This window comes from Escherichia marmotae (assembly GCF_002900365.1).
In the GTDB taxonomy this organism is placed as follows: Bacteria; Pseudomonadota; Gammaproteobacteria; order Enterobacterales; family Enterobacteriaceae; genus Escherichia; species Escherichia marmotae.
In genome coordinates this window covers 2,237,745-2,353,087 of sequence record NZ_CP025979.1, presented here as the reverse complement: position 1 = coordinate 2,353,087, position 115,343 = coordinate 2,237,745, and the positions used below count along the sequence as shown (strand labels likewise).

General features: G+C 51.9%; 103 protein-coding genes, 4 tRNA genes, 3 rRNA genes and 3 pseudogenes (2 of these 113 cut by a window edge). 77 read left to right on the top strand and 36 right to left on the bottom strand.

What is annotated here, in order from left to right; genetic code table 11:
• The 4 genes in view from fhuA to fhuB are tightly spaced (at most 49 nt apart) and all read left to right on the top strand, a layout consistent with a single transcriptional unit that may run on beyond the window.
• Positions 1-36, top strand: partial view of a ferrichrome porin FhuA gene (gene fhuA, locus C1192_RS12195; RefSeq protein WP_038354975.1) — the 3' end only. It extends 2,208 nt beyond the left edge of the window; the window shows 36 of its 2,244 coding nt (coding positions 2,209-2,244); its start codon lies beyond the left edge, outside the window; its stop codon occupies positions 34-36.
• 49 nt (positions 37-85) lie between these two features.
• The gene (fhuC, locus tag C1192_RS12190; RefSeq protein WP_038354976.1) at positions 86-883 is read left to right on the top strand and encodes a Fe3+-hydroxamate ABC transporter ATP-binding protein FhuC; all 798 of its coding nucleotides are present in this window, start codon (positions 86-88) and stop codon (positions 881-883) included.
• Positions 883-1,773, top strand: a complete 891-nt coding sequence (fhuD, locus tag C1192_RS12185; RefSeq protein ID WP_038354977.1) for a Fe(3+)-hydroxamate ABC transporter substrate-binding protein FhuD — start codon at positions 883-885, stop codon at positions 1,771-1,773. The genes fhuC and fhuD overlap by 1 nt, the downstream gene beginning before the upstream one ends.
• Positions 1,770-3,752, top strand: a complete 1,983-nt coding sequence (gene fhuB / locus C1192_RS12180) for a Fe(3+)-hydroxamate ABC transporter permease FhuB (protein WP_038354978.1) — start codon at positions 1,770-1,772, stop codon at positions 3,750-3,752. The genes fhuD and fhuB overlap by 4 nt, the downstream gene beginning before the upstream one ends.
• A 34-nt stretch (positions 3,753-3,786) precedes the next feature.
• On the opposite strand, the gene hemL is transcribed toward fhuB, so the two are convergent.
• Positions 3,787-5,067 (bottom strand): glutamate-1-semialdehyde 2,1-aminomutase, encoded by a 1,281-nt coding sequence (gene hemL / locus C1192_RS12175; RefSeq protein ID WP_038354979.1) that lies wholly within the window; start codon positions 5,065-5,067, stop codon positions 3,787-3,789.
• A gap of 165 nt (positions 5,068-5,232) precedes the next feature.
• Between hemL and C1192_RS25500 the strand changes: the two genes are divergently transcribed.
• Genes C1192_RS25500 through erpA form a run of 4 tightly spaced genes read left to right on the top strand, consistent with a single transcriptional unit; the run spans position 5,233 to position 7,139 of the window.
• On the top strand, positions 5,233-5,280 hold the full coding sequence (locus C1192_RS25500) for a hypothetical protein (protein WP_214678600.1): 48 nt from the start codon (positions 5,233-5,235) through the stop codon (positions 5,278-5,280).
• An 11-nt stretch (positions 5,281-5,291) separates the two neighbouring features.
• A complete protein-coding gene (gene clcA, locus C1192_RS12170) occupies positions 5,292-6,713 on the top strand; it encodes a H(+)/Cl(-) exchange transporter ClcA (protein WP_000845418.1) in 1,422 nt (473 codons plus the stop codon).
• A 23-nt stretch (positions 6,714-6,736) separates the two neighbouring features.
• On the top strand, positions 6,737-6,802 hold the full coding sequence (gene yadW, locus C1192_RS25155) for a small protein YadW (RefSeq protein WP_122983118.1): 66 nt from the start codon (positions 6,737-6,739) through the stop codon (positions 6,800-6,802).
• On the top strand, positions 6,795-7,139 hold the full coding sequence (erpA, locus tag C1192_RS12165) for an iron-sulfur cluster insertion protein ErpA (protein WP_001295564.1): 345 nt from the start codon (positions 6,795-6,797) through the stop codon (positions 7,137-7,139). Before yadW ends, erpA begins: the two co-directional genes overlap by 8 nt.
• Before the next feature lie 44 nt (positions 7,140-7,183).
• On the opposite strand, the gene C1192_RS12160 is transcribed toward erpA, so the two are convergent.
• From C1192_RS12160 to mtnN, 3 genes are read right to left on the bottom strand one after another with little or no spacing between them, the layout of a single operon-like run.
• On the bottom strand, positions 7,184-7,807 hold the full coding sequence (locus tag C1192_RS12160; protein ID WP_038354980.1) for a TRIC cation channel family protein: 624 nt from the start codon (positions 7,805-7,807) through the stop codon (positions 7,184-7,186).
• A gap of 37 nt (positions 7,808-7,844) precedes the next feature.
• Positions 7,845-8,645: a vitamin B12 ABC transporter substrate-binding protein BtuF gene (btuF, locus tag C1192_RS12155; RefSeq protein ID WP_038354981.1), complete on the bottom strand. Its 801-nt coding sequence runs from the start codon at positions 8,643-8,645 to the stop codon at positions 7,845-7,847.
• Positions 8,638-9,336, bottom strand: a complete 699-nt coding sequence (gene mtnN / locus C1192_RS12150; RefSeq protein WP_000689856.1) for a 5'-methylthioadenosine/S-adenosylhomocysteine nucleosidase — start codon at positions 9,334-9,336, stop codon at positions 8,638-8,640. The genes btuF and mtnN overlap by 8 nt, the downstream gene beginning before the upstream one ends.
• Before the next feature lie 83 nt (positions 9,337-9,419).
• On the opposite strand from mtnN, the gene dgt reads away from it, so the two are divergent.
• The 4 genes from dgt to cdaR all read left to right on the top strand — a co-directional run bounded on the left by dgt (position 9,420) and on the right by cdaR (position 15,667).
• Positions 9,420-10,937 (top strand): dGTPase, encoded by a 1,518-nt coding sequence (gene dgt / locus C1192_RS12145; RefSeq protein WP_038354982.1) that lies wholly within the window; start codon positions 9,420-9,422, stop codon positions 10,935-10,937.
• A gap of 129 nt (positions 10,938-11,066) precedes the next feature.
• Positions 11,067-12,491, top strand: a complete 1,425-nt coding sequence (degP, locus tag C1192_RS12135) for a serine endoprotease DegP (RefSeq protein ID WP_001517772.1) — start codon at positions 11,067-11,069, stop codon at positions 12,489-12,491.
• 457 nt (positions 12,492-12,948) lie between these two features.
• Positions 12,949-14,301: a group II intron reverse transcriptase/maturase gene (gene ltrA / locus C1192_RS12130; RefSeq protein WP_103194782.1), complete on the top strand. Its 1,353-nt coding sequence runs from the start codon at positions 12,949-12,951 to the stop codon at positions 14,299-14,301.
• Positions 14,302-14,509: 208 nt separating this feature from the next.
• Positions 14,510-15,667, top strand: a complete 1,158-nt coding sequence (gene cdaR / locus C1192_RS12125) for a DNA-binding transcriptional regulator CdaR (RefSeq protein WP_000929415.1) — start codon at positions 14,510-14,512, stop codon at positions 15,665-15,667.
• 63 nt (positions 15,668-15,730) lie between these two features.
• Here the strand turns inward: cdaR and C1192_RS12120 are convergent, their stop codons facing one another.
• The 5 genes from C1192_RS12120 to map all read right to left on the bottom strand — a co-directional run bounded on the left by C1192_RS12120 (position 15,731) and on the right by map (position 21,643).
• The gene (locus tag C1192_RS12120) at positions 15,731-16,117 is read right to left on the bottom strand and encodes a DUF3461 family protein (RefSeq protein WP_000272188.1); all 387 of its coding nucleotides are present in this window, start codon (positions 16,115-16,117) and stop codon (positions 15,731-15,733) included.
• 158 nt (positions 16,118-16,275) lie between these two features.
• A complete protein-coding gene (yaeI, locus tag C1192_RS12115; protein WP_038354618.1) occupies positions 16,276-17,088 on the bottom strand; it encodes a phosphodiesterase YaeI in 813 nt (270 codons plus the stop codon).
• Between the two features lie 53 nt (positions 17,089-17,141).
• Positions 17,142-17,966: a 2,3,4,5-tetrahydropyridine-2,6-dicarboxylate N-succinyltransferase gene (gene dapD / locus C1192_RS12110; protein ID WP_001186657.1), complete on the bottom strand. Its 825-nt coding sequence runs from the start codon at positions 17,964-17,966 to the stop codon at positions 17,142-17,144.
• A 30-nt stretch (positions 17,967-17,996) separates the two neighbouring features.
• Positions 17,997-20,669 carry a bifunctional uridylyltransferase/uridylyl-removing protein GlnD gene (gene glnD / locus C1192_RS12105; protein WP_038354617.1) on the bottom strand — a complete coding sequence of 891 codons (2,673 nt, stop codon included), beginning with the start codon at positions 20,667-20,669 and terminating at the stop codon, positions 17,997-17,999.
• 179 nt (positions 20,670-20,848) lie between these two features.
• On the bottom strand, positions 20,849-21,643 hold the full coding sequence (gene map / locus C1192_RS12100) for a type I methionyl aminopeptidase (protein WP_001018205.1): 795 nt from the start codon (positions 21,641-21,643) through the stop codon (positions 20,849-20,851).
• Positions 21,644-22,008: 365 nt separating this feature from the next.
• Here map and rpsB point away from each other — a divergent pair, with 365 nt between their 5' ends.
• The 20 genes from rpsB to tilS all read left to right on the top strand — a co-directional run bounded on the left by rpsB (position 22,009) and on the right by tilS (position 44,226).
• Positions 22,009-22,734: a 30S ribosomal protein S2 gene (rpsB, locus tag C1192_RS12090; protein ID WP_000246882.1), complete on the top strand. Its 726-nt coding sequence runs from the start codon at positions 22,009-22,011 to the stop codon at positions 22,732-22,734.
• A gap of 252 nt (positions 22,735-22,986) precedes the next feature.
• On the top strand, positions 22,987-23,838 hold the full coding sequence (tsf, locus tag C1192_RS12080; RefSeq protein WP_000818112.1) for a translation elongation factor Ts: 852 nt from the start codon (positions 22,987-22,989) through the stop codon (positions 23,836-23,838).
• A 146-nt stretch (positions 23,839-23,984) separates the two neighbouring features.
• A complete protein-coding gene (gene pyrH, locus C1192_RS12075) occupies positions 23,985-24,710 on the top strand; it encodes a UMP kinase (RefSeq protein WP_000224575.1) in 726 nt (241 codons plus the stop codon).
• 291 nt (positions 24,711-25,001) lie between these two features.
• Positions 25,002-25,559, top strand: a complete 558-nt coding sequence (gene frr, locus C1192_RS12070) for a ribosome recycling factor (protein WP_000622419.1) — start codon at positions 25,002-25,004, stop codon at positions 25,557-25,559.
• Between the two features lie 91 nt (positions 25,560-25,650).
• A complete protein-coding gene (gene ispC / locus C1192_RS12065) occupies positions 25,651-26,847 on the top strand; it encodes a 1-deoxy-D-xylulose-5-phosphate reductoisomerase (RefSeq protein ID WP_038354616.1) in 1,197 nt (398 codons plus the stop codon).
• 188 nt (positions 26,848-27,035) lie between these two features.
• A complete protein-coding gene (gene ispU / locus C1192_RS12060; RefSeq protein WP_001517776.1) occupies positions 27,036-27,794 on the top strand; it encodes a (2E,6E)-farnesyl-diphosphate-specific ditrans,polycis-undecaprenyl-diphosphate synthase in 759 nt (252 codons plus the stop codon).
• Between the two features lie 12 nt (positions 27,795-27,806).
• Positions 27,807-28,664 carry a phosphatidate cytidylyltransferase gene (cdsA, locus tag C1192_RS12055; RefSeq protein WP_000922453.1) on the top strand — a complete coding sequence of 286 codons (858 nt, stop codon included), beginning with the start codon at positions 27,807-27,809 and terminating at the stop codon, positions 28,662-28,664.
• A gap of 11 nt (positions 28,665-28,675) precedes the next feature.
• Positions 28,676-30,028, top strand: coding sequence for a sigma E protease regulator RseP (gene rseP, locus C1192_RS12050; RefSeq protein ID WP_038354615.1), 1,353 nt, complete (start codon positions 28,676-28,678; stop codon positions 30,026-30,028).
• A gap of 29 nt (positions 30,029-30,057) precedes the next feature.
• Positions 30,058-32,490: an outer membrane protein assembly factor BamA gene (bamA, locus tag C1192_RS12045; protein WP_038354614.1), complete on the top strand. Its 2,433-nt coding sequence runs from the start codon at positions 30,058-30,060 to the stop codon at positions 32,488-32,490.
• A 121-nt stretch (positions 32,491-32,611) separates the two neighbouring features.
• Positions 32,612-33,097 (top strand): molecular chaperone Skp, encoded by a 486-nt coding sequence (gene skp / locus C1192_RS12040; RefSeq protein ID WP_000758958.1) that lies wholly within the window; start codon positions 32,612-32,614, stop codon positions 33,095-33,097.
• 3 nt (positions 33,098-33,100) lie between these two features.
• Entirely contained in the window at positions 33,101-34,126 is a 1,026-nt protein-coding gene (lpxD, locus tag C1192_RS12035; RefSeq protein ID WP_001139277.1) for a UDP-3-O-(3-hydroxymyristoyl)glucosamine N-acyltransferase, read from the top strand.
• Positions 34,127-34,230: 104 nt separating this feature from the next.
• A complete protein-coding gene (gene fabZ / locus C1192_RS12030) occupies positions 34,231-34,686 on the top strand; it encodes a 3-hydroxyacyl-ACP dehydratase FabZ (RefSeq protein ID WP_000210739.1) in 456 nt (151 codons plus the stop codon).
• 3 nt (positions 34,687-34,689) lie between these two features.
• Positions 34,690-35,478: an acyl-ACP--UDP-N-acetylglucosamine O-acyltransferase gene (gene lpxA, locus C1192_RS12025; RefSeq protein WP_000565976.1), complete on the top strand. Its 789-nt coding sequence runs from the start codon at positions 34,690-34,692 to the stop codon at positions 35,476-35,478.
• Positions 35,478-36,626 carry a lipid-A-disaccharide synthase gene (gene lpxB, locus C1192_RS12020; protein WP_038354613.1) on the top strand — a complete coding sequence of 383 codons (1,149 nt, stop codon included), beginning with the start codon at positions 35,478-35,480 and terminating at the stop codon, positions 36,624-36,626. Before lpxA ends, lpxB begins: the two co-directional genes overlap by 1 nt.
• Complete coding sequence (rnhB, locus tag C1192_RS12015; RefSeq protein WP_000569435.1) at positions 36,623-37,219, top strand: ribonuclease HII; 597 nt, start codon at positions 36,623-36,625, stop codon at positions 37,217-37,219. The genes lpxB and rnhB overlap by 4 nt, the downstream gene beginning before the upstream one ends.
• Before the next feature lie 36 nt (positions 37,220-37,255).
• On the top strand, positions 37,256-40,738 hold the full coding sequence (gene dnaE / locus C1192_RS12010; RefSeq protein ID WP_001294787.1) for a DNA polymerase III subunit alpha: 3,483 nt from the start codon (positions 37,256-37,258) through the stop codon (positions 40,736-40,738).
• A 12-nt stretch (positions 40,739-40,750) separates the two neighbouring features.
• Positions 40,751-41,710, top strand: a complete 960-nt coding sequence (accA, locus tag C1192_RS12005) for an acetyl-CoA carboxylase carboxyl transferase subunit alpha (RefSeq protein WP_000055741.1) — start codon at positions 40,751-40,753, stop codon at positions 41,708-41,710.
• 222 nt (positions 41,711-41,932) lie between these two features.
• A complete protein-coding gene (locus C1192_RS12000; RefSeq protein ID WP_000644312.1) occupies positions 41,933-42,187 on the top strand; it encodes a DUF4282 domain-containing protein in 255 nt (84 codons plus the stop codon).
• A 289-nt stretch (positions 42,188-42,476) separates the two neighbouring features.
• Positions 42,477-42,866, top strand: a complete 390-nt coding sequence (locus tag C1192_RS11990) for a VOC family protein (protein ID WP_038354612.1) — start codon at positions 42,477-42,479, stop codon at positions 42,864-42,866.
• A gap of 64 nt (positions 42,867-42,930) precedes the next feature.
• Positions 42,931-44,226, top strand: a complete 1,296-nt coding sequence (gene tilS / locus C1192_RS11985) for a tRNA lysidine(34) synthetase TilS (protein WP_038354611.1) — start codon at positions 42,931-42,933, stop codon at positions 44,224-44,226.
• A 51-nt stretch (positions 44,227-44,277) separates the two neighbouring features.
• On the opposite strand, the gene rof is transcribed toward tilS, so the two are convergent.
• Complete coding sequence (gene rof / locus C1192_RS11980) at positions 44,278-44,538, bottom strand: Rho-binding antiterminator (protein ID WP_001517780.1); 261 nt, start codon at positions 44,536-44,538, stop codon at positions 44,278-44,280.
• On the bottom strand, positions 44,525-44,725 hold the full coding sequence (locus C1192_RS11975) for a YaeP family protein (RefSeq protein WP_000417058.1): 201 nt from the start codon (positions 44,723-44,725) through the stop codon (positions 44,525-44,527). Before C1192_RS11975 ends, rof begins: the two co-directional genes overlap by 14 nt.
• A 165-nt stretch (positions 44,726-44,890) precedes the next feature.
• Here C1192_RS11975 and C1192_RS11970 point away from each other — a divergent pair, with 165 nt between their 5' ends.
• Genes C1192_RS11970 through nlpE form a run of 3 tightly spaced genes read left to right on the top strand, consistent with a single transcriptional unit; the run spans position 44,891 to position 46,579 of the window.
• Complete coding sequence (locus tag C1192_RS11970; protein ID WP_038354610.1) at positions 44,891-45,436, top strand: YaeQ family protein; 546 nt, start codon at positions 44,891-44,893, stop codon at positions 45,434-45,436.
• Positions 45,433-45,855: an alternative ribosome rescue aminoacyl-tRNA hydrolase ArfB gene (gene arfB, locus C1192_RS11965; RefSeq protein ID WP_000635552.1), complete on the top strand. Its 423-nt coding sequence runs from the start codon at positions 45,433-45,435 to the stop codon at positions 45,853-45,855. Before C1192_RS11970 ends, arfB begins: the two co-directional genes overlap by 4 nt.
• Before the next feature lie 13 nt (positions 45,856-45,868).
• On the top strand, positions 45,869-46,579 hold the full coding sequence (gene nlpE, locus C1192_RS11960) for an envelope stress response activation lipoprotein NlpE (RefSeq protein WP_038354609.1): 711 nt from the start codon (positions 45,869-45,871) through the stop codon (positions 46,577-46,579).
• Positions 46,580-46,834: 255 nt separating this feature from the next.
• Here nlpE and C1192_RS11955 read toward each other — a convergent pair whose 3' ends face one another.
• The 7 genes from C1192_RS11955 to metN form a co-directional block, all read right to left on the bottom strand.
• On the bottom strand, positions 46,835-47,659 hold the full coding sequence (locus C1192_RS11955) for a YaeF family permuted papain-like enzyme (RefSeq protein ID WP_016249636.1): 825 nt from the start codon (positions 47,657-47,659) through the stop codon (positions 46,835-46,837).
• Positions 47,660-47,711: 52 nt separating this feature from the next.
• Positions 47,712-49,430, bottom strand: a complete 1,719-nt coding sequence (gene proS, locus C1192_RS11950; protein ID WP_001260711.1) for a proline--tRNA ligase — start codon at positions 49,428-49,430, stop codon at positions 47,712-47,714.
• Between the two features lie 109 nt (positions 49,431-49,539).
• Positions 49,540-50,247, bottom strand: a complete 708-nt coding sequence (gene tsaA, locus C1192_RS11945; protein WP_038354608.1) for a tRNA (N6-threonylcarbamoyladenosine(37)-N6)-methyltransferase TrmO — start codon at positions 50,245-50,247, stop codon at positions 49,540-49,542.
• Positions 50,244-50,648 (bottom strand): envelope stress sensor lipoprotein RcsF, encoded by a 405-nt coding sequence (gene rcsF, locus C1192_RS11940; protein ID WP_001202319.1) that lies wholly within the window; start codon positions 50,646-50,648, stop codon positions 50,244-50,246. Before rcsF ends, tsaA begins: the two co-directional genes overlap by 4 nt.
• 117 nt (positions 50,649-50,765) lie before the next feature.
• Positions 50,766-51,581, bottom strand: coding sequence for a methionine ABC transporter substrate-binding lipoprotein MetQ (gene metQ, locus C1192_RS11935; protein ID WP_000874673.1), 816 nt, complete (start codon positions 51,579-51,581; stop codon positions 50,766-50,768).
• 39 nt (positions 51,582-51,620) lie between these two features.
• The gene (locus C1192_RS11930; protein ID WP_001517783.1) at positions 51,621-52,274 is read right to left on the bottom strand and encodes a methionine ABC transporter permease MetI; all 654 of its coding nucleotides are present in this window, start codon (positions 52,272-52,274) and stop codon (positions 51,621-51,623) included.
• On the bottom strand, positions 52,267-53,298 hold the full coding sequence (gene metN, locus C1192_RS11925) for a methionine ABC transporter ATP-binding protein MetN (RefSeq protein ID WP_000593986.1): 1,032 nt from the start codon (positions 53,296-53,298) through the stop codon (positions 52,267-52,269). Before metN ends, C1192_RS11930 begins: the two co-directional genes overlap by 8 nt.
• 187 nt (positions 53,299-53,485) lie before the next feature.
• Between metN and gmhB the strand changes: the two genes are divergently transcribed.
• The 8 genes from gmhB to dkgB all read left to right on the top strand — a co-directional run bounded on the left by gmhB (position 53,486) and on the right by dkgB (position 60,625).
• Entirely contained in the window at positions 53,486-54,058 is a 573-nt protein-coding gene (gmhB, locus tag C1192_RS11920; protein ID WP_001140179.1) for a D-glycero-beta-D-manno-heptose 1,7-bisphosphate 7-phosphatase, read from the top strand.
• Positions 54,059-54,424: 366 nt separating this feature from the next.
• Positions 54,425-55,966 (top strand): 16S ribosomal RNA (locus C1192_RS11915).
• Positions 55,967-56,034: 68 nt separating this feature from the next.
• A tRNA-Ile gene (locus C1192_RS11910) sits at positions 56,035-56,111 on the top strand.
• A 42-nt stretch (positions 56,112-56,153) separates the two neighbouring features.
• Positions 56,154-56,229, top strand: a tRNA-Ala gene (locus C1192_RS11905).
• A 185-nt stretch (positions 56,230-56,414) separates the two neighbouring features.
• Positions 56,415-59,319, top strand: a 23S ribosomal RNA gene (locus C1192_RS11900).
• A 93-nt stretch (positions 59,320-59,412) separates the two neighbouring features.
• A 5S ribosomal RNA gene (gene rrf, locus C1192_RS11895) occupies positions 59,413-59,528 on the top strand.
• Together the 16S, 23S and 5S rRNA genes with 3 tRNA genes alongside form the textbook arrangement of a ribosomal RNA operon.
• 54 nt (positions 59,529-59,582) lie before the next feature.
• A tRNA-Asp gene (locus tag C1192_RS11890) sits at positions 59,583-59,659 on the top strand.
• A 162-nt stretch (positions 59,660-59,821) separates the two neighbouring features.
• Positions 59,822-60,625, top strand: coding sequence for a 2,5-didehydrogluconate reductase DkgB (dkgB, locus tag C1192_RS11885; protein ID WP_038354861.1), 804 nt, complete (start codon positions 59,822-59,824; stop codon positions 60,623-60,625).
• Here dkgB and yafC read toward each other — a convergent pair.
• Positions 60,622-61,536 carry a DNA-binding transcriptional regulator YafC gene (gene yafC, locus C1192_RS11880; protein ID WP_038354862.1) on the bottom strand — a complete coding sequence of 305 codons (915 nt, stop codon included), beginning with the start codon at positions 61,534-61,536 and terminating at the stop codon, positions 60,622-60,624. The two genes, dkgB and yafC, sit on opposite strands and share 4 nt — an antisense overlap.
• 241 nt (positions 61,537-61,777) lie before the next feature.
• Here yafC and C1192_RS11875 point away from each other — a divergent pair, with 241 nt between their 5' ends.
• Positions 61,778-62,578, top strand: coding sequence for an endonuclease/exonuclease/phosphatase family protein (locus C1192_RS11875; protein ID WP_001230982.1), 801 nt, complete (start codon positions 61,778-61,780; stop codon positions 62,576-62,578).
• Positions 62,579-62,699: 121 nt separating this feature from the next.
• On the opposite strand, the gene C1192_RS11870 is transcribed toward C1192_RS11875, so the two are convergent.
• Genes C1192_RS11870 through tnpA (C1192_RS11860) form a run of 3 tightly spaced genes read right to left on the bottom strand, consistent with a single transcriptional unit; the run spans position 62,700 to position 65,267 of the window.
• Positions 62,700-64,271, bottom strand: a complete 1,572-nt coding sequence (locus C1192_RS11870) for an IS66-like element ISCro1 family transposase (protein WP_000381395.1) — start codon at positions 64,269-64,271, stop codon at positions 62,700-62,702.
• Positions 64,272-64,290: 19 nt separating this feature from the next.
• Positions 64,291-64,638, bottom strand: coding sequence for an IS66 family insertion sequence element accessory protein TnpB (gene tnpB, locus C1192_RS11865; protein WP_000624622.1), 348 nt, complete (start codon positions 64,636-64,638; stop codon positions 64,291-64,293).
• Complete coding sequence (gene tnpA / locus C1192_RS11860) at positions 64,638-65,267, bottom strand: IS66-like element accessory protein TnpA (RefSeq protein ID WP_077631329.1); 630 nt, start codon at positions 65,265-65,267, stop codon at positions 64,638-64,640. Before tnpA (C1192_RS11860) ends, tnpB (C1192_RS11865) begins: the two co-directional genes overlap by 1 nt.
• Before the next feature lie 101 nt (positions 65,268-65,368).
• Between tnpA (C1192_RS11860) and C1192_RS11850 the strand changes: the two are divergent.
• Positions 65,369-66,133: pseudogene (locus C1192_RS11850) on the top strand (class I SAM-dependent methyltransferase); the annotation flags it as partial.
• A 57-nt stretch (positions 66,134-66,190) separates the two neighbouring features.
• Here the strand turns inward: C1192_RS11850 and C1192_RS11845 are convergent.
• From C1192_RS11845 to gloB, 3 genes are all read right to left on the bottom strand, one after another.
• Positions 66,191-67,399: an IS256-like element IS1414 family transposase gene (locus C1192_RS11845; RefSeq protein WP_103194764.1), complete on the bottom strand. Its 1,209-nt coding sequence runs from the start codon at positions 67,397-67,399 to the stop codon at positions 66,191-66,193.
• Positions 67,400-67,503: 104 nt separating this feature from the next.
• A complete protein-coding gene (mltD, locus tag C1192_RS11840) occupies positions 67,504-68,862 on the bottom strand; it encodes a murein transglycosylase D (protein WP_000644687.1) in 1,359 nt (452 codons plus the stop codon).
• A gap of 71 nt (positions 68,863-68,933) precedes the next feature.
• Positions 68,934-69,689: a hydroxyacylglutathione hydrolase gene (gene gloB, locus C1192_RS11835; protein WP_001515750.1), complete on the bottom strand. Its 756-nt coding sequence runs from the start codon at positions 69,687-69,689 to the stop codon at positions 68,934-68,936.
• Between the two features lie 33 nt (positions 69,690-69,722).
• Here gloB and C1192_RS11830 point away from each other — a divergent pair, with 33 nt between their 5' ends.
• Positions 69,723-70,445, top strand: coding sequence for a class I SAM-dependent methyltransferase (locus tag C1192_RS11830; RefSeq protein ID WP_038354633.1), 723 nt, complete (start codon positions 69,723-69,725; stop codon positions 70,443-70,445).
• Here C1192_RS11830 and rnhA read toward each other — a convergent pair.
• The gene (gene rnhA, locus C1192_RS11825) at positions 70,442-70,909 is read right to left on the bottom strand and encodes a ribonuclease HI (protein WP_038354632.1); all 468 of its coding nucleotides are present in this window, start codon (positions 70,907-70,909) and stop codon (positions 70,442-70,444) included. The two genes, C1192_RS11830 and rnhA, sit on opposite strands and share 4 nt — an antisense overlap.
• 64 nt (positions 70,910-70,973) lie before the next feature.
• On the opposite strand from rnhA, the gene dnaQ reads away from it, so the two are divergent.
• Entirely contained in the window at positions 70,974-71,705 is a 732-nt protein-coding gene (gene dnaQ, locus C1192_RS11820; RefSeq protein ID WP_010379295.1) for a DNA polymerase III subunit epsilon, read from the top strand.
• Positions 71,706-71,837: 132 nt separating this feature from the next.
• A tRNA-Asp gene (locus C1192_RS11815) sits at positions 71,838-71,914 on the top strand.
• Between the two features lie 148 nt (positions 71,915-72,062).
• On the opposite strand, the gene C1192_RS11810 is transcribed toward C1192_RS11815, so the two are convergent.
• The 6 genes from C1192_RS11810 to tagK are packed head-to-tail and all read right to left on the bottom strand — an operon-like array spanning position 72,063 to position 78,233.
• Positions 72,063-73,109 (bottom strand): type VI secretion system protein TssA, encoded by a 1,047-nt coding sequence (locus tag C1192_RS11810; RefSeq protein ID WP_000450215.1) that lies wholly within the window; start codon positions 73,107-73,109, stop codon positions 72,063-72,065.
• Between the two features lie 10 nt (positions 73,110-73,119).
• Positions 73,120-74,115, bottom strand: coding sequence for a type VI secretion system baseplate subunit TssG (tssG, locus tag C1192_RS11805; RefSeq protein ID WP_038354631.1), 996 nt, complete (start codon positions 74,113-74,115; stop codon positions 73,120-73,122).
• Positions 74,112-75,995 (bottom strand): type VI secretion system baseplate subunit TssF, encoded by a 1,884-nt coding sequence (tssF, locus tag C1192_RS11800; protein WP_038354630.1) that lies wholly within the window; start codon positions 75,993-75,995, stop codon positions 74,112-74,114. Before tssF ends, tssG begins: the two co-directional genes overlap by 4 nt.
• 15 nt (positions 75,996-76,010) lie before the next feature.
• The gene (gene tssE / locus C1192_RS11795; RefSeq protein WP_001515754.1) at positions 76,011-76,505 is read right to left on the bottom strand and encodes a type VI secretion system baseplate subunit TssE; all 495 of its coding nucleotides are present in this window, start codon (positions 76,503-76,505) and stop codon (positions 76,011-76,013) included.
• Entirely contained in the window at positions 76,502-77,332 is an 831-nt protein-coding gene (locus C1192_RS11790; protein WP_038354629.1) for a type VI secretion system accessory protein TagJ, read from the bottom strand. The genes tssE and C1192_RS11790 overlap by 4 nt, the downstream gene beginning before the upstream one ends.
• On the bottom strand, positions 77,322-78,233 hold the full coding sequence (gene tagK, locus C1192_RS11785; RefSeq protein WP_000812393.1) for a type VI secretion system-associated protein TagK: 912 nt from the start codon (positions 78,231-78,233) through the stop codon (positions 77,322-77,324). The genes C1192_RS11790 and tagK overlap by 11 nt, the downstream gene beginning before the upstream one ends.
• Before the next feature lie 332 nt (positions 78,234-78,565).
• Between tagK and tssH the strand changes: the two genes are divergently transcribed.
• From tssH to C1192_RS25140, 21 genes are all read left to right on the top strand, one after another.
• Positions 78,566-81,208, top strand: a complete 2,643-nt coding sequence (tssH, locus tag C1192_RS11780) for a type VI secretion system ATPase TssH (RefSeq protein ID WP_038354628.1) — start codon at positions 78,566-78,568, stop codon at positions 81,206-81,208.
• A gap of 100 nt (positions 81,209-81,308) precedes the next feature.
• Positions 81,309-81,854: a type VI secretion system contractile sheath small subunit gene (tssB, locus tag C1192_RS11775; RefSeq protein WP_000996822.1), complete on the top strand. Its 546-nt coding sequence runs from the start codon at positions 81,309-81,311 to the stop codon at positions 81,852-81,854.
• A 24-nt stretch (positions 81,855-81,878) separates the two neighbouring features.
• Positions 81,879-83,393, top strand: a complete 1,515-nt coding sequence (gene tssC / locus C1192_RS11770; protein ID WP_038354627.1) for a type VI secretion system contractile sheath large subunit — start codon at positions 81,879-81,881, stop codon at positions 83,391-83,393.
• A gap of 51 nt (positions 83,394-83,444) precedes the next feature.
• The gene (locus C1192_RS11765) at positions 83,445-83,852 is read left to right on the top strand and encodes a BPSL0067 family protein (RefSeq protein ID WP_000332236.1); all 408 of its coding nucleotides are present in this window, start codon (positions 83,445-83,447) and stop codon (positions 83,850-83,852) included.
• 12 nt (positions 83,853-83,864) lie between these two features.
• Entirely contained in the window at positions 83,865-84,317 is a 453-nt protein-coding gene (locus tag C1192_RS11760) for an STY0301 family protein (RefSeq protein ID WP_038354626.1), read from the top strand.
• A 180-nt stretch (positions 84,318-84,497) separates the two neighbouring features.
• Complete coding sequence (locus tag C1192_RS11755; protein ID WP_000312805.1) at positions 84,498-84,983, top strand: Hcp family type VI secretion system effector; 486 nt, start codon at positions 84,498-84,500, stop codon at positions 84,981-84,983.
• 67 nt (positions 84,984-85,050) lie between these two features.
• A complete protein-coding gene (gene tssJ, locus C1192_RS11750; protein ID WP_001045927.1) occupies positions 85,051-85,584 on the top strand; it encodes a type VI secretion system lipoprotein TssJ in 534 nt (177 codons plus the stop codon).
• 3 nt (positions 85,585-85,587) lie between these two features.
• Positions 85,588-86,925, top strand: a complete 1,338-nt coding sequence (gene tssK / locus C1192_RS11745) for a type VI secretion system baseplate subunit TssK (RefSeq protein ID WP_016248317.1) — start codon at positions 85,588-85,590, stop codon at positions 86,923-86,925.
• The gene (gene tssL / locus C1192_RS11740) at positions 86,922-88,238 is read left to right on the top strand and encodes a type VI secretion system protein TssL, long form (protein WP_038354625.1); all 1,317 of its coding nucleotides are present in this window, start codon (positions 86,922-86,924) and stop codon (positions 88,236-88,238) included. The genes tssK and tssL overlap by 4 nt, the downstream gene beginning before the upstream one ends.
• A 5-nt stretch (positions 88,239-88,243) precedes the next feature.
• On the top strand, positions 88,244-88,918 hold the full coding sequence (locus tag C1192_RS11735) for a hypothetical protein (RefSeq protein ID WP_038354624.1): 675 nt from the start codon (positions 88,244-88,246) through the stop codon (positions 88,916-88,918).
• A gap of 295 nt (positions 88,919-89,213) precedes the next feature.
• Positions 89,214-93,080 (top strand): type VI secretion system membrane subunit TssM, encoded by a 3,867-nt coding sequence (gene tssM, locus C1192_RS11725; protein WP_038354623.1) that lies wholly within the window; start codon positions 89,214-89,216, stop codon positions 93,078-93,080.
• Positions 93,080-93,844 carry a TagF domain-containing protein gene (locus C1192_RS11720; RefSeq protein WP_001250469.1) on the top strand — a complete coding sequence of 255 codons (765 nt, stop codon included), beginning with the start codon at positions 93,080-93,082 and terminating at the stop codon, positions 93,842-93,844. The genes tssM and C1192_RS11720 overlap by 1 nt, the downstream gene beginning before the upstream one ends.
• 191 nt (positions 93,845-94,035) lie before the next feature.
• Positions 94,036-94,770, top strand: a complete 735-nt coding sequence (locus C1192_RS11715; RefSeq protein ID WP_038354622.1) for a hypothetical protein — start codon at positions 94,036-94,038, stop codon at positions 94,768-94,770.
• Positions 94,767-95,138 carry a hypothetical protein gene (locus C1192_RS11710; RefSeq protein WP_038354621.1) on the top strand — a complete coding sequence of 124 codons (372 nt, stop codon included), beginning with the start codon at positions 94,767-94,769 and terminating at the stop codon, positions 95,136-95,138. Before C1192_RS11715 ends, C1192_RS11710 begins: the two co-directional genes overlap by 4 nt.
• Positions 95,139-95,162: 24 nt before the next feature.
• The gene (locus tag C1192_RS11705; protein WP_038354620.1) at positions 95,163-97,382 is read left to right on the top strand and encodes a type VI secretion system Vgr family protein; all 2,220 of its coding nucleotides are present in this window, start codon (positions 95,163-95,165) and stop codon (positions 97,380-97,382) included.
• Between the two features lie 161 nt (positions 97,383-97,543).
• On the top strand, positions 97,544-97,753 hold the full coding sequence (locus tag C1192_RS11695; RefSeq protein WP_024193545.1) for a hypothetical protein: 210 nt from the start codon (positions 97,544-97,546) through the stop codon (positions 97,751-97,753).
• Between the two features lie 105 nt (positions 97,754-97,858).
• Positions 97,859-98,041, top strand: coding sequence for a hypothetical protein (locus C1192_RS25150; RefSeq protein ID WP_154663956.1), 183 nt, complete (start codon positions 97,859-97,861; stop codon positions 98,039-98,041).
• A complete protein-coding gene (locus C1192_RS11690) occupies positions 98,038-98,487 on the top strand; it encodes a DcrB-related protein (RefSeq protein ID WP_016248324.1) in 450 nt (149 codons plus the stop codon). Before C1192_RS25150 ends, C1192_RS11690 begins: the two co-directional genes overlap by 4 nt.
• A gap of 238 nt (positions 98,488-98,725) precedes the next feature.
• Complete coding sequence (locus C1192_RS11685; RefSeq protein WP_072041569.1) at positions 98,726-102,454, top strand: DUF6531 domain-containing protein; 3,729 nt, start codon at positions 98,726-98,728, stop codon at positions 102,452-102,454.
• A 22-nt stretch (positions 102,455-102,476) separates the two neighbouring features.
• Entirely contained in the window at positions 102,477-102,857 is a 381-nt protein-coding gene (locus C1192_RS25145; protein ID WP_154663955.1) for a hypothetical protein, read from the top strand.
• Between the two features lie 40 nt (positions 102,858-102,897).
• Complete coding sequence (locus tag C1192_RS25140; protein WP_158650416.1) at positions 102,898-103,203, top strand: hypothetical protein; 306 nt, start codon at positions 102,898-102,900, stop codon at positions 103,201-103,203.
• Between the two features lie 424 nt (positions 103,204-103,627).
• Here the strand turns inward: C1192_RS25140 and C1192_RS25320 are convergent, their stop codons facing one another.
• Complete coding sequence (locus C1192_RS25320) at positions 103,628-103,768, bottom strand: hypothetical protein (RefSeq protein WP_167389281.1); 141 nt, start codon at positions 103,766-103,768, stop codon at positions 103,628-103,630.
• Between the two features lie 40 nt (positions 103,769-103,808).
• Here C1192_RS25320 and tnpA (C1192_RS11670) point away from each other — a divergent pair, with 40 nt between their 5' ends.
• The 7 genes and pseudogenes from tnpA (C1192_RS11670) to C1192_RS11630 all read left to right on the top strand — a co-directional run bounded on the left by tnpA (C1192_RS11670) (position 103,809) and on the right by C1192_RS11630 (position 112,334).
• Complete coding sequence (gene tnpA / locus C1192_RS11670) at positions 103,809-104,486, top strand: IS66-like element accessory protein TnpA (protein ID WP_001339397.1); 678 nt, start codon at positions 103,809-103,811, stop codon at positions 104,484-104,486.
• Positions 104,486-104,833 carry an IS66 family insertion sequence element accessory protein TnpB gene (tnpB, locus tag C1192_RS11665; RefSeq protein WP_069906977.1) on the top strand — a complete coding sequence of 116 codons (348 nt, stop codon included), beginning with the start codon at positions 104,486-104,488 and terminating at the stop codon, positions 104,831-104,833. Before tnpA (C1192_RS11670) ends, tnpB (C1192_RS11665) begins: the two co-directional genes overlap by 1 nt.
• A 19-nt stretch (positions 104,834-104,852) precedes the next feature.
• Positions 104,853-106,424, top strand: a complete 1,572-nt coding sequence (locus tag C1192_RS11660) for an IS66-like element ISCro1 family transposase (protein ID WP_103194767.1) — start codon at positions 104,853-104,855, stop codon at positions 106,422-106,424.
• A 241-nt stretch (positions 106,425-106,665) separates the two neighbouring features.
• Positions 106,666-110,195, top strand: a pseudogene (locus C1192_RS25490) (RHS repeat-associated core domain-containing protein); the annotation flags it as partial.
• A 130-nt stretch (positions 110,196-110,325) separates the two neighbouring features.
• A pseudogene (locus tag C1192_RS11645) lies at positions 110,326-110,606 on the top strand (hypothetical protein).
• Between the two features lie 107 nt (positions 110,607-110,713).
• A complete protein-coding gene (locus tag C1192_RS11640; RefSeq protein WP_103194764.1) occupies positions 110,714-111,922 on the top strand; it encodes an IS256-like element IS1414 family transposase in 1,209 nt (402 codons plus the stop codon).
• A gap of 94 nt (positions 111,923-112,016) precedes the next feature.
• Positions 112,017-112,334: a hypothetical protein gene (locus C1192_RS11630; protein ID WP_016248343.1), complete on the top strand. Its 318-nt coding sequence runs from the start codon at positions 112,017-112,019 to the stop codon at positions 112,332-112,334.
• Positions 112,335-112,375: 41 nt separating this feature from the next.
• Here C1192_RS11630 and C1192_RS26200 read toward each other — a convergent pair whose 3' ends face one another.
• Positions 112,376-112,552: a SymE family type I addiction module toxin gene (locus C1192_RS26200; protein ID WP_426472710.1), complete on the bottom strand. Its 177-nt coding sequence runs from the start codon at positions 112,550-112,552 to the stop codon at positions 112,376-112,378.
• Positions 112,553-112,568: 16 nt separating this feature from the next.
• Positions 112,569-113,339, bottom strand: coding sequence for a 2-oxoglutaramate amidase (yafV, locus tag C1192_RS11620; RefSeq protein WP_001118059.1), 771 nt, complete (start codon positions 113,337-113,339; stop codon positions 112,569-112,571).
• Positions 113,340-113,519: 180 nt separating this feature from the next.
• Here yafV and ivy point away from each other — a divergent pair, with 180 nt between their 5' ends.
• On the top strand, positions 113,520-113,966 hold the full coding sequence (ivy, locus tag C1192_RS11615; RefSeq protein WP_016248344.1) for an Ivy family C-type lysozyme inhibitor: 447 nt from the start codon (positions 113,520-113,522) through the stop codon (positions 113,964-113,966).
• Between the two features lie 42 nt (positions 113,967-114,008).
• On the opposite strand, the gene fadE is transcribed toward ivy, so the two are convergent.
• Positions 114,009-115,343 carry the 3' portion of an acyl-CoA dehydrogenase FadE gene (gene fadE / locus C1192_RS11610; protein WP_038355528.1) on the bottom strand. It continues 1,110 nt past the right edge of the window, so only the last 1,335 of its 2,445 coding nucleotides appear in the window; the start codon falls outside the window, past its right edge; the stop codon is at positions 114,009-114,011.

Sequence of the window (115,343 nt, the reverse complement as noted above, 5' to 3'; positions counted from 1 at the left end):
CGTCAGGTCGTTGCAACCGCAACCTTCCGTTTCTAATTTTCGCTTTGGGCACGGATTTCCGTGCCCGCTTCACAAGTTGGCTGTTATGCAGGAATACACGAATCATTCCGATACCACTTTTGCACTGCGTAATATTTCCTTTCGTGTGCCGGGGCGCACGCTTTTGCATCCGCTGTCGTTAACCTTTCCTGCCGGGAAAGTGACCGGCCTGATTGGTCACAACGGTTCTGGTAAATCCACACTGCTCAAAATGCTGGGACGTCATCAGCCGCCGTCGGAAGGCGAAATTCTTCTTGATGCCCAGCCGTTGGAAGGCTGGAGCAGTAAAGCCTTTGCCCGCAAAGTCGCTTATTTGCCGCAGCAGATTCCTCCGGCTGAAGGGATGACCGTGCGCGAACTGGTGGCGATTGGTCGCTATCCGTGGCACGGCGCGTTGGGGCGATTTGGCGTGGCAGATCGCGAAAAGGTCGAAGAAGCCATCGCTCTTGTCGGCTTAAAACCACTGGCGCATCGGCTGGTGGATAGCCTTTCTGGCGGTGAACGTCAGCGAGCGTGGATCGCCATGCTGGTGGCGCAGGATAGCCGATGCCTGCTGCTGGATGAACCGACCTCGGCGTTGGATATCGCTCATCAGGTTGACGTGTTGGCGCTGGTGCATCGTTTAAGCCAGGAACGCGGCCTGACGGTGATTGCTGTGCTGCACGATATCAATATGGCGGCGCGTTACTGTGATTATCTGGTCGCCCTGCGCGGCGGTGAAATGATTGCTCAGGGAACGCCTGCGGAAATTATGCGCGGCGAAACCCTCGAAATGATTTATGGCATCCCGATGGGTATTTTGCCGCATCCGGCGGGTGCCGCACCTGTGAGTTTTGTTTATTGATGAGCGGCTTACCTCTTCTTTCGCGTCGTCGACTGTTAACGGCGATGGCGCTTTCTCCGTTGTTATGGCAGATGAATACCGCTCGCGCGGCGGCGATTGATCCGCATCGTATTGTGGCGCTGGAGTGGTTGCCGGTGGAACTGCTACTGGCGCTCGGCATCATGCCTTACGGTGTGGCGGACACCATTAACTATCGACTGTGGGTCAGCGAACCGCCATTACCGGAATCGGTGATTGACGTTGGTTTGCGTACAGAACCTAACCTCGAACTACTGACCGAAATGAAACCGTCGTTTATGGTCTGGTCGGCAGGATATGGCCCTTCGCCAGAAATGCTGGCACGCATTGCACCGGGGCGCGGATTTAACTTCAGCGACGGCAAGCAGCCACTGATGATGGCGCGTAAATCACTGATGGAAATGGCGGATTTGCTCAACCTGCAAAGCGCGGCAGAAAAGCATTTAGCGCAATATGAAAAATTTATCCGCAGTATGAAACCCCGCTTTGTAAAGCGTGGAGCGCGCCCGTTATTGCTGACGTCGCTTCTCGATCCGCGCCATATGCTGGTCTTCGGTCCAAACAGCTTGTTCCAGGAAATTCTCGATGAGTACGGTATTGTGAATGCATGGCAAGGGGAAACCAACTTCTGGGGCAGTACCGCGGTCAGTATTGATCGTCTGGCGGCGTATAAAGATGTTGATGTGCTGTGTTTTGATCACGATAACAGTAAGGACATGGACGCGTTAATGGCGACACCGCTGTGGCAGGCCATGCCGTTTGTCCGTGCAGGGCGTTTTCAACGCGTACCCGCAGTTTGGTTCTATGGCGCGACGCTTTCGGCAATGCACTTTGTGCGCATTCTGGATAACGCCATTGGAGGCCAGGCGTGAGTAAACGAATTGCGCTTTTTCCGGCGTTATTGTTGGCGTTGCTGGTGATTGCCGCTGTGGTGCTCACCTGGATGAACTTCTCGCATGCGCTGCCGCGTAGCCAGTGGACTCAGGCAATCTGGTCGCCGGATATTGACGTCATTGAGCAGATGATTTTTCACTACAGCTTGCTGCCGCGTCTGGTTATTTCGCTGCTGGTTGGCGCGGGTCTGGGGCTGGTTGGCGTGCTGTTTCAGCAAGTGCTACGTAACCCGCTGGCGGAACCGACCACGCTTGGCGTCGCAACGGGCGCGCAACTGGGGATTACCGTCACCACGCTGTGGGCGATTCCTGGTGTGGCGGCAAGTCAGTTCGCCGCGCTGGCGGGGGCTTGTGTGGTTGGCTTAATCGTCTTTGGCGTCGCGTGGGGTAAACGCCTTTCGCCAGTGACGTTGATCCTCGCGGGTCTGGTCGTGAGCCTTTATTGCGGGGCAATCAACCAGTTACTGGTCATTTTTCATCATGACCAGTTGCAAAGCATGTTCCTGTGGAGCACCGGTACGCTGACGCAAACCGACTGGGGCGGCGTTGAACGTTTATGGCCGCAGTTACTGGGCGGCGTGATGCTGACATTGCTACTACTGCGCCCGTTAACCCTGATGGGGCTTGATGATGGCGTGGCGCGCAATCTGGGGCTGGCACTGTCGCTGGCGCGTCTGGCTGCGCTGTCTCTGGCGATTGTTATCAGCGCCTTGCTGGTGAACGCGGTCGGGATTATCGGCTTTATCGGTTTGTTCGCGCCGCTGCTGGCGAAAATGCTGGGCGCGCGTCGTCTGCTGCCGCGGCTGATGCTGGCGTCACTGATTGGGGCACTCATTCTCTGGCTTTCCGATCAGATAATTCTCTGGCTAACCCGCGTATGGATGGAAGTTTCCACCGGATCGGTCACTGCACTGATTGGTGCGCCGCTGCTGCTATGGCTGCTGCCACGTTTACGCAGCATTAGCGCGCCGGATATGAAGGTTAACGATCGGGTCGCGATTGAACGCCAACATGTGCTGGCGTTTGCCCTCGCTGGTGGTGTGCTGCTGCTGATTGCCGTAGTGGTGGCGCTGTCGTTTGGTCGTGATTCGCAAGGCTGGACGTGGGCGAGTGGGGTACTGCTTGAGGATTTAATGCCCTGGCGCTGGCCGCGAATTATGGCGGCACTGTTTGCAGGCGTGATGCTGGCAGTGGCTGGCTGTATTATTCAGCGGCTGACCGGAAACCCGATGGCAAGCCCTGAAGTGCTGGGGATCAGCTCTGGTGCGGCGTTTGGCGTAGTGCTGATGCTGTTTCTGGTGCCGGGCAACGCCTTTGGCTGGTTGCTGCCCGCGGGAAGTCTCGGTGCGGCGGTGACGCTGTTGATCATTATGATCGCCGCCGGGCGCGGTGGATTTTCACCACATCGGATGCTGCTGGCGGGGATGGCATTAAGCACCGCGTTCACTATGCTGCTGATGATGTTGCAGGCGAGCGGCGATCCACGTATGGCGCAAGTGCTGACCTGGATTTCCGGTTCGACCTACAATGCCACCGATGCGCAGGTCTGGCGCACCGGAATTGTGATGGTGATTTTGCTGGCAATTACGCCGCTGTGCCGTCGTTGGCTGACCATTTTACCGCTGGGTGGTGATACCGCACGAGCCGTGGGGATGGCGCTGACGCCGACGCGAGTTGCGTTGCTGATGCTGGCGGCCTGTCTGACGGCGACCGCGACAATGACCATTGGGCCATTGAGTTTTGTTGGTCTGATGGCACCACATATTGCACGGATGATGGGCTTTCGACGGACGATGCCGCACATTGTGATTTCGGCGCTGGTGGGTGGTTTGCTGCTGGTGTTTGCGGACTGGTGCGGGCGGATGGTGTTGTTTCCGTTCCAGATCCCGGCGGGATTATTGTCGACGTTTATCGGCGCGCCGTATTTTATTTATTTGCTGAGAAAGCAGAGCCGTTAATAAAATGCCTCGCCCGGTGGGCGAGGCAAAATCATCACAACTTAGCAAACACCCAACGTGCGGCATCGATGGTGTTATTGATATCTTCCATGCTGTGCGCCACGGACATAAAGCCCGCTTCAAACGCTGACGGTGCCAGGTAAACACCTTCGTCCAGCATCATATGGAAGAAACGCTTAAAGCGTTCCACGTCACAGGCCATTACGTCCTGATAACACGTCACTGACCCGGCATCGGTAAAGAAAATACCGAACATGCCGCCAACGTGGTTCACAACCAGAGGAATCCCCGCTTCTTCTGCCGCTTCCAACAAGCCTTCCGCCAGACGTGTTGTCAGCTCATCCAGTGTCTCGTGAACACCCGGCTGCGCGACTTCATTCAGACAGGCGAAACCGGCTGCCATCGCAATTGGGTTACCGGAAAGTGTACCCGCCTGATACACCGGGCCGGTCGGGGCCAGCGCATCCATCACATCACGACGGCCGCCGAAGGCACCAACAGGCATCCCGCCGCCAATGATTTTGCCCAGACAGGTGAGATCCGGCACGACACCGTAATAATCCTGTGCGCCCGCCAGCGCCACGCGGAAGCCGGTCATTACTTCATCAATGATTAGCAACGCGCCAAACTCGTCACACAGCGCGCGCAGACCCGGCAGAAACTCCGGCAACGGCGGAACGCAGTTCATGTTACCGGCTACCGGTTCAACGATAATACAGGCAATTTCTTCCGGGTACTGCTCAAACGCGGCGCGCACAGACGCCAGATCGTTATAGGTACAGGTTAAGGTATGTTTGGCGAAATCCGCCGGAACGCCCGGAGAGTTCGGTTGACCCAGCGTCAGTGCGCCAGATCCTGCTTTCACTAACAGACAGTCGGCGTGGCCGTGGTAACAACCTTCGAATTTAATGATTTTATCGCGGCCGGTAAAACCACGGGCGAGGCGGATAGCGCTCATCGTCGCTTCGGTGCCGGAGTTCACCATACGCACCATATCCATCGTCGGCACCAGTTCGGTCACCAGTTCCGCCATTTTTACTTCCATTTCGGTCGGCGCACCAAAGCTCAGACCGCGCCCGGCGGCTTCAATTACTGCGTTACGGATCGCCGGGTGGTTATGGCCCAGTACCATCGGCCCCCAGGAACCGACATAATCGATATACGCTTTGCCATCAACATCGTACAGATAAGCGCCGTCCGCTTTTTCGATAAACAGTGGAGTGCCGCCCACGCCGGTAAAAGCGCGAACAGGGGAGTTCACACCGCCAGGGATCAGCTCGCGCGCTGCGCTGTAAAGATTTTCAGACTTACTCATGGAGGGTTCCTGATTCGTAGAAAAAGTGAATGGCTGCTATTCTATGTTATTCATAACAAGTTAAATACTCGTCAAGCATCAGGTTGCTTGTACTGCGGCAACCCGGATTTCTAAGAGTATAAAAGTTTTGCGCATTTGAAACATTACGCTTTGCAAAGGATTTTCATCGAACGAGCGAGTAGAATGCCGTCATCTTATTTGTATGACCAATAAGTGATCATTGGATGAAAACTGATACACCCTCTTCTGAAATACCGCAGGCTGCGCGTCTGCGACGTAGACAACTGATTCGTCAACTTCTTGAGCGCGACAAAACGCCATTAGCCATTTTGTTTATGGCTGCGGTCGTTGGCACCCTTGTCGGGCTGGCAGCAGTAGCTTTTGACAAAGGCGTCGCCTGGTTGCAGAACCAACGTATGGGCGCGCTGGTACATACTGCCGATAATTACCCACTTTTGTTGACCGTCGCTTTTCTCTGTTCGGCGGTGCTGGCGATGTTCGGTTATTTTTTGGTGCGCAAATACGCGCCGGAAGCAGGTGGTTCGGGTATTCCGGAAATTGAAGGCGCGCTGGAAGATCAACGTCCCGTCCGCTGGTGGCGTGTATTGCCGGTGAAGTTCTTTGGTGGTCTGGGAACGCTGGGCGGTGGCATGGTGCTGGGACGCGAAGGGCCAACCGTACAGATCGGCGGTAACATTGGCCGCATGGTGCTTGATATTTTCCGCATGAAAGGTGATGAAGCTCGTCACACGTTGCTGGCAACCGGTGCGGCGGCGGGGCTGGCGGCGGCCTTTAACGCGCCGCTCGCGGGCATTCTTTTTATTATCGAAGAGATGCGTCCGCAATTCCGCTATACGCTAATTTCGATTAAAGCGGTATTTATTGGCGTCATTATGTCGACCATTATGTACCGGATATTTAATCACGAAGTCGCGTTAATTGACGTAGGTAAACTCTCTGATGCGCCGCTCAATACGCTCTGGCTTTATCTGATCCTCGGTATTATTTTTGGTATCTTCGGCCCTATTTTTAATAAATGGGTGCTGGGGATGCAGGATTTGTTGCACCGTGTGCACGGCGGCAATATCACGAAATGGGTGCTGATGGGCGGTGCGATTGGCGGCCTGTGTGGCTTGCTTGGTTTCGTTGCGCCAGAAACTTCGGGCGGTGGTTTTAACCTGATTCCTATCGCGACAGCAGGGAATTTCAGCATGGGAATGCTGATTTTTATTTTTGTTGCGCGGGTGATCACCACACTGCTCTGCTTTTCTTCTGGTGCACCGGGCGGTATTTTCGCCCCGATGCTGGCGCTTGGTACGGTTTTGGGAACGGCATTTGGCATGGTCGCTACGGAACTGTTTCCGCAATATCACCTTGAAGCAGGGACATTTGCTATTGCTGGAATGGGCGCGTTACTGGCGGCATCCGTTCGTGCGCCGCTAACCGGGATAATATTGGTACTTGAGATGACAGATAACTATCAGCTCATTTTGCCAATGATTATTACTGGTCTTGGCGCAACACTATTAGCACAATTTACCGGCGGAAAACCGCTATACTCAGCGATTCTTGCCCGCACGCTGGCAAAACAGGAAGCGGAACAACTGGCGCGAAGCAAGGCCGCGGCTGCCAGCGAGAATACTTGAACGAAATACCAGGGTATTAGATAATGGCGCTTATTATTGGGTTAGAATTTGCCCAATTGCCGATGTCGTTTGGAGCAAAATATGAGTGATGACGTAGCACTGCCGCTGGAATTTACCGACGCAGCAGCCAACAAAGTTAAAAGCCTGATCGCTGATGAAGATAACCCGAATCTGAAGTTACGCGTGTATATCACTGGTGGCGGTTGCAGCGGCTTCCAGTATGGTTTCACCTTTGATGATCAGGTGAACGAAGGCGATATGACTATCGAAAAACAGGGTGTAGGCCTGGTGGTTGACCCGATGAGTCTGCAATACCTGGTCGGCGGTTCCGTTGACTATACCGAAGGTCTGGAAGGTTCACGTTTCATCGTGACCAACCCGAACGCGAAAAGCACCTGCGGTTGCGGTTCTTCCTTCAGCATCTAATCTGCTTTTAATATGCCGGATAACCTATCCGGCATATCTTCTCTTCAACGTCCATTATCATCCAGTGCAAACGTCGGTAGTTTAAGATGCCAACGGATAGCTGCCAGCCGAATCAATAGCGTTACAACCATCCCCATCATACTGGCTGTTTCCAGCGGTACGGAGAACGTGTAATGGGCTGTAGCGTGGACAATACCGCCGATAATGCAGGCCGTCGCGTAGATTTCTGTGCGTAATATCATCGGGATTTCACGCGCCAGTACATCCCGGATGATCCCGCCGCCAACGCCGGTGATCACACCCATACAAACGGCAATCAGTGGGCCTGCTTCCGCATTAAAGGCTTTGTTGACACCAATACCAACAAACACCGCCAGGCCAACCGCGTCAAGCACAGGCAGCATCCATTTTGGTAAGCGTCTTGGCTGGCGTACCAGAACGATAGTCAACATACTGGTCACCATCGCGACGACCAAGTCTGTGGGATCTTTCACCCAAAATACCGGACCGTGATCCAGCGTCATGTCGCGAATTGTCCCGCCACCTACTGCGGTAACCACGCCCAGAACCAGGACGCCAAAAGGATCCATACGCAATTTTCCGGCTAGCAAAACGCCGGAGATGGCAAATACCGCTGTGCCGACTATATCCAGCCAATAGACGAGCATTTCTCAATCCCCACTGAGCACCTGAAAATATCAGGCGCTAATCCACCTGTGAAAGCGCATTACAGAGTTGTTGTGCAGCGAGGATAATACGTGGGCTTGCGCGTTCAAACCAGTCGCTCGTGAGAGGAATAACGGGAATTTTGAGCTGTTCGCCCCAGTATTGCTTTATTTTAGGAATTTTATCCGCTCCGCCCGTGATGACAATAGCCTGTGGGGCGCGTGCTAATACCTGTTCGCGGCTAACCTGCGGCCAGGGAACCCGGCTGTCTTTAAAGATGTTTTCTCCGCCGCAAACTTCCAGCACCTGGTTCTGAATCGACTCTTTTCCGCTGGTGAACGGCGGATTAATGCCGAATTGTAAGAAAACACGTTTTTTAGGTTTATCAGCATATTGCGCTTTCAGTTGCGCATACTGTTCCAGTAAGGTTTGCGCGGCTTGCCCGGCTTTGTCTGGCTTCGGGCTCCAGGGTGCCAGTTGGCGTAGCGCATCAGCAATTTGTTCAATGCTTGTCGCATCGACCCACATCACTTTTATTCCCAGCGAAATCAGTTGGTCAACCTGCCGCTCGGCATTGCCCCCGCGCCAGGCAATCACCAGATCGGGCTTCAGCGCCACGATGCGCTCCAGATTCATCCCCTGCCAGGTGGAAACCTGCTCAATCTTCCGGGCTTCTGGTGGATAGTCGGAATAACTGCTGACCCCTACCGGGGTGATCCCGGCGGCAAAGGCAAGTTCAGTGTTGGCGGGAGAAAGAGTGATAACGCGCGGCGCGGCGTTGAGCCACAGCGGCGCGAGAAAAGACAGGGCGACCAGCACCCTGAACAGTGACTTAGCCATGAGTCAGTTTCTGCACCAGTGACTCAACCATCAGGCTGGACTGTTTGGCTGCAACGGCCAGAAATTCGTCGAAGCTGAGATGAGACTGCTGATCGGCCACGTCAGAGATGGCGCGTACCACCACAAACGGTACGTTAAAATTGTGGCAGACATGAGCGATAGCCGTCGCTTCCATCTCTACCGCAATGGCTTGCGGGAAGTTGTGACGGATTTTCGCCAGAGCAACGGAGCCGTTGATGAAAGCGTCACCACTGACAATCAGACCGCGCACGGCGTTAAGATTCAGTTCGGCAATGCAGGACTCGGCAGCCGCGATCAATTTATCATCAGCTTTGAAGCCTGCCGGGCAGCCAGGTAGCTGACCGTATTCGTAGCCAAATGCCGTCACGTCGGCGTCGTGATAACGTGTTTCGTCAGAGACAACGATATCGCCTACTTTCAGCGTTGATGCCAGCCCCCCCGCAGAACCGGTGTTAATAATCACATCTGGCTTGCAGTGCTCCAGCAGTAGAGTCGCACCCAGCGCCGCAGCGACTTTACCGATACCCGATTTCAGAAGCGCAACCTCGGTTCCGTTCAGTTGACCCGTGTAGATTTCACAGCCACCCAGGCGGAGAGTTTGACGGTTTTCGATTTTGTCACGCAGCAGCGTAACTTCTTCTTCCATTGCACCAATGATGCCGATTTTCATAGATTTACTCGCGATAAGCCCGATTTGAGGGCATAGTTTATCATGCGCTTAAGGGGAAGCGTATTTCTCACGCGGGAGAGGACATGACACAGATTGATTTCCGAAAAAAAATAAACTGGCATCGTCGTTATCGTTCACCGCAGGGTATTAAAACCGAGCATGAGATCCTGCGGATCTTTGAAAGCGATCGGGGACGTATTATCAACTCCCCGGCAATTCGCCGTCTGCAACAAAAGACCCAGGTCTTCCCACTTGAGCGTAATGCCGCCGTGCGCACGCGTCTTACCCACTCTATGGAAGTGCAGCAGGTAGGGCGCTATATCGCCAAAGAGATATTAAGTCGTCTGAAAGAGCTTAAATTGTTGGAGGAGTATGGTCTGGACGAGCTGACCGGCCCCTTTGAAAGCATTGTCGAGATGTCATGCCTGATGCACGATATCGGTAACCCGCCGTTTGGTCATTTTGGCGAAGCGGCGATTAATGACTGGTTTCGCCAGCGTTTGTACCCGGGGGATGCCGAAAGTCAGCCGCTGACCGATGATCGCTGTCGTGTGGCAACGTTGCGATTAAGGGAAGGAGAGGAACAGCTCAATGAATTGCGGCGCAAAATTCGTCAGGATTTATGTCATTTTGAAGGCAATGCGCAGGGGATTCGCCTGGTGCATACATTGATGCGGATGAATCTCACCTGGGCGCAGGTTGGCGGTATTTTAAAATATACCCGTCCGGCGTGGTGGCGTGGTGATACGCCTGAGACGCATAACTATTTAATGAAAAAGCCGGGCTATTATCTTTCCGAAGAAGTCTATATTTCCCGTTTGCGTAAAGAACTTAATTTGGCTCTTTACAGTCGTTTTCCATTAACGTGGATTATGGAAGCTGCCGACGATATCTCTTATTGTGTGGCTGATCTTGAAGATGCGGTTGAGAAAAGAATATTTACCGTTGAACAGCTTTATCATCATCTCCACGAGGCATGGGGTCAGCATGAGAAAGGTTCGCTGTTTGCACAGGTAGTAGAAAATGCCTGGGAAAAATCACGCTCAAATAGCTTAAGTCGCAGCACGGAAGATCAGTTTTTTATGTATTTACGGGTTAATACTCTCAATAAACTGGTGCCTTATGCGGCACAACGATTTATTGATAATTTACCGACGATTTTTGCCGGAACGTTTAATCATGCGCTGTTGGAAGATGCCAGTGAATGTAGCGATCTTCTGAAGTTATATAAAAATGTCGCCGTAAAACATGTATTTAGCCATCCAGATGTCGAGCAGCTTGAATTACAGGGCTACCGGGTGATTAGTGGGTTATTAGAGATTTATCGTCCTTTATTAAGTCTGTCGTTATCAGACTTTACTGAACTGGTAGAAAAAGAACGGGTGAAACGCTTTCCGATTGAATCGCGCTTATTCCACAAGCTCTCCACGCGCCATCGGCTGGCCTATGTCGAGGCCGTCAGTAAATTATCATCAGATTCTCCTGAATTTCCTCTATGGGAATATTATTATCGCTGCCGCCTGATACAGGATTATATCAGCGGTATGACAGACCTCTATGCGTGGGATGAATACCGGCGTCTGATGGCTGTAGAACAATAACCAGGCTTTTGTAAAGACGGACAATAAATTTTTACTTTTTGCAGAAACTTTAGTTCGGAACTTCGCGCTATAAAACGAATCTGAAGAACACAGCAATTTTGCGTTATCTGTTAATCGAGACTGAAATACATGAAAAAAACCACATTAGCACTGAGTGCACTGGCTCTGAGTTTAGGTTTGGCGTTATCTCCGCTCTCTGCAACGGCGGCTGAGACTTCTTCAGCAACGACAGCCCAGCAGATGCCAAGCCTTGCACCGATGCTCGAAAAGGTGATGCCTTCAGTGGTCAGCATTAACGTAGAAGGTAGCACAACTGTTAATACGCCGCGTATGCCGCGTAATTTCCAGCAGTTCTTCGGTGATGATTCTCCGTTCTGCCAGGACGGTTCTCCGTTCCAGAGTTCTCCGTTCTGCCAGGGTGGCCAGGGCGGTAACGGCGGCGGTCAGCAACAAAAATTCATGGCGCTGGGTTCCGGTGTCATCATTGATGCCGATAAAGGCTATGTTGTTACCAACAACCACGTTGTTGATAACGCGACGGTCATTAAAGTTCAACTGAGCGATGGCCGTAAGTTCGACGCGAAGATGGTTGGCAAAGATCCGCGCTCTGATATCGCGCTGATCCAGATCCAGAATCCGAAAAACCTGACTGCAATTAAGATGGCGGATTCCGATGCGCTGCGTGTAGGTGATTACACCGTAGCAATCGGCAACCCGTTCGGTCTGGGCGAGACGGTAACTTCCGGTATCGTCTCTGCACTGGGACGTAGCGGCCTGAACGCCGAAAACTACGAAAACTTCATCCAGACCGATGCCGCAATCAACCGCGGTAACTCCGGTGGCGCGCTGGTTAACCTGAACGGCGAACTGATCGGCATTAACACCGCGATCCTCGCGCCGGACGGCGGTAACATCGGTATCGGTTTTGCTATCCCGAGTAACATGGTGAAAAACCTGACCTCGCAGATGGTGGAATTCGGCCAGGTGAAACGCGGCGAGCTGGGCATTATGGGAACCGAGCTGAACTCTGAACTGGCGAAAGCAATGAAAGTTGACGCCCAGCGCGGTGCTTTCGTAAGTCAGGTTCTGCCGAACTCTTCCGCTGCGAAAGCTGGCATTAAAGCGGGTGATGTGATCACCTCACTGAACGGTAAACCGATCAGCAGCTTTGCCGCGCTGCGTGCCCAGGTTGGCACCATGCCGGTGGGTAGCAAACTGACCCTGGGCTTACTGCGCGATGGTAAGCAGGTTAACGTGAACCTGGAACTGCAGCAGAGCAGCCAGAATCAGGTTGATTCCAGCTCCATCTTCAACGGTATTGAAGGCGCAGAGATGAGCAACAAAGGCAAAGATCAGGGCGTGGTAGTGAACAACGTGAAAACGGGCACTCCGGCTGCACAGATCGGCCTGAAAAAAGGTGATGTGATTATTGGCGCGAACCAGCAGGCAGTGAAAAATATTGCTGAACTGCGTAAAGTTCTCGACAGCAAACCGTCTGTTCTGGCACTGAACATTCAGCGCGGCGACAGCACCATCTACCTGTTAATGCAGTAATCTCCCTCAACCCCTTCCTGCAAACGGGAAGGGGTTCTCTTTGTGTGCCGGGCATGTTCAGCAGCTCGGGGGTGAAAGTCCCCTGTCCAGCCTGATGGTGGCGAAGGACTAGCGAAGCGCAAGGGCGTCGTCGTGAGGCGGGGTCTGAAGGAAGCGTGAAGCAAATCCATGACCTGACGAACAGAAATCCGATACGAGGCCTACCCGGTTGGCGGAGCAAGCAAAGAATTGCGAAGGCCATAACCATCAAGAACCGGGGTGGTAAATCGGACAGGTGTGTGGTGAAGGCGGCTGAACTTACCCCGGGAGGCCTGTCCGTCGTTCTGTATCCAGAACTGAGCGTACCGTAAGGGGCGCTGACCGGCGGACAGGAGTCAGCAGAGGGCATAGTAGGGCATGACACCCGAAGGCCCGAACGGTAATGAGTGACGAGTATCAACGGAGGTTCTGAACGGTCATGCAGCAGAAAACGCATCGCGACCCTGAGGCCGGGGAACGGGGTGAAGCCCCGAACGCCGCCCTTCCGGGGGCTGAAACCGTGCAGGCACCGACGAACAGAGAAAGTCCGTCGTCAACAGTGTGGCTGATGGAAGCCATTTGTGAACCAGTCAATCTCAGGCAAGCCCTGAAAAGAGTTAAAGCCAACAAAGGTGCAGCGGGAGTCGATGGTATGCGCGTAAGCGAACTGCCGGACTACCTGAGGCACCACTGGCCAGAGCTGAAAGCGCAACTGCTGTCCGGCAGATACCGCCCATCTCCTGTGAGAAGAGTGTCCATACCGAAGCCCGGCGGCGGCGAACGTCTGCTGGGCATCCCGACGGTGGTGGATCGCTTCATCCAGCAGGCGATGATGCAGGTATTGCAGGCACAGTGGGATAGCTCGTTCAGCGACAACAGCTACGGGTTCCGTCCCGGTCGTTCGGCCCACCAGGCAGTGATACAAGCCCGGGAACATATCGGGGCCGGGTATCACTGGGTGGTCGACCTCGATCTGGAGAAGTTCTTCGACCGGGTAAATCACGATGTGCTGATGAGCCGGATAGAGAAACGAGTATCGGATAAACGGGTGTTGTCACTTATCCGCAGGTTCCTGAATGCAGGGGTGATGGACGCAGGTCTGGTAAGGCCGGTGACAGAAGGAACGCCGCAGGGCGGCCCACTGTCGCCGCTGCTATCGAACCTGCTGCTTGACGACCTCGACAAGGAACTGGAGAAACGTGGTCTGAAGTTCGTGCGGTACGCAGACGACTGTAATGTCTACGTGAAAAGCGAACGGGCAGGCAACCGGATCATGGCGGGGTTGACGCACTGGCTGAGCCATAAACTGAAGCTGAAGGTCAACGCGAAGAAGAGTGCTGTAGCACGCCCTGAAACGCGCAAGTTCCTTGGATACAGCTTCATAAGGGGGCGGAAGGTATGGTGCGTGGTATCGCCGGAGTCGATAAAACGGTTCAAAATGCGGATAAGAGCACTGACCGGACGCAACACAGGGAGAAGCCTTGAACAGCTAACTCAGCCGCTAAGACGATATCTGACGGGCTGGAAAAGTTACTACGGGCTGAACCAGAGGCCATCGCTGATGCGAGAGCTGAACGGATGGATAAGGCGCAGGCTGCGAAGCATACTCTGGAAACAGTGGAAAACGGGCCGCAACCGCTTCAGGGAGTTGCGCAGTCGAGGTGTAAGCAAGGACCTTGCGGCGCAAACAGCAGGAAGCTGCCATAAAGAGTGGCGGATAAGCTGTAGTCCGGCACTGAATATAGCACTCCCCAATAAGCTGTTCTCCAGACTGGGCCTGCCAGAAGTATAGGCAGGCGACGATCAACATAACCGAACCGCCGTATACGGCCCCGTACGTACGGTGGTGTGGGAGGAAGCTGATCGTGAGATCAGCTCCTATCCCGATTCAATTTGTGACTCCCTCCACAACTCCATATTTCTGCATTGTCCTTTGTGCATTTGCACAATGCTGTGCGTTGCGTACTTCCTTATGCTAAACCGTGCTCAACGGAGGGCTTATGGCTGGCTGGCATCTTGATACCAAAATGGCGCAGGATATCGTGGCGCGCACTATGCGCATTATCGATACCAATATCAACGTAATGGATGCTCGCGGGCGAATTATCGGCAGCGGCGATCGTGAGCGTATTGGTGAATTGCACGAAGGTGCATTGCTGGTACTTTCGCAGGGGCGAGTAGTCGATATTGATGATGCCGTGGCGCGCCATCTGCATGGTGTGCGACAGGGGATCAATCTACCGTTACGGCTTGAGGGCGAAATTGTCGGCGTGATCGGACTGACCGGTGAACCGGAGCATTTGCGTAAATATGGCGAGCTGGTCTGTATGACGGCAGAAATGATGCTGGAACAGTCACGGTTGATGCACCTGCTGGCGCAGGATAGCCGACTGCGTGAAGAGCTGGTGATGCATCTGATTCAGGCTGAGGAGAGTACGCCAGCATTAACCGAATGGGCGCAGAGGTTGGGCATCGATCTCAATCAACCCCGCGTAGTAGCCATTGTCGAGGTCGACAGCGGTCAGCTTGGCGTCGATAGCGCGATGGCGGAATTACAGCAACTGCAAAACGCGCTGACTATGCCGGAACGTAATAATCTGGTTGCGATTGTTTCGCTGACTGAAATGGTGGTGCTAAAACCGGCGTTGAATCAGTTTGGGCGCTGGGATGCGGAAGATCATCGTAAGCGAGTTGAACAACTCATTACCCGCATGAAAGAGTATGGTCAGTTACGTTTCCGCGTTTCGCTGGGTAACTATTTTACCGGTCATGGCAGTATTGCCCGTTCTTATCGCACGGCGAAAACGACGATGGTCGTCGGTAAGCAGCGAATGCCAGAAAATCGCTGCTATTTTTATCAGGATCTGATGTTGCCTGTTTTACTTGATAGTTTGCGCGGTGACTGGCAAGCCAACGAACTGGCTCGTCCTCTGGCACGGCTCAAAGCGATGGATAATAACGGTTTGCTACGGCGTACGCTGGCGGCGTGGTTTCGCCATAATGTGCAGCCGCTGGCAACGTCAAAGGCGTTGTTTATCCATCGTAATACGCTGGAGTATCGTCTCAACCGTATCTCTGAATTGACCGGGCTGGATTTGGGTAATTTTGATGACAGGCTGTTGCTGTATGTGGCGTTGCAACTGGATGAAGAGCGGTAGGTTCATAACAAAATTAAAGCCGGGTGATACTTTACCCGGCTCGCAGAATGACATCAGTTACTATTATTTGCGTGTCAGCTTTTCCAGATCCGCCTCAATTTCGCTGATCTTATTGGTCACCACTGACTCCAGGTGACGCAAGTCATCGAGAATTTTACGTTTAAGATCCACTTCGCTACGATCGCGTTGGCAGATTTGATCAAGCTCATCAATGATATAACGCAGATTCGGGCTGATCTCCTGAACTTCTTTATAGCCCTGACCCACACCATCTGCAACCACCGTTTTGCGCTGACGTGGATATTTAAACTTCACGCTCTTGGCAAAAAACTCACCTTTATCTTTCTGGAAATAGATTTTCAGAATATCGTTGTTGGCTTCCTGCCGGAGGCTGTAACGATCGATTTCTTCAGGATTGGTAATACCCAGACTTTTCAGATTGTCGTACATAGCGTTACCTCAAAATGAGTCAGTAAATTGTGCTTATCTTAGCATTTGGCTTGGCCCGCCCGGCTCGACTGTGATCGCAGAAAGCCTTTTTCCAGACTTCTATCATGGCGTAAAAATTAAAAAATTACCTGCTTTATTTTGGCGATAGATTTTACGTTCTACACCAGTTCCAGTATCGTCACTTCCGGACGGCAGTTAAGCCGCAGCCCATACAAACTTCCCACGCCGCGTGTCGTATAGATTTTTCGTTCACCAAACGCATTTAACCCGGTGACGTAGCGTTTATCTTCGACTGGTGCAAAAGATTCGCCAACCAATGGCACGCGTAGCTGCCCGCCATGAGTATGACCGCACAGCATCAGATCCCAGGGGGCATCACGCATGATTTCTTTGCTGTCGGGATTATGTGCCAGCACCAGCCGTGGCAGATTAGCGTCGTTTACGCCGGGAGGGTTACATTGCCCAGCCCATAAATCCCCAGTGCCAACCAGTTCAAATTGTCGATTCTGTGTGGAGAGAACCGTTGCCTCGTTAAACAACATCTTGATACTCGCTGATTTCAGCGCTTCGCTAATTAAGCGATTCTTTTGCGTACCGACGGGGCGATCGTGGTTGCCGTAACAGGCAAATGTCGGCGCACATTCGGCAAGGGGAGATAGTACGCCACCAAACGCCGAAAAATTCAGCGGCATATCAAATAGTACGTAGTCGCCGCCCAGCAATATCAAATCGGGATTTTGCGCCACTCCAAGGGCAATGGCTTCTGATATCAGGGTGAGTGGAACAAAGCGGGAGTAATGGAGATCGGCAAGAAAAAGAATTTTGAACGGTGCGGCTTTATCTTTAAAAAAGGCGATGTGCTGATGGGTTAATTCAAGCCAGCCGGGTTCCAGGTAATGTATATAGCCGAAACCTGAGCCTGCGGCTAACGTTGCGGTGGCAGCCTGTAAAAAACGTCGGCGTGAAATCATCATCTTTCCCTGCAAAGAAAACGGGCAGCATCATGCTGCCCGTGTACATACTCTTAATCGATGGTACGCAGCAGTTCGTTGATGCCGACTTTACCGCGGGTTTTCGCGTCAACTTTCTTAACAATAACAGCACAGTAAAGGCTGTATTTACCATCTTTCGACGGCAGGTTGCCAGAAACAACTACAGAACCTGCCGGAACGCGACCATAGTGGATTTCACCCGTTTCACGGTCGTAAATACGGGTGCTCTGACCGATGTATACGCCCATGGAAATAACGGAACCTTCTTCGACAATTACGCCTTCAACGACTTCAGAACGCGCGCCGATGAAGCAGTTATCTTCAATGATGGTCGGGTTAGCCTGCAGCGGCTCCAGCACACCACCGATACCTACACCGCCAGACAGGTGCACGTTTTTACCAATCTGCGCACAGGAACCGACTGTGGCCCAGGTATCAACCATCGTACCTTCATCAACGTATGCACCGATGTTGACATAAGACGGCATCAGCACAGTGTTACGGGCGATAAACGCACCCTGACGCACTGCCGCGGGTGGCACCACGCGGAAGCCTTCTTTCTGGAAACGTGCTTCGTCGTAGTTGGCGAATTTCATCGGCACTTTATCGAAGTAGCGGCTTTCTGCTCCTTCTACCACCTGATTATCATTAATACGGAAAGAGAGCAGCACCGCTTTTTTTAACCACTGATGCGTCACCCACTGACCGTCAATTTTTTCCGCAACACGCAGTGCGCCGGAATCCAGCAGGGCGATCACCTGATTTACCGCTTCGCGGGTAACGGTGTCTGCATTGGCTGGCGTGATCTCGGCACGGCGTTCAAAAGCGGTCTCAATAATGTTCTGTAACTGCTGCATTGTTAAACTCTTTTCATATCAGTAAACACATCACACTTTATCGTTTGGATTGAGGGCCTCTGTCAACCGCTGATGTACTTCCTGCTGCAACTCGTTATTAAGTGCACGTCGGTCAGCGGTGGCGATTATGAATAAATCTTCTACTCGCTCACCAATGGTTGTAATTCTGGCACCATGAAGCGAAATTCCCAGATCGGCAAAAATTTTCCCTACCCGTGCCAGCAGTCCAGGCTGGTCGAGAGCAATCAGCTCGAGGAATGATTTTCGGTCGGTATGGGTTGGCAAAAACGTCACTTCGGTTTCAACGGTAAAATGACGCAGTTTGGCGGGTTGACGACGCGGCTGAGGTGGCTGCCAGCTACTTTGTGTCAGTACCTGCTCCAGACCAAAACGAATAACTTCATGGCGAACAGTGGACAGAGGGCTGCCATCTGGCTCCAGCACGATGAAGGTATCCATCGCCATACCGTCGCGGGTGGTGAAAATTTGCGCGTCATGAACGCTTAAATTGCGACGGTCTAACTCGGCACAAACGGCGGCAAACAGGTATGGGCGGTCCGGGCTCCAGATAAAAATCTCGGTGCCACCGCGCGTGGCTTGCGGGCTAAGTAATACCAGCGGCTTACTTAAATCGTGCTGTAATAAATGGCGCGCGTGCCAGGCCAGTTGATTTGGGCTATGGCGGACAAAATAGTTAGCGCGACAGCGCGACCAAATTTGGTGCAGCGCCTCTTCGTCGATGTTATCCATGCGCAACAGAGCCAGCGCCTGAAGCTGGTGATGGCGAACCCGTTCGCGCATATCCGGCGTATTTTGCATTCCGCGTCGTAGCTGCTTTTCGGTAGCAAAATAGAGCTCACGCAACAGACTTTGCTTCCAGCTATTCCACAGCGTTTCGTTAGTGGCACAAATATCAGCCACCGTCAGGCATACCAGATAGCGCAGACGATTTTCCGTTTGTACTTCTTCGGCAAACTGTTTGATGACTTCCGGGTCCTGAATATCACGGCGCTGAGCGGTTACCGACATTAGCAAGTGCTGGCGAACCAGCCAGGCCACCAGTTGCGTTTCGCGCGAGTTCAGCCCGTGGAGTTCAGCAAAATTCACCACGTCTTGTGCGCCGAGTATGGAGTGATCGCCGCCGCGTCCTTTGGCGATATCATGAAACAATGCGGCGATGAAAATCAGCTCCGGCGATGGCAGGCGTGGCCAGACATCCACACACAACGGGTGGCGAGGGCGCGTCTCTTCACTGGCAAAACTTTCCAGTTTCAGCATCACGCGAATGGTGTGTTCATCTACTGTGTAAGCGTGGAACAAGTCAAACTGCATCTGCCCGACGATATGCGACCACTGCGGCATATAGGCACCGAGCACGCTATGACGATGCATTGGCAAAAGTCCGCGACGCACTGCGCCAGGGTGTCGAAGAATGCTTAAAAACAGTTTTCGCGCTTCCGGAATATTACACAGCGGTTGTTGCAGATGGCGACGGGCATGGCGCAACTGACGCAGCGTGGTGGAGTAAATACCAGTGATCGCGCTATTGCGCACCATGGTATAAAACATGCGCAAGATGGCTTCCGGCTGGCGCATAAACAGCGTTTCATCGCGTAGGTCGATCAGCGTACCACGTAGCTGAAATTCATCGTCAATCGGACGTGGTTTTTCATCTGCGGGGAGGGCGAGGATGGCTTCATCGAACAGTTGCAGCAGCATCTGGTTGAGTTCGCTGACGCGACGCGTGACGCGGAAATAATCCTTCATCATTCGTTCGACCGGTTCGTTACCTTCGCCACTGTAATTCAGACGCTGGGCGACGCTTAACTGGCGATCAAACAGCAGTCGGTTATCGTAACGGCTAACGACCAGATGCAGGGCAAAGCGAATGCGCCACAATATATGCAGACACTCGTTTAATTCCGCCCGCTCCGCAGACGTTAAGAAGCCAAACCCCACCATTTCATCCAGCGATGTAGCACCGAAATGTCGGCGGGCGACCCATTGCAGGGTGTGGATATCACGCAAGCCGCCGGGGCTGCTTTTGATATCTGGTTCGAGGTTGTAACTGGTGCCGTGATAACGCTGGTGGCGCTGGTTTTGCTCCTCAACTTTCGCCGCGTAGAACTTGTCAGAAGGCCAGAATCCTTCGCTGAAAATATGCTTTTGCAGTTCGAGAAATAGCGCCACATCGCCAATCAACAGACGTGATTCAATTAAATTGGTGGCGACGGTTAAATCCGATAACCCTTCCAACATACACTCTTCAAGGGTGCGCACGCTATGACCGACTTCCAGCTTCACATCCCAGAGCAGCGTTAACAGTTCGCCCACTTTTTGCGCCTGATCGTCCGGGAGTTTTTTACGACTTAAGATCAGTAAATCGATATCTGAAAGCGGATGTAACTCGCCGCGACCATAGCCACCGACGGCAACCAGCGCCAGATCGGCAATCTGGCTGAAACCCGCTTCTATCCATAAACGTTGCAGGAGCTGGTCGATAAACTCAGTGCGCGCCTCAATCAATTGTTCCGCAGAAATCCCGCTGTCAAAGGCATCGCCCAGCCAACGCTGGAAAGTGTCGATATGGGCTTTTATTCCACAGACGGTTAATTCATCACGGGGCCAGACGCCAGGGTTTTGCGGTTGACCGGGAAGGGTGGGGAGAGCGGTGTTTGCGTACTGTTCTGGAAGGGTATTCATTGTGCGCCACCCATAAGATTAAATTATCGCATTAAAAAAGCCGGCATTCGCCGGCTTCAGATTGTTGACAAAGTACGCTTTGTTCATGCCGGATGCGGCGTGAACGCCTTATCCTGCCTACAACTTCTTGCAAATGGAGAAGGTAGGACGCATCAGGCAATTTTGCGTTTGTCTTCCTCTTATTCGTCGTGCGAGATTATCGCCGGGATGGTGTCATCCTTGCGTAGCGTCAGAATTTCGCAGCCGTTATCGGTCACTACAATAGTATGCTCGTATTGTGCAGACAAGCTGCGATCTTTGGTTTTTACCGTCCAGCCATCTTTCATGGTGCGGATCTCTTTTTTACCCGCGTTGACCATTGGCTCGATGGTGAAGGTCATCCCCGGTTTCAGCACGACGTTGGTTTCTGGGGAGTCATAGTGCAGCACTTGCGGCTCTTCATGGAAGCCGCGACCAATGCCGTGCCCGCAATATTCACGAACGACGGAGAAGCCTTCTGCTTCGACAAATTTCTGAATTGCCGCGCCGATTTCACGCAGATTAATGCCCGGTTTTACCATACGCAGCGCCAGATACAGGCTCTCTTGCGTAATGCGACACAGGCGTTCGCCCATGATGGTCGGTTTACCGACGATAAACATTTTTGAGGTGTCGCCGTGGAAACCATCTTTGATTACGGTGACGTCAATGTTAACGATGTCGCCGTCTTTCAGCAGTTTGGCGTCGTCCGGGATACCGTGGCACACCACTTCATTAATAGAAATGCAAACGGATTTCGGATAACCGTGATAGCCGAGGCAGGCAGAAACTGCGTGTTGCTGATTAACAATATAATCATTACAGATGCGATCCAGTTCGCCGGTGCTGACGCCCGGTTTAACATACGGTTCGATCATTTCCAGCACTTCGGCAGCCAGGCGGCCAGCGACGCGCATTTTTTCGATATCTTCAGGGGTCTTGATTGAGATAGCCATTAATTCTGTCCATCAGCGTCGGTGATACCGACAATATATTTAAGTGCTGTCAATGGTATCACACCCTGCCAAATTGAGAATCATTCTGAACTTCGCGAAACGTGCCACCGGGGGTTTCCTGTAATAGAAAATTCATCGTGTGATGTTGTACACCGCACCAACAATTATTGGAGTCCACGGCGTATTTGTGGTATAAAGCGCGCCGGACTTCCGATCCATTTCGTATACACAGACTGGACGGAAGCGACAATCTCACTTTGTGTAACAACACACACGTATCGGCACATATTCCGGGGTGCCCTTTGGGGTCGGTAATATGGGATACGTGGAGGCATAACCCCAACTTTTATATAGAGGTTTTAATCATGGCAACTGTTTCCATGCGCGACATGCTCAAGGCTGGTGTTCACTTCGGTCACCAGACCCGTTACTGGAACCCGAAAATGAAGCCGTTCATTTTCGGTGCGCGTAACAAAGTTCACATCATCAACCTTGAGAAAACTGTACCGATGTTCAACGAAGCTCTGGCTGAACTGAACAAGATTGCTTCTCGCAAAGGTAAAATCCTTTTCGTTGGTACTAAACGCGCTGCAAGCGAAGCGGTGAAAGACGCTGCTCTGAGCTGCGACCAGTTCTTCGTGAACCATCGCTGGCTGGGCGGTATGCTGACTAACTGGAAAACCGTTCGTCAGTCCATCAAACGTCTGAAAGATCTGGAAACTCAGTCTCAGGACGGTACTTTCGACAAGCTGACCAAGAAAGAAGCGCTGATGCGCACTCGTGAGCTGGAGAAACTGGAAAACAGCCTGGGCGGTATCAAAGACATGGGCGGTCTGCCGGACGCTCTGTTTGTAATCGATGCTGACCACGAACACATTGCTATCAAAGAAGCAAACAACCTGGGTATTCCGGTATTTGCTATCGTTGATACCAACTCTGATCCGGACGGTGTTGACTTCGTTATCCCGGGTAACGACGACGCAATCCGTGCTGTAACCCTGTACCTGGGCGCTGTTGCTGCAACCGTTCGTGAAGGCCGTTCTCAGGATCTGGCTTCCCAGGCGGAAGAAAGCTTCGTAGAAGCTGAGTAATAAGGCTTGATAACTCCCCCGAAATAGTTCGAGTTGCAGGAAGGCGGCAAGCTCGAGAATCCCAGAGAGCTTACTTAAGTAAGTGACCTGAGTGAGCGAAGACAACGCGCCTGCAGCTTGAAATATGAAGGGGAGAGCCCTTATAGACCAGGTAGTACACGTTTGGTTAGGGGGCCTGCATATGGCCCCCTTTTTCACTTTTATATCTGTGCGGTTTAATTCCGGGCAGATCACATCTCCGAGGATTTTAGAATGGCTGAAATTACCGCATCCCTGGTAAAAGAGCTGCGTGAGCGTACTGGCGCAGGCATGATGGATTGCAAAAAAGCACTGACTGAAGCTAACGGCGACATCGAGCTGGCAATCGAAAACATGCGTAAGTCTGGTGCGATCAAAGCAGCGAAAAAAGCAGGCAACGTTGCTGCTGACGGCGTGATCAAAACCAAAATCGACGGCAACTACGGCATCATTCTGGAAGTTAACTGCCAGACTGACTTCGTGGCAAAAGATGCTGGTTTCCAGGCGTTCGCAGACAAAGTGCTGGACGCAGCGGTTGCTGGCAAAATCACTGACGTTGAAGTTCTGAAAGCACAGTTCGAAGAAGAACGTGTTGCGCTGGTAGCGAAAATCGGTGAAAACATCAACATTCGCCGTGTTGCTGCGCTGGAAGGCGACGTTCTGGGTTCTTATCAGCACGGCGCGCGTATCGGCGTTCTGGTTGCTGCTAAAGGCGCTGACGAAGAGCTGGTTAAACACATCGCTATGCATGTTGCTGCAAGCAAACCAGAATTCATCAAACCGGAAGACGTATCCGCTGAAGTGGTAGAGAAAGAATACCAGGTACAGTTGGACATCGCGATGCAGTCTGGTAAGCCGAAAGAAATCGCAGAGAAAATGGTTGAAGGCCGCATGAAGAAATTCACCGGCGAAGTTTCTCTGACCGGTCAGCCGTTCGTTATGGAACCGGCAAAAACTGTTGGTCAGCTGCTGAAAGAGCATAACGCTGAAGTGACTGGCTTCATCCGCTTCGAAGTGGGTGAAGGCATCGAGAAAGTTGAGACTGACTTTGCAGCAGAAGTTGCTGCGATGTCCAAGCAGTCTTAATTATCGAAAAGGAGCCGCCTGAGGGCGGCTTCTTTTTGCGCCCATCTTGTAAATTCAGCTAACCCTTATGGGGCTGCGCTGAAAAGCGACGTACAATGTCGCCAGTATTAATTCATTTCAATCGTTGACAGTCTCAGGAAAGAAACATGGCTACCAATGCAAAACCCGTCTATAAACGCATTCTGCTTAAGTTAAGTGGCGAAGCTCTGCAGGGCACTGAAGGCTTCGGTATTGATGCAAGCATACTGGATCGCATGGCTCAGGAAATCAAAGAACTGGTTGAACTGGGTATTCAGGTTGGTGTGGTGATTGGTGGGGGTAACCTGTTCCGTGGTGCTGGTCTGGCGAAAGCGGGTATGAACCGCGTTGTGGGCGACCACATGGGCATGCTGGCGACCGTGATGAACGGCCTGGCAATGCGTGATGCACTGCACCGCGCCTATGTGAACGCTCGTCTGATGTCCGCTATTCCATTGAATGGCGTGTGTGACAGCTACAGTTGGGCCGAAGCTATCAGCCTGTTGCGTAATAACCGTGTGGTGATCCTCTCTGCCGGTACTGGTAACCCATTCTTCACCACTGACTCTGCAGCTTGCCTGCGTGGTATCGAAATTGAAGCCGATGTGGTGCTGAAAGCAACCAAAGTTGACGGTGTGTTTACCGCTGACCCGGCGCAAGATCCAACTGCAACTATGTACGAGCAGTTGACCTACAGTGAAGTGCTGGAGAAAGAACTGAAAGTGATGGACCTGGCTGCCTTTACGCTGGCTCGTGACCACAAATTACCGATTCGTGTTTTCAACATGAACAAACCGGGTGCGCTGCGCCGTGTGGTAATGGGTGAAAAAGAAGGGACTTTGATTACGGAATAATTCCCGTAATGGATAAATAAGGGTAAGATTCCGCATAAGTATCGCGGGGACGTAAGTCTGATTATAAGGCGTTATTGTTTCAGGCAGTTTGGTCACGGCCAGCGCGCAACAACCGGAGCGTACAAAAGTACGTGAGGATTGCGAGCACTGCCCAGGGTCAAAATGGCAAATAAAATAGTCTAATAATCCAGACGATTACCCGTAATATGTTTAATCAGGGCTATACTTAGCACACTTCCACTGTGTGTGACTGTCTGGTCTGACTGAGACAAGTTTTCAAGGATTCGTAACGTGATTAGCGATATCAGAAAAGATGCTGAAGTACGCATGGACAAATGCGTAGAAGCGTTCAAAACCCAAATCAGCAAAATACGCACGGGTCGTGCTTCTCCCAGCCTGCTGGATGGCATTGTCGTGGAATATTACGGCACGCCGACGCCGCTGCGTCAACTGGCAAGCGTAACGGTAGAAGATTCCCGTACACTGAAAATCAACGTGTTTGACCGTTCAATGTCTCCGGCCGTTGAAAAAGCGATTATGGCGTCCGACCTCGGCCTGAACCCGAACTCTGCGGGTAGCGACATTCGTGTTCCACTGCCTCCGCTGACGGAAGAACGTCGTAAAGATCTGACCAAAATCGTTCGTGGTGAAGCAGAACAAGCACGTGTTGCGGTGCGTAACGTGCGCCGTGACGCGAACGACAAAGTGAAAGCACTGTTGAAAGAAAAAGAGATCAGCGAAGATGATGATCGCCGTTCTCAAGACGATGTACAGAAACTGACTGACGCTGCAATCAAGAAAATTGAAGCGGCGCTGGCAGACAAAGAAGCAGAACTGATGCAGTTCTGATTTCTTGAACGACAAAAACGCCGCTCAGTAGATCCTTGCGGATCGGCTGGCGGCGTTTTGCTTTTTATTCTGTCTCAACTCTGGATGTTTCATGAAGCAACTCACCATTCTGGGCTCGACCGGCTCGATTGGTTGCAGCACGCTGGACGTGGTGCGCCATAATCCCGAACACTTCCGCGTAGTTGCCCTGGTGGCAGGAAAAAATGTCACTCGCATGGTAGAACAGTGCCTGGAATTCTCTCCCCGCTATGCTGTTATGGACGATGAAGCGAGTGCGAAACTTCTTAAAACGACGCTACAACAACAAGGTAGCCGCACCGAAGTCTTAAGTGGCCAGCAGGCTGCTTGCGATATGGCGGCGCTTGACGATGTTGATCAGGTGATGGCTGCGATTGTCGGTGCCGCAGGCCTGCTACCTACGCTTGCCGCGATCCGCGCGGGTAAAACCATACTGCTGGCAAACAAAGAATCACTGGTCACCTGTGGACGTCTGTTCATGGACGCCGTAAAGCAGAGCAAAGCGCAGTTATTACCCGTCGATAGCGAACACAACGCCATTTTTCAGAGTTTACCGCAACCTATTCAGCACAATCTGGGATACGCTGACCTTGAGCAAAATGGCGTGGTGTCCATTTTACTTACCGGGTCTGGTGGCCCTTTCCGTGAGACGCCATTGCGTGATTTGGCAACAATGATGCCAGATCAAGCTTGTCGACATCCGAACTGGTCGATGGGACGTAAAATTTCCGTCGATTCGGCCACCATGATGAACAAAGGTCTGGAATACATTGAAGCGCGCTGGTTGTTTAACGCCTGCGCCAGCCAGATGGAAGTGCTGATTCATCCGCAGTCAGTGATTCACTCAATGGTGCGTTATCAGGACGGCAGTGTTCTGGCGCAGTTGGGTGAACCCGACATGCGAACGCCAATTGCCCACACCATGGCATGGCCGAATCGCGTGAACTCTGGCGTGAAGCCGCTCGATTTTTGCAAACTGAGTGCGTTGACATTTTCCGCACCGGATTATGAACGTTATCCATGTCTGAAACTGGCGATGGATGCGTTTGAACAAGGCCAGGCTGCGACGACGGCATTGAACGCCGCAAACGAAATTAGTGTTGCAGCCTTCCTTGCGCAACGGATTCGTTTTACGGATATCGCCGCGTTGAATTTATCCGTGCTGGAAAAAATGGATATGCGCGAACCACAATGCGTGGACGATGTGTTGTCTGTTGATGTCAATGCGCGCGAGGTCGCCAGAAAAGAGGTGATGCGTCTCGCAAGCTGAGGATAATCCGGCTACAGAGAGTCGTGCTATTTGTTAGCGTAGGGCTTCAGTGATATAGTCTGCGCCATCTGATCGTAAGTAGTTGGCTTTCTAAGGTCAGGTATGCCGTGGTTTGACACGGCTTTTTTTTGTATAGGCTTCAGTATTCCTGAGTACCGTAAACCCTTTCAGGGAATAAGAAACGCGTGATGTTGTCTGCTACTCAACCACTTAGCGAAAAATTGCCAGTTCATGGCTGTCGCCATGTCGCGATCATTATGGATGGCAACGGGCGCTGGGCAAAAAAGCAAGGGAAAATTCGTGCCTTCGGGCATAAAGCCGGGGCTAAATCGGTCCGTCGGGCGGTCTCTTTTGCGGCCAACAACGGTATTGAGGCGTTAACGCTGTATGCCTTTAGTAGTGAAAACTGGAACCGACCAGCGCAGGAAGTCAGTGCGTTAATGGAACTGTTTGTGTGGGCGCTTGATAGCGAAGTAAAAAGCCTGCATCGGCATAACGTGCGTCTGCGTATTATTGGCGATACCAGTCGCTTTAACTCGCGTTTGCAAGAACGTATTCGTAAATCTGAAGCGTTAACTGCCGGGAATACCGGTCTGACGTTGAATATTGCGGCGAACTACGGTGGACGTTGGGATATAGTCCAGGGCGTCAGGCAACTGGCTGAAAAGGTGCAGCAAGGAAATCTGCAACCGGATCAGATAGATGAAGAGATGCTAAACCAGCATGTCTGTATGCATGAACTGGCCCCTGTAGATTTAGTAATTAGGACTGGGGGAGAGCATCGCATTAGTAACTTTTTGCTTTGGCAAATTGCCTATGCCGAACTTTACTTTACAGATGTTCTCTGGCCCGATTTCGATGAACAAGACTTTGAAGGGGCGTTAAATGCCTTTGCTAATCGAGAGCGTCGTTTCGGCGGCACCGAGCCTGGTGATGAAACAGCCTGATGGGGGTCGCTTTTGCTGAAGTATCGCCTGATATCTGCTTTTGTTTTAATACCCGTAGTCATCGCGGCACTGTTTCTGTTGCCGCCGGTGGGGTTCGCTATTGTTACGCTGGTGGTCTGTATGCTGGCAGCGTGGGAATGGGGACAGCTTAGCGGTTTTACCACTCGCTCGCAGCGGGTATGGCTGGCGGTGCTGTGCGGGTTATTGCTGGCGCTGATGCTTTTTCTGTTGCCAGAATATCACCGAAATATCCATCAACCGCTGGTTGAAGTCTCGCTTTGGGCTTCGCTTGGCTGGTGGGTTGCTGCGTTGTTATTGGTGTTATTCTACCCCGGTTCTGCGGCAATCTGGCGAAACTCCAAAACATTGCGCATTATCTTTGGTGTATTAACCATTGTTCCCTTCTTTTGGGGCATGCTGGCGTTACGGACATGGCACTATGACGAGAATCATTACAGTGGCGCGATATGGCTGCTCTATGTCATGATCCTGGTCTGGGGAGCCGACTCTGGCGCATATATGTTTGGCAAATTGTTTGGCAAACATAAGTTGGCACCGAAGGTTTCTCCAGGCAAGACCTGGCAGGGCTTTATTGGCGGACTCGCGACCGCAGCGGTAATCTCATGGGGTTACGGCATGTGGGCGAATTTGAACGTTGCACCTATCACCTTACTCATTTGCTCTATTGTCGCGGCGTTAGCCTCAGTGTTAGGCGACTTGACCGAGAGCATGTTTAAGCGTGAAGCAGGAATTAAGGACAGCGGTCATTTAATTCCAGGACACGGCGGTATTTTGGATCGTATTGATAGCCTGACGGCTGCGGTGCCGGTCTTTGCTTGTCTGTTGTTGCTGGTATTCAGGACGCTTTGACGGAAGGTATTATGCTGAGTTTTCTCTGGGATTTGGCTTCGTTCATCGTTGCACTGGGTGTGCTTATCACCGTGCATGAATTTGGTCATTTCTGGGTTGCCCGGCGTTGTGGTGTCCGCGTTGAGCGATTCTCGATAGGCTTTGGTAAGGCGCTCTGGCGCCGGACTGATAAGTCAGGCACTGAATATGTCATCGCCCTGATCCCGTTGGGCGGTTATGTCAAAATGCTGGATGAGCGCGCAGAACCGGTTGTTCCGGAACTCCGCCACCAGGCCTTCAATAATAAATCTGTCGGCCAACGTGCGGCGATTATAGCCGCAGGTCCGGTTGCAAACTTCATTTTTGCTATCTTTGCCTACTGGCTGGTTTTTATCATTGGCGTGCCTGGTGTTCGTCCGGTGGTTGGCGAAATATTACCCAACTCGATAGCTGCGCAAGCACAAATTGCACCAGGTACGGAACTAAAAGCTGTTGATGGTATCGAAACGCCTGATTGGGATGCTGTGCGTTTGCAGTTGGTCGATAAAATTGGCGATGAAAGTACCACCGTTACCGTAGCACCATTCGGCAGCGACCTGCGACGCGATGTAAGGCTCGATTTACGTCACTGGGCGTTTGAGCCTGATAAAGAAGATCCTGTATCTTCTTTGGGGATTCGTCCCCGTGGGCCGCAAATTGAACCTGTACTGGAAAATGTGCAGCCAAACTCAGCGGCAAGCAAGGCGGGTTTGCAAGCAGGCGACAGGATCGTTAAAGTCGATGGTCAGCCATTAACGCAATGGGTGGCGTTTGTGATGCTTGTCCGGGATAACCCGGGTAAAGCCTTAGCGTTGGAAATTGAAAGGCAGGGGAGTCCCTTGTCTTTAACATTAGTCCCGGAGAGCAAACCGGGTAATGGCAAGGCGATTGGCTTTGTCGGTATTGAGCCGAAAGTCATTCCTTTGCCAGATGAGTATAAAGTTGTACGCCAGTATGGGCCGTTCAACGCCATCGTCGAAGCCACGGACAAAACGTGGCAGTTGATGAAGCTGACGGTCAGTATGCTGGGAAAATTGATCACCGGTGATGTGAAACTGAACAACCTCAGTGGGCCGATCTCTATCGCCAAGGGGGCTGGGATGACAGCGGAACTCGGGGTTGTTTATTATCTGCCGTTTCTTGCGCTTATTAGCGTGAACTTAGGGATAATTAACCTGTTTCCGTTGCCCGTACTTGACGGGGGGCATCTGCTGTTCCTTGCGATCGAAAAGATCAAGGGCGGACCGGTATCCGAGCGGGTTCAAGACTTTTGTTATCGCATTGGCTCGATTCTGCTGGTGTTGTTAATGGGGCTTGCACTTTTCAATGATTTCTCTCGGTTATGAGAGTTAGTTAGGAAGAACGCATAATAACGATGGCGATGAAAAAGTTGCTCATAGCGTCGCTGCTGTTTAGCAGCGCCACCGTATACGGTGCTGAAGGGTTCGTAGTGAAAGACATTCATTTCGAAGGCCTTCAGCGTGTCGCCGTTGGTGCGGCCCTCCTCAGTATGCCGGTGCGCACAGGCGACACGGTTAATGATGAAGATATCAGTAATACCATTCGCGCTCTGTTTGCTACCGGCAACTTTGAGGATGTTCGCGTCCTTCGTGATGGTGATACCCTTCTGGTTCAGGTAAAAGAACGTCCGACCATTGCCAGCATCACTTTCTCCGGTAACAAATCGGTGAAAGATGACATGCTGAAGCAAAACCTCGAGGCTTCTGGCGTGCGTGTGGGCGAATCTCTTGATCGCACCACCATTGCTGATATCGAAAAAGGTCTGGAAGACTTCTACTACAGCGTCGGTAAATACAGCGCCAGCGTAAAAGCTGTCGTGACACCACTGCCGCGTAACCGTGTTGACCTTAAAGTGGTGTTCCAGGAAGGTGTGTCAGCAGAAATCCAGCAAATCAACATTGTTGGTAACCATGCTTTCACCACCGACGAACTGATCTCTCATTTCCAACTGCGTGACGAAGTGCCGTGGTGGAACGTGGTAGGTGATCGTAAATACCAGAAACAGAAACTGGCGGGCGATCTTGAAACCCTGCGCAGTTACTATCTGGATCGCGGTTATGCCCGTTTCAACATTGACTCGACTCAGGTCAGTCTGACGCCTGATAAGAAAGGTATCTACGTCACGGTGAACATCACCGAAGGCGATCAGTATAAGCTCTCTGGTGTTGAAGTGAGCGGCAATCTTGCCGGCCACTCCGCTGAAATTGAGCAACTGACGAAAATCGAGCCGGGTGAGCTGTATAACGGCACCAAAGTGACCAAAATGGAAGATGATATTAAAAAGCTTCTCGGTCGCTATGGTTATGCCTATCCGCGCGTACAGTCGATGCCTGAAATTAACGATGCCGACAAAACCGTTAAATTACGTGTGAATGTCGATGCGGGTAACCGTTTCTACGTGCGTAAGATCCGTTTTGAAGGTAACGACACATCGAAAGATGCCGTCCTGCGCCGTGAAATGCGCCAGATGGAAGGTGCCTGGTTAGGCAGCGATTTGGTTGATCAGGGCAAAGAACGTCTGAATCGTCTGGGCTTCTTTGAAACGGTTGATACCGATACCCAACGTGTTCCGGGTAGTCCGGACCAGGTTGATGTGGTTTACAAGGTCAAAGAACGTAACACCGGTAGCTTCAACTTCGGTATTGGTTACGGTACAGAAAGTGGCGTGAGCTTCCAGGCGGGCGTACAGCAGGATAACTGGTTAGGTACGGGTTATGCTGTTGGTATTAACGGTACTAAAAACGATTACCAGACCTATGCTGAACTGTCCGTTACCAACCCATACTTCACTGTAGATGGCGTAAGCCTTGGTGGTCGTGTCTTCTATAATGACTTCCAGGCAGATGACGCCGACCTGTCCGACTATACCAACAAGAGTTATGGTACAGACGTGACGTTAGGCTTCCCGGTTAACGAATACAACTCGCTGCGTGCAGGTCTGGGTTATGTACATAACTCCTTGTCTAACATGCAGCCGCAGGTCGCGATGTGGCGTTATCTCTACTCTATGGGTGAACATCCGAGCACCTCTGATCAAGATAACAGCTTCAAAACGGACGACTTCACGTTCAACTATGGCTGGACCTATAACAAGCTCGACCGTGGTTACTTCCCGACGGATGGTTCGCGTGTCAACCTGACGGGTAAAGTGACCATTCCGGGATCGGATAACGAATACTACAAAGTGACGTTAGACACGGCGACCTATGTGCCGATCGACGACGATCACAAATGGGTTGTGCTGGGCCGTACTCGTTGGGGTTACGGTGATGGCTTAGGCGGCAAAGAGATGCCGTTCTATGAAAACTTCTATGCCGGTGGTTCCAGCACCGTGCGTGGCTTCCAGTCCAACACCATTGGTCCGAAAGCGGTTTACTTCCCTCATCAGGCCAGTAATTATGATCCGGACTACGACTACGAATGTGCGACTCAGGACGGCGCAAAAGATCTGTGTAAATCGGATGATGCTGTAGGCGGTAACGCCATGGCGGTTGCCAGCCTCGAACTCATCACCCCGACACCGTTCATTAGCGACAAGTATGCTAACTCAGTCCGCACTTCCTTCTTCTGGGATATGGGTACTGTTTGGGATACAAACTGGGATTCCAGCCAATATTCTGGATATCCGGACTATAGTGATCCAAGCAATATCCGTATGTCTGCGGGTATCGCATTACAATGGATGTCCCCATTGGGGCCGTTGGTGTTCTCCTACGCCCAGCCGTTCAAAAAGTACGATGGAGACAAAGCAGAACAGTTCCAGTTTAACATTGGTAAAACCTGGTAAGTGTTCTCCACAAAGGAATGTAGTGGTAGTGTAGCGATGACTTTTGGCGATCTTTATAAGATCGCCGGGCCACGCAAAGAACTGCACCTTCCGGTGCAAATGGGATGGTAAGGAGTTTATTGTGAAAAAGTGGTTATTAGCTGCAGGTCTCGGTTTAGCACTGGCAACTTCTGCTCAGGCGGCTGACAAAATTGCAATCGTCAATATGGGTAGCCTGTTCCAGCAGGTAGCACAGAAAACCGGTGTTTCTAACACGCTGGAAAATGAGTTCAAAGGCCGTGCCAGCGAACTGCAGCGTATGGAAACCGATCTGCAGGCTAAAATGAAAAAGCTGCAGTCCATGAAAGCCGGTAGCGATCGTACTAAGCTGGAAAAAGACGTGATGGCTCAGCGCCAGACTTTTGCTCAGAAAGCGCAGGCTTTTGAACAAGATCGCGCACGTCGTTCCAACGAAGAACGCGGCAAACTGGTTACTCGTATCCAGACTGCTGTGAAATCCGTTGCCAGCAGCCAGAGCATCGATCTGGTTGTTGATGCAAACGCCGTTGCTTACAACAGCAGCGATGTAAAAGACATCACTGCCGACGTACTGAAACAGGTTAAATAAGTAATGCCTTCAATTCGACTGGCTGATTTAGCGCAGCAGTTGGATGCAGAACTACACGGTGATGGCGATATCGTCATCACCGGCGTTGCGTCCATGCAATCTGCACAAACAGGTCATATTACGTTCATGGTTAATCCTAAATACCGTGAACATTTAGGCTTGTGCCAGGCGTCCGCGGTTGTGATGACCCAGGACGATCTTCCTTTCGCGAAAAGTGCCGCACTGGTAGTGAAGAATCCCTACCTGACTTACGCGCGCATGGCGCAAATTTTAGATACCACGCCGCAGCCCGCGCAGAACATTGCACCAAGTGCGGTGATTGATGCAACGGCGAAGCTGGGTAACAACGTCTCAATTGGCGCTAACGCGGTCATTGAGTCCGGCGTTGAGCTGGGTGATAACGTGATTATCGGTGCCGGTTGCTTCGTTGGTAAAAACAGCAAAATCGGCGCAGGTTCGCGCCTTTGGGCGAACGTAACCATTTACCATGAGATCCAGATCGGTCAGAATTGCCTGATCCAATCCGGAACTGTGATCGGTGCAGACGGCTTTGGCTATGCCAACGATCGTGGTAACTGGGTGAAGATCCCACAGATTGGTCGCGTGATTATTGGCGATCGCGTGGAGATTGGTGCCTGTACTACCATCGATCGCGGCGCGCTGGATGACACGGTGATCGGCAATGGCGTGATCATTGATAATCAGTGTCAGATTGCACATAACGTCGTGATTGGCGACAATACGGCGGTTGCCGGTGGCGTCATTATGGCGGGCAGCCTGAAAATTGGTCGTTACTGCATGATCGGCGGTGCCAGCGTAATCAACGGGCATATGGAAATATGCGATAAAGTGACGGTTACGGGCATGGGTATGGTGATGCGTCCTATTACTGAACCTGGCGTCTATTCCTCAGGCATTCCGCTGCAACCCAACAAAGTCTGGCGCAAAACCGCTGCACTGGTGATGAACATTGATGATATGAGCAAGCGTCTGAAATCGCTTGAGCGCAAGGTTAATCAGCAAGACTAACGTTCCATCTATTGTTCGCCAAACTTTACGGCCTGTCTCATTCTTACGATTGCGGCAGGCCGTGTTATTATTATCGTTTCTTATATTTTGACAGGAAGAGTATCTTGACTACTAACACTCATACTCTGCAGATTGAAGAGATTTTAGAACTTCTACCGCACCGTTTCCCATTCTTACTGGTGGATCGCGTGCTGGATTTTGAAGAAGGTCGTTTTCTGCGCGCAGTTAAAAATGTCTCTGTCAATGAGCCATTCTTCCAGGGCCATTTCCCTGGAAAACCGATTTTCCCGGGAGTGCTGATTCTGGAAGCTATGGCACAGGCAACAGGTATTCTGGCGTTTAAAAGCGTAGGAAAACTGGAACCGGGTGAACTTTACTACTTCGCCGGTATTGATGAAGCGCGCTTCAAGCGCCCGGTTGTACCAGGCGATCAAATGATCATGGAAGTCACTTTCGAAAAAACGCGCCGTGGCCTGACCCGTTTTAAAGGGGTTGCTCTGGTCGACGGTAAGGTAGTTTGCGAAGCAACGATGATGTGTGCTCGTAGCCGGGAGGCCTGATACGTGATTGATAAATCCGCCTTTGTGCATCCAACCGCCATTGTGGAAGAGGGCGCGTCGATTGGTGCCAACGCTCACATTGGTCCTTTTTGTATCGTTGGACCCCATGTCGAAATTGGTGAGAATACCGTACTGAAATCTCACGTTGTCGTGAATGGTCATACTAAAATTGGCCGCGACAATGAGATTTATCAGTTCGCCTCCATCGGTGAAGTTAACCAGGATCTGAAATATGCTGGCGAACCGACCCGTGTGGAGATTGGCGATCGTAACCGCATTCGCGAAAGCGTCACCATTCATCGTGGCACAGTCCAGGGCGGTGGATTGACGAAGGTGGGCAGCGACAACTTACTGATGATCAATGCGCACATTGCGCACGATTGTACGGTAGGTAACCGCTGCATTCTCGCCAACAACGCAACGCTGGCGGGGCACGTATCGGTAGACGACTTTGCGATCATCGGCGGCATGACCGCAGTCCATCAGTTCTGCATCATTGGTGCGCATGTGATGGTTGGCGGTTGCTCCGGTGTGGCACAGGACGTCCCTCCTTATGTCATTGCGCAGGGTAACCACGCAACGCCGTTCGGTGTCAATATCGAAGGGCTGAAGCGCCGCGGATTCAGCCGTGAGGCGATTACCGCTATCCGCAATGCGTACAAGCTGATTTATCGCAGCGGTAAAACGCTTGATGAAGTGAAACCGGAAATTGCTGAACTGGCGGAAACGCATCCGGAAGTGAAAGCCTTTGCCGATTTCTTTGCTCGCTCAACGCGCGGTCTGATTCGTTAATGGCTGAACAGAGTCCATTAACGATTGCCCTGGTCGCCGGAGAAACCTCCGGCGATATCCTGGGAGCCGGTTTAATCCGCGCTCTGAAAGAACGTGTGCCCAACGCCCGCTTTGTCGGTGTTGCCGGGCCACGGATGCAGGCTGAAGGCTGCGAAGCCTGGTACGAAATGGAAGAACTGGCGGTGATGGGCATTGTTGAAGTGCTTGGTCGTCTGCGTCGCTTACTGCATATTCGTGCCGATCTGACAAAGCGTTTTGGCGAACTGAAGCCAGATGTTTTTGTTGGCATTGATGCGCCTGACTTCAATATTACCCTCGAAGGTAACCTCAAAAAGCAGGGTATCAAAACCATTCATTATGTCAGTCCGTCCGTGTGGGCGTGGCGACAGAAACGCGTTTTCAAAATAGGCAGAGCCACTGATTTAGTCCTCGCATTTCTGCCTTTCGAAAAAGCGTTTTACGACAAATACAACGTGTCGTGCCGTTTTATCGGCCACACAATGGCTGATGCCATGCCGTTAGATCCAGATAAAAATGCCGCACGAGATGTGTTGGGGATCCCTCACGATGCCCACTGCCTGGCGTTGCTGCCGGGGAGCCGTGGCGCGGAAGTCGAAATGCTTAGTGCCGATTTCCTGAAAACGGCCCAGCTTTTGCGCCAGACATATCCGGATCTTGAGATTGTGGTGCCGCTGGTGAATGCCAAACGCCGCGAGCAGTTTGAACGCATCAAAGCTGAAGTCGCGCCAGACCTGTCGGTTCATTTGCTGGATGGGATGGGCCGTGAGGCGATGGTCGCCAGCGATGCGGCGCTACTGGCGTCGGGCACGGCAGCACTGGAGTGTATGCTGGCGAAATGCCCGATGGTGGTGGGCTATCGTATGAAGCCTTTCACCTTCTGGCTGGCGAAACGGCTGGTGAAAACTGATTATGTCTCACTGCCAAATTTGCTGGCGGGCAGAGAGTTAGTCAAAGAGTTATTGCAGGAAGAGTGTGAGCCGCAAAAACTGGCTGCGGCGCTGTTACCGCTGTTGGCGAATGGTAAAACCAGCCATGCGATGCACGACACTTTCCGCGAGCTGCATCAGCAGATCCGCTGCAATGCCGATGAGCAGGCGGCACAGGCCGTTCTGGAGTTAGCACAATGATCGAATTTGTTTATCCGCATACGCAGCTTGTTGCAGGTGTGGATGAAGTTGGGCGCGGGCCGTTGGTCGGTGCGGTCGTTACCGCTGCCGTGATCCTCGATCCGGCGCGCCCGATTGTCGGGTTGAATGATTCCAAAAAGCTGAGTGAAAAACGCCGTCTGGCGCTCTGTGAAGAGATCAAAGAGAAGGCGTTAAGCTGGAGTCTGGGTCGCGCGGAACCTCATGAAATCGACGAACTGAATATTTTACACGCAACCATGCTGGCGATGCAGCGTGCCGTAGCGGGGCTGCATATTGCGCCGGAATATGTGTTGATTGATGGTAACCGCTGCCCGAAATTACCGATGCCATCGATGGCGGTTGTTAAAGGCGACAGTCGCGTGCCGGAAATCAGTGCGGCGTCTATCCTGGCGAAAGTGACACGCGATGCTGAAATGGCGGAGCTGGACATCATTTACCCACAATATGGATTTGCCCAACACAAAGGGTATCCAACGGCTTTTCATCTGGAAAAACTGGCTGAACACGGTGCGACCGAACACCATCGGCGCAGCTTTGGCCCTGTCAAACGCGCACTGGGACTTGCGTCCTGATTCTTGTGTCGAGATTAAGTAAACCGGAATCTGAAGATGTCTGAACCACGTTTCGTTCACCTACGGGTGCACAGCGACTACTCGATGATCGATGGTCTGGCAAAAACCGCGCCGCTGGTAAAAAAGGCGGCGGCGTTGGGGATGCCGGCACTGGCGATCACTGATTTCACCAACCTTTGCGGTCTGGTGAAGTTCTACGGAGCGGGACATGGCGCAGGGATTAAGCCTATCGTCGGGGCGGATTTTAATGTCCAGTGCGACCTGCTGGGTGATGAGTTAACCCACCTGACGGTGCTGGCGGCGAACAATACCGGCTATCAGAATCTGACGTTGCTGATCTCAAAAGCGTATCAGCGCGGGTATGGTGCCGCCGGGCCGATCATCGATCGCGACTGGCTTATCGAATTAAACGAAGGGTTGATCCTCCTCTCCGGCGGACGCATGGGCGACGTCGGGCGCAGCCTTTTGCGTGGTAACAGCGCACTGGTAGATGAGTGTGTCGCGTTTTATGAAGAGCACTTCCCGGATCGCTATTTTCTCGAATTGATTCGCACCGGCAGGCCGGATGAAGAAAGCTATTTGCACGCGGCGGTGGAACTGGCGGAAAGGCGCGGTTTGCCTGTTGTGGCAACCAACGACGTGCGCTTTATTGACAGCAGTGATTTCGACGCGCACGAAATCCGCGTCGCGATCCACGACGGCTTTACCCTCGACGATCCCAAACGTCCGCGTAACTATTCGCCGCAGCAATATATGCGTAGCGAAGAGGAGATGTGCGAGCTGTTTGCCGACATCCCGGAAGCTCTTGCTAACACCGTGGAGATTGCCAAACGTTGTAACGTGACCGTGCGTCTTGGTGAATACTTCCTGCCGCAGTTCCCGACCGGGGACATGAGCACCGAAGATTATCTGGTTAAGCGAGCAAAAGAAGGTCTGGAAGAGCGTCTGGCATTTTTATTCCCTGACGAAGAAGAACGTCTTAAGCGCCGCCCGGAATATGACGAGCGTCTGGATACTGAACTCCAGGTTATCAACCAGATGGGCTTCCCTGGCTACTTCCTCATCGTTATGGAATTTATCCAGTGGTCGAAGGATAACGGTGTACCGGTAGGGCCTGGCCGTGGTTCCGGTGCGGGGTCACTGGTGGCCTACGCGCTGAAAATCACTGACCTCGATCCGCTAGAATTCGACCTGCTGTTCGAACGTTTCCTTAACCCGGAACGTGTCTCCATGCCTGACTTCGACGTTGACTTCTGTATGGAGAAACGCGACCAGGTTATCGAACATGTGGCGGACATGTACGGTCGCGATGCGGTATCGCAGATCATCACCTTCGGTACTATGGCGGCAAAAGCGGTGATCCGCGACGTAGGTCGCGTGCTGGGGCATCCGTATGGCTTTGTCGATCGTATCTCGAAACTGATCCCGCCAGATCCGGGGATGACGCTGGCGAAAGCGTTTGAAGCCGAGCCGCAGTTGCCAGAAATTTACGAAGCGGATGAAGAAGTTAAGGCGCTGATCGACATGGCGCGTAAACTGGAAGGGGTTACCCGTAACGCGGGTAAACACGCCGGTGGGGTGGTTATCGCGCCGACCAAAATTACCGATTTTGCGCCGCTTTATTGCGATGAAGAAGGCAAACATCCGGTCACTCAGTTTGATAAAAGCGACGTTGAATACGCCGGACTGGTGAAGTTCGACTTCCTCGGCCTGCGTACTCTCACCATCATCAACTGGGCGCTGGAGATGATCAACAAGCGGCGGGCGAAAAATGGCGAGCCGCCGCTGGATATCGCCGCGATCCCGCTGGATGACAAGAAAAGTTTCGACATGCTGCAACGCTCGGAAACCACAGCGGTATTCCAGCTTGAATCGCGCGGCATGAAAGATTTGATCAAGCGTCTACAACCTGACTGCTTCGAAGATATGATCGCACTGGTGGCGCTGTTCCGCCCAGGTCCGTTGCAATCAGGGATGGTGGATAACTTTATCGACCGTAAACATGGTCGCGAGGAGATCTCCTACCCAGACGTGCAGTGGCAGCATGAAAGCCTGAAACCGGTTCTGGAGCCAACTTACGGTATTATCCTGTATCAGGAACAGGTAATGCAGATTGCCCAGGTACTTTCTGGCTATACCCTCGGCGGCGCGGATATGCTGCGTCGTGCGATGGGTAAGAAAAAGCCGGAAGAGATGGCCAAGCAGCGTTCTGTTTTTGCCGAAGGTGCAGAAAAGAACGGCATCAATGCCGAACTGGCGATGAAAATCTTCGACCTGGTAGAGAAATTCGCGGGTTACGGATTTAACAAATCGCACTCTGCGGCCTATGCTTTGGTGTCTTATCAAACGTTATGGCTGAAAGCGCACTATCCGGCAGAGTTTATGGCGGCGGTAATGACTGCCGATATGGACAATACCGAGAAAGTGGTTGGCCTGGTGGATGAGTGCTGGCGGATGGGCCTTAAAATCCTGCCGCCAGATATAAACTCCGGTCTTTACCATTTCCACGTCAACGATGACGGGGAAATCGTGTATGGTATTGGCGCTATCAAAGGGGTGGGTGAAGGGCCAATTGAGGCCATCATCGAAGCCCGTAATAAAGGTGGCTACTTCCGCGAACTGTTTGATCTTTGTGCCCGTACCGACACCAAAAAACTGAACCGGCGGGTGCTGGAAAAACTGATCATGTCAGGGGCATTTGACCGCCTGGGGCCACATCGCGCGGCGTTAATGAACTCGCTGGGCGATGCGTTAAAAGCGGCAGATCAACACGCGAAAGCGGAAGCCATCGGCCAGGCCGATATGTTCGGCGTGCTGGCAGAAGAGCCGGAACAAATTGAACAATCCTACGCTAGCTGCCAGCCGTGGCCGGAGCAGGTGGTGTTAGATGGGGAGCGCGAAACGTTGGGTCTGTACCTGACGGGCCACCCGATCAACCAGTATTTAAAAGAGATTGAGCGTTATGTCGGAGGCGTAAGGCTGAAAGACATGCACCCGACAGAACGTGGTAAAGTCACCACGGCTGCGGGGCTCGTTGTTGCCGCGCGGGTTATGGTCACCAAGCGCGGCAATCGTATCGGTATCTGCACGCTGGATGACCGTTCCGGGCGGCTGGAAGTGATGTTATTTACTGACGCCCTGGATAAATACCAGCAATTGCTGGAAAAAGACCGCATACTTATCGTCAGCGGACAGGTCAGCTTTGATGACTTCAGCGGTGGGCTTAAAATGACCGCTCGCGAAGTGATGGATATTGACGAAGCCCGGGAAAAATATGCTCGCGGGCTTGCTATCTCGCTGACGGACAGGCAAATTGATGACCAGCTTTTAAACCGACTCCGTCAGTCTCTGGAACCCCACCGCTCTGGGACAATTCCAGTACATCTCTACTATCAGAGGGCGGATGCACGTGCACGGTTGCGTTTTGGCGCGACGTGGCGTGTCTCTCCGAGCGATCGTTTGTTAAACGATCTCCGTGGCCTCATTGGTTCGGAGCAGGTGGAACTGGAGTTTGACTAATACAGGAATACTATGAGTCTGAATTTCCTTGATTTTGAACAGCCGATTGCAGAACTGGAAGCGAAAATCGATTCTCTGACTGCGGTTAGCCGCCAGGATGAGAAACTGGATATTAACATCGATGAAGAAGTGCATCGTCTGCGTGAAAAAAGCGTAGAACTGACGCGTAAAATCTTCGCCGATCTCGGTGCATGGCAGATTGCCCAACTGGCACGCCATCCACAGCGCCCTTATACCCTGGATTACGTTCGCCTGGCATTTGATGAATTTGACGAACTGGCAGGCGACCGCGCGTATGCAGATGACAAAGCTATCGTCGGTGGTATCGCCCGTCTTGACGGTCGTCCGGTGATGATCATTGGTCATCAGAAAGGCCGTGAAACCAAAGAGAAAATTCGTCGTAACTTTGGTATGCCAGCGCCAGAAGGTTACCGCAAAGCACTGCGTCTGATGCAAATGGCTGAACGCTTTAAGATGCCAATCATCACCTTTATCGACACCCCTGGGGCTTATCCGGGTGTGGGCGCAGAAGAACGTGGTCAGTCTGAAGCCATCGCGCGTAACCTGCGTGAAATGTCTCGCCTCGGCGTACCGGTCGTTTGTACGGTTATCGGTGAAGGTGGTTCTGGCGGTGCGCTGGCCATTGGCGTGGGCGATAAAGTGAATATGCTGCAATACAGCACCTATTCCGTTATCTCGCCGGAAGGTTGTGCCTCTATCCTCTGGAAGAGCGCAGACAAGGCCCCGCTGGCGGCTGAAGCGATGGGCATCATCGCTCCGCGTCTGAAAGAACTGAAACTGATTGACTCCATCATCCCGGAACCGCTGGGCGGCGCTCACCGTAACCCGGAAGCGATGGCTGCGTCTCTGAAAGCGCAACTGCTGGCGGATCTGGCCGATCTCGACGTGTTAAGCACTGAAGATTTAAAAAATCGTCGTTATCAGCGACTGATGAGCTACGGTTACGCGTAATCAGCAAATTTTCTGAAAAGGGTCACTTCGGTGGCCTTTTTTTCTATGTAGTTTATTTAGTCATATTATAAATACATTTAGATAATCTTTCTTTCGTTTTCCCCTGCCATAAAATTCTTGAACTCATGTTGATAACTCCGATTTCGGAGGCATATACAAATATACACAGTGGTCAAAAATAATATAACTTTATCAATCTCATAGAATTTTTAAGGATAAAATATGAAAGCAATTTTAGGATTTGATCATCTTCTTATGCCGCGTGTTCTGGTGTTTTTTTACTGGCTGGCTATGGTGCTGACACTGATAGGCGGTGTCTTCTCCATATTTAGCGGAAACATTATCTTAGGGGTAGCTTATACCGTCATTGGCCTTATAAGCTGTCGTATGACTTTCGAATTAATTATGATAGCGTTTAAGAATAACGAATATTTGCGCCGCATTGCCGAGAGTGTTAGCAAGAATAGCGCAGAGTAATCTCCCGCAAAGCGCTTCACCAAACCGCATCTCAACCGCTATTACAGGCGTTTGAGATGTTGTTTTAAAATCAGAGTATACTCTAAATAATTCGAGTTGCAGGAAGGCGACAAGCGAGTGAATCACCAGGAGCTTACATAAGTAAGTGACTGGTGTGAGCGAACGCAGACGCAGCACATGCAACTTAAAGTATGACGAGTATAAATGTCTGATTCATCTTTCCTGTAATTTGTGCGTATTATCAATATATAGTGATGCACGTGCGTATCATATCAATGCAGGAGATTCTATGTTGGGTTTAAAACAGGTTCACCATATTGCGATTATTGCGACGGATTATGCGGTGAGCAAAGCCTTCTACTGCGATATTCTCGGCTTCACGCTGCAAAGCGAAGTTTATCGCGAAGCGCGTGATTCGTGGAAAGGGGATTTGGCGCTTAACGGGCAGTACGTGATTGAGCTTTTCTCATTTCCATTCCCACCGGAGCGCCCCAGCCGACCGGAAGCCTGCGGCCTGCGCCATCTGGCATTTAGCGTTGATGATATTGATACGGCAGTGGCGCACCTTGAAAGCCATAATGTGAAATGTGAAGCGATACGTGTCGACCCGTATACGCAAAAACGCTTTACGTTCTTTAACGATCCTGACGGGCTGCCACTGGAACTGTATGAGCTGTAAGGCTTGTCATCGCCGCATTTGCCCGGTAACGTGCCGGGCATCTCTATTGTAGATTCGCACTATCATGACACTCACGCTGAATACTCAACTTCTCGCCTCACGCCAGATTCTGGTGGCCTTTAGTGGCGGACTGGACTCCACCGTTTTACTGCATCAACTGGTGCAGTGGCGGGCTGAAAATCCGGACGTCACGTTACGCGCTATCCATGTGCATCACGGTTTAAGTGCTAATGCTGATGCCTGGGTCGTGCATTGTGAAAATATCTGCCAGCAGTGGCAGGTGCAGCTGGTGGTTGAGCGCGTGCAGCTTGCGCAAGAGGGGTTAGGCATTGAGGCCCAGGCACGGCAGGCGCGTTATCAGGCATTTGCCCGAACGCTGTTACCCGGAGAAGTTCTGGTCACTGCACAACATCTTAACGATCAATGTGAAACCTTTTTGCTGGCGTTAAAACGTGGCAGTGGCCCTGCCGGGCTTTCCGCTATGGGAGAAGTATCTGATTTTGCCGGAACCCGGCTTATCCGCCCGTTGCTCACTCGCACACGTGGAGAGCTGGAGCAGTGGGCACATAAACATGGCTTACGCTGGATTGAAGACGAAAGTAATCAGGACGATAGCTACGATCGTAACTTCCTGCGCCTGCACGTGGTGCCGTTATTACAGCAGCGTTGGCCGCATTTTGCCGAAGCAACGGCACGCAGCGCCACGCTTTGCGCTGAACAAGAGAGCCTGTTGGATGAACTGCTGGCGGATGATTTAGCGCACTGCCAAACGTCGCAGGGAACGCTACAGATTGCGCCAATGATGGCGATGAGCGATGTCCGCCGCGCGGCGATTATCCGCCGCTGGCTGGCTGGGCTGAATGCGCCGATGCCTTCCCGCGATGCGCTGGTACGGATTTGGCAAGAAGTTGCACTGGCGCGGGAAGATGCTTCCCCCTGTTTGCGCTTTGGCGCGTTTGAAATCCGTCGCTATCTGTCGCAACTGTGGTGGATTAAATCCGTTGCCGGACAAAGCGAAACCATTGTGCCGTGGCTGGCGTGGCAACAGCCGCTGGAATTACCGGCTGATCTGGGAAGTGTGCAGTTTACTGCGGGAGGAGATATTCGTCCTCCGCGTGCTGACGAAGCGGTTAGCGTTCGTTTTAAGGCGTCGGGATTGCTGCACATTGTCGGGCGCAACGGTGGACGTAAGTTAAAGAAAATCTGGCAGGAACTGGGTGTGCCGCCGTGGCTGCGTGATACTACGCCACTGCTGTTTTATGGCGAAACGTTGATTGCGGCAGCGGGAATTTTTGTTACACGTGAAGGCTTTTCTGAAGATGAGGCTGGTGTAAGTTTTTTCTGGCAGAGAAATAGTTAGTTCAGCGTAGCCGGATAAGACGCGCTATGCGTCGCATCCGGCAAAAGTGAATCAGGACTCACTCACCACTACCGTACCGATTTCCGGATGGCTAAAGCTGGTAATTTTATCCAGTCGCAATTCGCGGGTTTCGCCAGCGACATCGACGACCAGATATTCCACATTTTTGCGGGACACTAAATCATTGGCTTTACCCTGCAATTTTTCGCCATCTTTCAGCTCCAGCGTCAGCAACAGGTGATGCTGGCAGGCGAGCTCAAGATTATCGTAATCATCACAATTGATAGGTTGATACGTATCATTCATTGACATAATCGCTCACCAGTAAGTTTGCCGCAGCGTATGCTGCTTTTTCCCTGACAGCCTCTGAAAGGGCATCGTCGGCAGCCATTTCATTCAGCACTTTCAAAACGCAGCCCAGCGCGTCCGGAACGTATCCTAAGTCTCCGCTGGCGATTTCCGCGTACCGCTTGCGTATTAACTCACAATATTTTTCCACATGCCCTCCTGTCAGCACTCTGACTTAACCGTGGATGCAAGTCTAAGCCTACGAAGATAAACCCTGTTTCGCAAGGTGACTATACCACACTCATTTCTGCAATATCAGCGCCGCAACTGCACGTATTCCGTTACAATGGCCTCCTGATTCGAAAGGAGTTTTCTTATGGCGCTTAAAGCGACAATTTATAAAGCGACGGTTAATGTGGCCGATCTTGACCGCAACCAGTTTCTCGATGCCTCTCTGACGCTGGCGCGCCACCCTTCAGAAACTCAGGAGCGCATGATGCTGCGCCTTCTGGCATGGCTGAAATATGCCGATGAACGTCTGCAATTTACCCGTGGTTTGTGTGCCGATGACGAGCCGGAAGCGTGGCTGCGTAATGATCATTTAGGTATTGATTTGTGGATTGAACTGGGGCTGCCGGACGAGCGGCGAATTAAGAAAACCTGCACCCAGGCCGCGGAAGTGGCGCTGTTTGCCTATAATAGTCGGGCGGCGCAGATCTGGTGGCAGCAAAATCAGAACAAATGCGCGCAGTTTGCCAATCTTTTCGTCTGGTATCTGGACGACGAGCAACTGGCAAAAGTGAGTGCCTTTGCCGATCGCACCATGACACTACAGGCAACGATTCAGGACGGCATTATCTGGTTATCGGATGATAAGAATAATCTGGAAGTAAACTTAACTGTCTGGCAACAACCGTCATGATTGTGATTTCCCGACATGTTGCTATCCCCGATGGCGAGCTTGAGATCACCGCCATTCGTGCTCAGGGGGCGGGCGGGCAGCATGTCAATAAGACCTCAACGGCTATTCATCTGCGTTTTGACATTCGGGCCTCCAGCCTGCCAGAGTATTACAAAGAGCGCCTGCTCGCCGCCAGCCATCACCTGATTAGTAGTGATGGTGTGATTGTCATTAAGGCTCAGGAATACCGCAGCCAGGAACTGAACCGCGAAGCGGCGCTGGCCCGACTGGTGGCAGTGATTAAAGAATTAACAACGGTACAAAAATCCCGACGACCGACGCGACCTACCCGTGCATCGAAAGAGCGCAGGCTGGTATCGAAAGCACAAAAATCAACCGTGAAGGCGTTGCGTGGCAAAGTGCGCAGCGGTCGGGAATAAAAAGAAGGAATTGATGGTGAGAAAAGCGATAGTAGCAGCGATGACTGTAATCAGTCTCTTTACTCTAATGGGATGTAATAATCGGGCCGAAGTAGATATGCTTTCCCCAGCGCAGGCCGCCGAGCTGAAACCGATGCCGCAAAGCTGGCGTGGTGTGCTGCCGTGTGCTGATTGTGAAGGGATCGAAACCTCTTTGTTTCTCGAAAAAGATGGAACCTGGGTAATGAATGAGCGCTATCTGGGCGCTCGTGAAGAGCCTTCATCTTTTGCTTCCTACGGTACATGGGCGAGAACCGCAGACAAACTTGTATTAACCGATACTAAAGGCGAAAAGTCATATTATCGGGCAAAAGGTGATGCGCTGGAGATGCTCGATCGTGAAGGTAATCCGATTGAATCGCAGTTCAACTACACACTGGAACCGGCAAAATCCAGCTTGCCCATGACGCCGATGACCATGCGTGGCATGTATTTTTATATGGCTGACGCAGCAACTTTTACTGATTGTGCGACCGGAAAACGATTCGCGGTGGCAAATAACGCAGAGCTGGAACGAGGCTATCTGGCTGCTCGCGGCAGCAGTGAAAAAACGGTGCTGCTGTCAGTAGAAGGTCACTTTACGCTTGAGGCTAATCCGGATATCGGGGCACCGACTAAGGTATTAGCGCCCGATACGGCTGGTAAATTTTTCCCGAACCAGGATTGCAGTAGTTTGGGGCAGTAAACCTGCTTGTGGCAGAAACAAACGCAAAATTGCCTGATGCGCTACGCTTATCAGGCCTACAGAGTAGATTGCAATGTTTTGAATTAGCACGATTTTGTAGGTCGAATAAGATGTTCACACCGCATCCGGCATTCTGTGCACAACGCCTGATGCGACGCTGGCGCGTCTTATCATGCCTACAAAACACCCCCATTCCTTAGGAGTGATCAAACGTTTAATCCACATCCGGCATAAACACTCTGAGACTGGCTTTTATCACCGGGTCAGTCCAACGAAGCGACCCGTTTTGATATAAATCCCTGGTTTCAGATGCCCAACATACTGTAACTGTGCTTCTGGCCTAAACGCAGAGACATCGCCAGCACGCATATGCATCAGATCGGCAGGACTAATCCAACCTGACTGCGCCAGCGTAAGCGGATGCCCGGCTTTGGCAAATGCATCCGTGACAAATTCCGAACAAAACCACGATTTTTTGTCCCCCTCGCCAACACTGCTTAACTGCGCTTTCGCCAGGCCGCTGACGCACTGTTGGCGGAAATCTGCGGAAAAAGGATTCAGTGAGCACATCTGGCGGGTCACCATAAACGGAATAAATTCGACAATGCCGCGATAGTTATACCCGCTATCTTTGATTTTGTTGGCGAACGCGGTGATATCTGTGGCTTGTTGCGGGGTAAGATCCGGGGCTCGTAAGACGAAAAGCTTATCACTATGCTTCATGGCTTTTTTCAGGGAAACAATCTGGACGCCAGCGCCTGTCGCTTCTGCGACGTTATTATCACCTAAATAGATGGCAACGTGACTCACCGAGGAAGTGCTGAAGACGCGGATACCGAATGAGGTTACCCCAAGGCTTGAGGAGAACAGCAAATCGCCGGGCTTGAGGTCAGATTCAGTTATTTCAGTTATTGATTGTTCGGTAAAAGAGCTTTGATGCTGGAATTTGACTGCCCATGTTTTCGCCTCGGCATCTACCGCTGTGGCTGATGAGTCTGGCTGACTAATATCAACGGTACAGGCCGAAAGTAAAAGAAAGCAAGGGAGAAGCAGACGACAGTACGCCTTTGGTTTATTCATTTTATACAATCCATGTAAAAAAGGGTCCTGAAATTCAGGACCCTTTCTGGCATCAGCCTTTAATCTGTTTCACCAGATAATCGACGATGTCACCGGTCTTAATTAATTGCTTCTCGCCGTTACGACGGTATTTGTATTCGATATCGTCGTTGTCGAGGTTACGGTCGCCCAGCACGATAGTGTGTGGAATACCGATCAGTTCCATATCGGCAAACATCACGCCCGGACGTTCTTTACGGTCATCCAGCAGGACTTCGATTCCCTGCGCACGCAGTTCGCTGTAAAGTTTCTCGGCCAGTTCTTGTACGCGGAAGGATTTGTGCATGTTCATCGGCAGAATAGCTACCTGGAACGGTGCGATCGCGTCAGGCCATACGATGCCGCGCTCGTCGTAGTTTTGCTCAATCGCCGCAGCCACTACACGCGTAACCCCAATACCGTAGCAACCCATAGTCAGGATCTGGTTGCGGCCATCTTCGCCCTGTACGGAGGCTTTCAGAGCTTCAGAATACTTAGTACCCAACTGGAAGATGTGACCGACTTCGATACCGCGTTTGATCAGCAGCGTACCCTGACCATCCGGGCTTGGATCGCCAGCCACTACGTTACGGATGTCAGCAACTTCCGGGGTTGCGACATCGCGATCCCAGTTGATACCAAAGTAGTGTTTACCGTCGATGTTAGCACCGGCAGCAAAATCACTCATCGCCGCAACGGTACGGTCAATTACAACCGGAATCGGCATGTTTACCGGACCCAGTGAACCCGGGCCTGCTTTAACGACGGCACGAATTTCTTCTTCGGTTGCGAAAGTCAGCGGGCTGGCAACCTGCGGCAGTTTCTCCGCTTTTACTTCGTTCAGTTCGTGGTCACCGCGCACCAGCAGCGCAACCAGCGGGAAGCTGCTGCCTTCAACGGCTTTAACCAGCAGTGTTTTAACGGTTTTTTCAATCGGCAGATTGAACTGTTCAACCAGTTCAGCGATGGTTTTCGCGTTCGGTGTATCAACCAGCGTCATTTCCTGAGTTGCAGCAGCGCGCGGTTCTTTCGGCGCGATAGCTTCTGCCAGTTCAATGTTAGCTGCGTAGTCAGAGGTGTCGGAGAAGACCACATCATCTTCACCGCTCTGTGCCAGCACCTGGAATTCGTGAGAGGCGCTGCCGCCGATAGAACCGGTGTCGGCCTGTACGGCGCGGAAATCCAGCCCCATACGACTGAAGATTTTGCTGTAGGCCGCATACATTGCATCGTAGGTTTCCTGCAAGGATTCCTGAGAAGTGTGGAAAGAGTAAGCATCTTTCATCAGGAATTCGCGGGAACGCATGACGCCGAAACGTGGACGAACTTCATCACGGAACTTGGTCTGGATCTGATAGAAGTTCAGCGGTAACTGTTTGTAAGAACTCAGCTCATTACGAATCAGGTCGGTAATAACTTCTTCATGAGTTGGGCCGAGTACGAACGGACGCTCGCCACGGTCAACAAAACGCAGCAGTTCCGGACCGTACTGTTCCCAACGACCACTCTCTTGCCACAGATCGGCTGGCTGAACCACTGGCATCGACACCTCGATCGCACCGGCGTTGTTCATCTCTTCACGCACGATGTTTTCGACTTTTTTCAGAACGCGCACGCCGGTCGGCAGCCAGGTATATAACCCGGAGGCCAGCTTGCGGATCATCCCGGCGCGTAGCATCAGTTGATGGCTGATCACCTCGGCGTCGGCAGGTGTCTCCTTGAGAGTGGAGAGCAGGTATTGGCTAGTACGCATGTTGTTACGGTTCCAGTTGGAAGGTAGAACAGGCTCAAGGCGAGCCTGGGACAAAAAAGTGATTTAGTTTACCAGTGCAGAAGAAATGTCAAAAGAGAAGGGCGTGAATTTAACGCGCTTCCAGCGCAAAGACTTCAAAACCAGTCTCGGTGACTCGCCAGCGGACGTTAAAATCATGCAGCCAGACGGCATAGGTTTTACCCGTGTCTTCACCTTTACGATAGGCCGGGCGCGGGTCCTGCGCCAGTACTTCGCGGATAAACAGCGTTAACTGCGGATAACGCTTCTCCAGCGTCAAAAGTTGCTTTTCGACGTCTGCGGTAAATCTCACCGCCATCTCTGCTGCTGGCGCGCTTTGCGCATAGCTGGCGCTGGCATCGGGAAGCGATTCGGCAAAGGGGAGGTAAGGTTTTATATCCACCACCGGCGTACCATCGACCAGATCCAGACCGCCGAGCTTCAGAATCACGTTATCTTTATGGCAAACAACCTCTTTCAGCTCTACCAGTGACATCCCAATCGGGTTAGGGCGAAAAGTAGAACGCGTGGCGAAAACGCCCATTCTGGCGTTACCGCCGAGACGAGGCGGACGCACAGTCGGGCGCCAGCCACCTTCCATCGTTTGATGAAAGACGAAAAGGATCCATAAATGGCTGAACGCTTCCAGGCCGCGTACGGCATCGGCCTGGTTGTAAGGAGCAATAAGGTGCAGTTCTCCGTTGGCGCTTTTTACCAGCCCAGGCTGGCGCGGAACGGCGAATTTTTCTTTATAGGGTGAGCGAATAACACCTATTTGATCAAACTGGAAACTGCTCATTTCGCCGTAATGTTAAGCGCTGAACCGATGCACACAGCCTGACGATAGCAGCCTGGCGTACCGCTGGTGACTTCACAGCTATGCAGTAATACCGCATTGGCTTTCATTTTGGAGGCATTGATTTGCATCCGCTTACGTGCGGTTGGGATGCTCGGTGGAGAATCCTGATTAGAGGCCTGGCAAGAGTCGCCACTGACTTCACCGAGATCGCGGAACGGTTTGCCGACTAATTCTTCAGCATTGGTATAAATTCGGACCGGCGTGGCGCGCGGCGCTTTCGGTTTTGCAGGCTCCGCTTTCGGCTGGGGTGCAGTGCTTTGAACGGATTCGACAGGGGATCTGCTTAACATAGAACAGCCGCTTAGCATGAGTGCTAATAAACAGATCGGTAAAGCACGCATAGTATTTCCTCAATGTATGATCAAAACGTCAATATTGAATCAGGCGCTTGTAAAAATGACAAGACGGGCAAGCGCCCGTCCTGAATGATATTACAAATTGTGGAAACAGCCTAAAAATTACCAGCCTTTAACCGCACCGCCGTTAAACACTTTATTTGCCGCTTCATAAACTTCATCAGACTGATAAGCCTGGACGAATTTCTTCACGTTTTCCGCGTCTTTGTTATCTTCACGGGTCACGATCAGGTTTACGTAAGGAGATTCTTTGTCTTCCACGAAGATACCGTCTTTCGCCGGAGTCAGGCCAATCTGGCTGGCATAGGTGGTGTTGATAACCGCCAGAGCAATCTGTGCATCGTCCAGGGAACGTGGCAATTGCGGTGCTTCCAGCTCAACAATTTTCAGATTTTTAGGATTCTCAACCACATCAAGCACGGTCGGCAGCAGACCTACGCCATCTTTCAGCTTGATCAACCCCACTTTTTGCAGCAGCAGCAGTGAACGGCCGAGGTTAGTCGGATCATTCGGTACGGCAACCTGTGCTTCATTGGGTAGTTCATCCAGTGATTTGATTTTCTTGGAATAACCGGCAATCGGATAAACAAAAGTATTGCCTACTGCAACCAGTTTGTAGCCACGATCCTTCAGTTGCTGATCGAGGTACGGTTTGTGCTGGAAGGCGTTGGCGTCGATATCGCCTTTGCTTAATGCTTCGTTCGGTAGCACGTAGTCGTTGAAGGTGACCAGCTCAACGTCCAGGCCATATTTGTCTTTCGCAACTTTCTGCGCGACTTCTGCAACTTGCTGTTCGGCACCGACAATCACGCCGACTTTAATGTGGTTTGGATCTTTTTCATCCTGACCGCAGCCTACCAGTGCCAGTGATCCAATCAGGGCTCCCACTGCCGCAAAGGTTTTGAGTTTGAACGCCATACCTTATTCCTTCTTCAATTATTTATGTTGTGTTGAACGTTACTTGCGAGTGACAGCCCGGACGATGCGATCGCCTGCGAACTGAATTAAATAAACCAGAATGACCAGCAATACCAGCACCGTATTCATCACCGTTGCGTTATAGCCGATGTAACCATATTGATAGCCAATCTGACCCAAACCACCGGCTCCGACTGCACCACCCATCGCGGAATAACCGACCAGAGTAATCAGGGTGATAGTTGCGGCATTTACCAGACCCGGCAACGCCTCTGGTAACAGCACTTTGCGCACGATCTGCATCGGTGTGGCACCCATTGCGCGGGAGGCTTCAATCAACCCGGTTGGGATCTCCAGCAGGGCGTTTTCGACCATACGGGCAATAAACGGTGCTGCGCCAACTGTCAGCGGAACAATCGCCGCCTGCAAACCAATCGATGTGCCGACAATAATGCGAGTAAACGGAATCATCCATACCAGTAAAATAATGAACGGAATGGAACGGAAAATGTTCACAATCGCAGATACGGTACGATACAACTTCGCGTTAGCAATAATTTGCCCCGGACGTGTGACATAAAGCAGGACGCCAACCGGCAGACCAATCACAAAACCGAAAAAACCGGATACGAAGGTCATTGCCAGCGTTTCCCATACGCCACGAACCAGCAACCACATCATCGGCTCAGACATAACCCAGTACCTCTACTTTTACATGGTGTTCTTGCAGCCAGGCAATGGCGGCTTGCGTATCTTGTTGTGTACCGTGCATTTCGGTCAGCATGATGCCGAACTTAACGCCTCCGGCGTAATCCATCTGCGCGCTAATAATGTTGTTATTAACGTTGAAACGACGTGCAGTTTCAGAAAGCAACGGGGCATCTACTGACTGACCGGTAAACTCCAGGCGCAGCATGGGGACACAATCAGTGAACGGCTCCGCTTGCAGACGTTCCTGATAATCTTCCGGGATATCCAGATGCAGGGTCGACTGAATAAATTTCTGTGCCAGCGGCGTTTTCGGATGCGAGAACACTTCACTTACTGTGTCTTGCTCGATCAACTCACCATTGCTGATAACCGCCACGCAATCACAAATACGCTTCACAACGTCCATTTCGTGGGTGATTAACAGAATCGTCAAACCCAGACGGCGGTTGATGTCTTTCAGCAGTTCGAGAATAGAACGCGTGGTTGCCGGGTCCAGTGCGCTGGTGGCCTCATCGCACAGCAACACTTTGGGATTGCTGGCTAATGCGCGAGCAATCGCCACACGCTGTTTCTGCCCACCGGAAAGATTCGACGGGTAGCTATCATGTTTGTCGCCAAGACCAACCAGCGCCAGTAATTCCGTCACGCGACGTTTGATCTCCTCTTTTGGCGTGTTGTCCAGCTCCAGCGGCAGTGCCACGTTACCAAAAACAGTACGCGAAGAGAGCAGGTTAAAGTGCTGGAAAATCATGCCAATATGACGGCGCGCTTTGGTCAACTCGGATTCTGACAGCGTGGTCAGTTCCTGGCCATCGACCAGAACGCTACCCTCGGTTGGGCGCTCCAGCAGGTTTACACAACGGATAAGCGTACTCTTACCCGCGCCAGAGGCACCGATAACGCCATAAATTTGTCCGGCTGGCACATGCAGACTGACGTTGTTTAACGCCTGGATAGTGCGGGTGCCCTGGTGGAACACTTTGGTGATATTCGAAAGTTTTATCATTGATTATTTATTATCGTCATTAAGTTAGTCGTGGCATTTCGACTGCCTGATACGGTCAAAGCCGTCAATGAAATGGATGTTAAGGCATCCAGACGTCTAAATCAATCAGGTTTATACGAAGAGCACTTTCTTGCAGGTCGAAACATGCGATACTAGCGGCACATGCCTTATTAAGGAGCTATAAAAGGTGGCGAAGAGCGTACCCGCAATTTTTCTTGACCGTGACGGCACCATTAATGTCGATCACGGCTATGTCCATGAGATCGATAACTTTGAATTTATCGACGGTGTCATTGACGCCATGCGTGAGCTTAAAAAAATGGGCTTTGCGCTGGTGGTGGTAACGAACCAGTCTGGTATTGCGCGCGGCAAATTTACTGAAGCGCAGTTTGAAACGCTGACCGAGTGGATGGACTGGTCGCTGGCGGACCGTGATGTCGATCTGGATGGCATCTATTATTGCCCGCATCATCCGCAGGGCAGTGTTGAAGAGTTTCGCCAGGTCTGCGATTGCCGTAAACCACATCCAGGAATGCTTTTGTCAGCACGCGATTATTTGCATATTGATATGGCCGCTTCTTATATGGTGGGCGATAAATTAGAAGATATGCAGGCAGCGGCTGCGGCGAACGTGGGAACAAAAGTGCTGGTGCGTACGGGGAAACCTGTTACCCCTGAAGCTGAAAATGCAGCGGATTGGGTGTTAAATAGCCTGGCAGACCTGCCGCAAGCGATAAAAAAGCAGCAAAAATCGGCGTAACGATTAAAAGATGAGCGGTTGAAATAAAAATGCATTTTTCCGCTTGTCTTCCTGAAACGACTCCCTATAATGCGCCTCCATCGACACGGCGGATGTGAATCATTTCACACAAACAGCCGGTTCGGTTGAAGAGAAAAAATCCTGAAATTCAGGGTTGACTCTGAAAGAGGAAAGCGTAATATACGCCACCTCGCGACAGTGAGCTGAAAGCTGCGTCGCAACTGCTCTTTAACAATTTATCAGACAATCTGTGTGGGCACTCGAAGATACGGATTCTTAACGTCGCAAGACGCTAAATGAATACCAAGTCTCAAGAGTGAACACGTAATTCATTACGAAGTTTAATTCTTTGAGCATCAAACTTTTAAATTGAAGAGTTTGATCATGGCTCAGATTGAACGCTGGCGGCAGGCCTAACACATGCAAGTCGAACGGTAACAGAAAGAAGCTTGCTTCTTTGCTGACGAGTGGCGGACGGGTGAGTAATGTCTGGGAAACTGCCCGATGGAGGGGGATAACTACTGGAAACGGTAGCTAATACCGCATAACGTCGCAAGACCAAAGAGGGGGACCTTCGGGCCTCTTGCCATCGGATGTGCCCAGATGGGATTAGCTAGTAGGCGGGGTAACGGCCCACCTAGGCGACGATCTCTAGCTGGTCTGAGAGGATGACCAGCCACACTGGAACTGAGACACGGTCCAGACTCCTACGGGAGGCAGCAGTGGGGAATATTGCACAATGGGCGCAAGCCTGATGCAGCCATGCCGCGTGTATGAAGAAGGCCTTCGGGTTGTAAAGTACTTTCAGCTGGGAGGAAGGGAGTAAAGTTAATACCTTTGCTCATTGACGTTACCCGCAGAAGAAGCACCGGCTAACTCCGTGCCAGCAGCCGCGGTAATACGGAGGGTGCAAGCGTTAATCGGAATTACTGGGCGTAAAGCGCACGCAGGCGGTTTGTTAAGTCAGATGTGAAATCCCCGGGCTCAACCTGGGAACTGCATCTGATACTGGCAAGCTTGAGTCTCGTAGAGGGGGGTAGAATTCCAGGTGTAGCGGTGAAATGCGTAGAGATCTGGAGGAATACCGGTGGCGAAGGCGGCCCCCTGGACGAAGACTGACGCTCAGGTGCGAAAGCGTGGGGAGCAAACAGGATTAGATACCCTGGTAGTCCACGCCGTAAACGATGTCGACTTGGAGGTTGTGCCCTTGAGGCGTGGCTTCCGGAGCTAACGCGTTAAGTCGACCGCCTGGGGAGTACGGCCGCAAGGTTAAAACTCAAATGAATTGACGGGGGCCCGCACAAGCGGTGGAGCATGTGGTTTAATTCGATGCAACGCGAAGAACCTTACCTGGTCTTGACATCCACAGAACATTCCAGAGATGGGATGGTGCCTTCGGGAACTGTGAGACAGGTGCTGCATGGCTGTCGTCAGCTCGTGTTGTGAAATGTTGGGTTAAGTCCCGCAACGAGCGCAACCCTTATCCTTTGTTGCCAGCGGTCCGGCCGGGAACTCAAAGGAGACTGCCAGTGATAAACTGGAGGAAGGTGGGGATGACGTCAAGTCATCATGGCCCTTACGACCAGGGCTACACACGTGCTACAATGGCGCATACAAAGAGAAGCGACCTCGCGAGAGCAAGCGGACCTCATAAAGTGCGTCGTAGTCCGGATTGGAGTCTGCAACTCGACTCCATGAAGTCGGAATCGCTAGTAATCGTGGATCAGAATGCCACGGTGAATACGTTCCCGGGCCTTGTACACACCGCCCGTCACACCATGGGAGTGGGTTGCAAAAGAAGTAGGTAGCTTAACCTTCGGGAGGGCGCTTACCACTTTGTGATTCATGACTGGGGTGAAGTCGTAACAAGGTAACCGTAGGGGAACCTGCGGTTGGATCACCTCCTTACCTTAAAGAAGCGTTCTTTGAAGTGCTCACACAGATTGTCTGATGAAAATGAGCAGTAAAACCTCTACAGGCTTGTAGCTCAGGTGGTTAGAGCGCACCCCTGATAAGGGTGAGGTCGGTGGTTCAAGTCCACTCAGGCCTACCAAATTTGCACCGCAAATTTGAAGAGGTTTTGACTACATGTTATGGGGCTATAGCTCAGCTGGGAGAGCGCCTGCTTTGCACGCAGGAGGTCTGCGGTTCGATCCCGCATAGCTCCACCATCTCTGTAGTGATTAAATAAAAAATACTTCAGAGTGTACCTGCAAAGGTTCACTGCGAAGTTTTGCTCTTTAAAAATCTGGATCAAGCTGAAAATTGAAACACTGAATAGTCGAAAGATTATTCGTGAGTCTCTCAAATTTTCGCAACACGATGATGGTTCGAAAGAAACATCTTCGGGTTGTGAGGTTAAGCGACTAAGCGTACACGGTGGATGCCCTGGCAGTCAGAGGCGATGAAGGACGTGCTAATCTGCGATAAGCGTCGGTAAGGTGATATGAACCGTTATAACCGGCGATTTCCGAATGGGGAAACCCAGTGTGATTCGTCACACTATCATTAACTGAATCCATAGGTTAATGAGGCGAACCGGGGGAACTGAAACATCTAAGTACCCCGAGGAAAAGAAATCAACCGAGATTCCCCCAGTAGCGGCGAGCGAACGGGGAGGAGCCCAGAGCCTGAATCAGTGTGTGTGTTAGTGGAAGCGTCTGGAAAGGCGTGCGATACAGGGTGACAGCCCCGTACACAAAAATGCACATGCTGTGAGCTCGATGAGTAGGGCGGGACACGTGGTATCCTGTCTGAATATGGGGGGACCATCCTCCAAGGCTAAATACTCCTGACTGACCGATAGTGAACCAGTACCGTGAGGGAAAGGCGAAAAGAACCCCGGCGAGGGGAGTGAAAAAGAACCTGAAACCGTGTACGTACAAGCAGTGGGAGCCTCTTTAATGGGGTGACTGCGTACCTTTTGTATAATGGGTCAGCGACTTATATTCTGTAGCAAGGTTAACCGAATAGGGGAGCCGAAGGGAAACCGAGTCTTAACTGGGCGTTAAGTTGCAGGGTATAGACCCGAAACCCGGTGATCTAGCCATGGGCAGGTTGAAGGTTGGGTAACACTAACTGGAGGACCGAACCGACTAATGTTGAAAAATTAGCGGATGACTTGTGGCTGGGGGTGAAAGGCCAATCAAACCGGGAGATAGCTGGTTCTCCCCGAAAGCTATTTAGGTAGCGCCTCGTGAATTCATCTCCGGGGGTAGAGCACTGTTTCGGCAAGGGGGTCATCCCGACTTACCAACCCGATGCAAACTGCGAATACCGGAGAATGTTATCACGGGAGACACACGGCGGGTGCTAACGTCCGTCGTGAAGAGGGAAACAACCCAGACCGCCAGCTAAGGTCCCAAAGTCATGGTTAAGTGGGAAACGATGTGGGAAGGCCCAGACAGCCAGGATGTTGGCTTAGAAGCAGCCATCATTTAAAGAAAGCGTAATAGCTCACTGGTCGAGTCGGCCTGCGCGGAAGATGTAACGGGGCTAAACCATGCACCGAAGCTGCGGCAGCGACACTATGTGTTGTTGGGTAGGGGAGCGTTCTGTAAGCCGTTGAAGGTGTGCTGTGAGGCATGCTGGAGGTATCAGAAGTGCGAATGCTGACATAAGTAACGATAAAGCGGGTGAAAAGCCCGCTCGCCGGAAGACCAAGGGTTCCTGTCCAACGTTAATCGGGGCAGGGTGAGTCGACCCCTAAGGCGAGGCCGAAAGGCGTAGTCGATGGGAAACAGGTTAATATTCCTGTACTTGGTGTTACTGCGAAGGGGGGACGGAGAAGGCTATGTTGGCCGGGCGACGGTTGTCCCGGTTTAAGCGTGTAGGCTGATTTTCCAGGCAAATCCGGAGAATCAAGGCTGAGGCGTGATGACGAGGCACTACGGTGCTGAAGCAACAAATGCCCTGCTTCCAGGAAAAGCCTCTAAGCATCAGGTAACATCAAATCGTACCCCAAACCGACACAGGTGGTCAGGTAGAGAATACCAAGGCGCTTGAGAGAACTCGGGTGAAGGAACTAGGCAAAATGGTGCCGTAACTTCGGGAGAAGGCACGCTGATATGTAGGTGAAGCGACTTGCTCGTGGAGCTGAAATCAGTCGAAGATACCAGCTGGCTGCAACTGTTTATTAAAAACACAGCACTGTGCAAACACGAAAGTGGACGTATACGGTGTGACGCCTGCCCGGTGCCGGAAGGTTAATTGATGGGGTCAGCCGCAAGGCGAAGCTCTTGATCGAAGCCCCGGTAAACGGCGGCCGTAACTATAACGGTCCTAAGGTAGCGAAATTCCTTGTCGGGTAAGTTCCGACCTGCACGAATGGCGTAATGATGGCCAGGCTGTCTCCACCCGAGACTCAGTGAAATTGAACTCGCTGTGAAGATGCAGTGTACCCGCGGCAAGACGGAAAGACCCCGTGAACCTTTACTATAGCTTGACACTGAACATTGAGCCTTGATGTGTAGGATAGGTGGGAGGCTTTGAAGTGTGGACGCCAGTCTGCATGGAGCCGACCTTGAAATACCACCCTTTAATGTTTGATGTTCTAACGTTGACCCGTGATCCGGGTTGCGGACAGTGTCTGGTGGGTAGTTTGACTGGGGCGGTCTCCTCCTAAAGAGTAACGGAGGAGCACGAAGGTTGGCTAATCCTGGTCGGACATCAGGAGGTTAGTGCAATGGCATAAGCCAGCTTGACTGCGAGCGTGACGGCGCGAGCAGGTGCGAAAGCAGGTCATAGTGATCCGGTGGTTCTGAATGGAAGGGCCATCGCTCAACGGATAAAAGGTACTCCGGGGATAACAGGCTGATACCGCCCAAGAGTTCATATCGACGGCGGTGTTTGGCACCTCGATGTCGGCTCATCACATCCTGGGGCTGAAGTAGGTCCCAAGGGTATGGCTGTTCGCCATTTAAAGTGGTACGCGAGCTGGGTTTAGAACGTCGTGAGACAGTTCGGTCCCTATCTGCCGTGGGCGCTGGAGAACTGAGGGGGGCTGCTCCTAGTACGAGAGGACCGGAGTGGACGCATCACTGGTGTTCGGGTTGTCATGCCAATGGCACTGCCCGGTAGCTAAATGCGGAAGAGATAAGTGCTGAAAGCATCTAAGCACGAAACTTGCCCCGAGATGAGTTCTCCCTGAGACTTTAAGTCTCCTGAAGGAACGTTGAAGACGACGACGTTGATAGGCCGGGTGTGTAAGCGCAGCGATGCGTTGAGCTAACCGGTACTAATGAACCGTGAGGCTTAACCTTACAACGCCGAAGATGTTTTGGCGGATGAGAGAAGATTTTCAGCCTGATACAGATTAGATTAGCCGGCGAAAGCGGGTTAATAAACAGAATTTGCCTGGCGGAGATAGCGCGGTGGTCCCACCTGACCCCATGCCGAACTCAGAAGTGAAACGCCGTAGCGCCGATGGTAGTGTGGGGTCTCCCCATGCGAGAGTAGGGAACTGCCAGGCATCAAATTTAGCAGTAAGCCGGTCATAAAACTGGTGGTTGTAAAAGAATTCGGTGGAGCGGTAGTTCAGTCGGTTAGAATACCTGCCTGTCACGCAGGGGGTCGCGGGTTCGAGTCCCGTCCGTTCCGCCACTTATTAAGAAGCCTCGAGTTAACGCTCGAGGTTTTTTTTCGTCTGCAATTTCATTATTGCCAGAATCGCAAAAATCCTCTGCATTTTACGCTCTTTTTCCGCAACAATCTGAAGTCCATAATCATCTCAGTTAACGAACATATCATTAAAAGAGGCATATTATGGCTATCCCTGCATTTGGTTTAGGTACTTTCCGTCTGAAGGATGACGTTGTTATTGCATCAGTAAAAACCGCGCTGGAACTTGGCTATCGCGCAATTGATACCGCACAAATCTATGATAACGAAGCTGCTGTAGGTCAGGCGATTGCAGAAAGCGGCATACCACGTAATGAACTCTATATCACCACTAAAATCTGGATTGAAAATCTCAGCAAAGACAAACTGATCCCGAGTTTGAAGGATAGTCTGCAAAAATTACGTACCGATTATGTCGATCTGACACTGATCCATTGGCCATCACCAAATGATGCGGTATCAGTAGAAGAGTTTATGCAGGCGCTGCTGGAAGCGAAAAAACAAGGGCTGACGCGTGAGATCGGTATTTCCAACTTCACCATCCCGTTGATGGAAAAAGCGATTACTGCTGTTGGCGCTGAAAACATCGCCACCAACCAGATTGAGCTCTCTCCTTATCTGCAAAACCATAAAGTGGTCGATTGGGCTAAACAGCACGACATTCATATTACCTCCTACATGACGCTGGCTTATGGGAAGGCATTGAAAGATGAGGTTATTGCTCGTATCGCCGCGAAACACAATGCGACTCCGGCACAAGTGATTCTGGCATGGGCGATGGGGGAAGGTTACTCGGTTATTCCTTCTTCTACTAAACGCGAAAATCTGGAGAGTAACCTGCAGGCAGTAAATTTACAGCTTGATGCCGAAGACAAAAAAGCGATCGCCACGCTGGATTGCAACGACCGCCTCGTAAGTCCGGAAGGTCTGGCTCCTGAATGGGATTAAACTTCTCTGACAGCTCCTCCGGGAGCTGTTTTTATATGCTCACTAAGGAAATCGATAAAGGCTCGTATACGGGTGCTCACTGCACGGTCGCTGTAATAAACGGCGCTGAAAGGCATTTCCACTGGCAGTACTCTATCTGCCATTAACTCTACCAGTTCACCACGTGCAATTTCTTTGTCGATCATATAGTCAGACAAACACGCGATCCCGTTGCCACTCAGGCAAAGCTGTTTCAGCGTTTCCCCGCTATTGGATGACAAACCGTACTTCACCTCATGTAATTGCCCATCGCTACAGGCTATCGGCCAGGTATTGAGGGAGGCTGGTTCAGTGAATCCCAGGCAAACATGCTGCTTTAAATCGTCGATAGTTTCTGGCTTCCCGTGGCGGGCAATATAATCGGGGGAGGCGATAATTTTTCGATAGCTGTTAAACAACGGTCTGGCTCGGAGGCTGGAATCCGTTAATGCGCCGGCGCGAATCGCAACATCCACTTTTCTTTCAATCAAATTAATAATGGTTTCGGAGGAGACTAGCGATAAAGTAACTTCCGGATAGCGTTCACGAAATGGTTTAATCAACGGCATCAGAAAGTGCAATATCACGGGGGTCGCGGCATCGATTCGTAACAGTCCGCGTGGCGTATTACGTGTCTCCATGATTTCTGATTCTGCTGCGGCCATTTCCTGCAAAATCGACTGCACACGCCGAAAATAACGTTCCCCTTCCTCCGTCAGGCTAAGTTGCCGCGTGGTGCGATTAAGCAGGCTAACGCCAAGTTTCATCTCCAGATTTTTCACCGCCCGGCTTACCGCAGAGTTCGCTTGTCCTAATTGTTCTGCCGCCCGGCTAAAACTTCCGCTTTCGACTACCGAAACAAAAATGGCGAGTTCTTCCGACGTGGCTTTCATTTTTGCTCCTGTTGCAAAATATAAAAGAGATTTTGAATTTATTTGTTATTAAACCATTCGGACAGGTGATAAGTCATCCGATTTAATGATCATCAATGATGAGCCAAATTCTGTCCGATGTAAGCACTTGCTTACATAACAATATACAATTGCTCGTTGAAAGAGTGAGCTAAAATCCCTATAACAGTAGAACCCTCCCGAGTGCGGAAGGGTTGACGTAATAGAGGTTTCAAAGTCAAAAGTGCGAAAAAACACCTATGCCATGCGCTATGTTGCCGGACAACCTGCGGAAAGGATCTTACCGCCAGGGTCTTTTGCGAGCATCGGCCAGGCATTACCCCCCGGAGAGCCGTTAAGTACCGAAGAGCGTATTCGGATCCTGGTGTGGAACATTTACAAACAGCAACGTGCTGAATGGTTGTCGGTACTGAAAAATTACGGCAAAGATGCGCATCTGGTGTTATTGCAGGAAGCGCAAACAACACCAGAGTTAGTGCAGTTTGCGACCGCTAACTATCTCGCCGCTGATCAGGTGCCTGCTTTCGTACTGCCACAACATCCTTCCGGTGTTATGACGCTTTCGGCGGCGCATCCTGTTTATTGCTGCCCGTTACGTGAACGAGAACCTATTTTGCGTCTGGCAAAGTCGGCGCTGGTGACGGTCTACCCATTGCCAGATACGCGTTTATTGATGGTGGTGAATATTCATGCCGTTAACTTCAGCCTGGGCGTGGATGTCTATAGTAAGCAGTTACTTCCTATTGGCGATCAGATAGCCCACCACAGCGGCCCGGTCATTATGGCGGGAGATTTCAATGCCTGGAGCCGTAGAAGGATGAATGCCTTATACCGCTTTGCGCGGGAAATGTCGCTGCGTCAGGTGCGTTTTACTGATGATCAACGCCGTCGGGCGTTTGGTCGTCCGCTCGACTTTGTTTTCTACCGTGGGCTGAATGTTAGTGAAGCTTCCGTACTGGTTACGCGCGCTTCCGATCACAATCCGCTACTCGTTGAATTCGGTCCCGGCAAGCCTGATAAATAAGGTATGTCAGGTCTGCCACAGGGCAGACCAATGTTTGGCGCTGCCCTTTAATACTCAAACAACTAAAGGACAGCGCAATGACAACACAATCGTAAGCGGCTCGTCAGAACCGTATTGATATTTACTGAGAGCTCAGATCAACTTTCCAGGGCAACAGATCGCGTACCCGGTTTGCCGGCCAGTCCTGGATATGTTCAATGACGTAACGCAGCCACTTTTCTGGCTCCACATTGTTCAGACGGCATGTGCCGATCAGCGAGTACAACACCGCCGCATGTTCACCACCGCTGTCGGAACCCGCGAACATCCAGTTTTTCCGGCCTACGGCCACTCCCCGTAAGGCGTTCTCTGCGATGTTGTTGTCGATTTCCACCCAGCCATTACTGCAGTACACGTTCAGTGCATCCCACTGTTTCAGCAGGTATGCGAACGCTTTTGCCGTATCTGAGTGACGCGACAGTGTTTTCATCTGTTGCTGTATCCAGTCATACAGTGACTGCATCAGTGGCGCGGCTCTGGCTTTTCTTGCCGCCAGACGCTGTTCTGCTGAACAGCCCCGGACCTCTGCCTCGATGGCATACAGTTCACCGATACGCTGCAGGGCTTCCGTGGTGATGTAGGTGGGCGCTCTTGCATGCACATCGTGGATTTTTCTCCGGGCATGAGCCATACACGCGGCTTCCGTTATTCTGCCGGATTCGTATAACGCCCGGTAACCACCGTAAGCATCGGCCTGAAGCACACCGCTGTAACCGGCCAGGTGATTTTGTGGATGGATACCTTTCCGGTCCGGACTGTACGCGAACCAGACCGCCGGGGGCATCTGTGAACCGGCGTTACGGTCATCACGGACGTAGACCCACAGCCGGGCTGTCCGGGTTTTACCGCTGCCCGGCTCCTGGACCGGGACGGGGATATCATCAGCATGGACTTTACCGGGCATCAGCACATACTGGCGCAGGACGTCATACAGCGGCTCCAGCAGTTCAGCAACAGCACCTGTCCAGCGCCCCAGTGTGGCACGGCTCAGCTCCACTCCCTGACGACGGTATATTTCTGACTGGCGGTATAACGGCAGATGGTCTGCATATTTCCCGGTGACAACATGGGCCAGAAGCCCCGCTCCGGCATAACTGCGTGCAATGGGTTTTGAAGGTACTGGTGCCTGCACGATATGGTCGCACCGGCAACAGGCCTGTTTCGGACGTTGTGTTTCGATAACCTTAAAGGCGCTGCTGATAAGCTCCAGTTGCTCTGACACATCACATCCCAGAGAACTGAGTTCACCACCACAGGCAGGACAGCATTCCTCTTCCGGCCGGATAACCCGGGTTTCACGGGGAAGTGAGGCCGGTAACGGTTTACGGGCTGAAGACTGGCGCAGGGCGGATGGCAGTACCGGGTCATATTGCTCACCCAGCGTTTCCGCCATTTCTTCCTGAAGTGCGCTGATTCGCTCCTGTGCTTCCTGTATCTGCCGTTCGGTTTTTGCACGAAGTTTTTCTGAGCTTTTACCGAACTGCATACGTTGCAGTTTCGCAACCAGCGCCTTCAGCCGGTTGATTTCGGAAGCATAAGCCGCCACCCGCTGTGAGAGCAGGCGGTTGTATTCAGCCATCTGGCGGATGGTGTCCTGTTGCGTCTGCAACAGTGCCCGCAGGCGGGCGTTCTCATGAGCAAGTGAGGTGTCCATATCCTCACTTTACAACGGGTTATATGCGGATTCCAGCGCGTTCCGTTCGTTTCGGGTGCTTCCAGTTGATACCTTCAAGAAGCATGGATAACTGAGCCGGAGTAAGGTGCACCTTGCCGTCACGGGTGACTGGCCAGACGAAGCGGCCCCGCTCCAGGCGTTTGGTGAAGAGGCACAGTCCGTCACTGTCAGCCCACAACACTTTTATCTGGTCACCCCGGCGTCCGCGGAAGATGAACAGGTGTCCGGAGAACGGGTCATCCTTCAGGACGTTCTGAACTTTTGATGCCAGGCCGTTAAAGCCATTTCGCATATCGGTGATACCTGCAACCAGCCAGATACGCGAACCTGCAGGGAGAGATATCATCAGTGGCTGCTCCCTTTTATTTCGCGGATAAGTGTCTGTAATAACGCCGGCGTCAGTTTACCTTTAAGCCTGAGAGTTCCGGCCGGCAGAACCAGCTCACAACACAGACTGTCGGACGGTGTATTTATCTGCTCTGGTTCCTGTGCGGGGGCCGGGATTTTATTATCCGGCTCCGGCGTTAACGTCACGGGAAGCAGTGCCGGCATATTTTTTCCGGAAGGCAGCAGGCCACCTTTCCGGTATTGATGGCGCCAGTTGAAGAGCAGGTTATCGTTGATTCCGTTTTCCCGGGCGATCTGCGCCACACAGGCTCCGGGCTGCAGTGACTGCTCCACTAAGGCGATTTTAAACTCATAAGGGAAGTTGGGCCGCCGGGGACGTTTTTTTACCACGGGGGCTTCGGATATAACGGTGCTTTCAGGACGTACGACTGGTACCGTGGAAAATTGTCCGTAAAGGCAGGCATCAAGTTCCTGCTCCGACATGCCTGCGGGCAAAGGCCACGAAAGGCCAGCTCTCCGAAAGCGCACGAACATACTACAAACTGTTGATTTTGGTACACCCAGGCGACGCCCGGCCACAACCCGGGGTAAATGTTCTTCAAAGTGAAGACGTAAAGCTTCAGTGATTCAGGTCCGGTGTTTCATACGATAGTGTCCATTAAAAATGATGGACATTATTTTTGTAGAGCCGGAGGAAACAGACCAGACGGTTTAAATGAGCCGGTTACACACAATCCCACCATGACCATGTAGAAAAGCAGTTTAGCTCGCAGGCCAGTGAGTATTTAACCAGTACCGTGCATGCATCCGGGCGAGACTTGCAGCGTCTGGCTGCGCGTCTGGCCGGATATCCTGAAGCTTGCGTGCTTGATATGGGCTGTGGAGCAGGACATGCCAGCTTTGTCGCGGCGCAAAATGTGCAGGCGGTGGTGGCGTATGATTTATCTTCACAAATGCTGGATGTTGTTACACAAGCGGCCAATGCACGGCAACTGACAAATATCACTACTCGCAAGGGATATGCTGAATGCCTGCCATTTGCCGATCGCTCTTTTGATATTGTTATCAGTCGTTATTCTGCCCATCACTGGCATGATGTCGGTGCGGCACTGCGTGAAGTGAATCGGGTACTGAAGCCCGGTGGTCTGTTGATTGTGATGGATGTGATGTCACCGGGTCATTCGGTGCGCGATATTTGGTTACAGACGGTAGAAGCGTTACGTGATACTTCTCACGTGCGCAACTACTCCAGCGGCGAATGGTTGGCGTTAGTCAATGAAGCCAGTCTGGTTGTTGATAACTTGATCACCGATAAATTGCCGCTGGAATTTTCTTCGTGGGTCGCGAGAATGCGCACGCCAGAAGTATTAGCAGACGCTATTCGTGTTTACCAACAGAGCGCATCTACAGAGGTGAAAACGTATTTTGCCTTGCAGAATGATGGCTCTTTCACCAGTGATACTATTATGATTGAAGCTCATAAAGCGGCATAAATAAAAAAGGCACCGGGGGAATCGAGCCTGTTTAAGATTCTGTGTAAATGCCTTTTCTCAGAAGTGACCGTCCAGGCGGTCACCGAACTCGATAATAAAGCGGCTCATTGCCATTCGCCAGTCCTTCAACGGCATCGTCCATTTCTGGGACGCAGACTGGATTGCCAGCCACACCACTTTTTTCACCGAGTCGTCTGTCGGGAACACTTTACGCTTTTTGAGCGCATGGCGGATCACGCTGTTTAGCGACTCGATGGCATTCGTCGTATAGATCACTTTGCGGATGTCCGTTGGATAAGCGAAGAACGTGGCAAGATTCGGCCAGTTAGCCTGCCAGCTTCGGCTTATCTGAGGATAGCGACAGTCCCAGGCCGCAGCGAACGCTTCCAGTGCCTGCTGGCCTGCCTCTTCCGTGGGAGCCTGATAAATCGCTTTCAGGTCGCGAGTGACGGCTTTGTAGTCCTTCCATGACACGAAGCGCAGGCTGTTGCGCACCATATGCACGATGCATAACTGGATGCGGGCCTTCGGATATACTGTGTTGATGGCATCCGGGAAGCCTTTCAGGCCATCCACACAGGCGATGAGGATATCGTTCAGACCGCGGTTTTTCAGTTCAGTCAGCACATTGAGCCAGAACTTCGCCCCTTCATTTTCGGCCAGCCACATACCCAGCAGTTCTTTCTGACCTTCGATATTGATGCCCAGTGCCAGGAACACCGATTTGTTGATGACGCGACTGTCCTGCCGAACTTTCAGGACGATACAGTCAAGATAAACAATGGGGTAAACAGCATCCAGTGGTCGGTTTTGCCATTCTACAACCTGCTCCATCACGGCATCGGTAACCTTTGATATCAGTGCCGGTGAAACATCTGCGTCATACAGTTCTTTGAACGCAGCAGCTATCTCACGGGTGGTCATCCCTTTGGCATACAACGAGAGGATCTGGTTATCCATCCCGGTAATACGGGTCTGATTTTTCTTTACCAGTTGTGGTTCGAAGGTACCGTCACGATCGCGCGGAGTACGCAGTTCCAGTGGACCGTCGCCTGTGATAACGGTCTTTGTGGAAAAACCGTTGCGGGAGTTAGCTCCTGGTCTGGACTGATTTTTCTCATACCCAGGATGGTGTGTCATCTCTGCATTGAGAGCGGCTTCAACGCTGAGCTTTTTCAGCAGCCGATCAAACTGACTGAGGTCTTCAGGGGTTTTGAGGTTTTTGGCCAGTTCGTTAGCCAGAGCCTGTAACTGTTTTTCGTCCATAAATTAACCTTCATTTGATGCTGGATTGAACATATCAAAATCAGGCAATTACACAAATCTATGTACAGGCTCGGGGAATCGGTGCCTTTCTGTTATCTGGTTTGTCAGGAATCTGGCATGTTGTTGTTTTTTACAAACAACGTCAGCTTATCGCCTGGTTGCAGATTCGCAGTGTCGCTGTTCCAGCGCATCACATCTTTGATGTTCACGCCGTGACGCTTAGCAATGCTTGAAAGCGAATCGCCTTTGCGCACACGATACGTAATGCTATCGCTGTTGTTTGCCAGCCGCTGTGCGCTATTACCCGCGCCAATCGTCAGACTTTGGCCGGGTTTCAGCTTAGAACCGCGCAGATTGTTCCACTGCTGCAAATTCTTTGTGCTTACGCCGAGACGTGAAGCGATGCTTGAAAGCGTGTCGCCAGAGCGTACGGTGTAAACACGGCTGTTAAGTGGCGTATTGTCGGCAACCAGTGTTGATTGTACGGCAGCAATTTCGCCTGAAGCCAGAGATTCACGCAGTTGATCTGCATGTTTCTTTGGCACCATCACGTATTGCGGACCACTTGCGCCCAGCGTGGAACCTTTTACGCCAGCGTTGAATGTCTTCAGCTTGCTGACAGAAATTCCCGCCATATCTGCAACCTTCGCCATTTCAACTGGGCTACTCAGGTGTACACGCGCCAGAGCACGGCTTTCATCGGTCGTCGGCAGACGTACGCCATAACGCTTGCTATTCTTGAGAATATCACTCAATGCCAGCATTTTAGGCACGTACTGCTTCGTTTCCTGTGGCAACGGTAACGACCAGAAGTCTGTGGATTTACCACGCGCTTTGTTCGTTTTAATTGCCTTCATGACTCGACCTTCGCCGCTGTTATAAGCCGCTACGGTCAGAAGCCAGTCGCCGTCAAACATTTTGTTCAGACGCTGCATCATGTTCAGCGCAGCCGTTGTTGAAGCAACAACATCGCGACGCGCATCATAATTGCGGGTCTGTTTCAAACCATAATTGCGCCCCGTGCTCGGAATGATCTGCCAGATGCCTGCGGCATTGGCGCCAGACGTTGCGTGAGGATCAAAAGCGCTCTCCACTATGGGTAGTAGTACCAGTTCCATAGGCATGTTACGTTTTTTAACTTGCCCGGCAATCCAGTACATATACGGCTCTGCCCGTAAAGTTACATCGTGGAGATAGCTCTTATTGCGTAAATATTTCTGTTTCTGTTCGCGAATCCGGTCATTTTCCGGAATTCCCATCTTTAGCTCGTCGCCTATGAAAGCCCACAAGTCACCATCTGGCGCGATAGACGTCCCATCGTCCATCCATCGTGCCTGACTTGTAAACTTTGCTGCTTCCCCTTGACCAGCTGCAGAAAGGCTCTGTGCGTGCTGTTGAACGTTACCGGTACTCTGGCAACCTACGAGCAGGACAGAGGCGAGTAATATCGCTTTTGCCTTCATGTGTGTGTCAATAGTTGCTTAAAAGACGACCGATCATAACGGCGAGCGAAGCCAATGACAAGAAAGTTTTATCAGAACCTATCTTTCTTTGACCTTAACCATGCAAAACGCTCTTCAGGTTGTTGCAATAATGTTTCTTTATTAATTACATTAATTAAATCAATATCTTCTGTTCTCAAAAAAACATTAATTTGTCGCTCATTTTTCAGAATTACGGGGAGTGTTATTTGATTTTTTGCCCGTAACTCCTTAACTTTACGATAATAATCATTTATGGACAAATCGTGCGGAAGAATACTCAAGGCAAACTTCATATTTGATAAAGTATATTCATGAGCACAACACACCAATGTATCATCAGGAAGTTCACTTAGTTTTTTAAGTGATTGATACATCTGTGGTGGAGTACCTTCAAATATCCTCCCGCATCCTCCAGAAAACAAAGTATCGCCGCAAAATAGATAAGGATTACTGAAGTAACAGATATGTCCTAAAGTGTGACCTGGTGTAGCAATTACACTAAATTCATGCCCTAAAACGAAGGCAGTATCGCCATCTTTGACTACCTGCGTTGTTCCCTTATCTTGTGTCTCTTCGGGTCCATACACCACAATTTGCGGATACTTTTCTACCAGTTCTTTTACACCGCCAACGTGATCGTGGTGATGGTGAGTGAGGAAAATCGCTACTGGTTGCCAGTTGTTATCTGAAATCGCCTTTAATACAGGTTCTGCCTCTCCCGGATCGACAATCAGGCAACGACCTGCTTCATCAGACAAAACCCAGATGTAATTGTCATCAAAGGCGGAAATACTGTTAAGATTCATAGATTACCTCTCAGTGCGAAACGGAAGGTTGTGATGAAACCGGCAAGGAACCCTCAAACTGTCGTGGCTCCTGATTGCTGGGGCGATTTGCCCTGGGGAGAGCTTTATCGCAAGGCGCTGGAGCGTCAGCTCAACCCATGGTTCGCTAAAATGTATGGTTTTCATCTGCTTAAGATTGGCAATTTAAGCGCAGAAATCAATTGCGAAGCGTGCGCGGTTTCTCATCAAGTGAATGTTTCTGCACAAGGAACGCCCGTACAAGTGCAGGTGGATCCGCTTCATCTTCCTTTTGCCGATAAATCCGTCGATGTTTGTCTACTGGCGCATACGTTGCCGTGGTGCACTGACCCGCATCGTTTATTACGCGAAGCCGATAGGGTATTGATTGATGATGGTTGGCTGGTTATTACTGGCTTCAATCCCATCAGTTTAATGGGATTACGTAAACTTGTGCCGGTATTGCGAAAAACATCGCCCTATAATAGACGGATGTTTACCCTGATGCGGCAACTGGACTGGCTTTCTTTGTTGAATTTTGAAGTAGTGCATGCCAGCCGTTTCCATGTTCTCCCGTGGAACAAATATGGTGGAAAACTATTGAGCACGCATATTCCTGCGCTTGGTTGCTTACAACTTATTGTTGCCCGGAAACGGACTATTCCTCTAACGCTCAACCCGATGAAACAGAGCAAAAACAAACCGCGAATTCGCCAGGCGGTTGGTGCCACCCGGCAATTTCGTAAGCCGCAGGCTTAAACTTCGGCTTGATAGCCCGTATCTTCCAGCGTGGGATTCATCGCTGCTGTGCGAGCCAGTTCATCGCAACGTTCGTTTTCCGGATGCCCGGCATGGCCTTTAACCCATTCCCATTTGATTTGATGCTGACCCAACGCGGCATCGAGACGTTGCCAGAGATCGACATTTTTTACCGGTTTTTTGTCTGCGGTTTTCCAGCCCCGTTTTTTCCAGTTATGGATCCACTGGGTGATCCCCTGGCGGACATACTGGCTGTCGGTACTCAAAATGACTTCGCAATGTTCTTTTAACGCTTCCAGCGCGACAATAGCAGCCATCAACTCCATACGGTTGTTGGTGGTGCGGGTGTAGCCTGCGCTAAAGGTTTTTTCGCGTCCGCGATAGCGTAAAATAGCGCCATAACCACCCGGCCCGGGATTACCCAGACATGAACCATCGGTGAAAATTTCTACCTGTTTAAGCATCTCTGGTAGACTTCCTGTAATTGAATCGAACTGTAAAAAGACAAGTCTGACATAAATGACCGCTATGAGCACTGCAATTACACGCCAGATCGTTCTCGATACCGAAACCACCGGTATGAACCAGATTGGCGCGCACTATGAAGGCCACAAGATTATTGAGATTGGTGCCGTTGAAGTGGTGAACCGTCGTCTGACGGGCAATAACTTCCACGTTTATCTGAAGCCCGATCGGCTGGTAGACCCGGAAGCCTTTGGCGTACACGGTATTGCCGATGAATTTTTGCTTGATAAGCCCACGTTTGCCGACGTAGCTGATGAGTTTATGGACTATATCCGCGGCGCGGAGCTGGTGATCCATAACGCAGCGTTCGATATCGGCTTTATGGACTACGAGTTTTCGCTGCTCAAGCGCGATATTCCAAAGACCAATACCTTCTGTAAGGTAACCGATAGCCTTGCGGTAGCGAGGAAAATGTTTCCTGGCAAGCGCAACAGCCTCGATGCGTTATGCGCTCGCTATGAAATAGATAACAGTAAGCGTACGCTGCACGGGGCATTACTCGATGCTCAGATCCTGGCGGAAGTTTATCTGGCGATGACCGGTGGTCAAACGTCGATGGCTTTTGCGATGGAAGGAGAGACACAGCAGCAACAAGGCGAAGCGACAATTCAGCGTATTGTGCGCCAGGCAAGTAAGTTACGCGTTGTTTTTGCGACAGATGAAGAGCTTGCAGCGCATGAAGCCCGTCTTGATCTGGTGCAGAAGAAGGGCGGAAGCTGCCTCTGGCGGGCATAATTATCCGTTGAAGGCGCTAAAAATAGCACGTTGGGCGATTTTTGCAGCAAACGATTCAAAAGATGAGAAAAACCGTTGACGAAGAACGAGGCAGTCCGTAATATTCGCCTCGTTCCCAACGGAACACAACGCGGAGCGGTAGTTCAGTCGGTTAGAATACCTGCCTGTCACGCAGGGGGGCGCGGGTTCGAGTCCCGTCCGTTCCGCCAGTATTCAGAAAGCCCGAATCAGTAATGATTCGGGCTTTCGTCGTTTTGGACGCTGAGGGAATTTGTTGCCCCAGAATTAAAACGGATATGATTTAAAAAATGGCCACATAATATAATGGCCAGCCGTTATACATTCCGTCCATTTCTGTTATTCCAGCGCATCCCATTTCTCCAGCAGTTCTGCTGGAATTTCATTTATTACCTCCGAGAAGCGTTTTCCAATCAGCCGTTCCGCCTGGCGCAGCAAGGGAATAGTCGGGCTGCTCGGTTCGCTGTGCTCAAACCATCGACGTATAACTCGTAAACGTTCCAGCGCGTCGTTCCGGTCACGGATCTGCCGGGGTTCTGCGCCGGGCAGCGGAGATATTCCCACCGCAGTATGTACCGGTGGCACAACGTGCTCTGCCTGTATCTGTTCAGTATGATCGATGGCGGCGTTCTCCGGCTGTTCAGCCTGCGGTTGCGGCGGGATCTCCGGCGTGGTGCTCTGCACCGCTCCTGGCAATAGGGCCAGCAATTGTGTAAGACGCGAAAAGTCCGGGGCATGATCATTCAGCGTTGCACGCGCATGACATTGCAGGCGCTCTGTGGTTTCCGAGGCCTGGCGAAAGGCATCCAGCGGCAGTGCGCCTTGAGCTTCCAGGTCGGCCAGTTGCTGGCGTACTGATTCTGGTGCCAGCGCATCCGTCGGGCGTGATGCAGACAGCGAACGCTCCACATCCCGTACCTGAAGGCGCATAGCAGCATTGTTTGACAGCATAATGCCACGAATATCCGCCATTACTCCTTCGTGGTCCAGCAGCGCCGACAGCGCGTTACTGCGTGCTACTGTAGCATCTTCGGCGGTGATATCTTCAGTCGCGAGCAGTTGTGGATGGATGGTGTCCGGGTACGTGGCGCACAGCATTTCCAGTAAGGTAAATGCCTCCGCCAGCCCTCTGGCACCGGCCTGCTGGATACGGCAGCGCAGCAGGACAACCAGAATACGGATATCTTTACTGCGCGTCAGCAGGCGGCGGGCATCCCGCTCAAGCTCCGCCCAGTTAATGGTTTCCGGCGTACTGACAAAATCGCCGTATTGCGCTTCTTCACGCGGCGTTGCGCGGGTGAACAGCAGTAGGTATTCAGGATCGTACTCCAGATCCGGGCCACATGGGCATTCAGCCGAAACAGGGTCAGCCAGAGATGTTTCCATTAAATTATCCTCAGTACGCCAGATAGTGTTCAGGTTCGAAAATCATGCCCGTCACCGGGTTATCATGCATGGCCTTTCCAGCCCAGGCAGTCCAGCCAAGCTGGTATGGGCCGCCTGTAACAACCGGAGGTGCAGTGTGTGGTTTAAGCTGTAGCTCAATTTCCCAGCAGTATTCAAAACCGGTGAAGGCGCGAACCAGTTCCGTCAGCACCGGCAAATTATTGCCGCCAGGCAGAAAACGTTGGTAATCCTCTAGTGTCAGCGAACCAATGACCAGCCGAAACTTATACTGCATGTCCGGTACGGCCTGTCCTATGAGTGCGCCGTTGCCAATAACGGAAGAGGGGGCAGGAATGCCCAGTCGGGTGATCTCGTCATTTGCTACGGCTATCCAGTGCAAAACGTACTCCTGTACCCGGAATGGCACGCCGAAATAGTGCGCCAGCGTGGCTGCCAGTCCGTCCGGATTGCGGGATTCACGCACCAGATGAGCCGATGCCGCAAGGCGAACGTGATCCGGCAACGGGCTGTCGGCGCATTCCCGCAAATCCTGTCCGCTGAGACTGGCGATATAAAAGGCAAAGCGGTCATGTTGCGGATTATCCAGACCGCCCCCGGCGGACTGAGCGCTGCGCCATGCCTGGTAAAATTGCGTCAGCCAGCGGTGATGAAAAAGATCGGAAAAACGAGTTAGTGTCGGATCGCGGCGGCTTTCGGTCCGGTTATGTGCCAGTTCTGTGTAGTGCAGCGGTAGCGGGCCGTTCGGCCCCCACAGCCCGAGGCTGTAAAGGCTGATGTTCAGTCGTCCTTCCTGCCAGCTCACACTGGCGATTTCCCTTGGTGCAAAGGTCAGCGCAGGTGTTTGTCCCAGGCGAAATTTTTCCATCCTCGGTTGCCATGTGCCGCCAGCCGGGATGGTGCACAACTGCACATCAACGCGACGCATCAGGTTCAGAAAACCGTAACGCCAGGGAGTTTCCTGCGCCTGCGTGAAATTGCCGCTCATATGCTTCCCCGCTGTCCAGCCCTGACCGGCCAGGTCATAATTCTGCCGCGCTGCATGCTGTGTAGCGTCATTTGCGAGAAGGTGTTAATGGAAACATGACGGGCGATATAATGCTCCAGCACCAGACCGAACAGATATGGACTGATACCCGAGAAGCCTTCTTCATCCACGGTCAGTTCACAACTGACGCCTCGACCATAGACCAGCAAACCGGAACCTGGCAGACGACGTGTGACCGGTGTCGTTTTGCAGCCAACCAGACTACGCACCTGACGCGACAGCGGACTGTCATGCGCCGGAATAAACAGGCTCAGCAGATCGCGCAACGCCTGGCCGCCGGTGCGGTGATCCAGATCGGCCAGTGGCAGATAATTAAAAGATAACTGGCGGATCAACCGCCAGGCCATTTCACGTTCAGCCAGCGGGGGCTGCGGCGGTCGCGGTGGACGGATAAGCCCGACGCCCGCCACCGGGATTGCCGCATCCACGGTCAGGTCGTTCCGGCCATTGCGTGTAATAAGACAGGGGAGATCGCGGTTGGTTATCATGGCCGTGATGGTGATATGGCGCAGATTTTCCGGGTACGGCGCTTCATACTGATCAACCAGTGACAGGAACACTTCCGAACCCGTATAGGGGGTTCGGGTGCCGTAACGGCGGGCGTTTTCTGATAAGCGGCGCGGTTCCCGGCGCAGGGAAAAATAACGCCCGTGGTTGCCTTCATCGTTATTGCGCGTGTGGTAGAGCGGGCGAAAGGCTATCTTCCGTGTGGTGTCAGTTTCCAGCCCTTCCACTTCCTGAACCGAGAACACCTCATAATCCAGTGGATGGGTTCTGTCTACTACCAGATGCTGCTCCGTCGTGCTGTGCGTGACGTCGATCCGGGCGGTGACTCGGGGGAACAGGTTGACAACCGGGGTACAGAATAGACTGAGCTGTGGGGCATCCGTCTGGTGGCTAAGCCAGTCCGGCGGCAGGCGGTTCAGCAAAATGACGATTTCCGCCACGCCGCCGTGAATTTTCTGTAGCCCGGCAGACAGTCCCGTTGGTGTGAAAAAATAAAATCGCTCCGGGCAGGCGAAATATTCATGCAACAGGTTATGGCCGTGGAATACGTTCCACGCCAGCGGCAGTAGTCCCTGATCCGGCTCCAGACCCTCATACATGACGGGCTGTTTCAGGTTCACATCCAACATGCCGTCAAAATGGCCCGGAACGCCAACCAGTGTGGCGATAGCGCTGGTATGCAGCAGTTCGAACAGGTGTGAGGCCGTGCGTTCCTCGCCGCAGAGATAAAGCGGCAGCCTGTCCAGCCCGGCAAGCTGGCTGAAAGTCAGTTCACCGAAGGTGCGCAAGGTAATACGCAGCGCGCCAGCAACGTGAATGTTAGCAGGCAGGTAGCGGTGCAGGGCGGGCATATCTGGCGGTGCGGCGGTCAGACGTGCTTCTTCGATGGCAAGTGGCCACAGTGTCACATCCTGGCTGCTGCGAAACTGACAGGCGGTGCTTTCACCTTCCGGGATGGCGGAAAAAAAGGCAGTGCTGCGCGGTACGGTGAACCCCTTTGCCAGATCACCTTCTTCCGGGTCGGGATGGAGTTGCGCCACACTCATTGAGGGCGTGGGGGTAACGTAATTAGGGCTGACGACCTCCAACAGACGCTGGGTGAATCGGGGGAATTCAGCATCAATTTTAAGCTGCGTGCGGGCGGTCAGGAAGCTGAAGGCCTCGACCATCCTTTCTACATACGGATCGGCAATATCCGTTCCATGCATACCCAGCCGGGCGGCGACTTTAGGATGACGGGCGGCAAATTCGGCTCCCGTTTCCCGCAGATAGCTCAGTTCGCGGTTGTAGTATTCCAGTAGCCGTGGATCCATCGGTCACCTTCTGTATTAAAAAAATGTAATGTGGCTCTGTTCCATATCCAGCACGCTGCGTACCCGAAATGCTGTAGGGTACGGCTGCGTGAGGATTTCGCCGCGAATTTCAAACTGTAATGTGTTATGACCGCTCTGGCGGCGCTCATCCTGGAGCGGGATGATTTGCAGAGTGGATGCTTTCAGGCGGGGTTCAAACCGAATGATGGTACGTAAAATGGCCCTGCGGATATCGTCCCATTTGTGTTCATACAGAAAGCTGCCAGCCAGCGGCGGCAGACCGTAGTTCAGTACGGAAGCCGCAGCCTGCGGGTAACGCGCGGCATCAATATTATCTTCATGACTGACCGTGTTGAGCAAAAATGACAAATCCCTACGGATGATCTCCCTGAGCTGTACCGGACTGACGCTGATATCGTGGTCGCGCTTCTGCTGTGGAGCATCGTCACACAGTCGATCAAACAATGTAGGCATCAGGTGGTTGCTATGGCGCAGGCGAAAGTCGCTCATGCGTCACTACCTTCGGGCGCATTAAAGGTACAGGCGGTCATATCCAGCAGGCTGATATCGCCGTGACTGGTGAGCCACATTTTTTGTCCCAGTGCCGTAACCAGGGTATCTCCTGGCCCGTCCTGCCAGACGGTTTCCCGGCAAAGGCGTAAGGTGTCAGAAGCTCTTTCAGAACCGCTGTAGCGGGAAAACAGCCAGGCGCTGTGCGTGTCACCGTTATGCAGGGTGATGTTGACGGGTTTCCAGAGCAAATCGGTCAGATGCACGGGCCGTGGCGATTTCAGCGAACGAATTTGTGAAAATGGCAGCCAGATATATACACCGCCCGCGATCAGTTCGAGTACCGGGCCGGTACGGGAATCACTGTCACTAATCCAGTCAAATTTATCGCCATTCCACTGCCCGGTAGTGTCTGTGATGGCCTCAAGTGCGCGGTTGCGGTGGACATCAGCTTCCTGCGCTTCACCACGGGTGTTACCGGTGAGGGCGGCCAGCAAATTCTCCATCCACGCGGGCGGGGAGAGAATAAAACCGGGACGCTGTTCCCCCTGAAAGCAGGTGTGGCGGTATATCTCACAGCGGATCAGCTCCCCAAATATCTGAGCCTCTCGGGTATAATTAGCGTCTATTCGGGCGCAAAGCTGAATTTGTTGTAGCGCCCGCGACCAACAGCCTGTCACGCACAATAACTGAAACAGATTGTGCCGATGTGAAGCCAACGTCGGCTGCTTCTTTACCTGTTGCTCCGCTATCTGAATTCCTTCCGCTACAGAATAATCCCGCAACAGCGCCGACAACATCGCCGGTAGCACGTTATTATTTGTCATGATAAATATCTCCGTGTTGTACCGGGGTGACCCGGTAATGACTGTCAATGCCGATGATGCGGTGCTCACGTTGTGTCAGGTCGGGTAGAATGGCGTTATGTATCGTTTCCTGTGCATATTCCGGGGAAAGCAGATGCAGGATATCGGGGAGAATCGTTTCGACAGGCCAGGTGGTTTCTTCTTCGCCGGTGGTATCCAGCACATCGAGAATCGCGTCAATACTTAGCCCACCAGTGACTATATCCTGCAATGTATCAGTTTCAGAGGTCAGGCTGCATAAGGAGGTCAGATCCTGTGTGACTGCCTCTTCGTACAGGGGAAAAGGATCAACATGGTGATGAATATCCTGTTCGGGGGACGACAACGCTTGGCGGTATTCTTGATAAAGAAGGGGGAGTGGGTTATCTGTTTCTGGGGCAACTTCTGTGGTGACTGCGCCGTGGATCGGAATGATATCGAACGGGTTTTGCGGTTGTGTTTGCTGTTGTCGAAACCAGTCGAGATCGAGATACTCAATCATTGTTTTTGGCGAAGCGGTAATCTGCGCTGTCGTCTTTTCCACGTGTAAAGCCGTGGATGGTAGGTTACCGCGCACAAGACACCATGAAGATAATCCCCATTCAATCAAGTCTCCTTCGTTCAGGCGCATACGGTGATGCGGCTCGACAATCTGATCATTTACCGTGCAACAATATTCATCAGACTGATTAATTATCCACCATGCCTCTTCGTGGCGGGTCAGACTGAGGGCAATCTTTACATCATCATTTGCCTCAAAAACAGGGATCCAGGGAGTGGTAACGGTGAAGATAATTTGGGTTCCTGCAGTCGCATAAATTGTGTTATCGGAGATCCCATGCGCCTGTATTTTTTGTAGTCCCCAGGTAATATTTTGTTTCATTGCATATCACTGTGTAGAGTGTTTTTTTCAACAGAATAATTAATTAAAATTTTTAGATAAGCAATACTGACCAATTTGCTTTATCAATATTAGTCTTCGCGGAAATATATAGTGGTGATTTTTAGTGTAATATATTCATAATATATATGAAATTAAATTGCCATATTGAATATCACCATAAAAAAGATACTAACTGCTATATTACATTGTGTTCTGTGATATGCATCATTGTTTCATTCTGGGTTTTTGATGATTCTATTAATTAGGAATTTTAATCGATACAGTTATGCTTATGTATCATTTATATGATTTTACATCATCAGGTGTAACAGATGGACACTCCTGTTTCACGCAGTGCACTATATGGAAAGCTGACCAAATCTTTATTTAGATCTTTGGAATCCGCGACAACGTTCTGTAAATTACGTGCTAATCCTTATGTCGAACTGACACATTGGTTGCATCAACTCATACAACAACCAGAGAATGACATTCACAATGTGCTTCGACACTATCAAATAACATCTGCTGATGTAGAGAATGCGTTAATTCGACAACTGGAGATATTGCCTGCCGGGGCGAGTGTAATTAACGATTTTTCCCATCATATCGATCTATCTGTCGAAAAAGCCTGGATGTTGGCAAGTATCCGTTTTGGTGATCAAAAAATTCGTAGTGGTTGGTTATTACTTGCCTGGTTAACCACGCCAGAATTGCATCGGGTGTTAAAAAATATCTGTGCGCCTTTAGCTGGGCTACCGGTAGATGAACTATTAGATATCCTTCCGTCTTTAATCACATCATCTTCTGAAATAACAGAAATGCCATATGACGGCTCGGGTTTGAATTCTGCAGTACCGGGGGAAGCTAGCCAGGTATTTGCCAGCGAATCAAGCGGAAGTAAATCTGCGCTGGCGAAATACTGTCAGGACATGACTACACTGGCGCGTGAAGGCAATATTGATCCGGTCACCGGCCGCGAACACGAAATTCGTACCATGACGGATATTCTGCTGCGTCGTCGGCAGAACAATCCGCTGCTGACCGGCGAGGCGGGCGTCGGGAAAACGGCTGTGGTGGAAGGATTTGCGCTGGCGATTGCCCGGGGCGAAGTGCCGCCTTCACTGCGAAACGTGCGTCTGCTGTCGCTGGATGTCGGGGCGCTGCTGGCCGGGGCGTCCATGAAGGGCGAATTTGAATCCCGCCTGAAGGCGCTGTTGGAAGAGGCTGCGCGTTCGCCGCAGCCGGTTATTCTGTTTGTCGATGAAGTTCACACCCTGGTGGGCGCTGGTGGTACATCCGGTACGGGCGACGCTGCCAATCTGCTGAAACCGGCGCTGGCGCGTGGCACCCTGCGCACCATCGGCGCAACCACCTGGAGTGAGTACAAACGCCATATCGAAAAAGATCCGGCGCTGACCCGGCGTTTTCAGGTGTTGCAGGTGGCAGAGCCGGAAGAGGTTGCTGCTGTTGAGATGGTACGCGGGTTAGTCACCACGCTGGAAAAACACCATGACGTCCTGATCCTTGATGAGGCTGTGCGCGCCGCCGTACAGCTTTCTCACCGTTACATTCCGGCCCGGCAGCTACCGGACAAGGCTATCAGCTTGCTGGATACGGCGGCGGCCCGTGTAGCGCTGTCGCTGCATACCCCACCAGCGAAAGTCCAGTATCTGCGTCAGCAGCTCAATGCCGCCGAACTGGAGCAGGAGTTGTTATTAAAGCAGGAAAAAATGGGTATCCGCGCAGAGCGGGGCGACATACTGACGATACGGATCGCCTCACTGAATGTAGATCTTTCTGACACCGAAGCGCGCTGGCAGCAGGAACTGGAGTTGGTTCATACCTTACAGGAACAGCGTGCCGCAGAGCCCGATGAGCGTGATGAAACCACGTTACAACAGTCGGAAACTGCATTACGAGTCTGGCAGGGTGAAAACCCCATTGTGTTCCCGGAAGTTAACGCGGCGGTGGTGGCAGCGATTGTCTCCGACTGGACAGGCATTCCCGCCGGGCGCATGGTGAAAGATGAAGCCAGCCAGATCCTCGAACTCCCCATCCGTCTGGCGCAGCGTGTTACCGGGCAGATGGATGCGCTGGTGCAGATTGGTGAGCGTATCCAGACCGCGCGGGCGGGTTTAGGTGACCCGCGTAAACCAGTGGGTGTCTTTCTGCTGGCTGGGCCGTCCGGTGTGGGTAAGACCGAAACCGCGCTGGCGCTGGCGGAAGCTATTTACGGCGGCGAACAGAACCTGATCACCATCAATATGAGTGAGTTTCAGGAGTCCCATACCGTCTCCACGCTGAAAGGTGCGCCGCCCGGCTACGTGGGCTATGGCGAAGGCGGCGTGTTGACGGAAGCTGTACGTCGTCATCCCTGGAGCGTGGTGCTGCTCGACGAAATTGAAAAAGCCCATCATGACGTCCATGAGTTGTTCTACCAGGTATTTGATAAAGGCGCGATGGAGGATGGCGAAGGTGTCCACATCGATTTCAAAAATACCACGCTGTTGTTGACCACTAACGCAGGAGCGGACCTTATCAGCCAGATGTGTGAGGATCCGGCGCTACTGCCTGATTTGTCAGGATTAAAAGAAGCCTTAATGCCGGAGTTACGCAAACACTTCCCGGCTGCTTTCCTAGGACGGGTGACGGTTATCCCCTATCTGCCGCTGGATGAGACGGCGCGTGGCGTTATTGCCCGCCTGCATCTTGACAGGCTGATGGATCGGATGGCAGAGCAGCATGGCGTTTCACTCGTCTATGGCGATGAATTAATTACGCACATAGTGGCACATTGCCCGATGCACGAAACCGGCGCTCGTTTGCTTATCGGCTATATCGAACAACATCTCCTCCCACAACTGTCCCGTTATTGGTTGCAGGCGATGACAGAGAAAACAGCCATCACGCAAATCCGCATTCGTGTTGATGAGGATGAACAGATTATTTTTGAAACGGTTCATGAAGCATGATTTATCCGTATGAACCAACTGTTTGCTGTGCATTTTTAAACTGTACCGTTGAACCGCTCTCCTGGCGGTCGGCGGCTGACTGATAAGGAAATGAAGGATTATGGCTATCAACAACAGCGCGCAGAAGTTTATTGCCCGCAACCGTGCGCCCCGCGTGCAGATTGAGTATGACGTTGAGATTTATGGCTCCGAAAAAAAAATCGAACTGCCGTTTGTCATGGCGGTGCTGGCCGATCTGGCCGGTAAGCCACGTGAAGAGTTGCCCACAGTAACCGATCGTAAATTCCTTGATATTGACATCGACAATTTCAACGAGCGAATGAAGGCTATTGCGCCGCGCGTGGCGTTTGCTGTCCCCAATACGCTGACGGGCGAAGGGCAGTTAATGGTCGATATTACGCTGGAGAATATGGATGATTTTTCACCTGCGCAGATTGCCCGCAAGGTGGACGCCCTGAACCAACTGCTGGAAGCACGTACTCAGCTTGCCAACCTACAAACCTATATGGATGGTAAAGCAGGAGCAGAAAATCTGATCAATAAACTCTTACAAGACCCGACGTTACTGAACGCTCTGGCCAGTGCACCAAAACCTGTCACTCAACAGGAAAGTGTCTTATCAGGTGAAACGGGAACAACAGACTAACTGCGATTTTATTAAGGAACTTTCATGGTAAACGATACTCTTCTGGCGACAGGCGATCTCACTGCTGAGCAAAGCACAGCCTATCAGGACACTGAATTTGATTCACTGCTGGATAAAGCCTTCCGTCCCAAGACACCTCAGGCTGCAAAGGCTGTTGAGGCTGCAGTTCAGACGCTGGCCCAACAGGCTCTGACAAATACAGTCACCGTCAGTGACGATGCTTACAAAAGTATTGCTACGATTATTGAGCAGATCGATTTCAAATTAACGGAACAGATCAAGCTAATCCTGAGTCATCCGGATTTTCAGAAACTGGAGTCTTCCTGGCGTGGGATGGAACATTTGGTTTACAACACCGAAACCGATGAAAAATTAAAAATCCGCTTTATGAACCTTTCAAAGGATGAATTGCGGAAAAATATGAAGCGTTACAAAGGGATCGCCTGGGATCAAAGCCCCATGTTCAAAAAGCTGTATGAAGCTGAATATGGGCAGTTAGGCGGAGAACCCTACGGTTGTATCATTGCGGATTATTATTTTGATCACACCCCGCCGGATGTGGATCTGCTCGGCTCCATTGCCAAAGTGGCTGCCTCAGCCCATGCGCCGTTTATTGCCGGGGCCTCTCCGTCAGTGTTGCAGATGGACTCCTGGCAGGAACTGGCTAACCCGCGTGATCTGACCAAAATTGTGACCCAAAACCTCGAATATGCTCCGTGGAATTCGCTGCGAAAAAGTGAGGATTCTCGTTACATTGGCCTGACGATGCCACGTTTTCTCTCCCGTTTGCCTTATGGTGCGAAAACAAACCCTGTCGATGAGTTTGATTTTGAAGAAGATGCAGATGGTGCAGACCACAGCAAATATGTCTGGAGCAATGCTGCCTATGCAATGGGCGTAAATATCAACCGTTCTTTCAAACATTACGGTTGGTGTACGTTGAACCGTGGTGTGGAGTCTGGTGGTGCGGTGGAAAACCTACCCTGTCATACATTCCCTACCGACGATGGTGGTGTGGACATGAAATGTCCGACGGAAATTGCCATCTCTGACCGTCGGGAAGCTGAACTGGCGAAAAATGGTTTTATCCCGCTGATCCACCGCAAAAACTCTGATTACGCCGCCTTCATTGGCGCACAGTCGTTGCAAAAACCACAGGAATATTACGATCCGGACGCCACGGCCAACGCCAATCTCTCCGCACGCCTGCCGTATCTATTCGCCTGCTCGCGGTTTGCGCACTTCCTCAAATGTATCGTGCGCGACAAGATTGGCTCGTTCAAAGAGCGTGAAGATATGCAGCGCTGGCTCAATGAATGGATCATGAACTACGTTGATGCCGATCCGGTGAACTCCTCGCAGGAAATCAAAGCCCGCCGTCCGTTGGCTGCTGCTGAGGTAGTGGTGGAAGAAGTGGAGGGGAATCCGGGTTATTACGATGCCAAATTCTTCCTGCGCCCGCATTTTCAGCTTGAAGGATTAACAGGATCGCTGCGTCTGGTGACAAAACTGCCGTCAGTAAAACAGGGAACCGCCTGATTTTTATGAATATTTGAATGAATGATGTCGGGTAATACTCAGGGGGGATATATGGCATATGTTTATGGACTGGTAGATTCATTGCAGGGCACTGAAATGGTGGGAATGGCGGGGGCAGGAGACAGAAAGGAATGTGTGTTCTTGGTTCAGGTATATGCACATGTGGGGCATACCGGAACGTGGAAGCAGGGTCGGAAGGTTTTCGGAGACAAATCGATTCCCAGAGGAACAGCAATTGCGACTTTTGTGAATGGGAAATATCCATCGGGGGACAATGCTCATAAACATGCTGCTTTCTATCTCGAACAGGATGATTCGTATATTTATGTTATGGATCAGTGGACAGGCAAAGCCTCGAATGTATCTGCGCGCAAAATCTCCAGAAAAGGTGGGATGCGCAGTGATGGGACATATCATGATGCCAGTAATAACGCTGAAGCTTTTTATGTTATTGAGTAGAGGATAGATTCAATGGGGACCCGTTTTATTTTTTCTCTGTTATTGGGTTATATGTTGTTTTATTCACAATTTGTTGCAGCGTGGGAAGTCAGTTGCCCCGAGTTTATCAATATAAAATCCTCAACGACAGTACTGGAGTCGGATGTACCTGCATTCTGGCAGGGATCTTCCCGCTATGAACCCCGTCTGTGGCTGGACGGCGTAGGAATGTCGCAGGGAAAACCTGAAAATCGGATAGATCTAAAACCAGAGACAGAGAAAATAAAGGGTGAAACCAGGCAAATATGGGATACCACAATGACCACTAATCAGGATAGTGAGCGTTACTGGGTTTCTTGTATTTATAACCACGGACAGGTTTGGTTATCACAACCAGTACCAGCATCTGCAACACAGTGCCAGGCATCTTCTTTACAGCGTCAGCGGGAACAAGGAGAGTCATTGATATCTGTGATATGTAAATAGACGTAATACATTCAACATGTAAATTAATTAAATACTGGTATCTCATTACCGGAAATTATACAGCCTTCTGTTCTTCTGAAATAAAGGAGAGGGGGTTCTGTACGGCAATGGTTTATCTGCATTCAGCTATGCAGATAAATCAGAGATTATTTTTAAGTAATTCTTAATAAGGAAATAAAAATGGCTTATGACATTTTTTTGAAAATTGACGGCATTGACGGCGAGTCAATGGATGACAAACATAAAAATGAAATTGAGGTGCTGAGCTGGCGCTGGAATATCCACCAGGAATCCACCATGCACGCGGGCAGCGGCTTGGGATCCGGTAAAGTCTCCGTGACTAACCTGGAGTTTGAACATTATATCGATCGCGCCAGCCCGAACCTGTTCAAATACTGCTCCTCCGGCAAGCACATTCCGAAGTCCATCCTTGTCATGCGTAAAGCAGGCGGCAATCCGCTGGAATACCTCAAGTACACTTTTACTGACCTGATTGTGGCTGTGGTTTCCCCCAGTGGTAGCAAGGAGGGCGAGATCGCCTCCCGCGAAAGAGTCGAACTCTCTTTCAGCACCGTGAAACAGGAATACGTGGTGCAGAACCAGCAGGGCGGCAGCGGCGGCACTATCACGGCAGGTTACGATTTCAAAGCTAACAAAGAAATTTAAGCAATTTTTTTCCGGCCAGGTATATAGCCTGGCCGTTATTTATTATTTGATTTTAAAGGAAATTACAGTGAATAAATGGCGTGACCCCGGTTGGCGGTTATGGGCGGTAGCGTTGTTTTTTATCTGCCTTTTGCCCGGGTGCAGCATTGACAGCGACACCGTGCCGGACCTGATGTCACAGCGACTTGATCTGGTGATGAAGGCTTCCGATAAGGTGAACCCAGACAATCAGAAGAAAGCCGCGCCCATAGAGATACGCGTTTATGAACTGAAAAATGATGCAGCTTTCACGGCGGCGGACTGGTGGTCTCTTCAGGACAATGACAAAACTGTTCTTACCGATGATTTACTGCACCGCGACAGCTTTATCCTACGTCCGGGCGAGGAGAAAAAGCTGCGTCGCTCTCTCAATAAAGAAACCACGGCACTGGGGATCCTTGCTGGCTATCGCAATCTGGGAAAATCGGTATGGCGAGTCACGTATAAAATTCCTGATCCCCCGGAAAAAAGCTGGTACAGCCGCTTTATGCCAAAGAAAAAAGTCGAACTGGATGCCGGTATAGAGCAAAGCGCCATAGTGATTAAAGAACGGGATGAGTAAATTATGAGTTGGAATAACCGGGTAGTCTGGAGTGAAGGGCAATTTTTGCTGCCACAGATGTTTCAGCAGCAGGAACGCTATCTGGAACATGTCATTCATTACCGCAGTTTGCCTCTTTCCCCCTTTTTCTGGGGCTTCAGTGAATACGGCATTGACAGTGAAGCACTGAACATCGGAAAGCTGGTACTCACGAAGGCTTTTGGGGTGTTTGCCGACGGAACACCGTTTAATGCGCCGGGACACACACCACTACCGCCGCCTCTTACCATCCTGCCAGAGCACCTTAACCAATTGATTTATTTGGCGGTGCCAATACGCACACCGAACAGCGAAGAAACCAGTTTTGGCAATAATCCAGAATCGCTGGCACGCTTTTCGGTTCATGAAAATGAAATCCGTGATGCAAACTCATTGGGGCGCGGCGCACAACTGTTGCAACTCAGCCACCTGCGCCTCCGTCTGTTGCCGGAAAAGGCGGTGACGGATGCGTGGATCGGCCTGCCGCTGACACGTATCACAGCATTGCATCCAGAGGGGCGGGTTGATATTGACGAAGATTTGATCCCGCCGGTGGTGAACTATCAGGCAAGTTCACTGATATGTACATGGTTGTCGTGGATCAACGATCTGATCAAAATGCGGGCAAATTCTCTGGCTGAGCGATTGACGGGCAGTGATAAACACGGCCATGAGGCGGCGGAAGTGTCGGATTACCTGCTATTGCAAATTCTCAATCGTTTTGGCCCCTTACTGATCCATATGTCGAAAACGCCGCTGTCGCCTGAAGTGCTCTATCGTAATCTTTGCGCACTGGCCGGAGAACTCTCTACCTACGTGCGTCCGCAAACACGCCGTCCGGAAAAATATAAAGAATATAAGCACCTGACGCCCTATGCCGGGCTGAAATCGGTGGTAGATGAGGTGCAGTATCTGCTAAATGCTGTGCTGATCCGCGGGGCGCAGCGAATCACTCTGGAGGAGGGAACTTACGGTATTCTCAATGCGGTGATTGAACCTACCGAACTGTCAGATTTCAGCTCGTTAGTATTGGCGGTGAAGGCGCAGATGTCCGCCGAAACCTTGCTGCAACATTTTTCGGCTCAGACCAAAATAGGGCCGTCCGAACGCCTGCCGGAGCTGATTCGTTCGCACCTGCCGGGCCTTGCTTTACAGGTGCTGCCGGTGCCGCCGCGTCAGATTCCGTTCCAGTCCGGTTATATCTATTACGACATCCGTCGCGACGGCGTGCTGTGGGAACATATCGCCCGCTATGGCGGCATGGCAATGCATACCGCCGGAGAATTTCCAGGGCTGGAGCTGTGGGGAGTTCGCGATAAATGACCGACGATATTCTGACGCATCCTGCGATGAATACCCAGCCATTCCAGCCATCAGTGGGGGGGACAAAACCACCTGATAATGAAGGTTATGATATCGCAATACAGGACAGCCTTCGCAGGGAAGATATAAAGGTGGTGGTTGAAGACGGCCCGGATATGAAACTCCGGCTGGCCGAAATCACCGCTGCCGCTAATCCCCTGCTGGCGGCGGCAAGTCCGCTGCTGTGCGCACTGGCGCAGATGCCCCGTGAACTTGCCCCTGCTTTTGTCGAACATTACCGCGCCCTGCTGGAGCGTGAAGTTCGTCGGTATCAGACGCTGTGCGACCAGGCAAACCTGCGCCGCGAACATGTGTTGGCGGTGCGCTACTGCCTGTGTACGTCGCTTGATGAAGCCGCCAACAACACCACCTGGGGACGACGCGGTGTCTGGGCTGGGAAGAGTCTGCTGGTCACTTTTCATGGCGAAAGTGAAGGTGGCATCAAACTATTTCAGATAATTGGTCGTTTGGCCTCCAGCTTCCAGGAGCACAGCGATGTGCTGGAAATTATTTACCACATTCTGGGGCTGGGTTTTGAAGGTCGCTACAGCGTACGGCCCGACGGACGTAAGCAACTGGACGATATTCGCCAGCAACTGCTGACCCAACTGGTCCAGCGCCGCGATCCGGTCACGCCGACGCTCTCGCCGGGATTTACCGGAGCTGTCAGCGGACGGATGCGCCGGATGCGCCGGGTGCCGGTCTGGCTGAGTGCCGGAATAGCTCTGCTGGTGATGCTGACGTTGTTTGGCCTTTACAGCCACCGGATGAATCTCGCCACCTTAACCGTACAGCAGCATATCGACGCCATCGGTAAACACCTGTCGCCGCCACCGATTCCGGTGCACAAACTGCGACTGAAGATCCTGCTGGCGAACGAAATTGCCCGTGGCCTGCTGACGGTGGAGGAAGATGACCATCACAGCCGTGTGATCTTCCGAGGCGATACGATGTTTATACCGGGGCAGAAAACCGTAAATGATGCGCTCCGCCCGGTGATTGATAAGGCCGCGCGCGAGATTGCGCGTGTGGGCGGTGCGGTGACGGTGACCGGTCACACCGACAGCCAGCCTATCCACTCCGCTGAATTCCCGTCGAATCAGGTGTTATCAGAAAAACGTGTGGCAGAAGTGGCTTCGTTGCTGACGTCCGGTGGCGTTTCGGCCAGCCGGATCCGGGTTGTCGGGAAAGGGGATACCGCACCAGTGGCCGATAACAGCACTAAAACCGGACGGGCGCAGAATCGCCGGGTGGAAATTCTGGTGGTGGAGTGAGAAAAATGAAGAATCTGGACTGCAATGCATCGAATCATTCACCGGTATGGGGCGTGACCGAATTTCTTTTCTGGAAATTAGCCCCAAAAAAATGGGGCGAAGGTGTACCTTATGGGCGTTATTTCAAAGATCGCTGGGTGAAACATAACCACCTTCTGATAACGTCGGCTGCCAATACATATAATTTGCCAGCGCCTTTACTGGCTGGTGTGTGTTGGATAGAAGTCGGGGGAGAGCCCAGTATTGTAGATATGCTGGCATTTGATGCTTGGACTATTAACTGGAGTGGGCCTGAGTGGATTGATGAACATATCACCATGACTTCGAGACCAGAAAAAACATCTTTTGGTGCAGTGAGTATGCAATTGCGAACCACAGCCAGAACACCTGGGCTTGATGAGTCAAAAATGAATACCTCTCAATTGCGTGAACTGGCAAATTGCCTCCAGCATGATATTTTTAATATTCAACTTGTGGCCAGACATCTTTATCAATTAGCTGAAAGAGATGGATTTCAGTCCTCCTTACCACACCTGACGGAAGAGCAGATAAGAATTATTGGTGCCCGTTATAACCGGGGTATGTCGCTTACCCTGGAGAAAATAAAGGAAGATACCAGCTATGGCAATTTTATTGTCAACAACTGGTTGCATTTCTCTCGTTTACTCATCGCCCATTAGGAGTCTTCGTGAGAAGAATAATTCAAATATCAGGATGGTTATTATTCATTATGGGTCTGATCATCATTATGCTTTTTTCCGGGAATGAGTATCAATAGATGCAGGATATAGATCCTTCAATAACAGCGTTGCCTCAGGGAAATGGGAACAGAGAAATAATCAAAATGTTGATTTATTTTATTTTGATAATTGTTCAGATTGCTCTTTATTTTTTTTCAGTAGCCCGTATTGGACGGATTTTTTCAGCTTGCGGCATTTTGCTATTACTGATTATCGCATGGAGTTCTGAACAATAATGCAAAAATTTCTCAGTCTGCTGTTTTCCCGCCGTGCGCTGGTCGTTGTCTGCGTGGTGGCGTTGGCGCTACTGGTCTGGTTTCTCGGGCCGCTGGTGGCGTTTGATACCCTGCATCCGCTTGCATCCGTGGGGAGTAGGGTAGTCACTATCGTTCTGTTACTAATGTTCCTCGCGCTGTGGCTGGTGAATTGGTCGATGAGCATCATTGGCGTGACGGTTCTGTGCCTGGTTATCGGCTTTGTCTCACCGTTGCTGGCCTTCGGTGACGTTCGCCCGTTTGCGCCGCTGTGGCTGCGTCTGACGCTAATCGGCATGATCCTGCTGAGCTATGCGCTGTATGGCCTGTACCGGCTTTGGCGGGCGTTGCGTCTGGATGAACAACTGCTGCGCCGTTTCTTGCATCCGCGCGGGGAAGACGTACCGGTGGCAGGGGAAATTAAGGCCGATCTGCGCACCGTCAGCCATATTTTCAACCGCGCCATCCGACAACTGAAACAACTGCGTGTGGATCTACCTGGTTGGCGTAAGGTCCTGGAAGGGAAACGCTTTCTGTACGAACTGCCGTGGTTCATGGTTATCGGCAGCCCCGGTGATGGTAAAACCACCGCGCTGCTTAACACCGGGCTACAGTTTCCGCTGGCGGAACAGATGGAGCAGACCGCGCATATCCTCACCGTGCCGGGCGGCGGCACGCTGCACTGCGACTGGTGGTTTACTAATGAGGCTGTGCTCATTGACACCGCCGGGCGCTATGCCCGCCACGATGATGGCGGTGAAATCAGTGCAACCCAGCGCAACGCCGGGGAATGGCAGGGATTTCTGGGGCTACTGCGTAAACACCGTCCCGGCGCGCCGCTGAACGGCGTAATTTTGACGCTGAATGTGGCAGATTTGACCGCACAATCCCCGGCTGAACGGCTGGCTGCCTGTGCAGCCCTGCGTGCGCGGCTGGCGGAACTGCGGGAGACACTGGGCATTCGTTTCCCGGTTTATCTGGTTGTCACCAAAATGGATCTGCTACCCGGCTTTACGGAGTATTTCCGTGGATTGACCAGTCACCTGCGTGCTCAGGTCTGGGGCTTTACTCTGCCATACAGCTGCAGGCGTCACGCCAGTGATTCGCAGTCACTGCATGCGCTCTGTGGTCAGGAACTGGCAAATCTGACGCTGCGGCTGGATCAGGGGATGGATAGTCGGTTGCAGGAAGAGTACGACCTTAAAAGCCGCCAACGGCTCTACCGCTTCCCGCGTGAATTTGCCGCGCTGGGCACGCCATTGCTGGAAGCCATTGAACAGATTTTCCTCGATTCAAAATTCGATGCCACCCAGCTTAACAACACCCTGCGCGGGGTATTTTTCACCAGTGCCGCACAGGCGCAGGCAGACGCCGTAGCAAACCAGACGGGCATCTGGCAGCGTTTTGTCCGGGCAATAAAAGGGAACGAGGAGTCTCCGTCCCATACTCTGCCGGATGGCAACCGAAGCTATTTTCTCCATGACCTGCTGACTAAATTTATCTTCCGTGAAGCGCACATGGTGGAGCCGAACCTTCAGTGGGCCTGGCGTTACCGCCTGCTGCGTACCGGTGGGCATCTGCTGGTACTGGCGCTGGCTTTCTGGTTGTGGCAGGGAATGCAGGGCAGCCAGCAGGGTAACAGCGATTATCTGCATGAAATCACCAACCGGACGACCCAACTGGATGATGACGTCAAAGCCTATACCGGAAAACCCGCCATGCAGCCGGTTCCCGCATTACTGAACCAGGCGCGGGCGCTCTCTGCCTGGCCGGGGTTGGATCCGGACTCACCGCCGCTGGCCTGGCGTTATGGTCTTTACAGCGTCCCTCCGGTGATGGAGAGCGTGGCATCCCTGTATGACCGCCTGCTTGACCAGTTACTGCTACCGCCGTTGGTGAAGCGCATGGAATACGTACTTTCGGATGCGATTGCCCGTCAGGACAGTAAAGCTGCCTATGACGCTCTGCATGTTTATCTGCTGCTGAACCTCGATAAAGACCACGAGGACAAATACAACGCCGCGGAGATCCACGCCTGGGTGTTGAACGATCTGAACAACCGCGACAGCGTGGCGGATTTCGGCGGTCGCGCAGCCGTGCTGGAACATATCGATGCTCTGTTTGACGGCAGTCGCGTGGTGCATTCGCCATACGAAAAAGATGAGGGGCTGATCCGCCTGGCGCGAGCCTTTCTTGACGGTCATACCAGCACCGAGCGTATCTATACTCGTGCACTGGCTTCTATGGAGAGCGAAGCGCCGCAGGAGTTTTCGCTGGTTCGTGCTGTGGGCGCGGATGCGGGAACGGTTTTTGTCCGCACGGATGGTGCGCCATTAGATCGTGGCGTGCCTGGCATCTTCACCCGCGAAGGCTACCGGGAACTGTTCGACAAACGGCTGTCGGAGTTTGTCGCCGCCGCATCAGCGGATGACGCCTGGGTGATGGGGCGCGAAAGTGCGCAAAAAAAAACGACTGAGATTGTAATGAGCCAGTTACCGGGACAGGAACTCCCGATTACCCGTGAAGTCCGTCGCCTGTACCTCGCTGAATATGCCCGCCGCTGGCAGGATTTTCTGGCAAGCATTCACAGCATCAACAGCGCTGGGGAAGACGGCAGCTCCGGACTGGCGTATGACCTTCAGGTGCTGCGTACTCTGGCCTCACCTGATTCCCCGCTGATGCGGCTGAGTAAAGTCGTGGTAGATCAGACCACCCTGGTGCCGCCGCTGGATGCGCAGGCCAGACAAAAGCAGATGGCTCAGCGAGCGCAGGATCGGCTTTCCGGTAATGCGGGGAAAGCGGTACAGACGGCGAAGCTGTTGCAGGACATCCATCCGGAAGAACGTCTGGAGAAAACACTGGTGGATGATCGTTTTGCCGCATTGCGGGAAGTGGTTTCCGGGCGTACGGACAGCGCACAAGGGGGCAGCGCACCACAGCTTAATTCGTTGCTGACGATGCTCAATGAGTATTACACCCAGCTCACCATTGCCGACAGTGCGCTGGCGGCCAGCACATTACCGGGCCGCATTTCGGCGGCGGATAAACTTCAACTGGAGGCAGCAAAACTGCCTGCACCGCTGAAAAATATTCTGCTGGATTTAACACAGCAGGGGACGCGCAAAATCAACGCCGGAACGGGTGAAGTGCTGAATGCGCAAATGGAGGCGGTGATCGGTGATGAGTGCCGTGATGCCATTGACGGACGCTACCCCTTTGCCGACAGCCCACAGGAAGTCAGTGCGGATGATTTTAACCGTATCTTTGCCAGCGGCGGCGTGCTGGATGCTTTCTGGACGAAGCAACTTGCCCCGCTGGCGGACACTGCCAGTAACCCGTGGCGCTACAAGCCGACCGAAGGCAACATGACATTGCTCGGGCCGGATCTGACACCGTTTCAGGAAGCAAAGCAGATCCGTAGCGTTTTTTTTAACGGGGAAGGCGGGAAAAAGTTCTCCTGGGCGATGCAGGTCCGCGTCGTGGATATGGACCCTGCCATCACCGAACTGGTGATTGACATTGACGGGCAGGTGCTGCGTTACGCTCACGGCCCGGTCAGGCCGCTGAAAGTGAGCTGGCCCGGGCCGCGTAATGGCTCAATGGCGGAAATCACCGCCAGCCCGCGCATCCGCCAGGACACCTCGACGCTACTGACTAACGGGCCGTGGGCGCTGTTTCATCTGCTGGATGCGGGTAACGCGCAGGAGACAGCGGTACGGGGAACGCAGCAGGTGGAGTACAGTTTTGATGGGCGGCGGGTGGTGCTGGAGATTACCGCTGGGCGGGATTTTGACCCGGTGAACCGGGGGCTACTGCAACGCTTCGCCTGCCCGGAGAGGACGCTTTGATGCGCCGGGCTACGGCAGTATCGGCTCCGGCGATGTTCGGCAGACTGCCGGACCAGCGGGACTACGTGCGCTGGCGGGTGAGTGCGAACGAAGCGCAGGTGTGGCAGGCATGGCTGAACCAGCAGACGTGGCTGGGACAGGGGCGGCATATTGTTCTGCCGGAAGGAACGGATGCTGCGAAGGCTGGAGCAAACAACGGCTGGATGCACCTGTCACCGCGTGAGAAAAAGACGCTGCCGGAGCACCACCCATTGCCGTGGAGTTTTGTGCTATCGCCGGGGTTTCTCCCCATTGGCGGGCGTGATGAATGGCTGACCGGAGTATTGACCGCATCGCGAGACAGTACGGGCAGACCGTGGCCGCTGGTGATTTATCAGCGTGCCGGACGGGAATGGCTGGAAGAGAGCCTGGATGACACGCAGGGCTGGTTGTACTGGCTGGCGCAGTTGGCGGCAGTATATGTCTCACCACAGACAGAATGCTGCGGGCGGCTGGCAGAGCAGACAGATCAACTGTGGGCGATGTGGCGGCCGGGGCCGCGCTGGGCGCAGTGGCTGCGCGGCTTGCGACGTGTACCGCAGCGTAGCCGGGAACTCACCGGGCTACCGGACGCGCCGATAGTGGAATTGCCTGGTGTGCGCCACCTGCCGTGGCCAGGCTGGCCGGACAAAATGCTGGCGCAGGCGCAGCAGGGGCAAGGCTGGTTCTGGCAGCAGAACAGCGAGGGGCGGTATGTGGATGCGCTGCGGTTGGAGAAAAAATAATGTGCCCACGAATGCTGAGAATAGCTATACAAAAATATGACGATAAACGTGTAGATGGGAAACAAATATACCCCTGAACTTCAAGTTGATTGCTATTTGTTGACTTCAGGCTACCCCTAGTCCCGTCTGCATTGGTGGGTAAGCAATCATCTTCAGGTTTATTGGATATATAGCAATATAAGGAGGTGAACATGGGTAACTCTCATGATGAGGCTATTCAGCAGGCATACGATGCTTATGACGACTTAATGCTGGATAAACGATATAACAGGGACAATGATGCCTGGGGAGATTTAAGAATTGACCGTGAAAATGGTGCAATCTCATTATTGCTGAGATGGAAATATAATTGGATAAAAAGATGGGATGCAAAAACTGATTGGACAGATATGGAGAAAAATACCTTTCATGGGAAAGTTATTTTTGTCATTAATCAAACATGGAATAATAAGATTTTTTTATCCGTTTCTGGGAAGTCTGAGTTTGTCAGTAAGTTTAATGGTAAGGATTTACCTTTCACAATAGAAATAATTCAGACTGATCGTCATGGGTATTGGGATGTAGTGGTGTTTAAAATTGATAATGATGATCCAAATAGTTTTCGTCAGAGTTCCATTGTCTGGAATAGTCGATACGTGGAACTTGACTCTAAAGATATAGTTGCTGCAGCTAAATGTCTTGGTTCATCAAAAGTTTGCCATGAGCAAATAGGGTTATCTCACGAGCTTGGGCATATTATTGGATATCTTACTGATGAATACTATAGTGATGATGCAGATAAAGCAACTACCCCATTTTCCGGGGATGCCAGTGCGTTAATGAATATTGGTATGGAGCTGCGCTCTCGTTATATGGGAAATGTCATTGAGCGGTTAAATAGAATGGTTCTGGGTTCTAATTTTTTTGTGAAAAGCGTAAAAAAATGAAACTAATATACGCTGTGATTATTTTTTTGATAGTGGGTGGGGCGAAAAATAACATGTCTGATATTCCTGGGCATGCTTATCTGAATGCGAGTGGTGTGTATAATGGAGTTGAAGAGAATGTTCTATTAAATAACTATGGTCAGCCAGCGTATGAATTTATAAAACCTCGTTATAAATTTGTCGGTGAATATTATATAGAAATTGAAAATACCTATCGCTCAACAAATCCTGAATTCAGAAATATCCCCATCAAAGAAATGTTTTGGCATTTGCCGGGGGATTTAAATCTGACATGTTTTTTTCATTATAAAGATGGACAGTGGCGGGTTATTTCTTATTTTTTCTGGCCGCCGGGCGCTAAATTCTAATCCGATATTAAAGGAATAAATATCATGAGTTTTGTATCTACGGGTAATAAATCTGGCAGTAATGGTGGGCCAGCCATCACCACGCCGCCAATAGCCGGAGAAAGTAGTGCTGTAAGCGCAGGTTCAGCCGCAACAGATGTAGCTGATGCAGCCGAACAGATGGCAGAACAGGCAGCAGCGGATCTGTTTGGTGCGCTGCCGGAACCATCGGGACTGGTGAAAGCGGCGGTAGCCGCAGCGCAGGCCGCCGCTGCGGCGGCAGGGATCTCGGATATGGCTGGCGCAGTTCAGGATGCGGTGGCGTCGCTTGCAGCCGGTGGACCGGGGGCGCATAACATCACTGTAAGCGGTAGTGCGGTGCCACCGCAGATGCTGTTGTTCGCGGGGATGAATGGTTCGGAAGGGCTTGGAAATCTGTTTTCCTACACTGTGCAGCTTAAAACTCCAGACACCCTGAACCTGGGCTACGTTTCGCCCGCCGCCAATCTGCCGCTCAAGCCGATGGTGGGCAGAGATCTGTGCGTCAGTATCGAACTGGACGGTGGCGGAAAACGGTATATCAGCGGGCTGGTGACCGCTGCGCGGGTAGTCGGCCATGAGGGACGTTCGGTCACGTATGAATTACGCATTGAACCGTGGCTGAAACTGCTGACCCACACCAGTGACTACAAAGCTTTCCAGAACAAAACCGTGGTGGATATTCTCAGTGAAGTACTGGATGAATATTCCTTTCCGGTGGAAAAGCGGCTGGTGGAAAATTATCCGCCCCGCGCCTGGCAGGTACAGTACGGTGAAACTGACTTTGATTTCATTCAGCGCCTGATGCAGGAATGGGGGATTTACTGGTGGTTTGAACACAGTGAGAACAGCCACACGCTGGTGCTGGCTGATGCCATCAATGGTCATAAAGCATGCCCGGACTCGCCGCTGGTGGAGTGGCACCAGGAAGGACTGAAGCTGGATAAGGAGTTTATCCACACCATTACGGCCAGTGAGAAGCTGCGTACTGGAAAGTGGGTGCTGGACGATTTTGATTTTATGAAGCCACGTTCGCTGCTGAAAAGTACCGTAGCTAGTCCGCGCGATACCGGTCATGCTGAATATGAGCATTACGAATGGCCTGGTGATTACTTCACTACGGGAGAAGGTGAGATGCTGACGCGCATTCGTATGGAAGCACAGCGCAGCCCCGGCAGCCGTGTTGGCGGGGCGGGAAATATCCGCACCCTCATGACGGGCTACACCTTCACGCTGATGAATCATCCGACGGCAGAAGTTAACCAGGATTACCTGTTGGTACAGACCACGCTGTTTTTACGGGATAATGCGCAGCACAGCGGTCAGAACCAGCATTTTACCTATGTCACCACGTTTGAACTGCACCCCACCTGCGAAGTTTACCGTCCACAGCGAACCCTGAGCAAACCCCACACCAAAGGCCCGCAGAGCGCTATCGTCACCGGCCCGGCGGGGCAGGAAATCTGGACGGATAAATATGGGCGGGTGAAGGTGCAGTTTGGCTGGGATCGTTACGGTAACAATGACGAAAACAGCTCCTGCTGGATCCGTGTCAGCTATCCGTGGGCGGGGAAAGGATTCGGCATGATCCAGATCCCGCGCATCGGCCAGGAAGTACTGGTGGACTTTAAAAATGGTGACCCGGATTTACCGATAATCATCGGGCGCACCTACAACCAGGACACCATGCCACCGTGGGGGCTACCGGGCATGGCGTCGCAGAGCGGGATATTCAGTCACTCGTTAAAGGGCGGGCCGACGAACGGAAACATGCTGCGCTTTGATGACAAAACGGGTGCGGAAGAAGTGAAGTTTCTTGCGGAAAAAGATCTGAATACCGTAGTGAAAAATAACGAAACACACACGGTAAAGGCAGATCGGACGAAAACCATTATTAAAAATGAAACGAATACGATTAACAAAAACCGCACCACGACTGTTGTAAAAAATGACGATCTGACTGTGGAGTTGATGCAGTTTATTCTGGTGGGTAAGGAATATCGCCTGGAAGCTGGGGAGAAACTAACGTTGCGCTGCGGTGAGTCAGCAATAGTAATGGATAAAGACGGTAATATTGTTATTTGCGGCAAAACGTTACAGCAGACCACCAGTGCCGGAACGACAATTATTGGCGCACCGGTGAACATCAACCCGGATGGTGGAAAGGTATTAACAGCAGATGAAGTTGCACCATCGCCAATAAAGGAAAATGAGCCACCAGTTTAACCTAAACCTAAAAATTCTTAATGTATTTCTGGTTTTGATTAAAGATGGAGATTCAGAAAAGGCCAGAAATGTAATAGGGAAAATTTATGGTAATGGAGAGGTTACTTCAGCAAGGGGGCAGTCTTATTACGGCTACTATGGTGATGGGTACGATCTAAATTATGATAATCAGTAATAGATTTTTGTGTTTGTTAATTCTTATTCCATATAATATTGCCTATGCAGAGGTTGAAATGAAAAAGTTATGGGGAATGGTTGCGGAAGTTATGAATGAACGTTCCTTTACCAGGCCGGGTATTGAAAAAATAATGGGTGTTCATTTTAAGGAAGAAAGTAAAACAGATATACAGATATCTTTTTCAAGTTCCTGACCTGCTTTAGATAATATCAGAATTGACAAGGTTAATTTAAGGCGCAGTAGCATCGCTACTCGTAGTGGGATACTCGTTCTGGATATCAGTGGATCCTGTGTATCATTGTCTGAAGTAAAGGCTCAATATCCGCAATTAAAAATCACACAAGCACCAAGAGGTGGCTCTCTGGATGATGAGACGGTATTTACCTCCGTATCTGCTTGGGGGGGAATATCGTTTGGGTTTAAAGAAAAAAATAGAGATTGCCTTGCTGCTATTATTTTTGAACCAAAGGATAATATATGACAAAAAATACCCGTCTTAATTTTAGCGAAGGCAGTATTGCCATGCCGGAAGGATTCAGTGATCACACCGTGAATATGCTGGTTTTAGGTGGGCCAGAAAATTCACTCATCAATCTGAGCATAACTCGCGCACAGTTAAAACCCGGTGAAACACTGTCCGGATATGTGGATCAACAATTAAAAATACTTAAACAGCGGCTGAAAGAACATCGTGTACTTAAACGAGAAACTGCCAGGCTGGGCAGTGGTGAACAGGCTATAGAGGGCGAACAGATTGCTGCAACGCATAAACAGGGAGGTATTGTCTGGCAGTATCAGGCGGCGTTTCAGGTGAACGTGGATGGCCTGGTACTGATTTTTACGCTGACCAGCAAACAAAAACCGGATGCCGGGCAAATACAATCATGGAGTGATTGGTTAAGTAGCTTTGTGACGCGAGATATATAAACAGAATATAAAATATTCCATTTATAATATACAGGGTGTTGTTGACTGTAAATGAATGGCCTTTCTTTTTGTTGTTTTAATGATGTCAGACAATGTCATCCCGTTTAACAAAATCCCCATGAAATATATATGCTTACTTACATTTTTGTGGGGCATTATTTCGCGAGAGGGATGTTATTCAAAATTTGCTATGCCGTTAAAAAGGAAATCAGGCGCGGAGCGCCTTAAGGATTAGTTCATGTATGAAGCGGCTCGGCTGTACGATCCAATAGAACATACTCAGGCAGCAATGGGTTTTATTTTAGGGGCCATTGTTGGAGCGGTGTTTATTGCAGTGGCATCTGCTGCCCTGGTAATTTTTGGGTGTGGTTTTTTTCTTGGCCTTTTTATGGGGTTCCTGATTGGCAAAATAGGCCTCGGCATACTGGAGGTGGGAGAGGCAGAAGGGAGAAAGCACACAGTTGTTACCGGAAAAATAACGGAAGGCTCGCATAACGTCTTCACCAACAGTCGGAAGGCAGCAATAGTCGAACGCAGTACCGCAACGTGCGAAAAACACCCTCCAGTGACGCGGGTAGCAGAGGGCTCCACGAACATTTTCATAAACAGTAAGGCGGCAGCGCGCAAAGGGGACAGGACGCAGTGTGACGCGAAAATCAGTGATGGTTCTGACAACGTTTTCTTAGGTGGAGGTGCAAAGGCTTACCTGCCAATAACCCCGGAGGTACCAGATAGCTGGCGGATATCGACAGGCTGGCTGTTTATGGCGGCCGGTTTTTTGGGGGGACTAGGTGCGGCTTTAAGCAAGATGAGTATCTCAACCTGGCGTTGCGTCCTGAAGTTTTCGGCGGGCTATTTTGCCGGTTTTGTTGCCACGAATGCGGCCATCAGCTATGCGGCAGGGCTATTCGGTTTTCCGGTAGACGTCACCGATGGTCGCAAGGTATTGCTGCCGGACGATGAAACAGATTTTGTTCTACCGGGTCGCTTACCGATCGTGTGCCAGCGGTTCTATTCCAGTGCGCTGGAAAGACAGGGAATGTTGGGCGGTGGCTGGAGAATGCCGTGGGAACTGACGTTACAGGAAACGGAAAATGGGCTGATTTACACCGATCGTCAGGGACGAGAGCATCACTCGCAGCCGCTGAACCTGGGCCAGCAGTGGTACGACCCAGCAGAAAAGTTGTACCTGTCTCGTCTTGATGATGGATTTTATGTAGCACACACCCCAGAGATGGACTTTTACCTCTTTGGCCGCCCGGATGGTAACGGTGTGATGCGACTATCGCGCATGGAAGACAGCCAGCAACAAGCGATCCGCTTTGAGTGGCAGCACGGCAAGTTACAGCGGATGGGGGACGATGCCGGTCATCTGTTGCTTATGCATTACACAGAGGTGAATGGCCATACTCGCCTGTCAGGTATTGAAGAGCTACAGGGTGGCAGCGGTGGCTGGCTGGTGCATTATGGCTACGATGACAACGGTTATCTGGCCTCTGTCACGAACCGTGGCGGCGCGATGGTGCGCCGTTTTGCCTATACCGATGGACGGATGACGGAACATGCCAACGCCACGGGTTTTGTCTGCCGTTACCGTTATGCCGAAGTGAACGGTACGCAGCGGGTGGTGGAACACAGCAACAGTCGCGGCGCGGCCTGGCGTTTTGTGTATGCCCCGGAAGGCGGGCATACGGTGGTGACGGACACGCGGGGACGTGAGCGCCACTGGTACTACACGCCGCAGGGCAGCGTAACGCGCTATGTGGATACCGACGGTGGCGAATATCACTACGAGTACAACGGTAATAACTGGCCGGTAGCCGTCAAAGGCCCGGACGGCGCTGAAACCCACATGGAATATGACGTATTAAGCCGCCCGGTGAAGGTGACGGATACGCTGGGACGCGAAACGGTGTTGGAGTGGTACGGCAACGCCTCGCTGTTAAGCCGGGTGCGGTTGGACGATGGCCGAGAGTGGCGCACGGAGTACGATGCCCATTACCGGATGGTGAAACGAGCTGACCCGGAAAACCACATCACAGAGGTGGAATACGGCGCAGACGGCCAGCCGGTAAAAGTGACGGATGCGCGCGGCGGCGTCTCGCACCCGGAATACAGCACGCGGGGCGAACTGCTGGCGTACACCGACTGTTCAGGTAAAACCACACGCTATGGCTACAGTGAGGATGGCTGGCTGGTTCACATCACGGATGCGCTGGGACAGACGACGCGTGTCACGCATACGGTGACGGGCCTGCCGCAGACGGTGACGCGCCCGGACCTGAAAAGTGAACATTACGAGTGGAACGCGCTGAACCGGCTGACGCGGCATGTTCAGCCGTCGGGGGCGACGGAGGGGTGGACGTACACGCCGGAGGGCTTCACCGCCTCGTACACCGATGCGGAAGGGCGGCAGGAGCGGCAGGAGTACGGTGAATACGGTGAACTGCTGGGGCTGATAAACGGCAACGGGGCGGCGTACCGCTTTGCGCACGATGCGGCGGGCCGGGTGCAAGAAGAGCGCAGGCCGGACGGCACGGCGCGGGTGTACCACTGGCAGCATAACCAGCTTACGGGCATCACGCAGCGGGGGAGCCTGGGCGGTGAGCGGCACACGCGCTACGAGCATGACGCGGCAGGGAGGCTGACGGCGGCCATCAGCGGCCACAGTGAACGGCGCTACGGCTATAACCGTCTGGACCAGGTGATGGAGGTGGTGCTGACGCCGACGGAGGCCGGGGCAGCGGAAGGGGTGGCGGCAGACCGGGTGGCGTTTGACTACGACCGGGCCGGGATGCTGACGGCAGAACAGGGCGCACAGGGGGCGATTCGTTACCGGCGCGATGCGCTGGGCAACCCGGAGAGCCTGACGCTGCCGGACGGCAGAAAGACGGAATGGCTGATGTACGGTAGCGGGCACGTGCAGGGTATCCGGTATAACGGCAGGCTGGTGAGTGACATCACGCGTGACGGCCTGCACCGGGAGATAATACGCAGCCAGGGGGCACTGACGCAGTACAGCGGTTACACGCGAAGCGGGCAGATGGCGTGGCAGCGGATAATCCGGGGAGAGTACGCCGGGAGCGGCATTCCATCAGCGGAAGAAAGCGAGAACCGGAAGGACTGGCGCTACAGCGCGGACGGCGAGCTGATAATGGAGACGGGGCCGCACGGTGCGGAGCTGTATGACTACGACCGTGCAGGCTGGCTGCGCAGCCACTCTCCGGCACAGGGCGTGCAGGAACGTTTTCACTGGGATAAAGCGGGCAACCCGGTGAATGAGTACGAAACGGTGGCGGACAACCGCGTCAGGGCGTGGGGCAAATACCGTTACGAATACGATGAATGGGGTCAGGTCATCCTGCGCGGGGAGGGCCGCAGCGAGAAAACGCTGGCTTGGGACGCCGACGGTCATCTGCTGCGGGTGATATCGGGCGACCGGACGACGCACTACCGCTACGACGCGCTGGGCCGCCGGACCCACAAGGTGACGCGCACCGACATGCAGGACAGGGCGGAAAACGAAACCCATTTTCTGTGGCAGGGAACGCGGCTGCTGGAGGAGCGGACGGGCGAAAGCCGGAAGACCTATATTTACGGCGACGCCCGTAGCCCGGTGCCGGTGGCATGCGCAGAGCGACGTGCAGGCCGGGAGGATATTTACCACTACCAGACAGACCCGTCATTGCGGATAAGGACGGTGACGGATGAAACGGGAAAGGTGGTGTGGGACGGCTGCTGGCAGGCGTGGGGCCGGATGCAGGCGGACCTCAGCGGTCCGGGAGGATTTGAGCAAAACCTGCGGCTGGCGGGGCAGTATTATGACAGGGAAAGCGGGCTGCATTATAATCTGTTCAGGTATTACGACCCGGATGTGCCTGGACGGTTTTTGAGCAGTGACCCGATTGGGTTGGCGGGGGGGGATAAATCTTTACCGGTATGCGCCGAATGCGCTGGGGTGGATTGATCCGTGGGGGTTGCATGATATTTTGGCTGATACTGATTTAGTGTGTAGAGGTGGCACATGCCTTGCCGATCAATTTACACATGGTAGTGGAGTTTCTACAAATGCTGATGGAACATTAAATGGGGTGTCTACACAAGCGAAGCCAGGTGCCCCAATTGAGGTTCTAGCTCAACCGTACAAAAATGGTACTGTTGGTGTAACAACGGTCGCAGACATAGAAAAAGCCGGTGGAAAAATTATTTTAGACGGTGTATTCAATTCGACAAATGGAACAAATGGATCTAATCACGCAACAGTTAGCGGTATTACCGCTGAGCAGGCAGAAGTTTTATTTAAAACCGAAGAAAATCCAGTACCTAAAAGTGGAAGAGGGTTCGAAAAAAGTGTCAACACAAATTGCTAATCGAGTTTATAGAAACTTGCGACATAGAGTTTATGCCGATATGGATAACGAACATATAGAGTTTGATTTGATATCCTCTTTTATATGTGGAAGTGGTGTCGGGTTATCAAAATCAGACGCAATTAATGATTTTTCAGGAGAGAAAATAGTTTTACGTGAGGGAGATTATATCTATTTATATATGGAGGTAGGTGTCGGTGAATCAGGAGCAATGGAATATGTATTCGCCGAAGGCTATATCTTACCTCATCCAAACTATGATGCCACTACTCCATGCAAGTGGTGTTGTAAGTATGTGGGAGATGTGGAGTATATGGAAGACTATATAAAAAATTTCATGATGTAATTGTCCTGCCGGGGCTGATAAAAGTCATGGCGCAATTTGGATATTAAATAAATATTCGTACAGTGATTTTTAATTAATTAACAGTTCTTTGATGTTGCGAGCTGATTTATGTATGGGTAAATGAGTGTATTAAAAACTAATTCACGTTCTCGTCTGATTATATTATTAATCACAACGGAGTATAGCCTGATACTAAACAGAGCCATCACGATTTGGTGGTTGTTAAATTAATTTGTTGAGGAATGTATAATGGGTTATTGGGGGGCTGGGCCATGGGATAGTGATGTTGCAGCGGATTGGTTTCATCGCCATAGAGCCTCGTTCAGATTCTCGACTTTAAGTTGTAGATATTAAATTATCTTCCCCTCCCACACTTCCCCAGATTTCAGCCAGCGTATGCGAGCAGAAATCCGGGGGATCAATATTATGACTCGATCAGATCTTTGATAAACACCACACCATCAGTTGTACGTAGCCAGCGCGGTGCTTTCAGTTTTGCTGCAAAGAACCAGACCAGTTCACACAATAGTCCCGTCAGAGGTTGTTCCATTTGTAACCGGCTCATTTAAACCGTCTGGTCTGTTTCCTCCGGCTCTACAAAAATAATGTCCATCATTTTTAATGGACACTATCGTATGAAACACCGGACCTGGATCACTGAAGCTTTACGTCTTCACTTTGAAGAACATTTACCCCGGGTTGTGGCCGGGCGTCGCCTGGGTGTACCAAAATCAACAGTTTGTAGTATGTTCGTGCGCTTTCGGAGAGCTGGCCTTTCGTGGCCTTTGCCCGCAGGCATGTCGGAGCAGGAACTTGATGCCTGCCTTTACGGACAATTTTCCACGGTACCAGTCGTACGTCCTGAAAGCACCGTTATATCCGAAGCCCCCGTGGTAAAAAAACGTCCCCGGCGGCCCAACTTCCCTTATGAGTTTAAAATCGCCTTAGTGGAGCAGTCACTGCAGCCCGGAGCCTGTGTGGCGCAGATCGCCCGGGAAAACGGAATCAACGATAACCTGCTCTTCAACTGGCGCCATCAATACCGGAAAGGTGGCCTGCTGCCTTCCGGAAAAAATATGCCGGCACTGCTTCCCGTGACGTTAACGCCGGAGCCGGATAATAAAATCCCGGCCCCCGCACAGGAACCAGAGCAGATAAATACACCGTCCGACAGTCTGTGTTGTGAGCTGGTTCTGCCGGCCGGAACTCTCAGGCTTAAAGGTAAACTGACGCCGGCGTTATTACAGACACTTATCCGCGAAATAAAAGGGAGCAGCCACTGATGATATCTCTCCCTGCCGGTTCGCGTATCTGGCTGGTTGCAGGTATCACCGACATGCGAAATGGCTTTAACGGCCTGGCATCAAAAGTTCAGAACGTCCTGAAGGATGACCCGTTCTCCGGACACCTGTTCATCTTCCGCGGACGCCGGGGTGACCAGATAAAAGTGTTGTGGGCTGACAGTGACGGACTGTGCCTCTTCACCAAACGCCTGGAGCGGGGCCGCTTCGTCTGGCCAGTCACCCGTGACGGCAAGGTGCACCTTACTCCGGCTCAGTTATCCATGCTTCCTGAAGGTATCAACTGGAAGCACCCGAAACGAACGGAACGCGCTGGAATCCGCATATAACCCGTTGTAAAGTGAGGATATGGACACCTCACTTGCTCATGAGAACGCCCGCCTGCGGGCACTGTTGCAGACGCAACAGGACACCATCCGCCAGATGGCTGAATACAACCGCCTGCTCTCACAGCGGGTGGCGGCTTATGCTTCCGAAATCAACCGGCTGAAGGCGCTGGTTGCGAAACTGCAACGTATGCAGTTCGGTAAAAGCTCAGAAAAACTTCGTGCAAAAACCGAACGGCAGATACAGGAAGCTCAGGAGCGAATCAGCGCACTTCAGGAAGAAATGGCGGAAACGCTGGGTGAGCAATATGACCCGGTACTGCCATCCGCCCTGCGCCAGTCTTCAGCCCGTAAACCGTTACCGGCCTCACTTCCCCGTGAAACCCGGGTTATCCGGCCGGAAGAGGAATGCTGTCCTGCCTGTGGTGGTGAACTCAGTTCTCTGGGATGTGATGTGTCAGAGCAACTGGAGCTTATCAGCAGCGCCTTTAAGGTTATCGAAACACAACGTCCGAAACTGGCCTGTTGCCGGTGCGACCATATCGTGCAGGCACCAGTACCTTCAAAACCCATTGCACGCAGTTATGCCGGAGCGGGGCTTCTGGCCCATGTTGTCACCGGGAAATATGCAGACCATCTGCCGTTATACCGCCAGTCAGAAATATACCGTCGTCAGGGAGTGGAGCTGAGCCGTGCCACACTGGGGCGCTGGACCGGTGCCGTTGCTGAACTGCTGGAGCCGCTGTATGACGTCCTGCGCCAGTATGTGCTGATGCCCGGTAAAGTCCATGCCGATGATATCCCCGTCCCGGTCCAGGAGCCGGGCAGCGGTAAAACCCGGACAGCCCGGCTGTGGGTCTACGTCCGTGATGACCGCAACGCCGGTTCACAGATGCCCCCGGCGGTCTGGTTCGCGTACAGTCCGGACCGGAAAGGTATCCATCCACAAAATCACCTGGCCGGTTACAGCGGTGTGCTTCAGGCCGATGCTTACGGTGGTTACCGGGTGTTATACGAATCCGGCAGAATAACGGAAGCCGCGTGTATGGCTCATGCCCGGAGAAAAATCCACGATGTGCATGCAAGAGCGCCCACCGACATCACCACGGAAGCCCTGCAGCGTATCGGTGAACTGTATGCTATCGAGGCAGAGGTCCGGGGCTGTTCAGCAGAACAGCGTCTGGCGGCAAGAAAAGCCAGAGCCGCGCCACTGATGCAGTCACTGTATGACTGGATACAGCAACAGATGAAAACACTGTCGCGTCACTCAGATACGGCAAAAGCGTTCGCATACCTGCTGAAACAGTGGGATGCCCTGAACGTGTACTGCAGTAATGGCTGGGTGGAAATCGACAACAACATCGCAGAGAACGCCTTACGGGGAGTGGCCGTAGGCCGGAAAAACTGGATGTTCGCGGGTTCCGACAGCGGTGGTGAACATGCGGCGGTGTTGTACTCGCTGATCGGCACATGCCGTCTGAACAATGTGGAGCCAGAAAAGTGGCTGCGTTACGTCATTGAACATATCCAGGACTGGCCGGCAAACCGGGTACGCGATCTGTTGCCCTGGAAAGTTGATCTGAGCTCTCAGTAAATATCAATACGGTTCTGACGAGCCGCTTACTTCCATTTCAGATCCCTGCACCTGTTCCGTCAGAATCTGGAACAGTATCAAGCAATGCTCACACAACTGTTCGGGGTCTGACTCAAAGCGCGGAAACGACGTCGGCAAATCATCAAGCGTCAGGCTGTCAACCAGATGGGACGGATGGCTGGTTCACATCACGTATGCGCTGGGACAGACGACGCGCATCACGCAGCGGTGAAGCCTGGGCGGTGAGCGTCACACGCGCTACGAGCATGATGCGGCAGGGAGGCTGACGGCGGCCGCGCGCGCCGTACTGAGTACGGTGATATGCGAAGACCATTCTCCGGAAATCCGCATTGCCCAGGGTTCCGGCAACATCTACATCAACAGTCAGCCTGCCGCCCGAAAAGATGATCATACTGAATGTGATGCGGTGATTGAGGATGGCTCCCCCAATGTCTTTTTCGGCGGCGGTACGTAGACGGTACTGGAAATCAGCCCGGAAATCCCGGACTGGCTGCGTCAGGTTGTGGATGTGCTGTATGTGGTCGCCGGAATGCTGGGGGGGCTGGCTGGAGCCTCGCGTCAGGCGACAAAGATGGGCTCGAAATTTGGCACAAAATGCGCGGCAAAATTTATTGGTGGCGAAATTGCCGGGATGGGCATTTCCGAGGCCGCTATGGGATTGTTCAGCAACCCGGTTGATGTAACTACCGGGCAAAAAATTCTGCTGCCGGAAACGGATTTCACCCTGCCGGGCCGCATGCCTGTTACCTGTTCGCGCTTTTATGCCAGCCATCTGGAAACTGAGGGGCTACTGGGCAAAGGATGGCGGCTGAACTGGGAAATAACCCTGCGCACCGATGAGAAATATATCACTCTGATTGGCGGCCAGGGGCGTGAGTTAAGTTATCCGAAAGACATGCTGACGCCGGGGCACCAGATATTCGATCCGGAAGAGCAGTTTTACCTGAGCCGCCTGCATGACGGACGCTATGTACTGCATTACACCGACCGCAGCTATTACATATTTGATGAATTTGATGACCACGGCGTCGCACCGTTACTTTTTATAGAGACGCCCTACCGACAGCGTATAGCTTTCGGGCGAGAGAACGGCAGGCTGGTGCGGGTGGCTTCCAGCAGCGGGCACCATCTGTTATTGCACCGCACAATGATCCCGGCGGGGGAAAGACTTTCGCATATTGAACTGGTGAAGGGAGGACGTCCCGGTAACCTGGTGGAATATCGTTACGACAATAACGGGCAACTGACCGATGTGGTGAACCGGGCCGGTGTGGCAGTGCGACAGTTCGCCTATGAAAATGGCCTGATGGCAGAGCACCGCAACGCGACAGGCTTCACCTGTACCTACCGCTGGGAAGAGATTGAGGGGGTTCCCAGGGTGGTGGAGCACTCGACCAGCGATGGCGAGGATTACCGGTTCCGCTATGATTTTGCTGGCGGGCAGACGGTGGTTACCGGCAGGCCGGGGCATAAGTGGCAGTGGTGGTTTGATGAACAGACGTATGTGACTGCGCACCGGACGGCGGGCGGGAGGATGTACCGCTTCACGTACAACGAAAACCATTTTCCCGTAGCAGTTGAACTCCCCGGCGAACGCAGGGTAACGCTGGAATACGACACCCTGAGCCGGGTGGTGAAAGAGACGGATCCGGCAGGCCGGGTGACACAGACGCAGTGGAACGGCAGTTTTGATGAAATCACTCGTCGTGCGCTGGATGACGACCATGTGTGGAAAGCGGGTTACAACGAACACGGTCAGGTAATACAGGAAACAGACCCGGAAGGACGCGTCACGCGCTACGGGTATGATGAACAGGGGCTGGCAGTCAGCCGCACGGATGCGAGGGGCGGCCTGGTTGCGCTGGTGTACGATGCGCGCGGTCAACTGGTGCGTTACACCGACTGTTCAGGGCGCGCCACGGGTTATGAATACGATGAAGACGGCAACCTGACGGCGGTGACGGACGCGGAAGGGAAAACGGTACACATCAGCTATAACCGTCTGGGACAGCCGGAGACAGTCAGCCATCCGGGCAAACAGCAGGACCGTTACACCTGGAACGCGCTGGGATTACTGAGCAGCCACCGTCGTCTTACGGGCAGTATACAGAGCTGGCAGTATACGCCGCGGGGGCTGTTGACGCTCCACACGGATGAAGAGAAACGGGAGACGCGCTGGCATTACACTGCGGAGGGGTGGATTGCCAGCCTGAGCAACGGCAACGGGGCGCTTTACCGGTTCAGTCACGATGCGGATGGACGACTGACGGGAGAACAGCGCCCGGACGGCCTGATACGGATGTTTGCGCTGAATGCGGGCGGGTATCCGGTCATCATCCAGACGCAGGGTACAGAAGGCGGGGTGCGCAATGAGAAACAGCAGCGTGATGTGCTGGGTCGCCTGCTGCGCAGTGACACGCAGCACAGTACACGGACCTTCAGCTACAACCGTCTTGACCAGATAACGGAGGTGACGCTCACCCCCACGGAAGAAGGTGAGCGTCTGCACCACATGCAGGCGGACAGGGTGCGCTTCGCGTATGACCGCAGCGGGTGGCTGACGGCAGAGCACAGCGTACACGGCAGCATAAAGTACCGGCGTGACGCGCTGGGCAACCCCACCGATATCACGTTACCGGACGGGCAGCACCTCAGCCATCTTTACTACGGCAGCGGGCATCTGCTCCAGACGGCGCTGGATGGTATCACGGTCAGTGAATATGAGCGTGACAGTCTGCACCGCCAGGTGATGCGCACCCAGGGGGCGCTGACGACGTTCAGCGGCTACAACGCCGACAACCGGTTAAGCTGGCAGCGCAGCCTGCCAGGCGGCAGCCGGAGTCCGCAACAGGCCGGAAATCCCCCGACACAGAGCGACAGCGTGACGGGGCGGGATTACATCTGGAACGCAGACGGTGAAGTCAGCGGCATTAACGACAAACTGCGTGGCTGCCTGGTGTTCAGCTATGACCGGAGCGGCTGGCTGACTGGTCGTACGGGGCAGATGTACGACCATGACCATTATTATTACGACAAAGCAGGCAACCTGCTGACGGATGAATATCAGGGAGCGGTGATGGACAACCGCCTGCCGGGCTACGGGCGTGACCGTTACCGCTATAACGAATGGGGTGAACTGACAGAGCGGCGAGAACAGCAACTGGAGTGGAACGCACAGGTCAGTTAACGCGGGTCATCAGCAGCAACAGCGAGACGCGGTATCAGTACGATGCGCTGGGCAGGCGTATCAGCAAGGCGACGTATGGCCGCCATACGAACCAGCGGGAACAGCGGCGGACGACGTTTGTGTGGGAAGGATTCCAGCTGTTGCAGGAGACAACGTGGCAGGGAAAGCGGACGTACCTGTACGATGCGGAACAGCCGTACACGCCGGTGGCGGCTGTCACGGGGCGCGGGGAAAGCCGGAAAATCTGGTATTACCACACGGACGTGACGGGCACGGTGCAGGAGGTGAGCGTAGCGGACGGAACGCTGGTGTGGGCGGGCTACCAGGCGGGATTTGGTGAAAACCGGGGCGACATCAGCAACAGCGGGGCGTACTTTGAACAGCCGCTGCGACTGCCGGGGCAGTACTTTGACGAAGAAACGGGGCTGCATTACAATCTGTTCAGATATTATGCGCCGGAGTGCGGGCGGTTTATCAGCCAGGATCCGATAGGGCTGAAAGGTGGTTTAAACCCTTACACGTACCCATTGAATCCTATTACAGATATTGATCCTCTTGGTCTTATTACTTGTGGTGTCGATATAGGTGAGCCTGGTGAGTTATTAAGGTGCAAAATGGTTGAAAATAATTGTATCAGTAAATGTTCATTTTCTTCCTTACCTACAAAAAGTAACGGATTTGCTTTCTGGAATTGTGTTAACGAATGTAAAGAAAATCAAGGTTGTTGATATTTTTTATTACAGGAGAGTGTATGGTTAGCGATAAAAATACAGCTATATTAATTAGTGAATTAATGTTGAAATTCGGTAAGGAACTTGATGAGTCCGTTGCTGTTGTTCAATCATCACTGTGATGAAGATGAATTTAAGGCATACCGGGATGCGGTTGGCTTTATAATGGGTGGAATGCTTATTAAAATAATGAATCCGTTATATGAAAAGCATCCTGAAATAAAACCAAAAGGATTAAATTAAAGCGTTTAAAAAACCGGGGAGATATTTAATCTCCCGAGCCTGTACATAGATTTGTGTAATTGCCTGATTTTGATATGTTCAATCCAGCATCAAATGAAGGTTAATTTATGGACGAAAAACAGTTACAGGCTCTGGCTAACGAACTGGCCAAAAACCTCAAAACCCCTGAAGACCTCAGTCAGTTTGATCGGCTGCTGAAAAAGCTCAGCGTTGAAGCCGCTCTCAATGCAGAGATGACACACCATCCTGGGTATGAGAAAAATCAGTCCAGACCAGGAGCTAACTCCCGCAACGGTTTTTCCACAAAGACCGTTATCACAGGCGACGGTCCACTGGAACTGCGTACTCCGCGCGATCGTGACGGTACCTTCGAACCACAACTGGTAAAGAAAAATCAGACCCGTATTACCGGGATGGATAACCAGATCCTCTCGTTGTATGCCAAAGGGATGACCACCCGTGAGATAGCTGCTGCGTTCAAAGAACTGTATGACGCAGATGTTTCACCGGCACTGATATCAAAGGTTACCGATGCCGTGATGGAGCAGGTTGTAGAATGGCAAAACCGACCACTGGATGCTGTTTACCCCATTGTTTATCTTGACTGTATCGTCCTGAAAGTTCGGCAGGACAGTCGCGTCATCAACAAATCGGTGTTCCTGGCACTGGGCATCAATATCGAAGGTCAGAAAGAACTGCTGGGTATGTGGCTGGCCGAAAATGAAGGGGCGAAGTTCTGGCTCAATGTGCTGACTGAACTGAAAAACCGCGGTCTGAACGATATCCTCATCGCCTGTGTGGATGGCCTGAAAGGCTTCCCGGATGCCATCAACACAGTATATCCGAAGGCCCGCATCCAGTTATGCATCGTGCATATGGTGCGCAACAGCCTGCGCTTCGTGTCATGGAAGGACTACAAAGCCGTCACTCGCGACCTGAAAGCGATTTATCAGGCTCCCACGGAAGAGGCAGGCCAGCAGGCACTGGAAGCGTTCGCTGCGGCCTGGGACTGTCGCTATCCTCAGATAAGCCGAAGCTGGCAGGCTAACTGGCCGAATCTTGCCACGTTCTTCGCTTATCCAACGGACATCCGCAAAGTGATCTATACGACGAATGCCATCGAGTCGCTAAACAGCGTGATCCGCCATGCGCTCAAAAAGCGTAAAGTGTTCCCGACAGACGACTCGGTGAAAAAAGTGGTGTGGCTGGCAATCCAGTCTGCGTCCCAGAAATGGACGATGCCGTTGAAGGACTGGCGAATGGCAATGAGCCGCTTTATTATCGAGTTCGGTGACCGCCTGGACGGTCACTTCTGAGAAAAGGCATTTACACAGAATCTTAAACAGGCTCTATTCCAGCAGCAACTGGTAGAGTACCAAGTATAATATTGCCATAATTTGTGAGTTAACAATGAGTTACTATGATTTGTATGGATTTTCTGGAAGAGATTTAAATGAGGCTCGTGAATTACTGGAGTCGTCGCTGAATATATTTTTTATCGAAAGGGATAGTTCTTATCATGGTGTCTATTATATTTCAGGTGATAAGAAGCATGAACATTTTATCTTAAAGGAAAATATTGATTTATTAGATGACGAACCTGATGAGATGGATTATCCAGAACATAATTATCTTCTTTATATTAATGATACATCCAGACCTTCTGAATTAAAATACATCATATTGAAATCTGCAAAATTTATTTTACTTAGAAGTGAGCGAGTTTAATTTATAATGAGCCGGGATCATCTTCCCGGCTTTTTTATTATTTAACTCTCGTTCATCACACTAAACATCCCGTCCCGCATCCCCTTAACAGACTGTTTAACCTGATAAATTTCCTTCCTCAGTTCCTGTACTTCGTCGCTTTCAGCGATCAGGCTTAGGCATCCCTCCGAGATCTTCACGGTAAGGTTCGTGCCGATCTCAACTCCCGCTTCTCTCACCTATCTGGCGCTGATTTCACCACAACCTGAACTCATCCGCATCCTGCCATGCCGGGAATTTTTCGCGATACTCCCGTAACGCCACCATCGAAAGTTCAGCGTCTATACGCGTAGCCTGATGTGGTTCGGCGGTGGCGATAATCTCGCCTTGCGGATTAATCACCCGGCTGTCGCCGCGATAGTGGCAGCCGTTGCCATCGCTGCCGACGCGATTACATCCCGCGACATACGCCTGATTCTCAATCGCGCGGGCCGTCAGCAATGCTTGCCAGTGCAAAGAGCGCGGGGCAGGCCAGTTGGCAACGTAGATTGCGAGGTCATAATCATTGAGATTGCGCGACCACACCGGAAAGCGCAGGTCGTAGCACACCAGCGGCAAAATACGCCAGCCGCGCCATTGCACAATCACTCGCTCATTGCCTGCTTTATAATGCAGATGTTCATCCGCCATCCGGAACAGATGACGTTTATCATAAAAATGCACCGTGCCGCCTGGCTCTACCAGCAAAAATCGATTAACCGAACCAGCGTCCGTTTGCAATGCAACACTGCCTGCAATCAGCGCATTGCACTGTTGCGCTTTAGCGGTCATCCAGTTCACAACATCATCTTGCGCTAGCGATGAAACCGCAGCTTCCATGGCAAAGCCGCTGGTAAACATCTCCGGTAGAACGATCACATCGCGCCCGGTAATACCTTCCAGTTGACGATCAAAATGGCGCAGGTTGGCAGGACCATCCATCCACACCAACGGTTGCTGCAAAAGCGTAATCTTCAAACCAGGCACGGTGTACAACTCCTTTATTTGAGGGGTTTTATAACTTTAACACTTTATCGGGTTATTACCTTACTGCGGTAGAGATTGATAACAAATGCTGATATTGGAAATATCTTATTTGCAAATTACTGTGTTATAGCCAATCTTTAGGGCGTTAATAACATGGGCAGGATAAGCTCGGGAGGAATGATGTTTAAGGCAATAACGACAGTCGCCGCTTTGGTCATCGCCACCAGTGCAATGGCGCAGGATGATTTAACCATTAGCAGCCTGGCAAAGGGTGAAGCCACCAAAGCAGCGTTTAATCAGATGGTGGAAGGGCATAAGTTGCCCGCCTGGGTGATAAAAGGCGGTACTTATACCCCCGCGCAAACAGTGACGTTGGGAGATGAGACGTATCAGGTGATGAGTGCGTGCAAACCGCATGACTGCGGCTCGCAACGTATTGCGGTGATGTGGTCCGAGAAATCTAATCAGATGACGGGGTTGTTCTCGACCATTGATGAGAAAACGTCGCAAGAGAAGCTCACCTGGCTAAATGTGAACGATGCGCTCTCGATTGATGGTAAAACGGTGCTGTTTGCAGCGTTGACCGGCAGCCTGGAAAACCATCCGGATGGTTTTAATTTTAAATAATCAGCGGATAAAGAAACGGAGCCTTTCGGCTCCGTTATTCAATTACGCGGCTTCAACTTTCCGTACTTTCTCCGGCAACTTTACCGGCTTCGTCGCCAGCTCTTCCGGGTCAAAGTCATCAACGTTAATACTGCGCAGACGGCTCTCTTCTGCTTTTACCAGAATGGCGGCTTCATCTTTATCAATCAGCCCCTTCGCCAGCGCGTTGCGCGCCAGTTCATCCAGACGGGTAAATGGCAGGTTTTTACCCAGCTCTTTACAGATGCGCTGATGAATGGGGTCGGCGGCAATCACATCCACCAGTGCCTCTTCCAGCAAACCAACCGGATTATGCTCGCTCGGCGTCAGATACTGACCGCGGCCAATGCGTGAACGGGTGGCGTTTGGCACTTGTAAAATCTTCGCCACTTTATGATCCAGCTTGTCAGACGGTGCCAGATAATGACGTCCGGTCGGGAAGATCACCACATTCAGCAACCCGGCAACCACGCGGTTCGGGAAGTTTTGCAGTAAATCGTCCATCGCCTGTTCAGCCTGATACAGTGCATCCTGTACGCCCCAGTGCACCAGCGGCAGGTCAGCTTCATTGCGGCCTTCATCGTCATAACGCTTCAGAACGGCGGAGGCGAGGTAAAGCTGACTTAAAATATCCCCCAGACGTGCCGAGATACGTTCACGACGTTTCAGGCTGCCGCCCAGTACCGCCATCGAGACATCAGAAAGCAGGGCGAGGTTGGCGCTCAGGCGGTTCAGGTGCTGATAATAACGTTTAGTCGCATCGCCGGTTGGCGTGCTGCTGGTTAAACCGCGCGTCAAACCAAGCCAGAAGCTGCGAACTTTGTTGCTACCGACGTGACCGATATGTTTGAACAGCAACTTATCAAATGCGTTAACGTCATTATTTTTCGCCGCTTCCATCTCTTCCAGCACATACGGATGGCAACGAATCGCTCCCTGACCGAAGATCATCATGCTGCGGGTCAGAATGTTGGCACCTTCAACGGTGATGGCGATCGGCGCGCCCTGGTAAGCTCGTGCCAGGAAGTTGCTTTGCCCGAGCATAATGCCTTTACCGCCGGTGATATCCATCGCATCAATAATCGACTGCTGCCCGCGATGGGTACAGTGATACTTAACGATAGCCGACAGCACGGCGGGTTTTTCACCGAGCATAATGCCGTAGGTAATCAGCGACGCCGCAGCATCCATTACGTAGGCGTTCCCGGCAATACGCGCCAGCGGCTCTTCAATCCCTTCCATCTTACCGATAGAGATTTTGAACTGACGACGAATGTGAGCATACGCACCGGTTGCCAGAGCCACCGACTTCACGCCGCCGGTTGAGTTGGAAGGCAGGGTGATGCCACGGCCCACCGA

Bases quoted from the DNA above. Each gene is read 5' to 3' on its own strand.
- fhuC (WP_038354976.1), top strand. From the start codon at position 86: ATGCAGGAATACACGAATCATTCCGATACCACTTTTGCACTGCGTAAT.
- fhuD (WP_038354977.1), top strand. From the start codon at position 883: ATGAGCGGCTTACCTCTTCTTTCGCGTCGTCGACTGTTAACGGCGATG.
- hemL (WP_038354979.1), bottom strand. From the start codon at position 5,067: ATGAGTAAGTCTGAAAATCTTTACAGCGCAGCGCGCGAGCTGATCCCT.
- clcA (WP_000845418.1), top strand. From the start codon at position 5,292: ATGAAAACTGATACACCCTCTTCTGAAATACCGCAGGCTGCGCGTCTG.
- erpA (WP_001295564.1), top strand. From the start codon at position 6,795: ATGAGTGATGACGTAGCACTGCCGCTGGAATTTACCGACGCAGCAGCC.
- C1192_RS12160 (WP_038354980.1), bottom strand. From the start codon at position 7,807: ATGCTCGTCTATTGGCTGGATATAGTCGGCACAGCGGTATTTGCCATC.
- btuF (WP_038354981.1), bottom strand. From the start codon at position 8,645: ATGGCTAAGTCACTGTTCAGGGTGCTGGTCGCCCTGTCTTTTCTCGCG.
- mtnN (WP_000689856.1), bottom strand. From the start codon at position 9,336: ATGAAAATCGGCATCATTGGTGCAATGGAAGAAGAAGTTACGCTGCTG.
- dgt (WP_038354982.1), top strand. From the start codon at position 9,420: ATGACACAGATTGATTTCCGAAAAAAAATAAACTGGCATCGTCGTTAT.
- degP (WP_001517772.1), top strand. From the start codon at position 11,067: ATGAAAAAAACCACATTAGCACTGAGTGCACTGGCTCTGAGTTTAGGT.
- ltrA (WP_103194782.1), top strand. From the start codon at position 12,949: ATGCAGCAGAAAACGCATCGCGACCCTGAGGCCGGGGAACGGGGTGAA.
- cdaR (WP_000929415.1), top strand. From the start codon at position 14,510: ATGGCTGGCTGGCATCTTGATACCAAAATGGCGCAGGATATCGTGGCG.
- C1192_RS12120 (WP_000272188.1), bottom strand. From the start codon at position 16,117: ATGTACGACAATCTGAAAAGTCTGGGTATTACCAATCCTGAAGAAATC.
- yaeI (WP_038354618.1), bottom strand. From the start codon at position 17,088: ATGATTTCACGCCGACGTTTTTTACAGGCTGCCACCGCAACGTTAGCC.
- dapD (WP_001186657.1), bottom strand. From the start codon at position 17,966: ATGCAGCAGTTACAGAACATTATTGAGACCGCTTTTGAACGCCGTGCC.
- glnD (WP_038354617.1), bottom strand. From the start codon at position 20,669: ATGAATACCCTTCCAGAACAGTACGCAAACACCGCTCTCCCCACCCTT.
- map (WP_001018205.1), bottom strand. From the start codon at position 21,643: ATGGCTATCTCAATCAAGACCCCTGAAGATATCGAAAAAATGCGCGTC.
- rpsB (WP_000246882.1), top strand. From the start codon at position 22,009: ATGGCAACTGTTTCCATGCGCGACATGCTCAAGGCTGGTGTTCACTTC.
- tsf (WP_000818112.1), top strand. From the start codon at position 22,987: ATGGCTGAAATTACCGCATCCCTGGTAAAAGAGCTGCGTGAGCGTACT.
- pyrH (WP_000224575.1), top strand. From the start codon at position 23,985: ATGGCTACCAATGCAAAACCCGTCTATAAACGCATTCTGCTTAAGTTA.
- ispC (WP_038354616.1), top strand. From the start codon at position 25,651: ATGAAGCAACTCACCATTCTGGGCTCGACCGGCTCGATTGGTTGCAGC.
- ispU (WP_001517776.1), top strand. From the start codon at position 27,036: ATGTTGTCTGCTACTCAACCACTTAGCGAAAAATTGCCAGTTCATGGC.
- rseP (WP_038354615.1), top strand. From the start codon at position 28,676: ATGCTGAGTTTTCTCTGGGATTTGGCTTCGTTCATCGTTGCACTGGGT.
- bamA (WP_038354614.1), top strand. From the start codon at position 30,058: ATGGCGATGAAAAAGTTGCTCATAGCGTCGCTGCTGTTTAGCAGCGCC.
- lpxD (WP_001139277.1), top strand. From the start codon at position 33,101: ATGCCTTCAATTCGACTGGCTGATTTAGCGCAGCAGTTGGATGCAGAA.
- lpxB (WP_038354613.1), top strand. From the start codon at position 35,478: ATGGCTGAACAGAGTCCATTAACGATTGCCCTGGTCGCCGGAGAAACC.
- rnhB (WP_000569435.1), top strand. From the start codon at position 36,623: ATGATCGAATTTGTTTATCCGCATACGCAGCTTGTTGCAGGTGTGGAT.
- dnaE (WP_001294787.1), top strand. From the start codon at position 37,256: ATGTCTGAACCACGTTTCGTTCACCTACGGGTGCACAGCGACTACTCG.
- accA (WP_000055741.1), top strand. From the start codon at position 40,751: ATGAGTCTGAATTTCCTTGATTTTGAACAGCCGATTGCAGAACTGGAA.
- C1192_RS12000 (WP_000644312.1), top strand. From the start codon at position 41,933: ATGAAAGCAATTTTAGGATTTGATCATCTTCTTATGCCGCGTGTTCTG.
- C1192_RS11990 (WP_038354612.1), top strand. From the start codon at position 42,477: ATGTTGGGTTTAAAACAGGTTCACCATATTGCGATTATTGCGACGGAT.
- tilS (WP_038354611.1), top strand. From the start codon at position 42,931: ATGACACTCACGCTGAATACTCAACTTCTCGCCTCACGCCAGATTCTG.
- rof (WP_001517780.1), bottom strand. From the start codon at position 44,538: ATGTCAATGAATGATACGTATCAACCTATCAATTGTGATGATTACGAT.
- C1192_RS11970 (WP_038354610.1), top strand. From the start codon at position 44,891: ATGGCGCTTAAAGCGACAATTTATAAAGCGACGGTTAATGTGGCCGAT.
- arfB (WP_000635552.1), top strand. From the start codon at position 45,433: ATGATTGTGATTTCCCGACATGTTGCTATCCCCGATGGCGAGCTTGAG.
- nlpE (WP_038354609.1), top strand. From the start codon at position 45,869: ATGGTGAGAAAAGCGATAGTAGCAGCGATGACTGTAATCAGTCTCTTT.
- C1192_RS11955 (WP_016249636.1), bottom strand. From the start codon at position 47,659: ATGAATAAACCAAAGGCGTACTGTCGTCTGCTTCTCCCTTGCTTTCTT.
- proS (WP_001260711.1), bottom strand. From the start codon at position 49,430: ATGCGTACTAGCCAATACCTGCTCTCCACTCTCAAGGAGACACCTGCC.
- tsaA (WP_038354608.1), bottom strand. From the start codon at position 50,247: ATGAGCAGTTTCCAGTTTGATCAAATAGGTGTTATTCGCTCACCCTAT.
- rcsF (WP_001202319.1), bottom strand. From the start codon at position 50,648: ATGCGTGCTTTACCGATCTGTTTATTAGCACTCATGCTAAGCGGCTGT.
- metQ (WP_000874673.1), bottom strand. From the start codon at position 51,581: ATGGCGTTCAAACTCAAAACCTTTGCGGCAGTGGGAGCCCTGATTGGA.
- C1192_RS11930 (WP_001517783.1), bottom strand. From the start codon at position 52,274: ATGTCTGAGCCGATGATGTGGTTGCTGGTTCGTGGCGTATGGGAAACG.
- metN (WP_000593986.1), bottom strand. From the start codon at position 53,298: ATGATAAAACTTTCGAATATCACCAAAGTGTTCCACCAGGGCACCCGC.
- dkgB (WP_038354861.1), top strand. From the start codon at position 59,822: ATGGCTATCCCTGCATTTGGTTTAGGTACTTTCCGTCTGAAGGATGAC.
- yafC (WP_038354862.1), bottom strand. From the start codon at position 61,536: ATGAAAGCCACGTCGGAAGAACTCGCCATTTTTGTTTCGGTAGTCGAA.
- C1192_RS11870 (WP_000381395.1), bottom strand. From the start codon at position 64,271: ATGGACACCTCACTTGCTCATGAGAACGCCCGCCTGCGGGCACTGTTG.
- tnpB (WP_000624622.1), bottom strand. From the start codon at position 64,638: ATGATATCTCTCCCTGCAGGTTCGCGTATCTGGCTGGTTGCAGGTATC.
- C1192_RS11845 (WP_103194764.1), bottom strand. From the start codon at position 67,399: ATGGACGAAAAACAGTTACAGGCTCTGGCTAACGAACTGGCCAAAAAC.
- mltD (WP_000644687.1), bottom strand. From the start codon at position 68,862: ATGAAGGCAAAAGCGATATTACTCGCCTCTGTCCTGCTCGTAGGTTGC.
- gloB (WP_001515750.1), bottom strand. From the start codon at position 69,689: ATGAATCTTAACAGTATTTCCGCCTTTGATGACAATTACATCTGGGTT.
- C1192_RS11830 (WP_038354633.1), top strand. From the start codon at position 69,723: ATGAAACCGGCAAGGAACCCTCAAACTGTCGTGGCTCCTGATTGCTGG.
- rnhA (WP_038354632.1), bottom strand. From the start codon at position 70,909: ATGCTTAAACAGGTAGAAATTTTCACCGATGGTTCATGTCTGGGTAAT.
- dnaQ (WP_010379295.1), top strand. From the start codon at position 70,974: ATGAGCACTGCAATTACACGCCAGATCGTTCTCGATACCGAAACCACC.
- C1192_RS11810 (WP_000450215.1), bottom strand. From the start codon at position 73,109: ATGGAAACATCTCTGGCTGACCCTGTTTCGGCTGAATGCCCATGTGGC.
- tssG (WP_038354631.1), bottom strand. From the start codon at position 74,115: ATGAGCGGCAATTTCACGCAGGCGCAGGAAACTCCCTGGCGTTACGGT.
- tssF (WP_038354630.1), bottom strand. From the start codon at position 75,995: ATGGATCCACGGCTACTGGAATACTACAACCGCGAACTGAGCTATCTG.
- tssE (WP_001515754.1), bottom strand. From the start codon at position 76,505: ATGAGCGACTTTCGCCTGCGCCATAGCAACCACCTGATGCCTACATTG.
- C1192_RS11790 (WP_038354629.1), bottom strand. From the start codon at position 77,332: ATGACAAATAATAACGTGCTACCGGCGATGTTGTCGGCGCTGTTGCGG.
- tagK (WP_000812393.1), bottom strand. From the start codon at position 78,233: ATGAAACAAAATATTACCTGGGGACTACAAAAAATACAGGCGCATGGG.
- tssH (WP_038354628.1), top strand. From the start codon at position 78,566: ATGGACACTCCTGTTTCACGCAGTGCACTATATGGAAAGCTGACCAAA.
- tssB (WP_000996822.1), top strand. From the start codon at position 81,309: ATGGCTATCAACAACAGCGCGCAGAAGTTTATTGCCCGCAACCGTGCG.
- tssC (WP_038354627.1), top strand. From the start codon at position 81,879: ATGGTAAACGATACTCTTCTGGCGACAGGCGATCTCACTGCTGAGCAA.
- C1192_RS11765 (WP_000332236.1), top strand. From the start codon at position 83,445: ATGGCATATGTTTATGGACTGGTAGATTCATTGCAGGGCACTGAAATG.
- C1192_RS11760 (WP_038354626.1), top strand. From the start codon at position 83,865: ATGGGGACCCGTTTTATTTTTTCTCTGTTATTGGGTTATATGTTGTTT.
- C1192_RS11755 (WP_000312805.1), top strand. From the start codon at position 84,498: ATGGCTTATGACATTTTTTTGAAAATTGACGGCATTGACGGCGAGTCA.
- tssK (WP_016248317.1), top strand. From the start codon at position 85,588: ATGAGTTGGAATAACCGGGTAGTCTGGAGTGAAGGGCAATTTTTGCTG.
- tssL (WP_038354625.1), top strand. From the start codon at position 86,922: ATGACCGACGATATTCTGACGCATCCTGCGATGAATACCCAGCCATTC.
- C1192_RS11735 (WP_038354624.1), top strand. From the start codon at position 88,244: ATGAAGAATCTGGACTGCAATGCATCGAATCATTCACCGGTATGGGGC.
- tssM (WP_038354623.1), top strand. From the start codon at position 89,214: ATGCAAAAATTTCTCAGTCTGCTGTTTTCCCGCCGTGCGCTGGTCGTT.
- C1192_RS11720 (WP_001250469.1), top strand. From the start codon at position 93,080: ATGCGCCGGGCTACGGCAGTATCGGCTCCGGCGATGTTCGGCAGACTG.
- C1192_RS11715 (WP_038354622.1), top strand. From the start codon at position 94,036: ATGGGTAACTCTCATGATGAGGCTATTCAGCAGGCATACGATGCTTAT.
- C1192_RS11710 (WP_038354621.1), top strand. From the start codon at position 94,767: ATGAAACTAATATACGCTGTGATTATTTTTTTGATAGTGGGTGGGGCG.
- C1192_RS11705 (WP_038354620.1), top strand. From the start codon at position 95,163: ATGAGTTTTGTATCTACGGGTAATAAATCTGGCAGTAATGGTGGGCCA.
- C1192_RS11695 (WP_024193545.1), top strand. From the start codon at position 97,544: ATGATAATCAGTAATAGATTTTTGTGTTTGTTAATTCTTATTCCATAT.
- C1192_RS11690 (WP_016248324.1), top strand. From the start codon at position 98,038: ATGACAAAAAATACCCGTCTTAATTTTAGCGAAGGCAGTATTGCCATG.
- C1192_RS11685 (WP_072041569.1), top strand. From the start codon at position 98,726: ATGTATGAAGCGGCTCGGCTGTACGATCCAATAGAACATACTCAGGCA.
- C1192_RS25140 (WP_158650416.1), top strand. From the start codon at position 102,898: ATGGATAACGAACATATAGAGTTTGATTTGATATCCTCTTTTATATGT.
- C1192_RS25320 (WP_167389281.1), bottom strand. From the start codon at position 103,768: ATGAGCCGGTTACAAATGGAACAACCTCTGACGGGACTATTGTGTGAA.
- tnpA (WP_001339397.1), top strand. From the start codon at position 103,809: ATGTCCATCATTTTTAATGGACACTATCGTATGAAACACCGGACCTGG.
- tnpB (WP_069906977.1), top strand. From the start codon at position 104,486: ATGATATCTCTCCCTGCCGGTTCGCGTATCTGGCTGGTTGCAGGTATC.
- C1192_RS11660 (WP_103194767.1), top strand. From the start codon at position 104,853: ATGGACACCTCACTTGCTCATGAGAACGCCCGCCTGCGGGCACTGTTG.
- C1192_RS11640 (WP_103194764.1), top strand. From the start codon at position 110,714: ATGGACGAAAAACAGTTACAGGCTCTGGCTAACGAACTGGCCAAAAAC.
- C1192_RS11630 (WP_016248343.1), top strand. From the start codon at position 112,017: ATGAGTTACTATGATTTGTATGGATTTTCTGGAAGAGATTTAAATGAG.
- ivy (WP_016248344.1), top strand. From the start codon at position 113,520: ATGTTTAAGGCAATAACGACAGTCGCCGCTTTGGTCATCGCCACCAGT.